The organism is Leisingera daeponensis DSM 23529 (assembly GCF_000473145.1).
Taxonomy (GTDB): Bacteria; Pseudomonadota; Alphaproteobacteria; order Rhodobacterales; family Rhodobacteraceae; genus Leisingera; species Leisingera daeponensis.
In genome coordinates this window covers 1502537-1613169 of the sequence record NZ_KI421500.1, presented here as the reverse complement: position 1 = coordinate 1613169, position 110633 = coordinate 1502537, and the positions used below count along the sequence as shown (strand labels likewise).

115 protein-coding genes, 1 other RNA gene and 1 pseudogene (2 of these 117 running past the window's edge) are annotated in these 110633 nt (G+C 65.0%); 71 read left to right on the top strand and 46 right to left on the bottom strand.

The window, feature by feature from the left end; all coding sequences use genetic code 11:
• Together DAEP_RS0108280 and DAEP_RS0108275 are read left to right on the top strand one after the other, a co-directional pair.
• Window positions 1-114, top strand: the final stretch of a protein-coding gene (locus tag DAEP_RS0108280; protein ID WP_027244335.1) for an acyl-CoA synthetase. Its footprint begins 1782 nt before the window's first position; the window shows 114 of its 1896 coding nt (coding positions 1783-1896); the start codon falls outside the window, past its left edge; it ends in the stop codon at window positions 112-114.
• A 120-nt stretch (window positions 115-234) separates the two neighbouring features.
• Window positions 235-1161 (top strand): alpha/beta hydrolase, encoded by a 927-nt coding sequence (locus tag DAEP_RS0108275; RefSeq protein WP_027244334.1) that lies wholly within the window; start codon window positions 235-237, stop codon window positions 1159-1161.
• Between the two features lie 6 nt (window positions 1162-1167).
• On the opposite strand, the gene DAEP_RS0108270 is transcribed toward DAEP_RS0108275, so the two are convergent.
• The 10 genes from DAEP_RS0108270 to DAEP_RS0108225 all read right to left on the bottom strand — a co-directional run bounded on the left by DAEP_RS0108270 (window position 1168) and on the right by DAEP_RS0108225 (window position 10989).
• Window positions 1168-1725, bottom strand: coding sequence for a DUF4453 domain-containing protein (locus DAEP_RS0108270; protein ID WP_027244333.1), 558 nt, complete (start codon window positions 1723-1725; stop codon window positions 1168-1170).
• A 69-nt stretch (window positions 1726-1794) separates the two neighbouring features.
• Window positions 1795-2631, bottom strand: coding sequence for an alkaline phosphatase family protein (locus DAEP_RS0108265; protein WP_008554287.1), 837 nt, complete (start codon window positions 2629-2631; stop codon window positions 1795-1797).
• 133 nt (window positions 2632-2764) lie between these two features.
• Window positions 2765-3589 carry a DUF2182 domain-containing protein gene (locus DAEP_RS0108260; RefSeq protein WP_027244332.1) on the bottom strand — a complete coding sequence of 275 codons (825 nt, stop codon included), beginning with the start codon at window positions 3587-3589 and terminating at the stop codon, window positions 2765-2767.
• 7 nt (window positions 3590-3596) lie between these two features.
• Entirely contained in the window at window positions 3597-4238 is a 642-nt protein-coding gene (locus DAEP_RS0108255; RefSeq protein WP_027244331.1) for a DUF1326 domain-containing protein, read from the bottom strand.
• 214 nt (window positions 4239-4452) lie between these two features.
• Window positions 4453-6090, bottom strand: coding sequence for an ABC transporter ATP-binding protein (locus DAEP_RS0108250; protein ID WP_027244330.1), 1638 nt, complete (start codon window positions 6088-6090; stop codon window positions 4453-4455).
• Window positions 6087-6902, bottom strand: coding sequence for an ABC transporter permease (locus tag DAEP_RS0108245; RefSeq protein WP_027244329.1), 816 nt, complete (start codon window positions 6900-6902; stop codon window positions 6087-6089). The genes DAEP_RS0108250 and DAEP_RS0108245 overlap by 4 nt, the downstream gene beginning before the upstream one ends.
• The gene (locus tag DAEP_RS0108240) at window positions 6899-7855 is read right to left on the bottom strand and encodes an ABC transporter permease (protein WP_008553582.1); all 957 of its coding nucleotides are present in this window, start codon (window positions 7853-7855) and stop codon (window positions 6899-6901) included. Before DAEP_RS0108240 ends, DAEP_RS0108245 begins: the two co-directional genes overlap by 4 nt.
• Window position 7856: 1 nt before the next feature.
• Window positions 7857-9440, bottom strand: a complete 1584-nt coding sequence (locus tag DAEP_RS0108235; protein ID WP_027244328.1) for an ABC transporter substrate-binding protein — start codon at window positions 9438-9440, stop codon at window positions 7857-7859.
• A gap of 405 nt (window positions 9441-9845) precedes the next feature.
• The gene (gene dtd, locus DAEP_RS0108230) at window positions 9846-10292 is read right to left on the bottom strand and encodes a D-aminoacyl-tRNA deacylase (RefSeq protein WP_027244327.1); all 447 of its coding nucleotides are present in this window, start codon (window positions 10290-10292) and stop codon (window positions 9846-9848) included.
• A gap of 22 nt (window positions 10293-10314) precedes the next feature.
• Complete coding sequence (locus tag DAEP_RS0108225) at window positions 10315-10989, bottom strand: nitroreductase (RefSeq protein ID WP_027244326.1); 675 nt, start codon at window positions 10987-10989, stop codon at window positions 10315-10317.
• Between the two features lie 136 nt (window positions 10990-11125).
• On the opposite strand from DAEP_RS0108225, the gene DAEP_RS0108220 reads away from it, so the two are divergent.
• The gene (locus tag DAEP_RS0108220; RefSeq protein ID WP_027244325.1) at window positions 11126-11545 is read left to right on the top strand and encodes an Hsp20/alpha crystallin family protein; all 420 of its coding nucleotides are present in this window, start codon (window positions 11126-11128) and stop codon (window positions 11543-11545) included.
• Window positions 11546-11649: 104 nt separating this feature from the next.
• Here the strand turns inward: DAEP_RS0108220 and DAEP_RS0108215 are convergent, their stop codons facing one another.
• The 6 genes from DAEP_RS0108215 to DAEP_RS0108190 form a co-directional block, all read right to left on the bottom strand.
• Window positions 11650-12771: a TFIIB-type zinc ribbon-containing protein gene (locus DAEP_RS0108215; protein WP_027244324.1), complete on the bottom strand. Its 1122-nt coding sequence runs from the start codon at window positions 12769-12771 to the stop codon at window positions 11650-11652.
• An 88-nt stretch (window positions 12772-12859) separates the two neighbouring features.
• Window positions 12860-14044, bottom strand: a complete 1185-nt coding sequence (locus DAEP_RS0108210; RefSeq protein WP_008557949.1) for an SPFH domain-containing protein — start codon at window positions 14042-14044, stop codon at window positions 12860-12862.
• A gap of 26 nt (window positions 14045-14070) precedes the next feature.
• Window positions 14071-15012 (bottom strand): DUF2927 domain-containing protein, encoded by a 942-nt coding sequence (locus DAEP_RS0108205; protein ID WP_154665041.1) that lies wholly within the window; start codon window positions 15010-15012, stop codon window positions 14071-14073.
• A 5-nt stretch (window positions 15013-15017) separates the two neighbouring features.
• Entirely contained in the window at window positions 15018-16208 is a 1191-nt protein-coding gene (locus DAEP_RS0108200; protein WP_008557327.1) for a toxic anion resistance protein, read from the bottom strand.
• A gap of 18 nt (window positions 16209-16226) precedes the next feature.
• Complete coding sequence (locus tag DAEP_RS0108195) at window positions 16227-17120, bottom strand: 5-bromo-4-chloroindolyl phosphate hydrolysis family protein (RefSeq protein WP_027244322.1); 894 nt, start codon at window positions 17118-17120, stop codon at window positions 16227-16229.
• Window positions 17121-17294: 174 nt separating this feature from the next.
• Window positions 17295-18350, bottom strand: coding sequence for a pseudouridine synthase (locus tag DAEP_RS0108190; RefSeq protein WP_027244321.1), 1056 nt, complete (start codon window positions 18348-18350; stop codon window positions 17295-17297).
• Between the two features lie 62 nt (window positions 18351-18412).
• Here DAEP_RS0108190 and DAEP_RS0108185 point away from each other — a divergent pair, with 62 nt between their 5' ends.
• The 5 genes from DAEP_RS0108185 to DAEP_RS0108165 all read left to right on the top strand — a co-directional run bounded on the left by DAEP_RS0108185 (window position 18413) and on the right by DAEP_RS0108165 (window position 21285).
• Window positions 18413-18883, top strand: coding sequence for a nucleoside deaminase (locus DAEP_RS0108185; RefSeq protein ID WP_008556714.1), 471 nt, complete (start codon window positions 18413-18415; stop codon window positions 18881-18883).
• Window positions 18867-19691 (top strand): aminoglycoside phosphotransferase family protein, encoded by an 825-nt coding sequence (locus DAEP_RS22520; RefSeq protein ID WP_051337344.1) that lies wholly within the window; start codon window positions 18867-18869, stop codon window positions 19689-19691. The genes DAEP_RS0108185 and DAEP_RS22520 overlap by 17 nt, the downstream gene beginning before the upstream one ends.
• Before the next feature lie 77 nt (window positions 19692-19768).
• Window positions 19769-20350 carry a TetR/AcrR family transcriptional regulator gene (locus DAEP_RS0108175; RefSeq protein ID WP_027244320.1) on the top strand — a complete coding sequence of 194 codons (582 nt, stop codon included), beginning with the start codon at window positions 19769-19771 and terminating at the stop codon, window positions 20348-20350.
• 21 nt (window positions 20351-20371) lie between these two features.
• A complete protein-coding gene (locus tag DAEP_RS0108170; protein ID WP_008557849.1) occupies window positions 20372-20665 on the top strand; it encodes a YciI family protein in 294 nt (97 codons plus the stop codon).
• Entirely contained in the window at window positions 20662-21285 is a 624-nt protein-coding gene (locus DAEP_RS0108165; protein ID WP_027244319.1) for a DNA-3-methyladenine glycosylase I, read from the top strand. Before DAEP_RS0108170 ends, DAEP_RS0108165 begins: the two co-directional genes overlap by 4 nt.
• A gap of 105 nt (window positions 21286-21390) precedes the next feature.
• Here DAEP_RS0108165 and DAEP_RS0108160 read toward each other — a convergent pair whose 3' ends face one another.
• The gene (locus DAEP_RS0108160) at window positions 21391-22083 is read right to left on the bottom strand and encodes a metal-dependent hydrolase (protein WP_027244318.1); all 693 of its coding nucleotides are present in this window, start codon (window positions 22081-22083) and stop codon (window positions 21391-21393) included.
• Between the two features lie 186 nt (window positions 22084-22269).
• Between DAEP_RS0108160 and gatC the strand changes: the two genes are divergently transcribed.
• The 7 genes from gatC (at window position 22270) to DAEP_RS24305 (ending at window position 27047) form a co-directional block, all read left to right on the top strand.
• The gene (gene gatC, locus DAEP_RS0108155; RefSeq protein ID WP_008553297.1) at window positions 22270-22557 is read left to right on the top strand and encodes an Asp-tRNA(Asn)/Glu-tRNA(Gln) amidotransferase subunit GatC; all 288 of its coding nucleotides are present in this window, start codon (window positions 22270-22272) and stop codon (window positions 22555-22557) included.
• 5 nt (window positions 22558-22562) lie between these two features.
• On the top strand, window positions 22563-24050 hold the full coding sequence (gene gatA / locus DAEP_RS0108150) for an Asp-tRNA(Asn)/Glu-tRNA(Gln) amidotransferase subunit GatA (RefSeq protein ID WP_027244317.1): 1488 nt from the start codon (window positions 22563-22565) through the stop codon (window positions 24048-24050).
• A gap of 41 nt (window positions 24051-24091) precedes the next feature.
• Window positions 24092-24859 (top strand): excalibur calcium-binding domain-containing protein, encoded by a 768-nt coding sequence (locus tag DAEP_RS0108145; RefSeq protein WP_027244316.1) that lies wholly within the window; start codon window positions 24092-24094, stop codon window positions 24857-24859.
• Window positions 24859-25554: an N-acetylmuramoyl-L-alanine amidase gene (locus tag DAEP_RS0108140; protein WP_027244315.1), complete on the top strand. Its 696-nt coding sequence runs from the start codon at window positions 24859-24861 to the stop codon at window positions 25552-25554. Before DAEP_RS0108145 ends, DAEP_RS0108140 begins: the two co-directional genes overlap by 1 nt.
• A gap of 132 nt (window positions 25555-25686) precedes the next feature.
• Window positions 25687-26121, top strand: an RNA gene (rnpB, locus tag DAEP_RS23415) — RNase P RNA component class A.
• 119 nt (window positions 26122-26240) lie between these two features.
• Window positions 26241-26408 carry a 50S ribosomal protein L33 gene (gene rpmG, locus DAEP_RS0108135; RefSeq protein ID WP_008554190.1) on the top strand — a complete coding sequence of 56 codons (168 nt, stop codon included), beginning with the start codon at window positions 26241-26243 and terminating at the stop codon, window positions 26406-26408.
• Between the two features lie 378 nt (window positions 26409-26786).
• Window positions 26787-27047: a hypothetical protein gene (locus tag DAEP_RS24305; RefSeq protein WP_154665038.1), complete on the top strand. Its 261-nt coding sequence runs from the start codon at window positions 26787-26789 to the stop codon at window positions 27045-27047.
• A gap of 28 nt (window positions 27048-27075) precedes the next feature.
• Here DAEP_RS24305 and DAEP_RS0108120 read toward each other — a convergent pair whose 3' ends face one another.
• From DAEP_RS0108120 to DAEP_RS0108110, 3 genes are all read right to left on the bottom strand, one after another.
• Window positions 27076-27549 (bottom strand): GNAT family N-acetyltransferase, encoded by a 474-nt coding sequence (locus DAEP_RS0108120; RefSeq protein WP_027244313.1) that lies wholly within the window; start codon window positions 27547-27549, stop codon window positions 27076-27078.
• A gap of 85 nt (window positions 27550-27634) precedes the next feature.
• On the bottom strand, window positions 27635-28411 hold the full coding sequence (locus DAEP_RS0108115; protein WP_008557064.1) for a Bax inhibitor-1/YccA family protein: 777 nt from the start codon (window positions 28409-28411) through the stop codon (window positions 27635-27637).
• Between the two features lie 196 nt (window positions 28412-28607).
• On the bottom strand, window positions 28608-28829 hold the full coding sequence (locus tag DAEP_RS0108110) for a DUF1127 domain-containing protein (RefSeq protein WP_027244312.1): 222 nt from the start codon (window positions 28827-28829) through the stop codon (window positions 28608-28610).
• Window positions 28830-28955: 126 nt separating this feature from the next.
• Here DAEP_RS0108110 and DAEP_RS0108105 point away from each other — a divergent pair, with 126 nt between their 5' ends.
• A complete protein-coding gene (locus DAEP_RS0108105; RefSeq protein WP_008556602.1) occupies window positions 28956-29837 on the top strand; it encodes a LysR family transcriptional regulator in 882 nt (293 codons plus the stop codon).
• Between the two features lie 208 nt (window positions 29838-30045).
• On the opposite strand, the gene DAEP_RS0108100 is transcribed toward DAEP_RS0108105, so the two are convergent.
• Window positions 30046-31014: an NADPH:quinone oxidoreductase family protein gene (locus DAEP_RS0108100; protein ID WP_027244311.1), complete on the bottom strand. Its 969-nt coding sequence runs from the start codon at window positions 31012-31014 to the stop codon at window positions 30046-30048.
• Between the two features lie 352 nt (window positions 31015-31366).
• On the opposite strand from DAEP_RS0108100, the gene DAEP_RS0108095 reads away from it, so the two are divergent.
• The 3 genes from DAEP_RS0108095 to DAEP_RS0108085 all read left to right on the top strand — a co-directional run bounded on the left by DAEP_RS0108095 (window position 31367) and on the right by DAEP_RS0108085 (window position 34095).
• On the top strand, window positions 31367-31738 hold the full coding sequence (locus tag DAEP_RS0108095; protein WP_027244310.1) for a helix-turn-helix domain-containing protein: 372 nt from the start codon (window positions 31367-31369) through the stop codon (window positions 31736-31738).
• 97 nt (window positions 31739-31835) lie between these two features.
• The gene (hisN, locus tag DAEP_RS0108090; RefSeq protein ID WP_027244309.1) at window positions 31836-32627 is read left to right on the top strand and encodes a histidinol-phosphatase; all 792 of its coding nucleotides are present in this window, start codon (window positions 31836-31838) and stop codon (window positions 32625-32627) included.
• Window positions 32628-32760: 133 nt separating this feature from the next.
• Window positions 32761-34095 carry an 8-oxoguanine deaminase gene (locus DAEP_RS0108085; RefSeq protein ID WP_027244308.1) on the top strand — a complete coding sequence of 445 codons (1335 nt, stop codon included), beginning with the start codon at window positions 32761-32763 and terminating at the stop codon, window positions 34093-34095.
• A 63-nt stretch (window positions 34096-34158) separates the two neighbouring features.
• On the opposite strand, the gene guaD is transcribed toward DAEP_RS0108085, so the two are convergent.
• A complete protein-coding gene (gene guaD, locus DAEP_RS0108080) occupies window positions 34159-35445 on the bottom strand; it encodes a guanine deaminase (RefSeq protein ID WP_027244307.1) in 1287 nt (428 codons plus the stop codon).
• Window positions 35446-35591: 146 nt separating this feature from the next.
• Here guaD and mgtE point away from each other — a divergent pair, with 146 nt between their 5' ends.
• From mgtE to DAEP_RS24485, 5 genes are all read left to right on the top strand, one after another.
• Window positions 35592-36980: a magnesium transporter gene (gene mgtE, locus DAEP_RS0108075; protein ID WP_027244306.1), complete on the top strand. Its 1389-nt coding sequence runs from the start codon at window positions 35592-35594 to the stop codon at window positions 36978-36980.
• Between the two features lie 9 nt (window positions 36981-36989).
• Window positions 36990-37553: a 5-formyltetrahydrofolate cyclo-ligase gene (locus tag DAEP_RS0108070; protein WP_027244305.1), complete on the top strand. Its 564-nt coding sequence runs from the start codon at window positions 36990-36992 to the stop codon at window positions 37551-37553.
• A gap of 113 nt (window positions 37554-37666) precedes the next feature.
• Window positions 37667-38479 carry a TIGR00282 family metallophosphoesterase gene (locus tag DAEP_RS0108065; RefSeq protein ID WP_027244304.1) on the top strand — a complete coding sequence of 271 codons (813 nt, stop codon included), beginning with the start codon at window positions 37667-37669 and terminating at the stop codon, window positions 38477-38479.
• Between the two features lie 213 nt (window positions 38480-38692).
• Complete coding sequence (locus tag DAEP_RS0108060; protein WP_008556152.1) at window positions 38693-40471, top strand: SLC13 family permease; 1779 nt, start codon at window positions 38693-38695, stop codon at window positions 40469-40471.
• Window positions 40472-40585: 114 nt separating this feature from the next.
• A complete protein-coding gene (locus tag DAEP_RS24485) occupies window positions 40586-40717 on the top strand; it encodes a hypothetical protein (protein WP_008555071.1) in 132 nt (43 codons plus the stop codon).
• 43 nt (window positions 40718-40760) lie between these two features.
• Here the strand turns inward: DAEP_RS24485 and DAEP_RS0108050 are convergent, their stop codons facing one another.
• Entirely contained in the window at window positions 40761-42536 is a 1776-nt protein-coding gene (locus tag DAEP_RS0108050; RefSeq protein WP_027244303.1) for an SLC13 family permease, read from the bottom strand.
• A 123-nt stretch (window positions 42537-42659) separates the two neighbouring features.
• Between DAEP_RS0108050 and DAEP_RS0108045 the strand changes: the two genes are divergently transcribed.
• Complete coding sequence (locus tag DAEP_RS0108045; RefSeq protein ID WP_027244302.1) at window positions 42660-43400, top strand: YebC/PmpR family DNA-binding transcriptional regulator; 741 nt, start codon at window positions 42660-42662, stop codon at window positions 43398-43400.
• Between the two features lie 125 nt (window positions 43401-43525).
• Here the strand turns inward: DAEP_RS0108045 and DAEP_RS0108040 are convergent, their stop codons facing one another.
• Both DAEP_RS0108040 and DAEP_RS0108030 read right to left on the bottom strand, forming a co-directional pair.
• Complete coding sequence (locus tag DAEP_RS0108040) at window positions 43526-44374, bottom strand: COG3904 family protein (protein ID WP_027244301.1); 849 nt, start codon at window positions 44372-44374, stop codon at window positions 43526-43528.
• Window positions 44375-44475: 101 nt separating this feature from the next.
• Window positions 44476-45360 carry a LysR family transcriptional regulator ArgP gene (locus DAEP_RS0108030; RefSeq protein ID WP_027244300.1) on the bottom strand — a complete coding sequence of 295 codons (885 nt, stop codon included), beginning with the start codon at window positions 45358-45360 and terminating at the stop codon, window positions 44476-44478.
• A gap of 89 nt (window positions 45361-45449) precedes the next feature.
• Between DAEP_RS0108030 and DAEP_RS0108025 the strand changes: the two genes are divergently transcribed.
• The 4 genes from DAEP_RS0108025 to DAEP_RS0108010 all read left to right on the top strand — a co-directional run bounded on the left by DAEP_RS0108025 (window position 45450) and on the right by DAEP_RS0108010 (window position 49154).
• Window positions 45450-46052 (top strand): LysE/ArgO family amino acid transporter, encoded by a 603-nt coding sequence (locus DAEP_RS0108025; protein ID WP_027244299.1) that lies wholly within the window; start codon window positions 45450-45452, stop codon window positions 46050-46052.
• Window positions 46053-46136: 84 nt separating this feature from the next.
• Window positions 46137-47069, top strand: a complete 933-nt coding sequence (locus tag DAEP_RS0108020; RefSeq protein ID WP_027244298.1) for a pirin family protein — start codon at window positions 46137-46139, stop codon at window positions 47067-47069.
• A gap of 93 nt (window positions 47070-47162) precedes the next feature.
• Window positions 47163-48083: a DMT family transporter gene (locus DAEP_RS0108015; protein WP_050761569.1), complete on the top strand. Its 921-nt coding sequence runs from the start codon at window positions 47163-47165 to the stop codon at window positions 48081-48083.
• 66 nt (window positions 48084-48149) lie between these two features.
• Window positions 48150-49154 (top strand): DUF1036 domain-containing protein, encoded by a 1005-nt coding sequence (locus DAEP_RS0108010; protein WP_027244297.1) that lies wholly within the window; start codon window positions 48150-48152, stop codon window positions 49152-49154.
• Window positions 49155-49171: 17 nt separating this feature from the next.
• Here DAEP_RS0108010 and betI read toward each other — a convergent pair whose 3' ends face one another.
• A complete protein-coding gene (gene betI / locus DAEP_RS0108005) occupies window positions 49172-49747 on the bottom strand; it encodes a choline-binding transcriptional repressor BetI (RefSeq protein ID WP_027244296.1) in 576 nt (191 codons plus the stop codon).
• Window positions 49748-49906: 159 nt separating this feature from the next.
• On the opposite strand from betI, the gene DAEP_RS0108000 reads away from it, so the two are divergent.
• The 7 genes from DAEP_RS0108000 (at window position 49907) to DAEP_RS0107970 (ending at window position 57452) form a co-directional block, all read left to right on the top strand.
• Entirely contained in the window at window positions 49907-51115 is a 1209-nt protein-coding gene (locus DAEP_RS0108000) for a choline transporter (protein WP_027244295.1), read from the top strand.
• Between the two features lie 124 nt (window positions 51116-51239).
• Window positions 51240-52748 (top strand): choline-sulfatase, encoded by a 1509-nt coding sequence (gene betC / locus DAEP_RS0107995; protein ID WP_027244294.1) that lies wholly within the window; start codon window positions 51240-51242, stop codon window positions 52746-52748.
• 2 nt (window positions 52749-52750) lie between these two features.
• Complete coding sequence (locus DAEP_RS22515; protein WP_036760527.1) at window positions 52751-53014, top strand: hypothetical protein; 264 nt, start codon at window positions 52751-52753, stop codon at window positions 53012-53014.
• 1 nt (window position 53015) lies between these two features.
• The gene (gene betB, locus DAEP_RS0107990; protein WP_027244293.1) at window positions 53016-54473 is read left to right on the top strand and encodes a betaine-aldehyde dehydrogenase; all 1458 of its coding nucleotides are present in this window, start codon (window positions 53016-53018) and stop codon (window positions 54471-54473) included.
• Window positions 54474-54639: 166 nt separating this feature from the next.
• Window positions 54640-56295, top strand: a complete 1656-nt coding sequence (betA, locus tag DAEP_RS0107985) for a choline dehydrogenase (protein WP_008556961.1) — start codon at window positions 54640-54642, stop codon at window positions 56293-56295.
• Between the two features lie 175 nt (window positions 56296-56470).
• Window positions 56471-56710: an HP1242/YdcH family protein gene (locus DAEP_RS0107980; protein WP_008556628.1), complete on the top strand. Its 240-nt coding sequence runs from the start codon at window positions 56471-56473 to the stop codon at window positions 56708-56710.
• Window positions 56711-56954: 244 nt separating this feature from the next.
• On the top strand, window positions 56955-57452 hold the full coding sequence (locus DAEP_RS0107970; RefSeq protein ID WP_027244292.1) for a P-loop nucleotide/nucleoside kinase family protein: 498 nt from the start codon (window positions 56955-56957) through the stop codon (window positions 57450-57452).
• Window positions 57453-57497: 45 nt separating this feature from the next.
• Here DAEP_RS0107970 and DAEP_RS0107965 read toward each other — a convergent pair whose 3' ends face one another.
• The 3 genes from DAEP_RS0107965 to DAEP_RS0107955 all read right to left on the bottom strand — a co-directional run bounded on the left by DAEP_RS0107965 (window position 57498) and on the right by DAEP_RS0107955 (window position 61046).
• Window positions 57498-58325 carry a patatin-like phospholipase family protein gene (locus DAEP_RS0107965; RefSeq protein ID WP_027244291.1) on the bottom strand — a complete coding sequence of 276 codons (828 nt, stop codon included), beginning with the start codon at window positions 58323-58325 and terminating at the stop codon, window positions 57498-57500.
• A 45-nt stretch (window positions 58326-58370) separates the two neighbouring features.
• The gene (locus tag DAEP_RS0107960; protein ID WP_008555016.1) at window positions 58371-59759 is read right to left on the bottom strand and encodes a helix-turn-helix domain-containing protein; all 1389 of its coding nucleotides are present in this window, start codon (window positions 59757-59759) and stop codon (window positions 58371-58373) included.
• A gap of 75 nt (window positions 59760-59834) precedes the next feature.
• A complete protein-coding gene (locus DAEP_RS0107955) occupies window positions 59835-61046 on the bottom strand; it encodes a multidrug effflux MFS transporter (protein ID WP_008556603.1) in 1212 nt (403 codons plus the stop codon).
• A gap of 181 nt (window positions 61047-61227) precedes the next feature.
• Here DAEP_RS0107955 and DAEP_RS0107950 point away from each other — a divergent pair, with 181 nt between their 5' ends.
• The 12 genes from DAEP_RS0107950 to DAEP_RS0107895 all read left to right on the top strand — a co-directional run bounded on the left by DAEP_RS0107950 (window position 61228) and on the right by DAEP_RS0107895 (window position 73085).
• Window positions 61228-64002, top strand: coding sequence for a hypothetical protein (locus DAEP_RS0107950; RefSeq protein WP_027244290.1), 2775 nt, complete (start codon window positions 61228-61230; stop codon window positions 64000-64002).
• Window positions 63999-64382 carry a hypothetical protein gene (locus DAEP_RS0107945; RefSeq protein ID WP_027244289.1) on the top strand — a complete coding sequence of 128 codons (384 nt, stop codon included), beginning with the start codon at window positions 63999-64001 and terminating at the stop codon, window positions 64380-64382. Before DAEP_RS0107950 ends, DAEP_RS0107945 begins: the two co-directional genes overlap by 4 nt.
• Before the next feature lie 9 nt (window positions 64383-64391).
• Window positions 64392-65600, top strand: coding sequence for a hypothetical protein (locus DAEP_RS0107940; protein WP_027244288.1), 1209 nt, complete (start codon window positions 64392-64394; stop codon window positions 65598-65600).
• Window positions 65601-65767: 167 nt separating this feature from the next.
• Window positions 65768-67300, top strand: coding sequence for an acyl-CoA carboxylase subunit beta (locus DAEP_RS0107935; RefSeq protein ID WP_027244287.1), 1533 nt, complete (start codon window positions 65768-65770; stop codon window positions 67298-67300).
• Between the two features lie 8 nt (window positions 67301-67308).
• Window positions 67309-67689, top strand: coding sequence for a hypothetical protein (locus tag DAEP_RS0107930; RefSeq protein ID WP_027244286.1), 381 nt, complete (start codon window positions 67309-67311; stop codon window positions 67687-67689).
• On the top strand, window positions 67686-68114 hold the full coding sequence (locus DAEP_RS0107925) for a hypothetical protein (RefSeq protein ID WP_027244285.1): 429 nt from the start codon (window positions 67686-67688) through the stop codon (window positions 68112-68114). The genes DAEP_RS0107930 and DAEP_RS0107925 overlap by 4 nt, the downstream gene beginning before the upstream one ends.
• Window positions 68111-68614: a DUF6497 family protein gene (locus DAEP_RS0107920; protein ID WP_027244284.1), complete on the top strand. Its 504-nt coding sequence runs from the start codon at window positions 68111-68113 to the stop codon at window positions 68612-68614. Before DAEP_RS0107925 ends, DAEP_RS0107920 begins: the two co-directional genes overlap by 4 nt.
• A gap of 214 nt (window positions 68615-68828) precedes the next feature.
• A complete protein-coding gene (locus tag DAEP_RS24200; RefSeq protein ID WP_008556504.1) occupies window positions 68829-68969 on the top strand; it encodes a hypothetical protein in 141 nt (46 codons plus the stop codon).
• A gap of 69 nt (window positions 68970-69038) precedes the next feature.
• Complete coding sequence (locus DAEP_RS0107910) at window positions 69039-69383, top strand: hypothetical protein (protein ID WP_008555750.1); 345 nt, start codon at window positions 69039-69041, stop codon at window positions 69381-69383.
• Window positions 69384-70056: 673 nt separating this feature from the next.
• Window positions 70057-70260, top strand: a complete 204-nt coding sequence (locus tag DAEP_RS0107905; RefSeq protein ID WP_008555836.1) for a hypothetical protein — start codon at window positions 70057-70059, stop codon at window positions 70258-70260.
• A 128-nt stretch (window positions 70261-70388) separates the two neighbouring features.
• Complete coding sequence (locus DAEP_RS0107900) at window positions 70389-72434, top strand: acetyl-CoA carboxylase biotin carboxylase subunit (RefSeq protein WP_027244283.1); 2046 nt, start codon at window positions 70389-70391, stop codon at window positions 72432-72434.
• A 147-nt stretch (window positions 72435-72581) separates the two neighbouring features.
• The gene (locus DAEP_RS0107895) at window positions 72582-73085 is read left to right on the top strand and encodes a hypothetical protein (RefSeq protein ID WP_027244282.1); all 504 of its coding nucleotides are present in this window, start codon (window positions 72582-72584) and stop codon (window positions 73083-73085) included.
• Between the two features lie 19 nt (window positions 73086-73104).
• Here DAEP_RS0107895 and DAEP_RS0107890 read toward each other — a convergent pair whose 3' ends face one another.
• Window positions 73105-73539 carry a DUF4174 domain-containing protein gene (locus tag DAEP_RS0107890; RefSeq protein WP_008556592.1) on the bottom strand — a complete coding sequence of 145 codons (435 nt, stop codon included), beginning with the start codon at window positions 73537-73539 and terminating at the stop codon, window positions 73105-73107.
• Window positions 73540-73716: 177 nt separating this feature from the next.
• On the opposite strand from DAEP_RS0107890, the gene DAEP_RS0107885 reads away from it, so the two are divergent.
• From DAEP_RS0107885 to DAEP_RS0107875, 3 genes are all read left to right on the top strand, one after another.
• The gene (locus DAEP_RS0107885; protein WP_027244281.1) at window positions 73717-74649 is read left to right on the top strand and encodes a hypothetical protein; all 933 of its coding nucleotides are present in this window, start codon (window positions 73717-73719) and stop codon (window positions 74647-74649) included.
• Complete coding sequence (scpA, locus tag DAEP_RS0107880) at window positions 74615-76744, top strand: methylmalonyl-CoA mutase (protein WP_027244280.1); 2130 nt, start codon at window positions 74615-74617, stop codon at window positions 76742-76744. Before DAEP_RS0107885 ends, scpA begins: the two co-directional genes overlap by 35 nt.
• Before the next feature lie 299 nt (window positions 76745-77043).
• A complete protein-coding gene (locus DAEP_RS0107875) occupies window positions 77044-77532 on the top strand; it encodes an MAPEG family protein (RefSeq protein WP_027244279.1) in 489 nt (162 codons plus the stop codon).
• Here DAEP_RS0107875 and DAEP_RS0107870 read toward each other — a convergent pair.
• Window positions 77529-78125 (bottom strand): hypothetical protein, encoded by a 597-nt coding sequence (locus tag DAEP_RS0107870; protein WP_027244278.1) that lies wholly within the window; start codon window positions 78123-78125, stop codon window positions 77529-77531. The two genes, DAEP_RS0107875 and DAEP_RS0107870, sit on opposite strands and share 4 nt — an antisense overlap.
• 173 nt (window positions 78126-78298) lie before the next feature.
• Between DAEP_RS0107870 and DAEP_RS0107865 the strand changes: the two genes are divergently transcribed.
• The 7 genes and pseudogenes from DAEP_RS0107865 (at window position 78299) to DAEP_RS22510 (ending at window position 82968) form a co-directional block, all read left to right on the top strand.
• Entirely contained in the window at window positions 78299-78907 is a 609-nt protein-coding gene (locus tag DAEP_RS0107865) for a VOC family protein (protein ID WP_027244277.1), read from the top strand.
• The gene (locus tag DAEP_RS0107860) at window positions 78904-79425 is read left to right on the top strand and encodes a GNAT family N-acetyltransferase (protein WP_027244276.1); all 522 of its coding nucleotides are present in this window, start codon (window positions 78904-78906) and stop codon (window positions 79423-79425) included. Before DAEP_RS0107865 ends, DAEP_RS0107860 begins: the two co-directional genes overlap by 4 nt.
• Before the next feature lie 9 nt (window positions 79426-79434).
• Entirely contained in the window at window positions 79435-80133 is a 699-nt protein-coding gene (locus tag DAEP_RS0107855; protein ID WP_008556201.1) for a molecular chaperone DjiA, read from the top strand.
• Window positions 80114-81109: an endonuclease/exonuclease/phosphatase family protein gene (locus DAEP_RS0107850; protein ID WP_008554736.1), complete on the top strand. Its 996-nt coding sequence runs from the start codon at window positions 80114-80116 to the stop codon at window positions 81107-81109. The genes DAEP_RS0107855 and DAEP_RS0107850 overlap by 20 nt, the downstream gene beginning before the upstream one ends.
• 213 nt (window positions 81110-81322) lie before the next feature.
• A pseudogene (locus tag DAEP_RS24540) lies at window positions 81323-81391 on the top strand (SEC-C metal-binding domain-containing protein); the annotation flags it as partial.
• 96 nt (window positions 81392-81487) lie between these two features.
• Window positions 81488-82432, top strand: coding sequence for a hypothetical protein (locus DAEP_RS0107845; protein WP_245595068.1), 945 nt, complete (start codon window positions 81488-81490; stop codon window positions 82430-82432).
• Window positions 82433-82587: 155 nt separating this feature from the next.
• Entirely contained in the window at window positions 82588-82968 is a 381-nt protein-coding gene (locus DAEP_RS22510) for a hypothetical protein (protein WP_027244274.1), read from the top strand.
• 14 nt (window positions 82969-82982) lie between these two features.
• Here DAEP_RS22510 and DAEP_RS0107835 read toward each other — a convergent pair whose 3' ends face one another.
• From DAEP_RS0107835 to DAEP_RS0107825, 3 genes are read right to left on the bottom strand one after another with little or no spacing between them, the layout of a single operon-like run.
• Window positions 82983-84575, bottom strand: coding sequence for a Ppx/GppA family phosphatase (locus tag DAEP_RS0107835; protein ID WP_027244273.1), 1593 nt, complete (start codon window positions 84573-84575; stop codon window positions 82983-82985).
• A 52-nt stretch (window positions 84576-84627) separates the two neighbouring features.
• Window positions 84628-85335, bottom strand: coding sequence for an HdaA/DnaA family protein (locus DAEP_RS0107830; protein WP_008554377.1), 708 nt, complete (start codon window positions 85333-85335; stop codon window positions 84628-84630).
• Window positions 85336-85340: 5 nt separating this feature from the next.
• Entirely contained in the window at window positions 85341-86414 is a 1074-nt protein-coding gene (locus tag DAEP_RS0107825) for an AI-2E family transporter (RefSeq protein WP_008555502.1), read from the bottom strand.
• A 523-nt stretch (window positions 86415-86937) separates the two neighbouring features.
• On the opposite strand from DAEP_RS0107825, the gene DAEP_RS0107820 reads away from it, so the two are divergent.
• On the top strand, window positions 86938-87708 hold the full coding sequence (locus tag DAEP_RS0107820) for a DUF5020 family protein (RefSeq protein ID WP_008554889.1): 771 nt from the start codon (window positions 86938-86940) through the stop codon (window positions 87706-87708).
• A gap of 183 nt (window positions 87709-87891) precedes the next feature.
• Here the strand turns inward: DAEP_RS0107820 and DAEP_RS0107815 are convergent, their stop codons facing one another.
• Both DAEP_RS0107815 and DAEP_RS0107810 read right to left on the bottom strand, forming a co-directional pair.
• On the bottom strand, window positions 87892-88866 hold the full coding sequence (locus DAEP_RS0107815; protein WP_027244271.1) for an isopenicillin N synthase family dioxygenase: 975 nt from the start codon (window positions 88864-88866) through the stop codon (window positions 87892-87894).
• Complete coding sequence (locus DAEP_RS0107810) at window positions 88866-90230, bottom strand: FAD-dependent oxidoreductase (RefSeq protein ID WP_027244270.1); 1365 nt, start codon at window positions 90228-90230, stop codon at window positions 88866-88868. Before DAEP_RS0107810 ends, DAEP_RS0107815 begins: the two co-directional genes overlap by 1 nt.
• Window positions 90231-90606: 376 nt before the next feature.
• On the opposite strand from DAEP_RS0107810, the gene proS reads away from it, so the two are divergent.
• From proS to DAEP_RS0107775, 6 genes are all read left to right on the top strand, one after another.
• Window positions 90607-91962 carry a proline--tRNA ligase gene (gene proS, locus DAEP_RS0107805; RefSeq protein WP_008557483.1) on the top strand — a complete coding sequence of 452 codons (1356 nt, stop codon included), beginning with the start codon at window positions 90607-90609 and terminating at the stop codon, window positions 91960-91962.
• A 174-nt stretch (window positions 91963-92136) separates the two neighbouring features.
• Window positions 92137-93423 (top strand): lipoprotein-releasing ABC transporter permease subunit, encoded by a 1287-nt coding sequence (locus tag DAEP_RS0107800; protein ID WP_027244269.1) that lies wholly within the window; start codon window positions 92137-92139, stop codon window positions 93421-93423.
• Window positions 93416-94099, top strand: coding sequence for an ABC transporter ATP-binding protein (locus tag DAEP_RS0107795; protein ID WP_027244268.1), 684 nt, complete (start codon window positions 93416-93418; stop codon window positions 94097-94099). Before DAEP_RS0107800 ends, DAEP_RS0107795 begins: the two co-directional genes overlap by 8 nt.
• 30 nt (window positions 94100-94129) lie before the next feature.
• A complete protein-coding gene (locus tag DAEP_RS0107790) occupies window positions 94130-94429 on the top strand; it encodes a hypothetical protein (RefSeq protein ID WP_027244267.1) in 300 nt (99 codons plus the stop codon).
• Window positions 94430-94929: 500 nt separating this feature from the next.
• Window positions 94930-95250 (top strand): bactofilin family protein, encoded by a 321-nt coding sequence (locus DAEP_RS0107780; protein ID WP_008554048.1) that lies wholly within the window; start codon window positions 94930-94932, stop codon window positions 95248-95250.
• A gap of 81 nt (window positions 95251-95331) precedes the next feature.
• Window positions 95332-95673 carry a zinc ribbon domain-containing protein YjdM gene (locus DAEP_RS0107775; protein WP_008557787.1) on the top strand — a complete coding sequence of 114 codons (342 nt, stop codon included), beginning with the start codon at window positions 95332-95334 and terminating at the stop codon, window positions 95671-95673.
• Window positions 95674-95853: 180 nt separating this feature from the next.
• On the opposite strand, the gene DAEP_RS0107770 is transcribed toward DAEP_RS0107775, so the two are convergent.
• The 8 genes from DAEP_RS0107770 to parE all read right to left on the bottom strand — a co-directional run bounded on the left by DAEP_RS0107770 (window position 95854) and on the right by parE (window position 103098).
• Window positions 95854-96255 (bottom strand): hypothetical protein, encoded by a 402-nt coding sequence (locus DAEP_RS0107770; RefSeq protein ID WP_027244266.1) that lies wholly within the window; start codon window positions 96253-96255, stop codon window positions 95854-95856.
• 44 nt (window positions 96256-96299) lie between these two features.
• Window positions 96300-96734, bottom strand: coding sequence for a DMT family transporter (locus DAEP_RS0107765; RefSeq protein ID WP_008556952.1), 435 nt, complete (start codon window positions 96732-96734; stop codon window positions 96300-96302).
• A 154-nt stretch (window positions 96735-96888) separates the two neighbouring features.
• Window positions 96889-97569 carry a hypothetical protein gene (locus DAEP_RS0107760; RefSeq protein ID WP_027244265.1) on the bottom strand — a complete coding sequence of 227 codons (681 nt, stop codon included), beginning with the start codon at window positions 97567-97569 and terminating at the stop codon, window positions 96889-96891.
• Window positions 97570-97584: 15 nt separating this feature from the next.
• Window positions 97585-98241 carry a DNA-3-methyladenine glycosylase I gene (locus DAEP_RS0107755; protein ID WP_027244264.1) on the bottom strand — a complete coding sequence of 219 codons (657 nt, stop codon included), beginning with the start codon at window positions 98239-98241 and terminating at the stop codon, window positions 97585-97587.
• A 29-nt stretch (window positions 98242-98270) separates the two neighbouring features.
• Window positions 98271-99035, bottom strand: a complete 765-nt coding sequence (locus tag DAEP_RS0107750) for a hypothetical protein (protein WP_027244263.1) — start codon at window positions 99033-99035, stop codon at window positions 98271-98273.
• 791 nt (window positions 99036-99826) lie between these two features.
• Complete coding sequence (locus DAEP_RS22505) at window positions 99827-100579, bottom strand: hypothetical protein (RefSeq protein ID WP_051337342.1); 753 nt, start codon at window positions 100577-100579, stop codon at window positions 99827-99829.
• A gap of 2 nt (window positions 100580-100581) precedes the next feature.
• A complete protein-coding gene (locus DAEP_RS23525) occupies window positions 100582-101016 on the bottom strand; it encodes a Panacea domain-containing protein (RefSeq protein WP_161787058.1) in 435 nt (144 codons plus the stop codon).
• A gap of 123 nt (window positions 101017-101139) precedes the next feature.
• Entirely contained in the window at window positions 101140-103098 is a 1959-nt protein-coding gene (gene parE, locus DAEP_RS0107740; protein WP_027244262.1) for a DNA topoisomerase IV subunit B, read from the bottom strand.
• Window positions 103099-103428: 330 nt separating this feature from the next.
• Here parE and DAEP_RS0107735 point away from each other — a divergent pair, with 330 nt between their 5' ends.
• The 5 genes from DAEP_RS0107735 to DAEP_RS0107715 all read left to right on the top strand — a co-directional run bounded on the left by DAEP_RS0107735 (window position 103429) and on the right by DAEP_RS0107715 (window position 108299).
• A complete protein-coding gene (locus DAEP_RS0107735) occupies window positions 103429-104844 on the top strand; it encodes a pyridoxal phosphate-dependent decarboxylase family protein (RefSeq protein ID WP_027244261.1) in 1416 nt (471 codons plus the stop codon).
• Window positions 104845-104951: 107 nt separating this feature from the next.
• Entirely contained in the window at window positions 104952-105560 is a 609-nt protein-coding gene (locus tag DAEP_RS0107730; RefSeq protein ID WP_027244260.1) for a carboxymuconolactone decarboxylase family protein, read from the top strand.
• Between the two features lie 182 nt (window positions 105561-105742).
• Window positions 105743-106684 carry a polyphosphate kinase 2 gene (gene ppk2, locus DAEP_RS0107725; protein ID WP_027244259.1) on the top strand — a complete coding sequence of 314 codons (942 nt, stop codon included), beginning with the start codon at window positions 105743-105745 and terminating at the stop codon, window positions 106682-106684.
• Between the two features lie 63 nt (window positions 106685-106747).
• Window positions 106748-107383: a DUF1007 family protein gene (locus tag DAEP_RS0107720; protein ID WP_027244258.1), complete on the top strand. Its 636-nt coding sequence runs from the start codon at window positions 106748-106750 to the stop codon at window positions 107381-107383.
• A gap of 1 nt (window position 107384) precedes the next feature.
• Entirely contained in the window at window positions 107385-108299 is a 915-nt protein-coding gene (locus DAEP_RS0107715) for a nickel/cobalt transporter (RefSeq protein WP_027244257.1), read from the top strand.
• 3 nt (window positions 108300-108302) lie between these two features.
• On the opposite strand, the gene DAEP_RS0107710 is transcribed toward DAEP_RS0107715, so the two are convergent.
• Window positions 108303-108953 carry a TIGR02453 family protein gene (locus DAEP_RS0107710; RefSeq protein ID WP_027244256.1) on the bottom strand — a complete coding sequence of 217 codons (651 nt, stop codon included), beginning with the start codon at window positions 108951-108953 and terminating at the stop codon, window positions 108303-108305.
• Between the two features lie 118 nt (window positions 108954-109071).
• On the opposite strand from DAEP_RS0107710, the gene DAEP_RS0107705 reads away from it, so the two are divergent.
• Window positions 109072-110454, top strand: a complete 1383-nt coding sequence (locus DAEP_RS0107705; protein WP_051337491.1) for an MATE family efflux transporter — start codon at window positions 109072-109074, stop codon at window positions 110452-110454.
• Window positions 110455-110479: 25 nt separating this feature from the next.
• Here DAEP_RS0107705 and DAEP_RS0107700 read toward each other — a convergent pair whose 3' ends face one another.
• Window positions 110480-110633, bottom strand: the 3' end of a protein-coding gene (locus tag DAEP_RS0107700; RefSeq protein ID WP_008555687.1) for a DUF1428 domain-containing protein. 209 nt of this gene lie beyond the right edge of the window; the window shows 154 of its 363 coding nt (coding positions 210-363); the start codon falls outside the window, past its right edge — the gene reads right to left on this strand; its stop codon occupies window positions 110480-110482.

Here is a 110633-nt window from a genome sequence, read left to right as displayed (position 1 = left end):
GACAAGAAGCGCGGGCTGGTGGCGCAGGTCGCCGCCAACGGCAGCTCGGAGGCGGATATCAACGGTGTTCTGAACAGCTTCACCCGGCCGTGGGAGCCTGCGGCGGCAGCGTGACCGCTGTCATCCGATGCAACATCAAAGGGCGCCCTGCGGGGCGCTTTTTCATTCAGGCATTCCATTTGCGGGAATCTCTGCCTAGGCTCGGGAAAACGCGGCGTGCAGGGAGGCTCGCAGATGGACTACGAACGGCTGATCGACGAGGAGACCTGGGATTTCATCCAGAAGACCGGCGAGCTCTATCCCGATGACGCCACGGACATGTCCATAGAGGAGCAGCGCCGCATTTACGACTGCATGGCCCGGGAGTTCCGGGCGCCGCGCCCGGACTTCGTCACCTTCAAGGACGCCCGGGCCGGCGGCGTGCCCGTGCGGATCTATACCGCGGGCGATCCCACCCGCACGGTGCTGTTCTGCCACGGCGGCGGATTTGTGGTCGGGGGCCTCGACAGCCATGACGATATCTGCGCCGAGATCTGCGCCCAGACCGGTTACAGGGTGGTGGCGGTGGATTACCGGCTGGCGCCGGAGCACAAGCACCCCGCCGCATTCGAAGATGCCTGGACGGTGCTGAACTGGGTAGAAAAGACCTATGGCAAGGGGATTGTGCTCGCGGGCGACAGCGCCGGGGCGAATATCTGCGCTGCGGTGGCGCACCACGCCCGGGGCCGGACCGATGCGCTGCTGGGGCAGGTGCTGATCTACGGCGTCTTCGGCGGTGATACGGAGAAGGGCTCCTACATCGAACACGCCCAGGCGCCGATGCTGACCCGCGAGGAGGTGCTGTATTACATGAACATCCGCACGGACCGCGCAGCGCCCAAGAGCGATCCGCTGTTTGCGCCGCTTCAGGACAGCGATTTTTCCGGCCTGCCGCCGACGGTTCTGGTGACGGCCGATTGCGATCCGGTCCGGGATGACTCGCGCGATTACCGGGACCGCATCCTCGGTGACGGCGGCAAGGCGCATTGGATCAACGAGCCGGGGCTGATCCACGGCTATTTGCGCGCCCGCCACAGCGTCAGCCGCGCCCGTGACAGCTTTGAGCGGATCTCTGTTGCCATCGAAGCGCTGGGGCAGGGCATCTGGGCGTATGACGATTAGAAACGCCTAGCCGGCAAAATCCCGGCACCGCTCCTCGTACTGCGACGTATCCAGCCAGCCGCCGCTGATCACCTGCCAGTCCGGTCCGGAGGTGGTGACATAGGTCCAGCTGCCCACCGGGATATGGGAAAACTTGACGTAGTCGCCGGTATTGATCTGCCCGATCAGCGGCGCATCCGGCCGGTGCCCGGCCCTAAGCCCCATCACGGGACCCAGCCAGCCCAGGCAGGCGCCCTCGAATTCATCATGCACCGGCAGGTCCCGCAGCTGGTGGCGCAGATGGAGGTCTTGCAGGTTCAGGTAGGTCTGTTTGTTGTTCACCCGGCAGCCGATGCGGGCCTCCATCTGCTTGACTTGTGCCACCAGCCGTTCGTCCTGCGGCGGCAGCGAGACGGACTTGCCAAGGCAGCCCCGGTTATCGAAAACGGCCTGGCCGAGAGGCGAGCCGAAGCAGTAGCCGGCCCGGTCAATGATTGCGTTCCGGGTGAACCAGAGGTCGTGGCAGGTATCGCTGGCCAGAACCGGCGCGGCAAACAGGCAGAAGGCGGCAGCAAGGGATTTCATGGCAATCCTTTCCGGCGAATGAAAACGGCGGCTGTGGGCCATCTTAGCACACGGGCCGCCGCAATCACGTTACCTCAGGAACGGCTCTGCCTTCATGGTGCCGGCGATGGGCGCGCCCAGCCGTTTCAGGATCGTGGGGGCCAGCTGGCGCTGGTCGATGACGTCGCTGTGGTCGGGGCCGTCGGCCTCGCCGAAGTAATACAGCGCGGTTTCCTGCTGCAGCGGGCTGCGGCCGCCGTGATGGCCGCGCTCGTCCTGGCCGTGGTCGGCGGTGACGATCACCTCATAGCCCAGATCGCGCCAGCGGGTGATGAAGGGGGCCAGCATCTCATCCATCGCGAAACAGGCGTGGTCCATTTCCTGGCAGTCGTGGAAATAGCGGTGGCCCATGCTGTCCAGCGTGCAGGTGTGCAGCATCCCGTAGTCGAGGCCGAAGCGCAGGCAGAGATTGGTCAGCGTGCCGAACAGGTCAACGTCTGACGGGGTCATCTGATTGTCCTTGCCGTAACCGGTCATGGTGTGGAAGCGGCCGTGGTTGATGGTCTGGCTTTCCGGTTCGTCATATTCGATGTCGCGCACGCAGTCGAAGGGGTGGCGGTTGAAGAAGGACGACCAGAAGCTGTGCGCCACGGCGCCGGTCACGCCGCCGGCTTCGCGCACCTGGCTGAAGATGTCCTTTTCCTTGAGACGGAACACGTTGGCGTTGCCGGTGCAGCCATGAACGGCGGGGGCCACGCCGGTGTGGATCGAGGCATAGCAGCTGGCGGAGATCGACGGCAGCACGCTGCGCAGCTTCCAGACACGGGCGTCGCCGCTGTCGACCCAGCCTTCCAGATTGCCGAACAGGCGGCGGAAGTTGCGCCAGGGCACGCCGTCCAGAATGATGAGCAGAAGTTTGGTGTCCATGGCCCGAATCCCTCATTGCCTTGCAGTGGCTTCGGTGCCCCATTTTGATGTCAGTTTCCTGAAGCGCCATTCAAAAAGCGAAGGGATGGTCTGAAACCGGCACCATGTTGGGGGAGGGCAGGCCTGCCGCAGCTCAGAACGCGGTGGCCATCAGACTGGCGCCCGCAAGCATCAGCAGGAGGCCAGAGGCCGGAACGAACAGCCGGGCGCGGGCCAGGTGCTTTTCCGCAAGCACGTAGAGGGCAATGCCGGCGATCCAGTACAGGTTCATGACCCCGCCCGCGAACAGCAGCAGCATCAGCGCCCAGCAGCAGCCCAGGCAGTGCGTGCCGTGGTGGGCGCCCATCAGTAAAGCACCAGCCATGCCTGTGCGGTGATGCGCGGTCAGAAACTGAACCGGCATCCGGCAGCGGGAGAGGCAGGCGTGCTTCCAGGGGGTGAACTGATAGGCGCCCGCCGCCAGCAGCAGCGCCCCCGCAAGGGCACGGCTGCTGAGCGACATCATAGGCCCGTTTGACAGGCCAGCGGTTTCCAGCCCCCACTGCAACGCGGTGGCGGCGAGTGAAAAGACGGCCCAGGCCAGCAGGTAGCCGCCTAGGAACAAAAGGCTCAGCAGCGGCGCCCGGGCGGGGTGTGACCCGGCTTTCTTGAGCGCGGTGAACAGCAGCAGGACAGGGGCCGCGCCGGGGGTCATCATGGCGATCATCATCAGCCACCACATCAGGAAGATCAAACCGGCATAGGCCGGTGTCCAGCCCGCGCCGGCGCCCATCTGCATCGGGTCGCCGATTGGCCCGGCCATCCGGGTCATTTCGAGTGCTGTCATGTCCATCCCGACGCCAAGCACCGTGTAGGCGGCGCTGAGGGCAACGACGATGGCCGCGGCGCCCAGCACAACGGCTTCGCCGCGGCGCGCGAGCCATTCCGCGGGCCCCGTGCTGTGCCGGGCCCGCGGCATGGCGTTCTCAGGCCGCGCGCTCAACGCCTCTGCCGGTCAGGTGCAGATCGGCGATATGGGCGTGGGTTCCGCTGTTCTTTTCCAGGCTGATGGCGGCATTGCGGGTTCGGGTGGTGCCGCACGCCATGGCGGCCTTGGAAAACTCAAACCCGTTCGGCAGCGAGATGCTGATGAAATGCGGATCACCCGAGACAATGTTCGGGATCGGCTGCACCTTGGTTTCTGCATAGCTGCCCACTGTCGCGGTGCCGGTGCCGCTCTCCGCGTCATAGTCCAGCGAAATCTCCGCGCTCAGCGTCTCGTGCCGGTTCGGGCTCATCAGGCTGAACACCGAGAACATGGTGGCAAACTCGTCCGTGTCTTCGCCCGTCATGATCGCTTCCAGCGCTGCGCGCTGGTCGTCCGTTGCGCGTTCGTCGATAATCATCTGCATCTGGCCGTTGCCTTCATGCACCGGGCCCGGCCATTTATAGAGCACCGCAGCATGGAGGCCGTCCAGTTTGACGCTGCCGTAATGCCCCTTGTCGATGCGGTAAGTCAGCAATGCCTCGCAGGTGCCATCGGTGGGCAGCTGGGAAAACTGGCAGGGGCACCCGGGATTGCAGTTGCAGTTGCCGATTTCCTGTCCGTGAATGGCCCAATCCGTCATGATGTTCCCTCCTGTTCTGCGTGAAAGCAAAACTGCCCGGAGGTTTCGGGTTCGGCCTGCAGGAAATCAGCTGCGCTCGGTCATGATTGTCTTGCTTGCGGCTGATATCGCCGCACTCTCCCAGTGGCGTCAAAGTAGCACAAAACAGAAAGGCCTGAAAAAGGAAAAAGCCCCCGCCCGCGACGGGGCAGGGGCTTTGCGCCTTGTGGTGGTGTCAGTGGCCGGCGCTTTCCATCTTGCGGTGGGCGATCACCTCTTCCAGCCAGCCGAGCTTCATTTCCGGAACGGAACTCAGCAAGAGGTCGGTGTAATCGTCAAACGGCGGGCTCAGCACCTGGGATTTGCCGCCGTAGCGCTGCACCTTGCCCTGATACATCACCGCGATATTGTCGGAGATGGCCCGCACGGTCGCCAGATCGTGGGTGATGAACAGGTAAGCCACATCCTCGATCTTCTGCAGCTCCAGCAGCAGCTTCAGGATGCCGTCCGCCACCAGCGGATCCAGCGCCGAGGTGACCTCGTCGCAGATGATCATCTTGGGCTTGGCCGCCAGCGAGCGGGCGATGCAGACACGCTGCTTCTGGCCGCCGGACAGTTCCGCCGGGTAGCGGTCGATGAACTTCTCGCCCAGCTCGATCTCGTCCAGCAGCTCGATGATCCGCTTGCGCTTCTCCTTGCCCCGCATGCCGAAGTAGAACTCCAGCGGGCGGCCGATGATGGTGCCGACGGTCTGGCGCGGATTCATCGCCACGTCTGCCATCTGGTAGATCATCTGCAATTCGCGCAGATCCTCGCGGCTGCGGCCTTTGAGGTCGGGAGAGAGTTTGCGGCCGGCGAATTCGATCTCGCCCTCGCGCGGCGGCAGCAGGCCGGTGATCACGCGGGCGAGCGTGGACTTGCCGGAGCCGGATTCGCCCACCACGGCCAAGGTCTGGCCGGGGTACAAGTCGACGTTCACATTGTGCAGCACGTCGAATTGGGTGCCCTTGTAGCGCGCGGTGATGTTGCGCACGCTCAGCACCGGCTCCGCGGTGGGGGCCTTCTCCTCATGCTCGATGGAGCGCACCGAGACCAGCGCCTGGGTGTATTCCTCCTGCGGGTTGTTGATGATCTGGTCAACAGGACCGTATTCGACCGTGTTGCCCATCTTCAGCACCATGATGTCGTCGCTCACCTGTGCCACAACTGCCAGGTCGTGGGTGATGTAGAGCGCGGCGACGCCGGTGTCGCGGATCGCTTCCTTGATCGCCATCAGCACGTCGATCTGGGTGGTCACGTCGAGCGCGGTGGTCGGCTCGTCGAACACCACCAGATCCGGCTCCGGGCACAGCGCCAGCGCGGTCATGCAGCGCTGCAGCTGGCCGCCCGACACCTGGTGCGGGTAGCGCTCGCCGATATTATCGGGATCCGGCAGGCCCAGCTTGGCAAACAGCACCCGCGCGCGGGCCTCGGCGTCCTTGCGGGAGAACTTCTTTTGCTCCACCGCGGCCTCGACCACCTGATCCATGATCTTCTTGGCCGGGTTGAAGGAGGCCGCCGCCGACTGCGAGACATAGGTGACTTCGCCGCCGCGGAGCTTGCGGATGTCCTTGTGGCTGCCCTTGAGGACATCGCGGCCGTTGACCCATACCTCGCCGCCGGTGATCTTCACGCCGCCGCGGCCATAGGCCATGGAGGCCAGGCCGATGGTGGATTTTCCGGCACCGGATTCCCCGATCAGGCCCAGCACCTTGCCGGGCGCGAGGTCAAAGCTGACCCCGTGCACGATCTCGATATCACGGGGTTTTTCGCCCGGCGGATAGACGGTCGCGCCGATTTTCAGGTCGCGGACTTTCAACAGGGTATCGCTCATCCGCGGCCTCCTTTCAGCGATGTGGTCCGGTTCAGCACCCAGTCAGCCACCAGGTTGACCGAGATCGCCAGGGTGGCGATGGCAAAGGCCGGGATCAGGGCCGCCGGAATGCCGTAGACGATGCCTTCCTTGTTCTCCTTCACGATGCCGCCCCAGTCAGCCTCAGGCGGCTGCACGCCCAGGCCCAGGAAGGACAGGGTGGAAACGAACAGAACCGCAAAGATGAAGCGCAGGCCCATCTCCGCGATCAGCGGCGACAGCGCGTTGGGCAGGATCTCGCGGAAGATGATCCAGGCGGTCCTTTCGCCGCGCAGGCGGGCCGCCTCGACAAAATCCATCACTTCGATATCGACCGCAACGGCGCGGGCCAGGCGGTAGACGCGGGTGGCGTCCAGAAGGCCCATCACGATGATCAGCATCGGGATTGTGACCGGCGCAACCGACAGCACCACCAGCGCGAAGATCAGGGTCGGGATCGACATCACCAGGTCGACAAAGCGCGACAGCGCCTGGTCGATCCAGCCGCCCATCACCGCGGCAAAGAAGCCGAGGACGGAGCCGAGGGTGAAGGACAGGACGGTGGCAGCCGTTGCAATGAAGATGGTGGTGCGGCCGCCGTAGATCATCCGGCTGAGCAGGTCGCGGCCGATGTTGTCGGTGCCCAGCAGATAGTCTGCGCTGGAGGGCTCCCACACATCGCCGACCACCTCGCCGACGCCATAGGGGGCCAGCAGCGGCGCAAAGATGGCGCCGAGGAAATAGAGGGCCGTGAAGAACAGCCCGATGAGTGCGGAAATGGGGATATTCTTCATTTCGGGTGCCTCAGGCGCGGGTTGCTCAGGATGGCGACGATATCGGCGACCATGTTGAGGCCGATATAGACGGCGGCAAAGATCAGGCCGCAGGCCTGCACCACAGGCACGTCACGCTTGGACACATGGTCCACCAGATACTGGCCCATGCCGGGATAGACAAAGACCACCTCGATCACCACGACGCCGACCACCAGGTAGGCGAGGTTCAGCATCACCACGTTGACGATCGGCGCAATAGCGTTGGGGAACGCATGGCGGTAGATCACCTGAAAGGCGTTGAGCCCCTTCAGCTCGGCCGTTTCGATATAGGCCGACTGCATCACGTTGAGGATCGCGGCGCGGGTCATGCGCATCATGTGCGCCAGCACCACCAGGGTCAGCACCGCGACCGGCAGGGCGATGGCGTTCAGCTTTTCGAACAGGTTCATGCTGTCGTTGATCATTGCCACCGACGGGGCCCATCGCAGCTGCACGGCGATGAAGTACATCAGCACATAGCCGATCAGGAATTCCGGGATCGAGATCGAGGCCAGGGTAACGGCAGAGATCAGCTTGTCGGGCCAGCGGTCCTTGAAGCGGACGGCAAGAAGGCCCAGAAAAATCGCCAGCGGAACCGCAACCACGGCGGCCCAGAAGGCGAGGAACAGGGTATTCCAGAACCGGCTGCTTAGCGCCTCGGCGATATCCTGGCCGCTGGTCAGCGCGGTGCCCAGATCGCCCTGCATGGCCCCGAAAAGCCAGGCAAAATAGCGCTCGACAGGCGGGTCGTTGACGCCAAGCTCCTCCCGCAGGTTGGCGAGCGCCTCAGGGGTTGCGGACTGGCCAAGGATGGACTGGGCAACATCGCCCGGCAGCACGATGGTGCCGGCAAAGATCACCACAGAGATGAGCAGCAAAAGAAGCAGGCTCAGCGCAACGCGCTGAGCCAGGAGTTTCACGATCGGGGACATACTAGGCTTTGACCCACAGCTTGCTGGCCGCATAGCCGTTCATCAGAACCTGGCCCGGGATGCCCTCGACAAAGCCGTCGACCTTGTCGGTGGTTGCTTCGACGAAGTCGTTGAACATCGGGCAGATCAGGCCGCCTTCGTCGCGCAGGATGGTCGACATGTCGGCATACATCTGCGTCCGCTTGGCGACGTCCAGCTCGCCGCGGGCGGCCACCAGCATCTGGTCGAACTGCTCGTTGTTGAAGCGGGTGTCGTTCCAGTCCGCGGTGGACAGGTAGGCCGTGGTGAACATCTGGTCCTGGGTCGGACGCCCGCCCCAGTAGCTGGTGCAGAACGGCTTGGCGTTCCAGACTTCCGACCAGTAGCCGTCGTTCGGCTCGCGCTTGACGTCCAGCTTGATGCCGGCGCCCGCCAGCGACTGCTGGAACAGGGCAGAAGCATCCGGCGCGCCCGGGAAGGAGTTGTCCGAGGTGCGCAGCAGGATGGCCCCGTCATGGCCGGACTTCTTCAGGTGGTGCATCGCCTTGTCCGGGTCGAACTGGCGCTGTTCCAGCTCGGTGTACATCGGATATGAGGCGTTGATCGGAGTATCGTTGCCGACGGTGCCGTAGCCGTTCAGGATCTTGTCGACCATTTCCTGGCGGTTGATGCCGTATTTCAGCGCCAGGCGCACGTCGTTGTTGTCGAACGGTGCGGTGTTGCAATGCATGATGAACACGTAATGGCCGGCCGCGGAGGTCGAATGCACGGTGATGTTCGGCGCACGTTCCACCAGTTTCGCGGTGCGCGGCGGCACCCGGTCGATCACATCCACCTGGCCGGACTGCAGCGCCGCGACGCGGGCGGTGTCGTCGTTGATGACGATGATTTCCACGGTGTCCGCGTTGCCCAGATCGCCCCAGTAGTTCGGGTTCTTCTCGGCCACGAAGCGCACGCCCATGTCGGAGGACTTCATGATGTAGGGGCCGGTGCCGATGGCGGCTGCCGGATCGTCCATGCCGCCGCCCGGCTGGATGATCAGGTGATAGTCGGCCAGCAGATACGGCAGGTCGGCGTTCGGGCTGTCCAGTTCGAAGACCACGCTGTCGCCGTCCGCGCGCACGTCCTTGATGCCGCGCATGATGCCCAGGGCGCCCGACTTGGTGTCCTCGCCGCTGTGACGCTCCATCGTCTTGACCACATCTTCGGCGGTCACGTTCTGGCCGTTCGAGTAGGTCACGCCGGAGCGCAGCTTGAAGGTCCAGGTCTTGGCGTCGTCCGAGGCTTCATAGCTTTCGGCCAGCTTGCCTTCGATGCCGCCGTCTTCTGCCAGCTCGACCAGCGTTTCCCCCCACAGGCGGGTAACCATCAGGCCGACGGTGTTGGTGACCAGCGCCGGATCCAGGCTGTCGGTGGTGGACCCGCCCTGCAGGCCGAGACGGATGGTGCCGCCTTTCTGCGGGCCGGCCGCCTTGGCGGTGCTGGACAGCAGCAGGTTGGCGGATACAGCGGTAAAGCCCAGTGCGGCGGCTTTGCCCAGGAAGTCGCGGCGCGACAGTTTGCCCGCCACAGCCTGACTGGCCAGATACTGCATGTGTCTGTTCATTGAGGTCTCCCGATTGGTTGCGGTGCTCTAGGCACCTGTTTTTTGATTGATGGTTCAAGATTTGCGCATTTGCCGCAACCTAGCAAGCGTTATTCGCGGAGCGCTTGGCGAGGCGGCAGGCACGCGGGCGGGGCCTGTAGAAGGCAGGTCGCCTTTCTCAAGCAAGGTGCCGTTTTTGGCTGCCATGCCGGGTGTAAATCAAAAAAACATCTGGAATGCGACAAGAAATTTTTGTGCGCAAGAATGACGGATTTTTTATGAATTGGCCGGGACGGTACCCGTTGTTGGCGGTAACTGGGAAAGAATCGATGCTTTCTCGCCTGAAAACGTCCCTCCGGCGCAGGCAGCAGGCAGCCGCCGGTGCGCGGTTGCGGCGGGCCGGGCGGGCAGGGCCGAGCGTGCCGGTCAGAGCTGCTCCGTGTCCATCCAGATGGTCACCGGGCCGTCGTTCAGCAGCCGCACTTTCATGTCGGCGCCGAACCGTCCCTTGGCTGTTTCCAAGCCAAGCTGTGCCAGCCGGGCGGCGAAGTATTCATACAGCCGTTCGCCCTCAGCCGGGGCGGCGGCTGCCGAAAATCCGGGCCGGTTGCCGCGCCGGGTGTCTGCGGCCAGAGTGAACTGGCTGACCACCAGGGCGCTGCCGCCGGTGTCCAGCACCGAGCGGTTCATCTTGCCGTCCTCATCCTTGAAGATCCTGAGCTTGGAGATCTTCGCCGCCAGCTGATGGGCCTGCACCTCGCTGTCGCCCTGCATGGCGCAGACCAGGATCAGCAGGCCAGGCCCGATCCCGCCCAGGGTCTCGCCGTCGACCGTGACCGAAGCCTCGCTGACCCGCTGTATCAATGCCCGCATGTGTGCCCGTCCTTGTCCTGCCTCAGCCGCGCCAGTCCGCAAATTCCTCCAGCGCCGCCCGGCTGGTGCGGAAGCTGTTGGCCGGGTGGTCCTCGTCGCCATAGCCAAAGGAAATGGCGCAGAGGATGATCCGGTCGTCCGGTATCTCCAGCAGTTCATGCAGCAGCGGCGCAAAGGAGGCAACCGCCGCCTGCGGGATGCTGGCAACCCCAGCCGCCCGGGCGGCCAGGGTGAAGGCGGCAACAAAGCCGCCGCAATCCATCGCGCCATAGGACCCCAGCTCAGCCGGGGAGGACAGGATTGCGCAATGCGGAGCGCCGAACAGCCGGTAATTCTCCATCATCTGCCGCGCCGACCCGGCCCGGTCGCCTTTCTGCACGCCGACTGCCTCATAGAGCGCCCAGCCGCAGTCGCGGCGGCGCTGCTGGTAATCCCCCGAGTAGCCATCGGGAAAGGGCAGGTCCGGAGTGTGGCCGCCGCCCTCCGCCGCCTTCAGAAGGGCGGCCCGCACGCGTTCCGTCTCGGCGCCGCTGCAGACCGTCACCTTCCAGGGTTGTGCATTGCACCAGGAGGGCACCTTTTGCGCGGTCCGCAGGATGTCCTCGATCACGGCGCGCGGCACCGGATCCGGGCGGAACGCGCGGCAGCTGTGGCGGGCGTCAAACAGGGTGTTCAGGCTTTGCAAATCCGGTGTCATGTCCAGTCCCTTCAGGCGGCTGACGGCCAGACTGGCGGCAGAATTTCTTTTGCGCAAGCGCCCCGCTTGCGCCGGATCAAAGCCGTGCCGCAGCGTCAGAGCTACAATAAGCCGTAACTGGAAAGGAGGCTGTACTATGGTGGAAAAAACCGAACATGGCGGTTTCTGGCCGTCGCTTTATGATCCGTTCCGCAGCTTCGGGACCCGTCTTGCCGATTGGCTCAATCCCGCGACAGAGGCCTCTTCGGGCAAGGAAGCCTACGACATTGCGATGGAGCTTCCGGGCGTTGCCTTGGGCGATGTCGAGCTGACCGTCGATAGCGGCGTGCTGACGATCCGCGGAGAGAAGAAGACGCAGTCCGAGAAGACAGGCGACACCTGGTATTTCAGCGAACGGCAGTATGGCGCCTTCCGCCGCTCCTTCCGACTGCCGGAAGATGCCGACGGTCAGGCGGCTTCAGCCAGGATGGAGGACGGTGTGCTGCACATTTCGGTGCCGAAAAAGGCGCTGGCTCAGCCAGAGACCGCCCGCAGGATCGAGATCAGCAAAGGCTGACAGAAGGCCGACAGGGAGCGGTCTTGGTTCCCGCCGGCAGCCGGGAACACGCATTGGCCGGGTCAGGAAGGGGGAGGCAGCTCCCCCTTCCGCATGTTCAGGGGTTATTGCTGGCTGGCCAGCAGGGCGATGCCCGAAGCAATGGCGAGCGCCAGAATGACCGCAATGGCGATCTTCCACGCGGAATAGGGCCGCTCGCCCTGCACCCGGCCTGATTGCCCGTTGACCACAAAACGGTAGGTCTTGCCGCGGTATTTATAGGCCGCCAGCCAGACCGGCAGCAGAATATGCTTGAAGGTCACACCGGACATCTGCGTGTCGATGCTGCTGATGCGCTGCCGGTCGCCGCCGATGTCAAACCGCACGTCGCGCTCGATGACGCGCTCCATTTTCTGTCCTGCCTCCGTAAAACCTGCCTCCAAATCCACCGAGTAGGCTTCGGCCCGGAACCCGGCCAGATACTGCGGCTGATAGGGTTCGAGCTGCGACAGGTCCCAGGGTTCCAGCGCCTCGGTATAGCGCTTCGGCAGGCTCTTGGAGGCCAGCACCAGCACATCGTCAAAGAACCGCTGCACCCGGCCGGAGGCGGGCCGCCAGCGCACCTTGGCCACCTGCCGCGACTGCATCTTACCGTCCCGCCGGAAGGTTTCGGTGACATAGTACACGGTGCCGCGCTGGCCGGTATAGGAACTGCGGGTCTGGGCGTCATAGGTCCAGTAGGGCACATAGACCCCCTGCATCCGCCGCCCCTTGCGGGCATAGTCCTTGAGCCCGTTTGGCGCGAACCACAGCTGCCCCAGCCAATCGGTCATCGCCTTGTGCGCGGCGCGTTCCTCCACCGCAAAGGGCAGGACGCCCTTCGGCTTGATGTGGCGGTTTTCGCCGGTGCCGGTGACCACCGGGGTGGCGCAGAACGGGCATTCCTTGGCGTGGATGTCCGGGTCGAACTCGACCTGGGCTGCGCAGTTCGGGCAGACGGAGACGCGGGTGACCTCGATTTCTGCCTCCGGCAGCTGCTCGGCCACGGCAGTGCGGAAGTCCAGCTCCCGCAGGGCAGAGCCCTTCCACGGCCCGCTGCGCACCTCTTCGCGGTGGCCGCAGTGATCGCAGATCAGCGCGCCTGCGTTCGGGTCGAAACGGTAATCGGCACCGCAGTTGGGGCAGGGGAAGCGGTGGCTGTCCTCCTGGGCAGAGGGCGCACTGGCGGCGGGCGGCGGCGGGGGCATCGTCACGGGGCGGGAAACCTGCAGTGAAAATTCAACAGAAGGAATGAGCGCGGCGGCATCGCGGTCCGGACGCCGCCGCAGCCAAGGCTCAGCCGGCCGGCGGGGCCGGGGGGGGCGGCGGAGGCGGCGGCAGGATGGTGAACAGCTGCGCCAGTTCCATCACATCGCCCGCCCGTTTCCAGCCGTCCTGGCCCGGCGTCCAGACATGGGTGTCCCGCGTCAGGCTGCCGTCCTGCGCCATCCGCCCCATCCGTGCCTTGGAAAACGGCCCGGAGGTCTGACCGTCCGCCGCGATGTGCCAGACATGCTCGACCGGCGGCGGGGGCGGTGCCGCGGGCGCAGCCGCTTGCGGCGCAGCGGGGGCGGGCCGTGCGCCCCATGGCCCGGCCGGCTGACCCGCTGCCTGAGAGGCTGCGCCTCCCTGCAGGGCCTGGCCCATCTGCTGCGCCATCGCCATTCCCATGCCCATCCCCATGCCTGCGCCCATGCCGCTGTTCGGGGTCCTGGCCGCGGCGGTCATCGCCTCGGCGGCAGAAAACTGCGTGTAGCGGCCAAGGTCGCCCAGCACGCCCATCTGGGTGCGCTTGTCCAGCGCCTCCTCCACCGCGGGCGGCAGCGAGATGTTCTCGATGTAGAGCTCCGGCATCATCAGGCCGTACTCCGCCAGGGTGCCGGAGATCTCTGCCGCCACCAGCTTGCCCAGATCAGCGGTGTTGGCCGCCATGTCCAGCACCGGAATGCCGGAGGCTGCAATGACGCGGGAGAACTCCTGCACGATGATGTTGCGGATCTGATAGGAGATCTCGTCCATGGTGAACTCGCCATCGGTGCCGACGATCTCCGACAGGAACCGGGCCGGGTCGGCCACCTTGATCGCATAGGTGCCATAGGCGCGCAGCCGGACCGGGCCGAACTCCGGGTCGCGGCAGATGATCGGGTTCTTGGTGCCCCACTTCAGGTCGCTGAACCGGGTGGTGTCGACAAAGTAGATTTCCGATTTGAACGGCGACTGGAAGCCATGGTCCCAGTGCTGCAGCGTGGTCATCACGGGCATGTTGTTGGTCTCCAGCAGGTAGAGACCGGGGGTGAATACATCTGCCAGCTGGCCCTCATGCACGAACACCGCCGCCTGGCCCTCGCGCACCGTCAGCTTGGCGCCGTATTTGATCGCATGGCCTTCGCGCTCGAACCGCCAGACCATGGTGTCATGGGTGTCATCCACCCAGTGAATGACATCGATGAATTCGCCTTTGAGAAAATCGAAAATACCCATGTTTCAGGTCCTCTTCCTTTGGCGGCCTACAGTTCCTGGCCCATCGCCTCGCGGGCGAGAATGCGGATGATGGGGCGGGCTTCCTCGGCGCTCATCCCCGTTTTCAGTCTTGGATCATACAGCATCTGCAGCAGTTTTTCGTCAAAGCTGGTGAGCAGCGCAAATTCGTCATCATCGTTGAAGATCGAGGGCCGCGCCCGCGGGCTGTCGTTCCTGAGCCCCAGGCCCTGCGCCACTTCCTCATGCACGCAGCTTCTGCGCACCAGATCGGGGTGCTCGGCCCGGATCAGCGCCACGCCGCGGGTGTAGGACAGCGGATCGCTCTGCGGCCCGCCCGCCACCACCAGGCAGTAAAAGCTGCGCGGCGGCGCCGCCAGCAGCGACAGGTCCCTGGCGCTGATCGAGGGCAGCAGCTCGCGCACCCGCTCAGCGACAAAGGCGCTGTCGTCGAGGCTGGCAAAGATCACATGGAAGTTGCCCCGCGCGGCCCCGGTGGCGACCGGATGGCCGGTGATCCGGGCCAGCCGGGCGGCATAGGCGCTGAGGGTCTCGCGGTCCTCTGCGCGCCGGGCGGCCGGCACCGAGGGGCCGAACTCCGCCGCGATCCGCACCGGGCCTGCCCAGCGGCCCAATCCGCCGGAAATGCCGGAGCCGCCGTATTCGTCGTAAAACGCCAGCGCCTCGAAGCTCTCGGCCAGATCCTCGGCGTCATAGGGCGTGTCCGGGCCGCCGCCGTCGGTGCGCAGCAGCCCGCGGGTCAGCAGGTCGCGCTGCAGGGCGTTGTAGTAATAGGCCAGCTCCGCGCTGTCGGCGGAGGGTTTGTAAACCGCAGGCTGCGGCACCGCCGGGCGGGGCTGCGGCACCAGCGATTCCGGCTGGGAAAACGGCAGGCAGGCCGTCAGGGCCGCCAGACCGGCCAGCGCCGCCCCGCCTTTGCAAAATGCCTTATATACCTGCAGGCCTGCCACCGCCGTCAGTTCGGCACCGCGGTGCCGGATGTGTCGCCAACGCCGTCGCGGCGGGCCTTCGCTGCGGCCAGCGTGTCGCGCAGCTCTGCCTCCATCTTCACCAGCTCGGCCTCGGCGGCAGCACGCTTGGCCTTGCCCTCATCGGCAATCCGCAGGCTGTCCTGAATGGTGCCGATCAGATCCGCGTTAGCCTGTTTCACCGCTTCGATGTCAAAGACGCCGCGCTCCATCTCCTGGCGGATCATCTCGTTGGACTGGCGCAGGTTGGCCGCGTTGGAGGTCAGCAGCTCATTGGTCAGGTCATTGGCATCGCGCACTGCGGCGGCCGCCTGGGCCGAGCGCTGGATGGTCAGCGCTTGCGCCAGCTGGGTCTCCCACAGCGGTACGGTGTTGACCAGGGTAGAGTTTATCTTGGTCACCAGCGACTTGTCGTTCTCCTGCACCAGCCGGATCGACGGCAGCGACTGCATGGTGACCTGCCGGGTCAGCTTGAGGTCATGCACCCGGCGCTCCAGATCATCGCGGGCCGCGCGCAGGTCGCGCAGCTCCTGGGCCTTCATGACCTTGTCGCCTTCTGCGGCGGCCTGCACCTCGGCCTCCTTGGCCGGGATATCCTCGCCGTCCAGCTGCGCCAGCTTGGCCTCGCCCGCGGCGATGTAAAGCGCCAGCTCGTCATAGAAGCCGAGCGTCTTTTCATACAGCAGGTCGAGCGATTTGATGTCCTTCAGCAGCCGGTGCTCGTGGCCGAGGAGATCATCCGTGATCCTGTCGATCTGCTCCTGCACGGTTTCATAGCGCGCGGTGAACTTGGCAAAGGGCGCGGCCCTGCCCAATAGCCGCTCCCAGAAGGTCGGCTTGCGGCGGATGTCCAGCTCGGAGACGGAGAAGCCGCGGATGGTGGTCACGATATTGCGCAGGCTGTCGCCCGCAGGCCCCACATCCTTGTTGCGCACATCCGAGAGCATCGCCTGGCTGATCGTCTGCAGCTCCGCCTGCGCGGCAGAGCCGAAATGGATGATCGAATTGGTATCGGCTATGTCGATCTGGTCCATCCGCACCCGGATGGCTTCGCTGGTGGGCGCGTCGGCCTGTTCCAGCGGCTGCACCTCCGCCACGGGTTCCGGCAGTTCTATGGCGGTGACCTCTTGAACCAGGGCCTGGGCCTGGGCGGCCTTCTGTTGCACAGCTTCAGACATGAACGGCTTCCTCGCTAATCAGTTCCGGTCCAGATGGACCCCCTCGCGCTGCAAACGGTCGCGCAGCACATCAATCTCAATCGTCAGGTCCGTGCGGTCCTCCACCAGCATTTTGCGGGTGCGCGCGGCAAAGTTCTGTTCCAGATCATCCAGCAGCGTCAGATAGCTGTCGCGGGCCTCGGTGTCCCGGCTGCGGGCATAGATATCCGCAAATTTCACCGTCGCGTCACGGGCGCCCTGCAGATAGACGGTCAGGTACTTCCGCGCCGCTGTCAGGTCACGGGGGTCTTCCTCAACCGTGCGGAACAGCTCGCGCGCAACTGACTGGAATTGCTCCACCCGTGCCTCCACCGTGCGGTCGCGGGCGCGCAGGGCAGCGTCCTTCATGGCGGCAAGGCTTTGTTCGGCCTCATCCACCGCGCGCGCCACCCGGGACCGCTGGAAGGTGTCGGTGCCCTCCGCGCCCTTGTCCTGAAGCGGGTCGATGCCAAAGGCCGCAAGATGCAGGCCGGCCGCCGCCGTGCCATAGATGATGGCGCTCAGCAGGCCGGGTTCCCCTTTCCACGCCGCCAGCGCAGCGCCGGCGCCTGCCAGCAGTGCCGCCAGGATCTTGCGGGGCAGGGCGGGCCTGCGGGCCACCTTGCGGGCAGCATAGGCGGCTTCGGCCTTGAGCCCTTCGCGCAGCAGGAAGGCGCCGCCGGTCCACAGGCCTGCGCCAAGCAGCCCCAGCGCCAGCCCGGCCGCGCCGTCATTCAGCGACAGCAGGGCCAGGAGGGCAGGCGGCACAAACAGCACGTTGGCGCGCATCCCGACCGGGTCCACCTGCGCGTTGCGGTAAGTCTGCTGCGGAGCGGAGCCTTGCGGCCCGGTTTTCTTGCCGGGGCTGTGTTTGCCGCCGTAACGCTGTGCCATCCGCTCAGCCCCCCACGATCCAGCCAGTGCTGAGCCCGAACATCAGGATCAAAAGGGCGACATAAGCAATTTTTTGCACGCAAGCTCCCCCAGGAACGGCCAGCGAAGATTAACTGATTGGAAATCTAGGGGATAGCTGGCGCTGTTGCTAGGGGGAAGTCCGCGGGAAATGGCTCAGCGGCGGGGATTCTTGCCGGCGGGCCGTTTGCCGCCGCCGCGCTGATCCGGCCGGGTGCCGCGTGCGGGCGGAGCTTTGCCTGCGGTTCTGCCCGGGTTGCCCTGCTTGCCCGAAGGCTGCGCGGCCTGTTTCCCGGCCGGTTTGCCTGCAGGCTTGCCCATCGGTTTGCCTGCGGGCTTGCCCATCGGTTTGCCTGCGGGCTTGCCGCCGCGCGCGCGGGTCGGGCGGGCCGCCGGTATTTCCTCTTCCTCCGCCAGCCCCAGCTGGTCGCGCACCACGCGGGGGCGCAGTTCCTCGACCTCGCCCGGTTTCAGGTTGCCCAGCTGGAACGGCCCGTAAGACACCCGCAGCAGCCGGTTCACGCTGAAGCCGATATCCTCCATCGCGCGGCGGATCTCTCGGTTCTTGCCTTCGCGCAGGCCGACGGTCAGCCAGGCGTTGGCGCCCTGCTGGCGGTCCAGCGACACCGTCATCGGCTGGAACCTTTCGCCCTCGATCACCAGGCCCTTGCGCAAGGGGGCGAAATCCTCGTCCTTCGGGCGGCCGTTGATCCGCACCCGGTAGCGGCGCAGCCAGCCGGTGGCAGGCAGCTCCAGCTTGCGCTTGATGCCGCCGTCGTTGGTCAGCAGCAAAAGCCCCTCGGAGTTGAGGTCGAGACGGCCTACCGTCATCACCCGCGGCATGTCTTCCGGCAGCTCGTCAAAGATGGTCTTGCGGCCCTTTTCGTCGCTGTTCGATGTGACCAGCCCGATGGGCTTGTAATACAGCCACATCCGCGGCCCCTCCGCCTCTGGCAGGGGCTGGCCGTCAATGCTGATCCGGTCCCGCGCGGTCACGTTCAGCGCCGGGCTGTCGATCTTCTTGCCGTTCACCGACACGCGGCCCTCGGCGATCATGCGCTCTGCCTCGCGGCGCGAGGCGACGCCTGCGCGCGACAGGACCTTGGCGATGCGGTCGCCCTCGGGCGCGGCGCCCTCCGGTTTTGCGGGGGCTTTGCGGGGCTGGGATTTTGGGGCCGGTTTGCCCTTGGGGGATGCGGGTGTTTTGCTCATGCCCCGTGCCATAGAGCATTCCGCTGTCTTGCGAAAGCGGGCAATCGCGGGCAGGAAGGGGCATGGCATTCAAATCGCACATGGACAAGGCGCTGGAGCAGGCGCGGGCGGCGGCAGCGCGCGGCGAGGTGCCCGTGGGTGCTGCGCTGATTGCGCCGGACGGGCAGGTGGCGGCGCTGGCAGGCAACCGCACCCGCGAGCTGAACGACCCGACCGCGCATGCCGAGATCCTGACCATCCGCGAAGCCTGCGCGCGCTTAGGCAGCGAGCGGCTGACCGGCTACGACCTCTATGTCACGCTGGAGCCTTGCGCCATGTGCGCCGCCGCCATCGCCGCCGCCCGCATCCGCCGGGTCTACTACGGCGCTGCTGATCCCAAGTCTGGCGGCGTGGCGCATGGCGCCTGCGTGTTTTCCCACCCGCAGGCGCATCACGTGCCGGAAGTCTATGACGGGATCGCGGAAGGCGAGGCCAGCGCGCTGCTTAAGGAATTTTTTGCTGGCAAAAGGCTGCCGAATGATCCCAGCGCCTAAAATTCTAGCTGAATTTGGCGTTTCCGCACCTGAACTGGTGGAGGAAACAGGGCTTGCGGTTCTTTGGAAGGTGTGCCGCGCAGATGGCAGCCCTGCGGTGCTCAAGATCTACGGTTCCAAGGGGATGCGGAACGAGTCCGAGGGGTTCCGATTTCTCGCTGCTGCGGGCGGTCCGGCTGCCAGGGTCTACAAAGTCACGGCGTCGGCTGCGTTGATAGAGTGGCTCAGCGGGCCGCCGCTTGGGGATCTCAGCCGCGCCGGCAGGGATGCCGAAGCCGCGGCGGAGCTGGTGCAGGTCGCCAAGGGGCTGCATGCGAGTGCTATCCCCGAAGCGGGCTATCCGCGGCTCGAAGACTGGTTTAGGGCTCTGTTTTCTTTGACGGTTTCAGCCGGGGCTTCCGAGGCCGCACGCAGAAACATCTTTCGCAGCCAGGCGCTCGCGCGGCGGCTTCTGGCTGATCCGCAGGATGTGCGCCCACTGCATGGCGATCTGCATCACAGCAATATCCGTCTAGGCGATCGTGGCTATTGCGCCTTTGATGCCAAGGGAGTGCTGGGAGAGCGTGCTTACGAACTTGCCAATGCTTTTCGCCACCCGCGTGGGGCGCCGGATCTGGTGCGTGAGCCAGAGCGCATCAGGTTTCTGGCAACACTTTGGTCGCAGGAGTTCCAAGTGGGGCAAAGGCGGCTATTGCAATGGGCGGCTGCGAAATGCGCGCTGTCGATTGCCTGGCGAAACGGCGGCCGGCTCGGGAAGGATCCGGAACTTGACCTGCTCGGGGCTCTTCTTAACGCCGCTGAAGGCTAGATTGCATTCGCGCTTGAAGAGTTAGGTTGATCGTCCTAATCTGCGATTTATAGGTCAATTGTCCTAGGGGGGCTGGCGTGGTGCAGGAAACAACCAGGGACCGGATTGCGGAGGCTGCGGATCAGCTGTTCTATGAACGCGGTTTCGAGGCGGCGTCCTTTGCGGATATTGCCGCGGCGGTGGGTATCTCGCGCGGCAATTTCTATTACCATTTCAAGACCAAGGACGAGATCCTTGAAGCCGTGATCGCGCGCCGCATGGCCGCCACCCGCGCCATGCTGAACGATTGGCAGGCGGAGAGCGCAAGTCCCGCGCAGCGGATCACCTGCTTCATCCGCATCCTGATCGCCAACCAGGCCAAGATCACCCTCTATGGCTGCCCGGTCGGGTCCTTGGTCACCGAGCTGGGCAAGCTGAATCACGCCGCGCAGGCGCAGGCTGCGGCACTGTTCACGCTGTTTCAGGACTGGCTTAGCCAGCAATTCCAGGCGCTGGGGTGCGGTGCGCGGTCCGGCGGGCTGGCGATGCATCTGCTGGCCCGCAGCCAGGGCGTGGCGACGCTGGCGCAGGCGTTTGGCGACACGGATTTCATCAGCCGCGAGGTGGCGCTGATGCAGGACTGGCTCAGGGATCAGCTGCCGCCGGAGCATCCCCTTTAGGATATATCACAGGAGACGATCATGTATTTCATATTGCTGACATTTGCGGCGCAGACAGACCGGCTGGCCGAATTTCTGGAGGGACACAAGGCCTGGCTCCAGCAGGGGTTTGAGGACGGGGTGTTTCTCGCTGCCGGGTCAATGACCGACGGCGAGGGCGGCGCGATCCTTGCTGTCGGGGAAAGCGAAGAGGACCTGACCGCTCGCGTCGCGCAGGATCCCTTTGTGACCGGCGGGATCGTCGAGCCGGAAATTATCGGCGTGGCGCCCACCATGATGGATCCCCGGCTTGATTTCCTGCGGGGCGGGGAATGAGCCGCACCTTCACTGCCGCCGACGGCCAGGCTCGCTGCGCCTGGGCCGCCTCGGCCCCGGATTTCCTGCGCTACCACGATGAGGAATGGGGCTACCCGGTGGGCGACGACATCCGGCTGTTCGAGAAGGTTTGCCTGGAGAGCTTCCAGTCCGGCCTTAGCTGGCGCACCATTCTGGACAAGCGCGAGAACTTCCGCGCCGCGTTCGCAGGGTTCGACTTCAATGAAATGGCCGAATTCGGCGCGGCGGATGTGGAGCGGCTGGTGCAGGACAAGGGCATCATTCGCCACCGCGGCAAGATCGAGGCGGTGATCAACAATGCCGCCCGGGCGCAGGAGCTGGCGGCAGAGGCGGGCTCGCTGGCGGCGTTCTTCTGGAGCTTTGAGCCAAAGCCGGACAACCTGCCGGAGCCGCAGACCGCCTCGACCAGCCCGGAATCGGTGGCGCTGTCGAAAGCGCTCAAGAAACGCGGCTGGAAGTTTGTCGGCCCGACCACGGTTTTTGCCTTCATGCAGGCGATGGGGCTGATCAATGACCACGCCCGCGGCTGTAGCTGCCGCGAGAAGGCCGCCGCGGCGCGCGCGGCGTTCACCGTGCCGCAGATGCAACCGGCGGCCTGAGGGCCGCCCGCGCCGGGCCGACTGGCCCGGCGCCGCGCCCGGCGGGAGCGGATCTGTCCGGCAGATCCGGCGGCGGGCGGGAGACGCCGCGCCAGCCTGCGCGGCTCAGACCTCGATTGCCGTCATCACTTCCGGCTCGATCACCTCCACCCCCGGCAGCCCCTCGATCAGGTCGTTGGCGTCCTGCTCCAGGATCGGGAAGCTCTTGTAGTGGCAGGGAATCACCGTTTTGAAGTTGAAGTAGCGCTTGGCCGCATAGGCTGCCTGTTTCATGTCCATGGTGAAATGGCCGCCCGCCGACAGGATGCCCACGTCCGGCTTGTAGTAATCCCCCATCCACTCCATGTCCGCCATGATCGCGGTGTCGCCGGACAGATAGACGGTTTTGCCCTCCGCCATCAGCATATAGCCCACTTCAGAGCCGCCGGTGCGCAGACCGTCCTCGGTGCTGAAGGTGGAACTGTGCGAGGCCGGCACCATCGCCACCTTCACCCCGCTCAGATCCACCGTTCCGCCCTTGTTGAAGCCCGTGGTCTCAACCCCTTCGGTCTCGCCCCACAGCCCCATCAGATCGTATTGCCCGATCACCGGCACCTTCAGCCGTTTGGCCAGTGGCAGCACGTCCACCACATGGTCGAAATGCACATGGGTCAGCAGGATATGGGTGGCGCCTGATACGGCCGCGTCGTGCTGGTCCTCGGGCAGCACCGGATTGCCGGTCAGCCAGGGGTCCACCAGCAGCACCAGGCCGCCGGTTTCGATGCGGAATGAGCCATGGCCCAGCCAAATGATCTTCATCGGTTTTCTCCTCGCGTTGTCTTTGGCAAGAGCCTAACAGGCCTGATGCGAAATGGAATTGAAGCCTTCGGAAATTCAGCCGCGCCTGCCTCGGCAGGCCCGCGCAACGCAGTGAACGCCCCATGCCGGCTTGCAGCGCAGGCGGCGCGGCGGTAAATGCCTACCCAACACCAGATGAGGGTTTCCATGTCGATTGACCAAAGCACTGCCGCCAAGGTGGCCAAACTGGCCCGGATCAAGGTTGAGGACGCAGCACTTCCGGCGCTGGCAGACGAGTTCAACAATATCCTGGGCTTCATCGAGCAGCTGAACGAGGTGGATGTCGAGGGCGTCGAGCCGATGACCTCCGTCACCCCGCAGCGCCTCAAGCGCCGCAAGGACGAAGTCACCGACGGCAACCAGCAGGACAAGATCCTGGCCAATGCGCCGGACGCCCGCGAAGGCTTTTTCGCAGTGCCCAAAGTCGTGGAGTGAGAGACATGAGCGATCTGAACAAACTGGGCCTGGCAGAGGCCCGCGACGCGCTGCGCAAGGGCGACACCACTTCCGTTGAGCTGACCGAGGCCTGCCTCAAGGCAATCGACGCGGCGGACGCGCTCAATGCGTTCGTGCACAAGACCCCCGAGATTGCGATGGAACGCGCCAAGGCGGCAGATGAGCGCATCAAGGCGGGCGAGGCGCCCTCCATGTGCGGCCTGCCGATCGGCATCAAGGATCTGTTCTGCACCAAGGGCGTGCCCTCGCAGGCCGCGTCCAAAATCCTCGAAGGCTTCAAGCCGGAGTATGAATCCACCGTCAGCCAGAAGCTGGCAGACGCCGGCTCCGTCATGCTGGGCAAGCTGAACATGGACGAGTTCGCCATGGGCTCCTCCAACGAAACTTCCGTCTACGGCAATGCCGTCAGCCCCTGGCGCCGCGGCAATGACGACGCCCAGCTCACCCCGGGCGGCTCCTCCGGCGGTTCGGCCTCTGCCGTGGCAGCAGACCTCTGCCTCGCGGCCACCGGCACCGATACCGGCGGCTCGATCCGCCAGCCCGCCGCCTTCACCGGCACCGTCGGCATCAAGCCGACCTACGGCCGCTGCTCGCGCTGGGGCATCGTCGCCTTTGCCTCCTCGCTGGATCAGGCCGGCCCGATGACAAAATCGGTGCGCGATGCAGCCATCATGCTGGAAGCGATGTGCGGCCACGACCCGAAGGATTCGACCTCTGCTGAGCTGGCGGTGCCGGATTTCGAGGCGATGCTGACCGGCGACATCCGCGGCAAGAAGATCGGTATCCCCAAGGAATACCGCATGGACGGCATGCCGGGCGAGATCGAGAAGCTGTGGTCTGATGGCGCCGAAATGCTGAAAGCGGCAGGGGCGGAGATCGTCGACATCTCGCTGCCCCATACCAAATACGCGCTGCCTGCCTACTATGTGATCGCGCCGGCTGAGGCTTCCTCGAATCTCGCCCGTTATGATGGCGTCCGCTATGGCCGCCGCGCCAAGCTGGAGGCCGGCGACGGCATCACCGAGATGTACGAGAAGACCCGCGCCGAAGGTTTCGGCCATGAGGTGCAGCGCCGGGTGATGGTCGGCACTTATGTGCTGTCGGCAGGCTTCTACGACGCTTACTACAACCGCGCCCGCAAGGTCCGCACCCTGATCAAGAAGGACTTCGAGGACGTCTTTGCCGCCGGTGTCGACGCCATCCTGACCCCGGCCACCCCGTCGGCGGCCTTTGGCCTGGGCGAGATGACCGAGACGGATCCGGTGCAGATGTACCTGAACGACGTCTTTACCGTCACCGTGAACCTGGCGGGCCTGCCGGGCGTTGCGGTGCCGGCAGGGCTCGATAAGCAGGGCCTGCCGCTGGGTCTGCAGCTGATTGGCAAGCCCTGGGAAGAGGGCGATCTGCTGAACACTGCCTATGCGCTGGAGAATGCGGCCGGCTTTGTAGCCAAGCCGCAGCAATGGTGGTAAACCTCCGCCTCAGCACTTGAGCAGAGCAGACAGGTAACCCCATGCGCGCATTCGCATCTTACGCCGCCGTAGGCAGCCTTCTGGTGATGGCTGCCTGTTCGCCCCAGGTCCCCGACAGTGCCGCTGGCATTGACGGCGATCCCTTCGCGCCGCCGCCCGCAGCGGGCACCACCATCATCGGCGAACCGCTGGTGCCGCCGGCGCGGGTATCGTCGGAACCGGTCCAGCCCGCGGCAGCCCCGCGCAGCCCCGGCTCGGCGGCTGCGGCGGGCACGTTCAGCACCGCCAGCACCGCCGCCAGCGGCGCGGACATCGCCCGCGAGACCGCTGCAGCGCTGGCCGCCTCCAGCACAGCCTCCGGCGTTGAGCCGCTGCAGGCAAGCCCGTTGAACCCGGCACCGGAGATCGCAGGCAGCGGCGGGATTTCGGATGAGAACGACTTTGAGGCGGTCGCTGCCCGCCAGTCGATCGAAAGCGACGCGGCCCGGCTGGAGCGTCAGCGGGCGCAGTACCAGCAAGTGCAGCCGGTTGCGGTGCCCGAGCGCACAGAGGACACCGGCCCCAACATCGTGCGGTATGCCCTCGGCACCAGCAATCCCAAGGGCGTGCGCGTCTACAGCCGCACCGGCATCAACCTGCAGGCCCGCAACCAGCGCAACTGCGCTGAGTTTGCCTCTCCCGACGAGGCTCAGGTCGCCTTTCTCGCCACCGGCGGGCCGGAGCGCGACCGCAAGGCGCTGGACCCGGATGGCGACGGCTATGCCTGCGGCTGGGACCCGGCCCCTTACCGGCTGGCTGTCCAGAACTGATGACGGCGGACCTGCGCGGGGCTGATCAGCCGGGCGCCCTCTGGCATCCCAGCCCGAACTTCGGGCCGCGCAGGGACGGACTGAAGCCGTCCCTGATCGTTCTGCACTACACCGCCATGCAGGGCGCGCAGGCCGCGCTTGAGCGGCTCTGCGATCCGGCGGCGGAGGTTTCCGCCCATTATCTGATCGGCGCAGACGGCACCCTGTGGCAGATGGTGGCGGAAGAGCACCGCGCCTGGCACGCCGGCACCGGCGCGTGGCACGGGCAGGCGGATATCAACTCCCGCTCCATCGGCATAGAGCTCGACAACCTCGGCACGCACCCGTTCAGCGCGCCGCAGATGGCCGCGCTGGAGGAGCTGATGCGCGGCGTGATGCAGCGCTGGGACATCCCGGCGCCGGGGGTGATCGGGCATTCCTGCATGGCGCCGGGGCGCAAGTTCGACCCGGGCCCGCGGTTTGACTGGAACCGCCTGGCGCGGCAGGGGCTGGCAGCGGGGCCCGGCCGGGGCCAGGTTCCGCGCGACCCGTCCTTTGAGCAGTTCCGCAGCGCTGCCGCGGCAGCCGGATTCACAGCGGAAGCGGAGGACGAAGCGCTTCTGGCCGCCGTCCGCCTGCGGTTCCGGCCCGGGGCGCATGGCCCCTTGTCGCCCGCCGATTTCGCCGCTCTCGGCGCGGACGCGTTAAACGCCTGATGATTTGCGAGGCTTTGCCTCGCGCTCCGGGATATTTGCCCCGGCCCGGAGGCGGGGTTAAGAGGGGCAGCGCCCCTCAATCCGCACTATCCGCTTGACGCCGCGCACCGATCTTTCTACGCCTCCAGTCGCGCAGAAGGCTGGACGGCCGCGCGGGGGGCGCAAGCCTCCCTCGAGGAAAGTCCGGACTCCATGAAGCAACGGTGCCGGGTAACGCCCGGGCGGGGAAACCCGACGGAAAGCGCCACAGAAAACAAACCGCCCGCCGGACCGGAGGTCCGCCAAAGGAGCATCCGCGCGGGTAAGGGTGAAACGGTGGGGTAAGAGCCCACCGCGCTGCTGGCAACAGCAGCGGCACGGCAAGCCCCACCGGGAGCAATGCCAAATAGGGCCCCCGCGCGGGCAGGTCCCGGGAAACCGGGAAACCGCCGCTAGGTTCGCTTCAGCCGAGAGGGGCCGGGTTGGCAGCTTGAGCGGCGCAGCAATGCGCCGCCTAGATGAATGGCCGTCGAGCCCGGGGTTACGGTCCCGGGGGGACAGGATCCGGCTTACAGGCCTTCTGCGCATAAATCCCTTGGGGAATGGGGGAGAATCCTATTGACTTGGGGGCTGAGGCGGGTAAAAGCCGGGCTTCAGATAGGAATTTACCGAGAGGCCCCTGCCTTTTCGGACGCAGGAGAAGCACCATGGCGAAGCCGACCACCATCAAGATCCGCCTGAACTCGAGCGCGGGCACCGGCCACTTCTATGTCACCAAGAAGAACGCACGCACCATGACCGAAAAAATGGTTGTGCGGAAGTACGACCCGGTTGTGCGCAAGCACGTCGAGTACAAGGAAGGCAAAATCAAGTAAGCCTTTCCTTCGGGATGATTTCCGGAAACGGGTCGCGCCAGGCGCGGCCCGTTTTCTTTTGCAGCGGCCCCTTTGGCGCCGGTTGGATTGCCTTCAATTACCGGTAAATGCGGTTTTGATTGTCTGCATCTGCCGGACGCTGCGGCATGTTTCCGCCGCAATTCCGCTCTAGCCTGGACCTTGTGGGTTAATGAGCAAAGGGGTGGATGAGCTGTGAAAACAATTGCGATTGCCGCGGCGCTGACAGCGGCCGCAGCGCCGGTTTCAAGTTCCTTTGATGCAGGGGCGGCAGTGCCGCCGCCGCCAGCGGTCACGGCGATTCACCTGCATGCCGCGCCAGCAGCCCCGGTTCCGGCAGCGGAGCCAGCAGGCAGGGCTGTGGTGGACAAGATCGTGCAGATCCAGGGGCGGGAGCTCTCCTTGTGCCTGGTCCGGTCCGGCAGCGCGGGAATGGCCGTGCTGAGCGTGCCTGAGCACAGTGCGGTGCACCGCCTGCCGGATATCGCCGAGGCGGAGTTCCGCGGCCTGGTGGCCAGAGCGTCGGGCTGCCGGCTGGAGGGTGATATCCGCGAAGTGGCGAGCAGCCGCGGCACCATTGCCATCTCCACGGGGCTGGATTGCTCGGGCGCGGGGTCCTGAACCCAGGGCGCTGAGCCATTGACGCGCCTCAGGCGCGCCATTCCGCCATGGTCAGCACCGGCTCCATTCCCATTCCCTTCATCAGCGCGGCTGAGCCCGTGTTGAAGGGCGCATAGGTGGCCGCGATCACCGTGGCCCCGGCGTCCAGCGCGCGGACCTTCATCGCTTCCACCAGCGCCTTGCCGACACCCATCCGCCGCCAGGCGCCGGTGACCGAGATATGATGCAGCATGGCGCGTGTCTCGGCCGGACGAAGCGGCAGGGCAGGGCGTTCCTGCAGCTCATAGATCAGATACCCCAGCAGGGTGCCCTGCGGGCTTTCCGCCGCCAAGGCAAAGACGGTCTCTTCCCTCAGCCAGTCCTGCAGCCATCCGGCCAGGCCGTCACTGCCGGGCGCCGGAATGTGGCGCTCCGGCTGATAGGCCACGTGCAGCGCGTGCAGATCCTGCAGCAGCGGCACCAGGCGCTCTGCGTCTGCGGCGGGAACCTCAATGATTTTCATGGGATAAACATTCTTATTGCCGTTAAAAAAAGAAGGGGCGGATCAATCCGATCCGCCCCTTGCCGTGCCTGAAATTGAGGTGCGCTTATTCGCGGTTGCCAAGCAGGTTGAGCAGCATCATGAACATGTTGATGAAGTCCAGATACAGGCTCAGCGCGCCCATGATCGCGGACTTCGCCAGCCACTCCTGGTCGCCCGCATGGGCCATCTGCAGGTAGTCGTTCTTGATCCGCTGGGTGTCATAGGCGGTCAGGCCTGCAAAGATCAGCACGCCGATCACCGAGATTGCGAACGCCATTGCCGAGGATGCCAGGAAGATGTTGACGATCGATGCCACGATCAAGCCGATCAGGCCCATGATCAGGAAGGCACCCATGCCGCTGAGGTCCTTCTTGGTGGTGTAGCCCACCAGCGACAGGCCCGCAAAGGCGATGGAGGTGATCAGGAACACCTGCACGATGCTTTCACCGGTGAAGACCAGGAAGATCGAGCTGATCGACAGGCCCATTACGGTGGCGAAGACGTAGAACAGCAGCTGCACGCCCGCTGCGGACATGCGGTTCGCGGCGGCGCCGATGCCGAACACGAAGGCCAGCGGCGCGAACATGATCACCCACTTCAGCGGCGACGCGTAAAGCGCATAGCCGATGTTGGTCAGATACTTGTCAGCGCTCAGCTGCGCCACGCCGTTCGCCGGATCGGTGGTCACAGCCAACCCGGCAACTGCCCAGGCGGCCAGAAAAGTGATGAACGTGCCTGCTGCCATGGTGGCGTAGACTTTGTTCATATGGGCGCGAAGGCCCTCATCAATCTGCGCGGCGCGGGCGCCGGCGGCAGACCGGATGGTGTCAAACTGTGCCATTCTCAATGGTCTCCGTAATCTACTCCCTTGCTGCCCGCGCGCGAACTGCGCCGCGGCCGGCAGCTTTCCCGCTAAATATCGGGCGAAGCAGCTTGCGGTTCAAGTATTGCGGACCAAGAAATGCTTGAAAAAAGCAAGTAAACGGGCCGATTTTCAGCGGCCCGCCGGAAAAGCCGGGTGAGAGCGGGTTCCCGGCTCAGCGCAGCCAATGCGAGGGCGCGCTCCAGAACCCGCGGCGGGCCTCGGCATCCGCCTCTTCCCGGGTCAGCCCGATGTCCCTGAGCGCCCGCTCGTCCAGCGCGGCAAGGTGGTTCCGCTGGCGCCGGACAGTCCACAGCAGGCGCAGGCGGCTGAGCAGGGAGCGGTGCGGATTTTGGGGGCTGCAGTTGGCGGGGCAGGAGGCGGTTGCATGGGTCATATCGGCAGGTCCTTCAGTTGCGTTTGTGATGCTTCCCTTGTGGGTGATCAATTGTGTTGATGAATATGGCGGCCTGTGCCATATTTTGAAAACGAATGTTTTTGATGAAATGCATCAGGTGTTGTGATGGTAAGGAATCTCGATATCACTACGCTCCGCTCATTTGCGGCGGTGGCGGACCATGGCGGCGTGACCCGGGCGGCGGGGTTTCTCCATCTCACCCAGTCGGCCGTCTCCATGCAGCTGAAGCGTCTGGAGGAGCTGTTGGGGGTGGATCTGCTGGATCGCTCCGGCCGCACCATCGCGCTCACGGCGGAGGGCGAGCAACTGCTGGGATATGCCCGCAGGATGGTCGCGCTGAATGACGAGGTGATCGGAAGGCTGACGGATCAGGCCTATGAGGGGGAGGTGCTGCTTGGGGTGCCGCATGACGTGGTGCACCCGGTGATCCCGACCGTTCTGAAGCAGTTCAGCCTCAGCTATCCGCGGGTGAATGTGAACCTCTGCACCTCCAACACCCGCGATCTCAAGACGGAGTTCGGGCGCGGCGCGTTTGACCTGATCCTGACCACCGAGACCGGAGCGGGCGAAGGCGGCGAAACGATCCACAGCATGCCGCTGCGCTGGGTCGGCGCGCCGGACGGCTCGGTCTGGCGGCAGCGCCCGCTGCGGCTCGGCTTCTGCCGGAACTGCAGTTTCCGCCCGGTGGCCACGGCGGCGCTGGATAAGGCGGGCATCGAATGGGAGATGGCGCTGGACAGCGATTCCGACCGCACGGTCGAGGCAACAGTCAGCGCCGATCTTGCCGTGGGCGTGCTGCTGGAGGGCACCCAGCCGGGCTTTCAGGAGCTGATCGGCAAGGGGTGCGGCCTGCCGGATCTGCCGATGCAGCACATCAACCTCTACGGGGCAGAGCGGGTGCGCGCGCCCTATGTCGCAGAGCTGGCCGAGTTCATCCGGCAGGGGTTTCAGGGGCTGTGGTCGGCACCGCTGCGGGCCGCGAGTTAAGTCACAGCAGTACAGGCCGGGCCGTCGGCCCGGTTGGCAGGACAAGGACAGGCTGGGCTGACCGGCAGGGGCGCCCGCGGACTGCCCTGGCTGCGCCAGCGCGCCCCTGGCGGCATTGGGCCCGCAGGAGCGGTGCAGTCCCAGATGCGCCGGCAACGGGCGGGAGCAGCCCCGGCGCCGGATGGTCTGCTGTCAGCGGGCCGTGCCGTCAGCCGCTGGCGCCCGTGGTGATCACGACCTTGCCGGTGGACTTGCGGCTGCGCAGCAGTTCCAGCCCGTCGCCGGCCCGCTCCAGCGGCAGCACGTGGCTGATGTGCGGTTTGATCCGGCCCTCGCCGTGCCAGGCAAACAGCGTCTCAAAAGAGCGCCGCACCGCCTCGGGGCGGAACTTCATGTAGCCGCCCAGGTAAAAGCCGATCACTGTCAGGTTCTTCACCAGCAGGTGATTGGCCGGGATCTGCGGCACCTCGCCGCCGGCAAAGCCCACCGGCAGCAGCCGCGCGCCGGGATTGGCGGACCGGAATGCGGCCTTCCACACGTCGCCGCCGATTGCATCGTAAACAACATCCGCGCCGCCAAGCGCCTTGACCGCGCTGCGCAGGTCTTCTCCGGCGTCGATCAGATGATCCGCTCCGGCGGCAGCCGCCACGTCGAGTTTCTCTTGGCCGCGGGCCTGGGCGATCACCGTTGCGCCCATCAGCTTGCCGATCTCCACCGCGGTCAGTCCGACACCGCCCGCAGCGCCTGTCACCAGCAAGGTCTCGCCGGGCTGCAGCCGGGCGCAATGGTCCAGCGCCATGTGGCTGGTGCCATAGGCGATCTGTATCGCCGCGGCCTGCTCAAAACTCATCGCATCGGGGATCCGGATCAGCCGCGCGGCGTCAAACACGCCCGCCTCGGCCAGCCCCCCGCAGCCGCCGAACACCGCCACCCGGTCGCCGGCGGCAAATCCTTCGGTGCCTTCCCCAAGCGCCGTCACCACGCCGGCCGCCTCCAGCCCCAGGGTGAAGGGCGGTTCAGGCGTGTCCTGATAGCTGCCCTTCATCATCAGCAGGTCGGCAAAATTCAGGCCGCAGGCCCGCAGCGCAACAGCCGCTTGTCCGGACGCCGGAGACGGGCATCCGGTTTCCGTCAGGGCCGCCGGTCTGTCAAAGGCGGAAACTTGATAAGCCAGCATAATTTCTCCTCACCTTCTGCGGGAATCGGCGTGATTCGAAGCAGCACACTGCCGGGCCTCCGCACCCGGGTGCACCTCGCTATTTTTGGGGAGGTAAGCGATCGGCAGCCGCTTGGCAATAAAACGTTTAGAAAAATGATACATGAAATCATGCGGTTGAGCTTGCGGACCCCGCCGGGGGCGACGGCAGTCTTGCAATCAAACGCAAGGGTTGTACACTTTTGCGGAGAGGTTGATCTCAGGCCGCTCTGATGGGGAACCGGTTTCCGGCACAGATTTGAAGGTGCCAGAGCAGGTTATAGGAATGAAGCGGTCCGGGGTGCAGCCGGATTTTGAGACTTAGGAGAAACGCATGGCTCATCCCGTTGACGTGCATGTGGGAAAGCGCATCCGCCACCGCCGGTGGCTGATCGGCATGACGCAGCAGCAGCTAGCCGAACAAGTCGGCATCAAATTTCAGCAGATTCAGAAGTATGAAACCGGTGCCAACCGGGTCAGCGCATCGCGGCTGTGGGATATTTCCGACGCCCTCGAAGTTCCGGTGAGCTTTTTCTTCGAAGGCTTGCAGGAAGAGGGCAAGGCCCCGGCCGACAAATCCGCTGTGCCGGAGGATCTGATGGGCGACAAGGAAGCGCTCGATCTGGTGCGGTCCTACTACGCGATTCCGGAAAACCAGCGCCGCCGCCTGTTCGAACTGGCGCGGGTGCTGAGCGACGCCGCCTGAAAGCTGGACGGGTCCTGACGGCCATTGCGGCGCAAAACCGGCCTTGCGGCGGGATTTGCGCTTGCAATGAGACCGGCCGGGTGGCACCCGTTCAAGCATGACACAAGCCGCATTTTCCGATCTCGATGTTGCGCACAGGATGGCAGACGCGGCCCGCGCTGCCATCCTGCCGCATTTCCGCACCACCTCTCTCAGCACCGAAAACAAGCTGGCTGGCGGGTTTGATCCCGTCACCGTGGCCGACCGCGCCGCGGAGCAGGCGATGCGCGCCGTGCTGGCAGAGCTGCGCCCCGCGGACGGCATCCTGGGCGAGGAGTTCGGCGCTGAGCCCGGCACCTCCGGCCGCACTTGGGTGCTGGACCCGATCGACGGCACCCGCGGCTTCATCAGCGGCACGCCGACCTGGGGCGTTCTGATTGCGCTTGCGGATGAAAACGGCCCGTTCCTGGGCGTGATCGACCAGCCCTACACCGGTGAGCGCTTCTGCGGCGGGCCCGAGATCGCCATGATGACCGGCCCGCTGGGCGAGCGGCCGCTGGAAACCCGCGCCACCGCCGCGCTGGAGGACGCCATCCTGTTCACCACATTTCCGGAAGTCGGCACCGCCGAGGAGCGTGCCGGGTTCGAGCGGGTCTCTGCCCGCGCCAAGCTGACCCGCTACGGCACCGATTGCTATGCCTATGCGCTGGTGGCCGCGGGGCAGGTGGACCTGGTGATCGAAGCCGGCCTCAACGCCTATGACATCCAGGCGCCGATTGCGCTGATCCAGGCGGCGGGCGGCATCGTCACCGACTGGCAGGGCAACCCGGCCCATCAGGGCGGGCGGGCGCTGGCGGCGGCCAATTCCCGGATCCACGCCGCCGCGCTGGAGCTGCTGCGCCAGGGCTGACCGGCTTGAAGCCGGCGGTCTTGAAACCGGCGGCGCCCGCCTGTAATCTGCGCGGCAGGCCGGTTCTTCGCCCGTTTTCCATCGGCCAATCACACATTCCACTGAAGCGGGCTGCCAAAAGGAGTGTGTGAAGATGGCAGAAATCCTGATTCAAAATGCCGATACTGTCCTGACGATGGACGATGCGCGGCGCGTTTTGCACAGTGCAGATGTGCTGATCCGCGGCGGCGAGATCATCGCGGTGGGGCAGGGGCTTCAGACCAGCGGCGAGACTGTCTCCGGCCGCGGCTGCGTGGTGACGCCCGGTCTGGTCAACACCCACCACCATCTCTACCAGAACCTCACCCGCGCCGTGCCCGGTGCGCAGGACGCGCTCCTGTTCGGCTGGCTGCAGCGGCTTTATCCGCTCTGGGCGCGCTTCACCCCGGACGAGATGTTTGTGTCCGCCCAGCTGGGCCTGGCCGAACTGGCGCTGTCGGGCTGCACGCTGAGCGCAGACCACCTGTACCTCTATCCCAACGGCTCCCGGCTGGAGGACACCATCCACGCCGCCGGCAGTATCGGCCTGCGGTTCCACCCGACCCGCGGCGCCATGAGCATCGGCGAAAGCAGCGGCGGACTGCCGCCGGACAGCCTGGTCGAGGACGAGCGCGCCATCCTGGACGACATGATCCGGGTGGTGGATGCCTTCCACGACCCGGCTGAAGGCTCCATGTGCCGGGTTGGCCTGGCGCCTTGCTCGCCGTTTTCGGTCAGCCGCGACCTGATGCGCGACACCGCGCTGCTGGCCCGCGACAAGGGGGTGATGCTGCACACCCACTTGGCGGAGAACGACGAGGACATCGCCTATTCCCAGGCGCAATTCGGCTGCCGTCCCGGCCAATACGCCGAAGAACTGGGCTGGACCGGCGATGACGTCTGGCACGCGCACTGCGTCAAGCTTGACGTGCAAGAGATTGATCTCTTTGCCAGAACCCGAACCGGCGTTGCCCATTGCCCCTGTTCCAACTGCCGCCTCGGCAGCGGCATCGCGCCCGTGCGCGCGATGCGCGACGCCGGGGTGCCGGTGGGGCTGGGGGTCGACGGCTCCGCCAGCAACGACATGGCCAGTCTCAGCGCCGAGGCGCGGCAGGCCATGCTGCTGCAAAGGGTCGCCAATGGCGCGGACGCGATGAGCGCCTATGAAGCGCTGGAGATCGCTACCCGCGGCGGCGCCGATGTTCTGGGCCGCCCGGACTGCGGCCGGCTGGAACCGGGCAAACGCGCCGATATCGCTATCTGGGACACCACCGGCGTTGCCTCCAGCGGCAGCTGGGACGCCGCCGCCCTGCTGCTGGCCGGCCCAACCCGGGTCAAGCACCTGTTTGTCGAGGGCAGGCAGATCATCCGCGGCGGCGAGCTGACAACTATCGATTTGCCCCGGCTGCTGGAGCGTCATCACGGGCTGGCGCAGAAGCTGATGAATTGAACGCCCGTCTTTCAGCTTTCAGGAAATACTCCCGCCGGAGGCAGAGGCGCGCCAGCGCCTTTCCTAAACCCGCCTGCCGCCGATCCAGACTTCTGCAATGGCCCGGTCGTCGCCCATCATGATGGTCGGGAACACCGCTTCCCAGATATCTTCGGCCCGCGCGGCCCGCTGGGAGATGGCCGGGGTGGAGGCAAGGTCCAGCACCACCAGATCGGCCTCCATGCCCTTGGCGATGTTGCCGATCTTGCCGTCCATCCGTAGCGCCGCGGCCGACCCCTGGGTCGCCAGCCACAACAGCTGCGCCGCGTGCAGCGGCGTGCCGCGCAATTGGCCGATCTCATAGGCCGCGGCCATCGTGCGCAGCATTGAAAAGCTCGATCCGCCGCCGGTGTCGGTGGCAAGACCGATCCGCTGGCCTTCCGCCATCAGCCCGGCCATGTCGAACAACCCGGACCCGATGAAGGTGTTCGAGGTCGGGCAATGGATCAGCGCCGCGCCGTACTCGCGCAAGCGGTGCCGCTCGCGCTCCTCCAGGTGGATGGCATGGCCGTACAATCCCTTGGCGCCCAGCAGGCCGAATTCCTCATAGGTGTCCAGGTAGTCCCGGGCCTGCGGGAACAGCTCCCGGACCCAGGCGATCTCATCGGTCTGCTCGCTCAGATGCGTCTGCATCAGGCATTCCGGATGCTTGGCCCACAGCGACCCCATCGCCTCCAGCTGCTCCGGCGTCGAGGTGGGTGAGAACCGCGGGGTGATGGCGTACTCCAGCCGGTCCACCCCGTGCCAGCGGCGGATCAGGGCCTCGCTGTCGTCATAGGCCGACTGCGCCGTGTCCCGCAGCCCCTCCGGCGCGTTGCGGTCCATGCAGGTCTTGCCCCCGGCCACCCGCTGCCCGCGCGCCTGCGCCGCGGCAAAGAACGCATCCGCGCTTTCGGGATGTATGGTGCAGTAGCTGCAGACGGTGGTGGTGCCATGCGCCGTGGTCAAATCCAGGTAGCGCCCCGCGATTTCATCGGCATAGCCGCGGTCCGCGAACCGCATTTCTTCCGGAAAAGTATAGCTGTTCAGCCAGTCGATCAGCCGCTTGCCCCAGCTGGCGATAATCGCGGTCTGCGGGTAGTGCACATGGGCATCGACAAAGCCGGCCAGGATCAGGTTCTGCCCGTGATCGCGGACCTCAGCCTCCGGCAGCAGCGCCTGCATCCCGGCCAGCGTGCCGGCACCCGCGATCAGCCCGTCCTGCACCGCCACTGCCTCCTGCAGACGCGCCGCGTCTTCCGGCTGCCCGCCGCCAAAGGGGGAGCCGGAGAAGGACAGAACCTGCCCCTTCAGGATGAAACCGGTGGCCATTTCTCCAACCCTTTCCTTGCAAAACCGCCCCATGCAGGATACCCGCCGCATCAGCTTCGGACAGATTATGCCAATGTCATTGTTTTCCGGTAGCGGCTTCTTTTATTTTGCAGGCAAATACTCACAAAATAACCCGGGGGCATCACATGAGCAGCGGCGACAACATCAGCGGCGACGTGTCTCAGGACGACGCCTACCACCTCGACCGCAAGCTGGTGGCACAGGTTCTGGAGGCGGTGGAGCAGGGGGACCAGCAGACCCTGACCAGCTTGCTGGAAGACCTGCACGCGGCGGACATCGCCGACCTTCTGGAGCAGATTGACTCTGCTGAGCGCACCCGGCTGATCCATCTTTATGACCGCGAGTTCGACGGCGAAATCCTCTCGGAACTGCACGAAAGCATCCGCGAGGAAGTGATCTCGATCCTCAACCCCGCGGTTCTGGCCGAGGCTGTGCGGGAGCTGGAAAGCGACGACGTGGTCGACCTCCTGGAAGACCTGGGAGAGCCGCAGCAGGAAGCGATTCTGGAAGTTCTGGAGGATGCCGACCGGGTCGCGGTCGAGCAATCGCTGAGCTATCCGGAAAGTTCCGCCGGGCGCTTGATGCAGCGCGAGGTCGTGATGGCGCCGGAACATTGGAACGTCGGCCAGGCCATTGATTACATGCGCTCATCCGACGATCTGCCGGAACAGTTCTACCACGTGGTGGTGGTCGATCCGCGCGCCCATCCGGTCGGCAATGTCACCCTCGGGCGGATCATGGCCTCCAAGCGCGAGGTGCCGCTGACCGATCTGATGGAGGACACCTTTCAGGTCATTCCGGCGGATCAGGACGAGGAAGACGTGGCCTATGCCTTCAACCAGTACCACCTGATTTCCGCGCCGGTGGTCGATGACGAGGGCCGCCTGGTCGGGGTCATCACCATCGACGACGCGATGATCGTGCTGGACGAGGAGCACGAGGAAGACATCCTGCGCCTGGCCGGCGTTGGCGAGGAGAGCTCGCTGGCGGACCGGGTGATCGAGACCACCAAGCGCCGTTTCCCCTGGCTGGCGGTCAACCTGGTGACGGCGGTGCTGGCCTCGCTGGTCATCGCCCAGTTCGAGGCCGCGATTGCCCAGATCGTGGCATTGGCCGTGCTGATGCCGATCGTCGCCTCGATGGGCGGCAACGCAGGCACCCAGTCGCTGACCGTCGCGGTGCGCGCCATTGCCACCCGCGACCTGACCGGCTCCAACGTTTGGCGGGTGATCCGGCGGGAGGTGCTGGTGGGGCTGGTCAACGGGGTGATCTTTGCCATCGTCATGGGGCTGGTGGGGCTGGCCTGGTTCGGCTCGCCGATGCTGGGCGTGGTGATTGCCGTCGCTATGGTGGTCAATCTGGTCGTGGCGGGACTGGCGGGAACGGTGATCCCGGTTCTATTGGAGAAAGCCGGAGTTGACCCCGCGCTTGCCTCCGGCGCCTTTGTGACCACGGTGACCGATGTGGTTGGCTTCTTTGCCTTCCTCGGTCTGGCCGCCGCCGTATTGCTGTAGGAGACCGCCATGACCGATCTGACCGAAATCAAGGCCGCCGCCCGCAAAGCTGCCTTTGCCCGCCGCAAGGGGGCGTTCGACCGCAACATCCCGGGCGCCGCAGGCCGCCTGTCAGAGGTGCTGGCCGGCTACCGCGGCGTGCCGCTGTCGGGCTACATGCCGATCCGCACAGAGATTGATCCCGTGCCTGCGATGGCCGAGGCGGCGGCGCACGGCCCCGTCGGCGTGCCGGTGATCCTGGGGGCGGGGCAGCCGCTGAAGTTCAGCCGCTGGCAGCCCGATGGCCCGCTGCGCGAAGGCCCCTTTGGCGCCATGGTGCCGGAGGATGATGACTTCTTCGAGCCGGAAATCCTGGTGGTGCCGCTGGTTGCCTTTGATGCGAACGGCGGGCGGCTTGGCTATGGCGGCGGCTTTTACGACCGCACGCTGGAACTGCTGCGCGGCAAGCGCGCCACGCTGGCGATCGGGTTCGCCTTTGACGCGCAAGAGGCCGAAGACCTGCCGCTGGAACCCACCGACCAGCCGCTCGATATGGTCGTCACGGAAAGCCGCATCCTGCAGTTTTCACGCTGACGCCGCCCCGGGCAGCCAGGATATGTTAAAATTCTGGGCAAAACTTTTCAGAAAAGTTTCGCGCGCTTGCGGCGGGACTTGTCCTGCCGGGCGCATCCGCGTACCACGCCGCAATGCGAATTCTGTTTCTAGGCGATGTGATGGGCCGCGCCGGGCGCCGTGCCATCACCGAAAATCTGCCGCGGCTGCGTGACGAGTGGCGGCTCGATTTTGTTGTGGTCAACGGCGAAAACGCCTCCAACGGCATGGGGCTGAGCGGTGAGCACGCCAAGCTGCTGCTGGACGCAGGCGTCGACTGCCTGACGCTGGGCGATCATGCCTTCGACCAGAAGGACATGCTGCAGTACATCGAGAAAGAGCCGCGCATCATCCGCCCCTTGAACTTTGCCAAGGGCGCCCCCGGCCGCGGCTACCGCCTGTTCAACGCGCCGGGCGGACGCAAGGTGCTGGTGGCGCAGGTGCTGGGCCAGGTGTTCATGAAACGCGCCTTTGACGACCCCTTCGGCGCGGTGGAGGCGGTTCTGAAAGCGCATCCGCGCGGCGGGCTGGCGCAGGCGGTGATCGTCGACATGCATTGCGAGGCCACCTCGGAGAAGATGGCAATGGGCCATTTCTGCAACGGCCGCGCGTCGCTGGTTGCAGGCACCCACACCCATGTGCCGACCGCGGACGCGCAGATCCTGTCCGAAGGCACAGGCTATCTGACCGATGCGGGCATGTGCGGCGACTACAATTCGGTCATCGGCATGGACAAGGCCGAACCGATGCGCCGCTTCCTGACCGGTATGCCCAAAACCCGCTTTACCCCCGCAGACGGCGAAGCCACCCTGTCCGGCGTCTTTGTCGAGACCGACGACCGCACCGGCGCTGCAAAGCAGATTCGCATGGTGCGCAACGGCGGGCTCCTGCAGGAATCGGCTCTCTGAACGGCGGCCTCTGGCCGCCGCCGGCAGGCTGGGGCGGCAGGATCGGCCTGAACTGCCGGGAATTTCTGCGGATTCTCCTGAATGGCACCGGGCGCGCCTGTGCAGGTGCGGAATTTCTTGCTCCGCCAAAGGGTTTCAGGGAAACTGCGCGATGGCAGAGCGCTGTCCCGCGCGCTAAACCCGCCTTAAACAATATGGGCATAGTCACGGCACATGCAGTTTTTCCAATTTGGTGACACCGGCAGCCCCATCGTGGCGCTTGCGATTGTCCTGGCCATGTTTGTGGCGTTCCTGCGGGAGACTTACCCGACCGAGGTGGTGGCGCTGACCGGCGTGGCGGCCATGCTGGCCACGGGCGTCCTGCCGTACAGCGAGGCGCTGCCGGTGCTGGCCAACCCGGCGCCCTGGACCATCGCCGCGATGTTCATCATCATGGGCGCACTGGTGCGCACTGGCGCGCTGGATGCCTTCACCCAGATCGCCAAGAAGCAGGCAGAGGTCAACCCAAGGCTCGCTGTTGCCCTGCTGATGGCGTTTGTTGTGTCCGCCTCGGCTGTGGTCTCCAATACGCCGGTCGTGGTGGTGATGATCCCGGTGTTCATCCAGATCTCCCGGATCTTGAACGTTTCGGCCTCCAAGATGCTGATCCCGCTCAGCTATGCTGCAATCCTGGGCGGCACGCTGACGCTGATCGGCACCTCGACCAACCTCTTGGTGGATGGTGTCGCGCGGGCGCAGGGGCTGGAGCCCTTCACCATTTTCGAAGTCACCCCGCTGGGCCTGATCCTGATCGCCTACGGCATGGTGTACCTGCGCTTCATCGCGCCGCGGCTGCTGCCGGAACGCGACAGCATGGCGGCCATGCTGAGCGACAAGTCGAAGATGAAGTTCTTCACCGAGGCGGTGATCCCGCCGGAAAGCAACCTGATCGGCCGCGAAGTCTCCGGCGTGCAGCTGTTCAAGCGCCCGGGCGTGCGGCTGATCGACGTGATCCGCGGCGACGAGTCCCTGCGCCGCAATCTCGAAGGCGTTAAGCTGCAGGTCGGAGACCGGGTGGTCTTGCGCACGCGGATGACAGAGCTTCTGAGCCTGCAAAGCAACAAGGAGCTGAAGCGGGTCGACCAGGTTTCCGCGGTGGAAACCCAGACCGTCGAAGTGCTGATCACCCCGGGCTGCCGCATGGTGGGCCGCTCGCTCGGTGCCCTGCGCCTGCGCCGCCGCTACGGCGTCTACACGCTGGCGGTGCACCGGCGGAATCAGAATATCGGCGTGCAGCTCGACGATCTGGTGGTGCGGATCGGCGACACCCTGCTGCTGGAGGGCGCGCCCGCGGACATCCAGCGTCTGGCCGCCGACATGGACCTGGCGGATGTCTCGCAGCCGACCCAGCGCGCCTACCGCCGCAGCCACGCGCCCATTGCAGTTGCCGCGCTTTTGGGCATCGTGGTGCTGGCCGCCTTTGGGGTGGCGCCGATCCTGATGCTGTCGGTGCTGATGGTGTCGCTGGTCTTTATCACCCGCTGCATCGACGCGGATGAGGCGTTTTCCTTTGTCGACGGGCAGCTGTTGGCGCTGATCTTTTCGATGCTGGCGATTGGCGCGGCTCTGGAAAGCTCCGGTGCGGTTGCCCTGATCGTCAGCGGCATCGCGCCGGCCCTGTCGATGCTGCCGCCGTTCCTTCTGGTCTGGGCGGTCTACCTGCTGACGTCGGTCCTGACTGAGCTGGTGTCCAACAATGCGGTGGCGGTGGTGGTGACCCCGATTGCCATCGGCCTCGCCGAGGCCATGGGGGTCGACCCGCGCCCGCTGGTGGTGGCGGTGATGGTGGCGGCTTCGGCCTCCTTTGCCACCCCGATCGGCTATCAGACCAATACACTGGTTTACGGCCCGGGCGGCTATAAGTTCACCGATTTCCTGCGTGTCGGCATCCCGCTGAACCTGACCGTCGGTATGCTGGCCTCGCTGATCATTCCGTTCATCTGGCCGCTCTGATCCGCGGGGATGAGACCGGCTGCGGCAGACAACCGCCGGGCAGGCAAGTCTTTACGGGAAATTAGCAGTGCAAGCCCCATATTGAACCGGGTGAGTGTTCAATTGGGGGGTATCATGGAGACGCGGAGAATTTTCCTGTTTATTGTGCTGGCTGGTTCGACGGCCATCGCGCTGGTGTCGCAGGCTTGGGCGGCCGATGCGGGGCAGGCTGTGGCGGCTGCGGTGCAGGCGGCAAAATCCTTTTAGGGATTACGGCAAAACGTTTGAGTAGAAGTATTGCGCTGTCCCGTCACAGCGGCCAGAACACCAGAATGGCCGGGATCGACACGGCGATGACCAATATTTCCAGCGGCAGGCCCATGCGCCAGTAATCGCCAAAGCGGTAGCCGCCGGGTCCCAGCACCAGCGTGTTGTTCTTGTGCCCGATCGGCGTCAGGAAGGCCGCGGAGGCCGCCACCGCAACTGCCATCAGGAACGGATCGGGCGACACCCCCAGGGTGTTCGCCATCTGGATGCCTACAGGGGCCGCGACGATTGCCGTGGCCGTGTTGTTCAGCACATCCGACAGGGTCATCGTGACCACCATCAGCACGGTCAGCACCACCCAGGCCGGCAGGCCGTCTGTCAGCGTGATCAGCGCTCCTGCAATCAGCGCGGTGCCGCCAGAGGTATCCAGCGCCGCCCCCAGCGGGATCATCGAGCCGAGCAGCACCACCACCGGCCATTCCACATGATCATAGATCTCCGCCACCGGCAGGATCTTCAGCAGCACGTAACCCACCGCAACCAGACCCAGTGCGACCGGCAGATAGAGCAGCCCAACCGAGGCCGCGACCACTGCCGCGGCAAACAGCCCGATCGCGGCCCAGGTCTTGTCATTGGCCGTCACCGACAGGCCGCGGGCGGCCAGCGGCAGGCAGCCCAGCCAGTCGGCGACGTCGGCGCTGCGTCCGCGCGGGCACAGCAGCAGCAGGATATCCCCCGCCTCGATCCCGGTCTGACGGATGTGGTGGGTGATCCGGCGGCCTTGCCGGGAAATTCCCAGCAGCACCGCGTTTTGCCGCCAGGACAGGCCGATGGCCTGGGCGCTGCGGCCGCGGATGCGTGCGGTCTCGGGCACCACCAGCTCCAGCAGCTCCAGTCCTTCGCCCGCCGCGGTCAGCTTTTCCTGCCGGGCGGCATCGGCAAAATCCAGCTTCAGCGCGCTGCGGAATTCATCCAGCGCTTCCGGCTCGGCCTCGATCACCAGCGCGTCGCCCTCCCGCAGAATGGCCGCGACAGAGCGCCCGTAGCGCCGCTTGCCATCCCGGATCAGCCCGAGAATGGCGACATCCGCCTTCTCGGCCTCTTCATCCAGCTCCCCAAGGCGCTTGCCGATAAGGCTGGACTCCTCGCCCACCGTCAGCTCCGCGATATAGGGCGCCAGCTGCGCCTCCGAGGCGCCGGCCGCATTCTCCCGCGCCGGGATCAGCCGCCAGCCGATCAGCGCCACGAACGCCAGCCCGGCCAGCGCCGCCGCGCCGCCCACGGGGGCAAAATCGAACATCCGGAACGGCTCGCCCAGCGTTTCCTCGCGGATCGCCGAAATGATGATGTTGGGCGGCGTGCCGATCAGCGTGACCATGCCGCCCAGGATGGTGGCAAAGGACAGGGGCATCAGGCTCAGCCCCGGCGCGCGGCCCGCCTTGCGGGCGGTCTGGATGTCCACAGGCATCAGGAGCGCCAGCGCCGCCACATTGTTCATGAAGGCCGACAGCACCGCGCCGACGCCGCCCATCAGCGCGATATGGGCGCCCAGTCCGCGGGCGCTGTCCACCAGCGTCCGGGTGATCAGGAACACCGCGCCCGAGCGCACCAGCCCGGCCGAGACGATCAGCACCAGCGCCACCACCAGCGTTGCGGCATGGCCGAAGCCGGCAAACGCCTCGCTTGCGGGCACCACCCCCAGCACCACGCCCGCCATCAGCGCGGCAAAGGCCACCAGGTCGTAACGCCAGCGCCCCCACAGAAGCAGGCCGAAAACGGCGGCAAAAAGGGCAAATAAAACGGCTTGATCGAATGTCATACCGCCACCTTAGCCATCCAAAACAAGGGAACAAGAGCGAAGCCGGGGCAGGGGCGCTTGAAAGCAGGCGGCGGCACGGGCTATATGAGCGCCAATTCGGATATTCAGCAGCAAGGATGCACCATGGCAGGCCATTCAAAATGGGCTAACATTCAGCACCGCAAGGGCCGTCAGGACGCGGCGCGGTCAAAACTGTTTTCCAAGCTGGCCAAGGAGATCACCGTGGCCGCCAAGATGGGCGACCCCGATCCCGACAAGAACCCGCGCCTGCGCCTGGCCGTGAAGGAAGCCAAGTCGCAGTCCGTCCCCAAGGACGTGATCGAACGCGCCATCAAGAAGGCCATTGGCGGAGACGCCGAGAACTATGATGAAATCCGCTACGAGGGTTACGGCCCGGCCGGCGTTGCGGTGATCGTCGAGGCGATGACCGACAACAAGAACCGCACCGCCTCCAACGTGCGCTCGATCTTCGGCAAGAACGGCGGCAACCTGGGCGAAACCGGCTCGGTCGGCTTCATGTTCGACCGCAAGGGCGAGGTGACCTACCCGGCCTCCGTCGGGGACGCCGACACCGTGATGATGGCGGCGATCGAAGCCGGCGCCGAGGATGTCGAAAGCTCCGAGGACGGCCACATCATCTATTGCGCCGACACCGACCTGAATGACGTGTCCAACGCTCTGGAAGCGGAGCTGGGCGAATCCGAGTCGACCAAGCTGGTGTGGAAACCGACCACGACCACCGAGCTGGACCTGGACGGCATGCAGAAGCTGATGAAGCTGGTCGATGCGCTGGAAGACGATGACGACGTGCAGCGCGTGACCACCAACTTCGAGGCCTCCGACGAGGTCATGGCTCAGCTTTAAGCCGCCGCCCTGCGCGATCCATCAAGGCCCGCCATCCCGGCGGGCCTTTTTCGTAGCTTTGACCCGCAAGACCGTTTCTTCCGGCCGTAAATTTCCCGGGGGAGGGGCCGAGGGGGCGCGCCCCCTCAGAACGCATCGCCAGTGAGCACCCCGGCCGCCCGCAGCTCCGGGCGTGACGGGATCCACAGCGCCCCGTTGCCAACGGCAAAGATCTCGCGTGCAAATGCCGCGCGGATGCCCTGCTGCCGGAAAAAGGCCAGGTCCTTCCGTTGTTCCTTCAGCAGATCCACCTGCGGCAGCCCGCCTTCGAACATCAGTGCATAGCTATGAAACCCCAGTTGCCCGCCGGCGGCCAGGCGGCGCGTGCGCCCGGCGGCAAACATCAGCGTGCAGGCAGAGGCGCACAGCGCCGCGGCCTCGGTATCCAGCTGATGCCGGCGGATCAGCTTTGCCGCGCCGCGGGCCTCGTAGATCAGCCCGCCAGGCCCCGCCAGCCGCACCCGGCGCACCTCCGGCGCGGCGGCCAGCAGCGCCTCCATCCGCCGGGTCAGCCCATGGGTGATTTCGCCGTCAAACACCAGCACCAGCCCGTCTTCGGATACGCTCAGGCTGTACTGGGCCTCGCGCTCCAGCCGCCGCTGCTCGGCATAGGCGGGCGCCTCCACTGCCCGGGCAATCAGCAGCGCGTCCCACCACAGGATCACCGCCGCAAACCCTGCAAACAGCAGCACCAGATAACCGCCCCAGACCGGCATCATCGCCCCGGTGCTGCGCACATGCGCATCGGCGCTCAGCTGAAACGCCCGGGCCTGCCACAGCAGAAAAAGCCCGTCCGCCGCCATCAGCACGAAGGCCAGCGGCACCGGCAGCCGCACCCATTGGTTCAGCGCCAGCCATCCCAGCACCAGACAGCCCCGCGGCAGCACCACCTGCAGCGCCAGGCTGCGCGGCAGAGACGGGGGCAGGGCGCTCATCCGTTCAGCCCTGCCGCCGCCTTGGCCGGGGCAGGCGCCAGCTGCAGGACGGGCAGTGGTTTGCCTTCAGAAAACATCGCGGCCCTTTCCGGCGCGGCAGGCTAGTTTTGCGTCAGATACTGTCTTGCCGATTTCTGCACGGCGCGGGTGACTTCGGCAAGGGCGGGCGCCATTACCCGCGCCACCTGCCAGGTCAGCGGCACCGGCAGCGTGCTGCCCGCAATCAGCGGCACCAGCCGGCCGCTGCGGATGTCCTCCGCCACCATCGGCAGCGGGTTCATGCCCCATCCCAGGCCCGCCGCGGCCGCGTCGATGAACGCTTGGGTCGACGGCAGGAAATGGGCGGGCGGCGACAGGCCGGGCGCCACATTGCGCTCCAGCCACAGCCGCTGAAGATTGTCTTTTGCGTTGAAGATCATACAGGGCGCTTTTGCAGCAGCCTCGGGCGTTACCCCCTGCGCAAACCAGCGCGCCATGAACTCCGGGCTGGCAGTCGCGGCGTAATCCAGCGTGCCCAGCGGATAGGCTTCGAACCCGGTCACCGGCTTGGAACTGGCAGTCACCGCGGCAGAGACCTCGCCCCGTTTCAGCCACTCCGCGCTGTGGTCCTGATCATCCACCAGCAGGTCGAACAGCACCCCGTCCACCGCCGCCATCGCCCCGATGAACCAGCTCGCCAGGCTGTCGGCATTGACCGCAATCCGCAGCCGCACCGGGCCGTGGTCCGCCTCCAGCGAAAGCTCGCGCGCCAGCTGCGCCTCCAAGAGGCCGATATCTTCGGCATGTTTGGCGATCCGCAGCCCCGCCGCGGTGCCGGTGCAGGGCGATCCCCGCAGCACCAGCGCGGTGCCGGTGCGGTCCTCCAGCGCCTTGATCCGCTGGGATATGGCCGAAGGCGTCACCGACAGCGCATGCGCCGCCGCCTCAAACGCGCCGAGGCGCAAGACCGCGCTCAGCGCTGCCAGCTGGCTGGGATCCATCTGCATTAGCAACTCTAATCTGACTTAAATCTCTTTAACTGGATTAATCCCGTGCGAGGTTTTAGTCAAACACCAGCACATGAATGGAGACACCGATGCCCCCCAGCCTGCTTGCCGGATTTGCCCTTGGCCTCAGCCTGATCATGGCGATCGGCGCCCAGAATGCCTTTGTCCTGCGGCAGGGGCTGCGGCGCCAGCATGTGTTCTGGATCTGCCTCACCTGCGCGGGCTCCGACGCGGTGCTGATCACCGCGGGCGTCTTCGGGTTCGGCTCCCTGGCGCTGGCGGTACCGTGGTTCGAGCAGGCGATGCGCTTGGGCGGTGCGGCCTTCCTGATCTGGTACGGCGCCCGCGCCCTGCGGGCCGCCTGGCAAGGCGGGGAGAAGCTGGAAGCAGCGCAGGAGGGCGCAGGCGCCGCGCTGCTGCCGGTGCTGGCCACCGTGCTGGCGCTCACCTGGCTGAACCCGCATGTCTATCTCGACACGGTGGTGCTCCTCGGCTCGATCTCCGCCCAGTATCCGCAGCCGCTGGTCTTTGCCGCCGGCGCCACCATCGCCAGCTTCACCTTCTTCTTCACGCTGGGCTACGGCGCCAGCCTGCTGGCCCCGGTCTTTGCCCGCCCGCGCGCCTGGCAGGTGCTGGACGCCATCGTCGGCCTCACCATGTGGGCGATTGCGGTGAAGCTGCTCTTGATGTGACGAACAGCGCCTGTGCGCGCACAGGTCTAACGCCTGCGGTGAAACGCCCTACCTTGTCCCTGTAGCCACCGACAGGAGGGAAGGATGAGCTGGAACCCGGCACTGGAACCGCAATGCCCCGACGCGGGCGATCTCGACGCGATTGAAACGGTGATCATCCCGCGCGCCCGCGACATCGGCGGCTTCGAGGTCCGCCGCGCGCTGCCTGCGCCGCGCCGCCAGATGGTCGGGCCCTTCATCTTCTTCGACCAGGCCGGACCGGCGGAGTTTTTGACCGGCCAGGGCATCGACGTGCGCCCGCACCCGCATATCGGCCTCGGCACAGTTACCTACCTCTACGAGGGCGAGTTCGAGCACCGCGATTCCCTGGGCACCCACCAGATGATCTATCCCGGCGAGGTGAACTGGATGGTGGCGGGCGAGGGCGTCACCCATTCCGAGCGCACCTCCGCCGCGACCCGAAAAGGGGCCAGCAGCCTGTTTGGCATCCAGACCTGGATCGCGCTGCCCGAAAGCCACGAGGATGCGCCCGCAAGCTTTGAACACCACGGCAAGGAGGCACTGCCGCTGCTGGAGGGCGAGGGCAAGGCCGCCCGTCTGATCCTCGGCACCGCCTGGGGGGAGAAAGCGCCGGCAACGCTTTATTCCGACACCTTCTATGCCGATGTGGTGCTGCAGGCCGGGTCCAAGCTGCCCCTGCCCACGGATCATGAGGACCGGGGCATCTATGTGACCCAAGGAGCGGTGGAAATTGCCGGCGAAACCTTCGAGGCCGGCCGCATGATGGTGTTCCGTCCGGGCGACGAAATCACCGTGACCGCAGGCCCCCAGGGCGCCCGGCTGATGGCGCTGGGCGGCGAGACGCTGAACGGGCCGCGCTATATCTGGTGGAACTTCGTCGCCTCCTCCCGCGACCGGATCGAGGCGGCCAAGGAATCCTGGGCTGCCGGTGACTGGCAGCACGGGCGCTTTCAGCTGCCGCCGGGCGATGATCAGGAGTTCATCCCGCTGCCCTGACGCCGCAGGGTTCCGGCGCGCAAAGCGGACCGCCCGGAACTATTTCACATGTGAAGCCTTGTGCCGCCGCCCGAACGGGTGTTCTGTCACCTCATGAGCCAGACCGCAGACACCGCCCCAGCCCTCCAAAACCCGCTCAGAGGCGTGTTCTGGATGGTGGTGACCGGTCTGTGCTTTGTCGCGGTGACAGCGCTGGTCAAATACCTGGGCAGCCGCATCCCGCCGGCCGAAAGCGCGTTTCTGCGCTATCTGCTGGGTCTGGTGTTTCTGATCCCGATGGCCGGATCCCTGCGCAGGGCGCGGCTGACCCCGCGTCTGTGGGGGCTCTATGCGGGCCGCGGCGCGGTGCATACGGCGGGCGTGATCCTGTGGTTCTACGCCATGACCCAGATCCCGCTGGCTGAGGTCACCGCGATGAACTACCTCTCGCCGGTCTATGTGACATTGGGCGCGGCGCTGTTTCTGGGCGAAAAGCTGGCCTTCCGCCGCATCTCCGCCATTGCGGTTGCCCTGATCGGCGCACTGATCATCCTGCGCCCGGGCTTCCGCGAAGTCTCGCCCGGCCACATCGCCATGCTGTTCACCGCGGTGTCCTTCGGCGCTTCGTACCTGATCGCCAAGTTCACCGTCGGCAGCAACAGCCCGGCGGTGGTGGTGGCAATGCTCTCGGTCTTCGTCACCCTGGGGCTTGCCCCCTTTGCCCTGGCCGTCTGGGTGACGCCCACCCTGACCGAGCTTGCGATCCTGTTCGGCGTCGCCTGTTTTGCCACCGCGGGCCATTACGCCATGACCCTGGCCTTTGCCGCCGCACCCGTGACAGTGACCCAGCCGGTCACCTTCCTGCAGCTCGTCTGGGCGACCCTGCTGGGCGCCCTGGTGTTTGCAGAGCCGGTAGATATCTGGGTGGTTTCCGGCGGCGGGCTGATCCTGGCTGCCGTCAGTTTCATCTCCTGGCGTGAAGCCAGGATCAAAAAGAAGGCAGCTACACCTTCCGGTAACCCCGCCGGGCTTTGATCGTCTTAATGATGTTACATGTCCGGGGTAATCTCCCGCCCTTACAGGTGTCAGCGGGGGCTGTGAATGGCGTTTTTCCTTTGGCTGCCAGCGCTGCTGCTGGCTGCCCTCTCAGATCCGTCGGCCGCCAGTGCCGGGACCAGTATCTGCAATGATACCGGCGCCCTGCACCAGCTGGCCGTAACGGCGCGCACCGATGGCAGCTGGATCACTCAGGGCTGGCAGGCGCTGGCGCCGGGCGACTGCGTCGATCCGCTGCCGGAGGGGTATGAGGGACGGTTTTTCTACTTCCGCGCCGAAAGCCCGGGACACCAGTTCCGCGACGACAGCATCCGCTTCTGCACCAAAGCAGGGCCGTTCCGCGCCGGGGGCAGCGGCGATTGCAACGCCCGCGGCTACCGCGAACAGGCCTTCGCCAGGGCCCGCATCAGCACGGACAGCCAGACGATTGCGCTCAGTTCCCGTTCCCAGGCCTCGGTCGCCGCGCCGGATACAGACGCCGCCGGCAGCACACCCTACGCGGCAGAGGTCGTCCTGCAGGGCTGCAGCCCGGAGCAGGACGGCTCCCCTGCGGCCTGCCGCTTTGTCGGCGGCGGCATGGAGGTCCGGGCCACCGCCGGCAAACCGGCCGCCGCGCCGGTATTTGCGTTTCTCCTGACTTTGCAGCAGGGCGCGCCGCTCGCGGTCGAGGGGGAACTGATCAGTTCCTTCGGCTCTCACGGTGATCTGGACCTGCACAGCGCCGCCTTGCGCCAGCCGAACCATCATGACCGGCTGCTGCAGCGGATGCAGGGACGCTGGGTGTCCGCCGCGGATCCCGGCGACAGTTTCACCCTGTCCGGCGCGGTCCGGCAGGTCAGCTACAGGGGCAGCGCGATGGCGCCGGAATTCGTCTCGGTGCAGGGCGGCTGCCGCGGCACCAGCACGGCGGGGGATTTTCTGCTGGCCCGCGACAGCGAACGCGGCACCAGCCTGTGCTACCGGATCCAGTCTCTTAGCAGCGATGAGCTCAGCCTGATCTACTTGCCGCGCGGCACCCGGCTGGTCTACCGGCGCCTGCCGGAAGGCTAGGGCGACCCCTCAGGCGTTCAGGGGATCACCAGATCCACCACCCGGTGCGCCGCCGCGCGGGCGTCCTGCGGGTTCAGCGCCTCCTCGGATTGCGCCGCCTGCAGCCAGACACCGTCCATGTAGCACTGCAGCGCCTGGCGCGCGGTTTCCAGCTGTTCCGCCGGCAGCAGCGCCCGCAGCTCGGCCAGGAAATGGCTGCGCACCCGGGCGCGGTTGATTCGGTGCAAGCGGCTGAGTCGCGGCGAATAGGGGGCGTTTGCCCAGAACTGCATCCAGATGCTGCACTGCGGAACGGTGAACAGATCGTCGGCAAAGTTCGCATCCATCACCGCATAAAGCCGCTCGCGCGGGCTGCGGGCGGTGGCGTAGCCGTCGCTCATCGCGCGGCGCAGCTTGCCCAGAAGATGCAGCATCGTGGCTTCCATCAGCCCTTCCTTGGAGCCGAAATAATAGTTGATCGAGGCCGCCGACGCCCCGGCTTCCCTGGCGATTTCCGCCATCGTTACAACCCCATAGCCCCGCTTGTGCACGGCGACGATGGTGGCTTCGATCAGCTCTTCGTTGCGGATGTCCCGGATGCGTTTCCTGCTCATGACAAAGTTGTGCGGCAATTGGGGCGCCGTTTCAACTGTTGTTAGAAGGAAATGAAATCTTGAATGGCCATTCAAAAAACCGTTTGGCCGGTCAGCCGGCTGTGGTATGTACCCATTCCATGTCTAAGGGCGGAAACCGCCCGGAAATGGGAGGGACATATGACTTCAATCATCTCGTTCGGGATTCTGCTGGCCTTTGCGCTGGTGGCGTTCTGCGTGATCAAATGGTGGAACGTCCGCAACGTCGGCGTGACCCCGGTTCACCTTTTCACCTTCATCGCCATCCTGTTCACCTCCGGTCTGGACGTGGGCCTGATCATGTTCCCGCTGGCCTGGGACTTCCCGCTCTATGCGGACACCGCCGCGGAGCCGGCCTATGGCTTCACCAACCCGCTGGCGCTGGAATTCGGCTTCTGGGGGTTCCTGATCTGGGGCTTCTACTTCCTGACGACCTTCTATTTCTGCGTGATCGAGCCGCGGGTGAAGTTCTTTGAGATCCCGCTGGTAAAATGGATCAACAACATCGTGATCATCGGCACCTGCGCCTTCACCGGCGCGCTGTTCCTGATCTACCTGCCGTATTACGCGACCTTCATGGGTGACGGCGAAACCGTGATCCCGGCCTTCTATGTCATCACCTTCCTGGTGATCATGTTTGCCGCCTTCTCCTCCACCGACATCAAATACGTGCGCATCCTGTCAGTTGGCTCCACCGTGCTGTTCCTGGCGCTGATCCTGGGCATGTGGGCCTATGCGGGCATGGGCCTGGGTGCCTTTGCCGAGACCGCCGGCAACATCGGCGGCTATTTCTCCAACATCCACAAGTTCATCCTGCCGCTGACCGACTATCATGAGTTCTACCTGTTCTGGTGGTTCGCTTGGTCGATCATGATCGGCCAGTTCACCTCCCGCTTTGTCGGCGGCCTCAAGACATGGCAGGTGCTCGCAGCGCTGCTGGTGTTCCCGTCGATCCCGCTGGGTGTGTGGTTCTCGGTGCTGTATTACTACCACCTGAACAGCATCGAAACGACGCTGCTGATCAACGTCTCCATGGTGGCGGTGGGCATCATCTTCGTGGTCAACTCCTTTGACTCGCTGATCCGCCTCTACACCGACAACCTGAACCTGACGGCCAAGCGGTTCGGCACCATTCCCTATGTGCTCGGCAACTCGGCTGTGCTCTTCGGCCTGACCCTGGCCTTCCAGAGCCAGTGGCTGCAGATCCAGTGGATCGGCACCATCGTGATCGGCATCTACGTGGCGTGCCTCGCCTACATCGTGGCCTTCAAGCGCAGCGACGTGATGAGCATCGACGCCTCGCCCGAGGAAAACACCCTCGATTTCGAAAAGATCAAGACGGCCCACTAGGGGCGGTCTCCCGGCTGGCCCCCAAGTTTCCCCGAATGACGGGACCAGCCACCAACTGCCTGGCAGCGCTTTCGGGCCTGCCAGGCGCCTTTGCAAAGCATCGCCAATTCTTGGGAGGTCCGCGATGAGTGCCCCGAACATTCTGATCCTGATGGTCGACCAGTTGAATGGGACGCTTTTCCCGGACGGCCCCGCCGAATGGCTGCATGCTCCGAACCTGAAGAAGCTGGCGGAACGCTCCACCCGCTTCAAGAACGCCTATACGGCGTCGCCCTTGTGTGCGCCGGGCCGCGCGTCCTTCATGTCCGGCCAATTGCCCTCGCGCACCGGCGTCTATGACAACGCGGCTGAGTTCCGCAGCGACATCCCGACCTACGCGCACCATCTGCGCCGCGCGGGCTATTACACCTGCCTCAGCGGAAAGATGCACTTTGTCGGCCCCGACCAGCTGCACGGGTTCGAGGACCGGCTGACCACCGACATCTACCCGGCCGATTTCGGCTGGACGCCTGATTACCGCAAGCCGGGCGAGCGGATCGACTGGTGGTATCACAACATGGGGAGTGTCACCGGGGCAGGGGTGGCCGAGACCTCCAACCAGATGGAATACGACGACGAGGTTGCCTACAACGCCACCGCCAAGCTCTATGAGCTGTCGCGCGGGCTGGACGGCCGCCCTTGGTGCGTGACTGTCTCCTTCACCCACCCGCACGACCCCTATGTGGCGCGCCGCAAGTACTGGGATCTGTATGAGGACTGCGAGCATCTGCTGCCCGAAGTCCCGGCGATGGACTATGAGGACCACGACCCCCACGCGCAGCGGATCTTTGACGCCAACGACTGGCGCAACTTCGACATCTCGCAAGAGAACATCAAACGCTCCCGCCGCGCCTATTTCGCCAATATCTCCTATCTGGACGACAAGATCGGCGAGATCCTGAACGTGCTGGAGACCACAAGGCAGGAGGCGATCATCCTGTTTGTGTCCGACCACGGCGACATGCTGGGCGAGCGCGGCCTGTGGTTCAAGATGAACTTCTACGAAGGCTCCGCCCGGGTGCCTTTGATGATCTTCGCCCCGGACCTGCCTGCGGGCCTTATCGAAACCCCGGTTTCCACCATCGACGTGACGCCCACGCTGGGCGCGCTGGCCGGTGTCGATATGGCAGAGATCGCACCCTGGACCGACGGCCAGAACCTGGTGCCGCTGGCCACCGGCGCTGAGCGGACTGAGCCGGTGCTGATGGAATACGCGGCAGAGGCCTCTTATGCGCCGCTGGTCTCCATGCGCTACGGCAAGTGGAAGTACAACCGCTGCGCCCTGGACCCCGACCAGCTGTTCGATCTGGAGGCCGATCCGCACGAGCTGACCAACCTTGCGGACGATCCGGCCCATGCCGGCACGCTGCAAACCCTGCGCGCCAAGTCAGAGGCCCGCTGGAACCTGGAGACCTTCGACGCAGAGGTGCGCGCCAGCCAGGCCCGTCGCTGGGTCGTCTACGAGGCGCTGCGCCAAGGCGGCTATTACCCCTGGGATTACCAGCCGCTGCAAAAGGCCTCCGAGCGCTACATGCGCAACCACATGAATCTCGACACCCTCGAGGAAAGCAAACGCTTTCCCCGCGGAGAATAGCGATGACCCCATCCGAGTTGAAAACCGCACACGGGCATAGTTCCCGCCACCGCTCCGAAATCGAACGCAGCCAAAAATGCGGCTGCTTTCACTGCACAGCGGAGTTTTCGCCCACGCAGATTTCCGACTGGTGCGATGACGAAAACCCGCAACAGCAGTGGACGGCGATCTGTCCGAAGTGCGGCATTGACTCTGTCATTGGAGACGCATCCGGCATCGATGTTTCTCCTGAATTTCTTACCGCAATGAACAAGCACTGGTTCTGACATGACTCATCCCGCACAGCCCAAAGCCAGCCATTTCATCAACGGCGCATACGTCGAAGACACCGCCGGCACCCCGATTCCGGTGATCTACGCCGCGACCGGTGAGCAGATCGCCACCGTCTACGCAGCGACCCCGGCCATTGTCGAAAAGGCGCTGTCCACTGCCAAGGAAGCGCAAAAGGCATGGGGCAAGATGACCGGCACCGAACGCGGCCGCATCCTGCGCCGCGCCGCCGACATCATGCGCGAGCGCAACCACGAACTGTCGGTTCTGGAAACCTACGACACCGGCAAGCCGTTGCAGGAAACCCTGGTGGCCGACGCCACCTCCGGCGCCGATGCGCTGGAATACTTCGGCGGCCTCGCAGGCTCACTGACCGGCGAGCACATCCCGATGGGCCGCGACTGGGTCTATACCGTGCGCGAGGCGCTGGGCCTCTGCGTCGGCATTGGCGCTTGGAACTACCCGACCCAGATCGCCTGCTGGAAAGGCGCGCCTGCGCTGGCCTGCGGCAACTCGATGGTGTTCAAACCCTCCGAGACCACGCCGCTCTGCGCCCTCAAAGTGGCCGAGATCCTGCATGAGGCGGGCCTGCCTGCCGGCCTCTACAACGTCATTCAGGGCATGGGCGATGTCGGGGCCGCGCTGGTCACCGACCCGCGCGTCGACAAGGTCTCGCTCACCGGCTCTGTACCGACCGGCAAGAAGGTCTATGCCGCCGCTGCCGCAGGCATGAAGCACGTCACCATGGAACTGGGCGGCAAGTCCCCGCTGATCATCTTTGACGACGCCGATGTGGAAAACGCCGTCGGCGGCGCCATCAACGGCAACTTCTATTCCTCCGGCCAGGTCTGCTCCAACGGCACCCGCGTGTTCGTGCAGAAGGGCATCAAGGAGAAATTCCTGGCCCGTCTGGCGGAACGCACCGGTGCCGCCGTTCTGGGCGATCCGCAGGACGAGGCGACCAACTTCGGCCCGATGGTCACCGAAAACCAGATGAACATCGTGCTGGGCTACATCGAGAAGGGCAAAGAGGAAGGCGCCCGCCTGATCTGCGGCGGCAAGCGCGCAGACATGGACGGCTTCTTTGTCGAACCCACTGTCTTCGCCGATGTGACCGACGACATGACCATCGCCCGCGAGGAAATCTTCGGCCCCGTCATGTCCGTCCTCGACTTCGACACTGAGGAAGAGGTGATCGCGCGCGCCAACGACACCGAGTTCGGCCTGTCCGCCGGCGTCTTCACCAACGACTTCAGCCGCGCCCACCGGGTGATCGCCCAGCTGGAGGCCGGCAGCTGCTTCATCAACTCCTACAACGACGCGCCGGTCGAGGCGCCGTTCGGCGGCGTGAAAGCCTCCGGCGTGGGCCGCGAGAACTCGAAAGAGGCGATCAAGCACTTCAGCCAGGTGAAGTCGGTCTACGTCCGCATGGGCGACGTCGAGGCGGCGTTCTGATTGCCCTATTGGGCAACGCCCACCCGCCCGCCCGTTGCCCAATAGGGCAATCAGGGCAGGGCGCAAGACAACCGGAGCTGCCTGCCCAGGCGGGCGGCCCCGGCAGGAAATGCAAGGCAGAGCCGGGCAGGCGGGCAGCCCCCGGTCTCAGCGACGGAGAGAAGAAATGAACGCGGATTATGTGATTGTCGGCGCCGGCTCTGCGGGCTGTGCCATGGCCTACCGGCTCAGCGAGGCCGGCAAGAAGGTCTTGGTGATCGAACACGGCGGCACCGATGCCGGGCCGTTTATCCAGATGCCGGGCGCGCTCAGCTACCCGATGAACATGCCGCTGTATGACTGGGGCTACAAATCCCAGCCCGAACCGCATCTGGGCGGGCGTGAACTGGTCTGCCCGCGCGGCAAGGTGATCGGCGGCTCCTCCTCGATCAACGGCATGGTCTACGTGCGCGGCCATGCGGGCGACTACAACCACTGGGCCGAGTCCGGCGCTGCCGGCTGGTCCTATGCCGACGTGCTGCCCTACTTCAAGCGCATGGAAACCTGGAACGACCGCGGCCACGGCGGCGACCCGGACTGGCGCGGCAAGGACGGCCCGCTGCATGTGACCCGCGGCCCCCGCGACAACCCGCTGCATGACGCCTTCGTCAAGGCGGGCGAACAGGCCGGCTACCCGGTCACCTCCGACTACAACGGCGCGCAGCAGGAAGGCTTCGGCCCGATGGAGATGACGGTCTACAAGGGCCGCCGCTGGTCCGCCGCCAACGCCTATCTGAAGCCCGCGCTGAAGCGTGAAAACTGCGGCCTGATCCGCGCCTTCGCCCGCAAGGTGGTGATCGAGGACGGCCGCGCCGTGGGTGTCGAGATCGAACGCGGCGGCAAGGTCGAGGTGATCCGCGCCAATGCCGAGGTGATCCTGGCGGCCTCCTCGCTGAACTCCCCCAAGATGCTGATGCTCTCCGGCATCGGCCCGGCCAAGCATCTGGCCGAACACGGCATCGGCGTGGTCGCCGACCGCCCCGGCGTCGGCCAGAACCTGCAGGACCACCTGGAATTCTACTTCCAGTTCGCCTGCAAGCAGCCGATCACCCTGTTCAAATACTGGAACCTTCTGGGCAAGGGCCTGGTCGGGGCCCAGTGGATGTTCACCAAAACCGGCCTGGGCGCCTCCAACCAGTTCGAAAGCGCCGCTTTCATCCGCTCCGACAAGGGCGTCGACTACCCGGACATCCAGTACCACTTCCTGCCGATCGCAGTCCGCTACGACGGCCAGGCGGCGGCAGAGGGGCATGGCTTCCAGGCCCACGTCGGCCCGATGCGTTCGCCCTCGCGCGGCGAGGTCACGCTGGCCTCCGCCGATCCCAAGGACGCGCCGAACATCCTGTTCAACTACATGTCGACCGAGCAGGACTGGATCGACTTCCGCAAATGCGTGCGCCTGACGCGCGAGATCTTTGCTCAGGACGCGATGAAGCCCTTCCTCAAGCACGAGATCCAGCCCGGCGAGCACCTGCAGACCGACGACGAGATCGACGGCTTCCTGCGCGAGCATGTGGAAAGCGCCTATCACCCCTGCGGCACCTGCAAGATGGGCAGCGTTGATGATCCGATGGCTGTCGTGGACCCGGAATGCCGCGTGATCGGCGTCGACGGCTTGCGCGTCGCCGACAGCTCGATCTTCCCGCGCATCACCAATGGCAACCTCAACGGCCCCTCGATCATGACGGGCGAGAAGGCCTCCGACCACATCCTGGGCCGCCGCCTGCCGTCCTCCAACGCAGAGCCGTGGTTCAACCCGAACTGGCGCGAAGCGCAGCGCTGATCCTGCTGCCAAGCCAGCAAGCCGCCCGCCACCTCCCCTTTGTGCGGGCGGCTTATTTGCTGCAAAAATTCTTTCCGAAAATCAGCGCGCCGCGCACATCTTTTGATCCGCGTCAAAGTGGCGGGGCAGGGCACCGCATAATCTGCAACCGACCCTAGGAAAAAGGAGCGAGCAGGTGTCCAATACTCCCCATGAACTGGCCGAGGAATTCCCGGAAAAAGCAGCTGTGATGAGCCAGCTGAAACAGTCCGACGCGCATTTCGCCAAGCTGGCGGATGAATACCACGAGGTGAACCGCGCCGTGCACCGCGCGGAAACCAACGTGGAGCCGGTCAGCGCTCAAGCCGAGACCGACCTGCGCAAACAGCGCGCCGCGCTGAAGGATGAGATCTGGGGGATCCTGTCCAAAGCGTAAGGCCTTTAGGGAACACCTTGGGATAGGGGCGTCAGCGGCGCCCCTTTTTCCTGCCGTATCGGCACAATCGCTGGTTCCCATGGACAGACAGGCAGGAATGCGGCATCTCTTCCGCATGAATACCGTGGTTCAGACAGCCGCGCTGTGCAGCCTCAACCGGATTGCGATCCAGGTTTGACACGCCGGGCCGGGTGGAGAACCGCTGCGAACGCTTTGTGCGTTTGCGTCTGACGAGGCTGATACAATGTCTGGAAGATCCCCCGTACTGCATCTGTTTTGCGGCATGATGGCGTCCGGAAAGTCGACGCTGGCCGCCAGCCTAGCCCGCGCGGACGGCACCGTTCTGATTGCCGAGGATCAGTGGCTCAGCACCCTTTTCGGCCCGGAAATGTCCACGGCGCAGGATTATCTGCGATTTGCGTCCCGGCTGCGCAGCAGGATGGCGCCGCACGTTGTGTCACTGCTGGACGCGGGCGTCTCGGTAGTCCTGGACTTTCCCGCAAACACGGCGGAAACGCGTGCCTGGATGCGTGGTATCCTGGATCAAACCAGCGCCGCGCATCAGCTGCATCTGCTGGCAGTGCCCGATGACCTCTGCCTGGCCAGGCTGCGGCAGCGCAATGCGGACGGCAGCCATCCCTTTGCTCCGACAGAGGCGCAGTTCCGCCGTTTCTCCGCGCACTACAGCGAACCAACGGCAGAGGAAGGCTTCGACATCCTGCGGCACGTTCCGGAGGGATGACACGCCCCCGGCCTTTAGAAAGGTTCAGGGCGGCTGCCGCGGCGGTCACGTCTTTGACAGCTCCCGCAGGAACGCTTCGCCCGCCGCCAGCCCGGCATCCCAGGTCGCCTGGATCTTCGCCGGATCGGTAAAGTCGATCTTGTCCGCGGGCACTTCTTCTTCAGGCGCAACATACAGCCGTCCCGCCACCTCCGGCAGGCGCTTGTACTTGCGGGTCAGCAGCACCAGCGTGCGCCCCTCGTCCGGCTCCGGCATCGGCGCCTGATCGGCCATGCCGCCGTCGATCACCGCCCGCCCGTTCCAGCGCGGCGGCGCGAACACCGGCGGGATGGTGGCGGCAAACCGCACCAGATCGGCCAGCCTGCCGTCGCGCGCCGCGGCATTTGCGTCCACCAGGCTGGAGGTGACGCCAATCCGCTCCGCCCAGTTGAAATGCGGCGAGCCGACCAGATGCAGCTCCGCCTCATAGGCCAGCGTGGCCAGGCTGCCGGTCAGCCGCGCCCAGCGGTGCGACGGCGGATGCCCCAGCAGGATCTGCGCCTGCGGCCCGGCGGCCACCCGCGCCATCGCATCGCCGTCCAGCGCCCGGGTAACCACCTCCCCATAGACCCGCTGGTGCGGGGTCAGCCCGCCCTCGCCGGGCTGGTGCCAGCTGATGTTGCTGCTTGTCTTGCGGAAAGCGTCCTTCATCTCTGCCAGCACCCGCTCGCCGCGGCCGGCCAGAAACCCGGCGAGCGTCAGCGCGCCGCCGGACACTCCGGTCACCCGGACAGGTCTCAGCGGCAGCGCATCCTGCACCACGTGCAGGAAGCCGCCCTGCCAGAAACAGCGGCATCCGCCGCCGGACAGGACCAGTTGTTCAAATGCTGCCATGATCCCTAACCTAGGGCGCGCGGCAGCCGCGGGCCAGCCGCGGCGTCAGCTGACTTCATAGGGCAGCACGCCGCGCTGATCGGTGTTGATGGTCAGCCGCCGCTCCAGCGGCGGAACCGAACGCTGGTGGCAGTCCTTCCTCTCGCAGATGCGGCAGGAGATGCCGATCGGCTCATAGGCGCTGTCGTTGCTCACATCCAGATTGTCCGCATAGACCAGCGCATCCGCATGGCGCACCTCGCACCCCAGCGCAATCGCATAGCGCCTGACCGGCGCGCCGAAGGAGCCGCCGGGCTTGGACACATCCCGCGCCAGCGAGATATAACGCACCCCGTCCGGCGTCTCCGCCAGCTGGCGCAGGAACCGGCCCGGCGTTTCAAATGCCCTATGCACGTTCCACAAAGGGCAGGCGCCGCCGAACCGGGCAAACTGCAGCCGCGTGGCCGAATGCCGCTTGGTGATCGTGCCCGCCTGATCGACCCGCACGAAGAAGAACGGCACCCCCTTGGCGCCGGGCCGCTGCATCGTCGACAGCCGGTGCGCGATCTGTTCGATCGAGGCGCCGAAGCGGATCGCCAGCAGCTCCAGGTCATGGCGGCAGGCCTGCGCTGCCTCCAGGAACCGCCTGTAAGGCATCAGCGCGGCCCCGGCGAAGTAGTTGGCAAGGCCTATTTTGGCGATGGCGCGGGCCTCCTCGCTCTGGAACTTTGCAAAGTCGAGGGTGGCCTCCAGCAGCTGGTTCTGCCGCAGCAGCGCCACTTGCAGCAGCATCTGGAACAGCTGCGTCTGCGGGGCGGAGCGGTTGGACAAATGCAGCACGCCGGTATCCGCATCGAAGTGGCGCAGCCCCTCCATCTCGGTCTGCTTCACGGCAACGCCGCCGCGCTCCAGCTCCGCCACCGCCGCGGCGCGGATATCGCTGGTGGCGGCAAACCGTTCTGCCGCGTGATCCACCGCGTCGATGTAGTTATCGCAGTAATGGAAGAAATCGCGCACTTCTTCCCAAGGGGAGGCCTGAATGCGGGCATCCTCCCGTCCCAGCGCCTCGTCCAGGGAGGCCAGGCGCTCATGCGTCTGACGGTAGGCCCGGTGCAGCGCCAGAAAGGCCCGCGCCAGCGCCGGCGCGTTTGAGGCCGTCAGCCGCAGATCCGCCAGCGGCGGCGCGTCATCGGCAAACACCGGATCCGCCATCGCCTCGCGCATATCGCTGACCAGCCGCTCGCTGTCGCCCGCGCTCAGCTCGGTCACATCCATGCCGAACTCTTGCGCCAGCGCCAGCACCACCGTGGTCGACACCGGGCGGTTGTTGTTCTCCATCTGGTTCAGATAGGGCAGGGAGACGCCCAGCTTGGCGGCGAAATCCTTCTGCGTCAGCTCCAGCCGCTGCCGCATCTCGCGCAGCTTGGCGCCGGCATAAAGTTTCTGGGTGGCCATGGGGCGCGCCTTTGCAAATCCAACTCCTGCGAACAGTATAATTGCAAAGGGGCGCCTGCAAGGCCGCGGCGGCGTTTAAGCGCGGATCTGCCGCTCCCGCCAGACCACCAGCAGGATCGCAATCAGCCCGCTGGCGGCCGTGGCAAACATGACCACCAGCAGCGGCACCGCGGTCGAACCGGGCACCAGCAGCATCCCCGCAAAGGCGCTGAGCGCCGCGCCCGCACCGATCATGATCGCGCCGCTGAGGCCCGAGGCCGTGCCCGCCAGATGCGGCCGCACCGAAATCGCGCCTGCTGTGGCATTGGGGATCGCCATGCCATTTCCCAGCCCGACAAAGCACATGAGACCGAAGAAGGTCATCACACTGTCCGCGCCTGCCATCGCAATCAGCAGAGACAGCAGCACCCCGCCGCCGTTGATCACGCAGCCCCACAGCACCATGCGGTTGACCCCCAGCCGCATGGAGTAGCGGCCGGAGATGAAGTTGCCGGCGAAATACCCCACCGCAGGCGCTGAGAAGTAAACGCCCAGTTCCGCCGTGCTCAGCCCGTAAATCTCGGTGCCGACAAACGGCGCTCCGCCCAGGTAGGCAAAGAACGCCCCCGAGGCGAGACCCGAGGACAGCGAATAGCCCCAGAACCGCGGCGAGCGCAGCAGCTCGGGATATTCGAGGAACTGCGCCACCAGCGTCTTGCCGCTCTTGTGCGCGGTTTCGCCGAAATCGGTGAAGGTGATCATCAGCGTCGCCGCGCCGACCAGGAACAGCATCCAGAAATTGGCCTTCCAGCCCATCCACTGATCCAGAAAACCGCCGATCGCCGGGCCGATCATCGGCACGATTGCCATGCCCATGGTGACATAGCCGATCATGCTGGCCGCTTCGTTGGTGTCATAAAGATCGCGCACCGCGGCGCGGCTCAGCACCATGGTGGCCGCCACCGCCGTCTGCGCCACCCGGAACATCAGGAATACCTCCGCCGTCGGCGCATAGATGCAGCCCAGCGTCGCCAGAAGGAACAGCGCGATGCTGGTCAGGATCACCGGCCGCCGTCCCATCTGGTCAGAGATCGGCCCGACAAAGATCTGCACCACCGCGTTGCCCGCCAGATACAGTGCCACCGACAGCTGCATCACCCGGTAGTCGACCGCATAATACTCCGACATGCCTGCCAGCGACGGCAGATGCAGGTTCATGCCAAGCGCCGAGAGGCCTGCCAGCAGGATCAGGGTAAAGATGCGCGGAGGCGTCCGCTGGCCGGCGGCCCGGGTATCATATGTGGACATACAATCCGGTTAGAGCAGTCGGCGGGTGTTGTCCATCTGTGCCATGTGCAGCGGCGCACAGGGGTTACGCCGCGTCAAAAGATCCTTGCAAGAAATTCGCGGCCTCACCTATGGTTGCTCAGGCAGCGCATATTTCCGCGCATTCCCCCAGGGCCGCCATTTTGTTGTGTTGAGGTGATACATGGCCAATACCCCGGATCCGCTCGCCAACAACCCGGCCATCCGCCAGTGGGCCGAACGGTTTTATGCCATCAAGGCCTGGACCATGCCGGATATGCCGGAGCCCGGGGACGAGGATCTGGACTTGCGGCGCAAGGCGGCGCTGGCGGAACTGGCCAAGATCACCATTCCTGCCGCGCTCAGCTCCGGCGCCCGGCGCAGCCTGGCGGGCGGGCGCAAGGCGCTGAAAAAGGAGATCCTCAGCGCCGGCGGCGCGGATGCCTTCGATCAGATCGGCAGCGATATCCAGGAACTGTCGGCTCAGGTCACCGCCCAGACCGCCATCGCGGCGGCCCGGGACAAGGCGCAGGCCGCCCTGGCGGCGGCTGAGGCGAAATTCGCCGCCGTGCGCGACAGCCTGGATCAGGGCGCCTTCACCTATCTCGAAACGCGGATCAATGCCGCGCACAAATCCATGGCCGCCGCGGTCACGGTTTCCGATTTCGAGGCGGTGGAGGCCTCGGCCAAGGATATCACCGCCCGGGCGGAGGCCGCCAATACCTACGGCCTGTTCTTCGACACCTGGACCCGCGGCACGCTCTCGCTGATTGCCGCGCTCAGCGGCGGCGCCAAGGACACTGCGGAGGCCGACCGCAGCGCCCGGATGAAAACCGCCGCAGGCCATTCCAAGACCGGCGATTTCGGCGCTGCAAAAACGGCGCTGGAGGGCTGGAAGGCCAACCTCGGCGACGAGGGTGATTTGGCCAAGGCGCTCAGCTTTGACGCGCTGCTGGCGGACTACATGGCAAACACCCACGGCCGCTGCGACTTTATCCTGTCCAGCATGGTGCCCGACGCCAAGGACTACCGCAACCACCTGAAAAACGCCAAGAAAAAGGCCTATAAGGAACAGAAGTTCGCCGATGGCGAGGCGCTGCTGCAGGAGTTGATCGGCTACAGCTCCCCGGACCGCAGCGCGCTGGCCCGCTACATGCGCACCTTTGATGCGTCGCTGAGGGCCGACAAGGGGTTCCGCGATGCCTTGGCCGCGGCCGATGCCAAGCAGAAGTTCAAGGGCACCAATGACCCTGCCGGGGCGATGGCGGATTTGAAGGTCTGGGAAAATGCGAACCGCGTGCTGATGCGCCAGAGCCGCTCCAAGCAGATCGTCAAGGCGCTGGAGAAGAAATACGAGGCACTCAAGAAGGTTCTGGCGGAGCCTGAACTGTCCGACCTCACCGCCACCTGGGACGCGCACAAGGCGCTGGCGGATGCCGGGAACTTCGACAAGGACGCTGGCGCGCCTCAGTACCACGTCAAGCTCAACGCGCTGTTTCAGCTCATGAAGGTCGTGGATGAGCGGCGCGAGATGGCGCAGATCCTGCAGCGCTATCCGGCGGCTGCCGGGTATGATTTCCAACAGCCGGTAAACACGGCCCTTGGCGCGCAGAAATACCCCGAGGCCGTGGCCGCGGTGCCCGGCGCGCTGGCGCTGCTGCGCGCCATGCCGGCGTATCTGGAGGCCAGGCAGGCTGCCGAAGATCTGCTGGCGATGCTGCCGGGCGACGCGGATGAGCTGACCGGCCCGCTGGATGCGGCGCTCAAGGCGGCAGAGGTAACCGCCCGCGGCGGCGATCCGGCCAAGGCCGCCGGCGATTTGCAGGCGGTGCTGGACGGCACCGACTACATGGATCTTGCGCTGGCGATGGCGGACTACCGCGCCAAGCTGGCCAGGGTCGAAAAAGAGCACAGCCGGACCAGGAAATACCTCAACCTGAAACCGGCTGAAGACGCGCTTGACGAGTCACTGAAAACCGCCACGGACCGGGCGGACAAGGACAAGGAATACGGCGACGCCTTCCTGATGCTGGACGCGCATCAGAAGCTGCTGCAACTGGCAAAACCGATGGCCACCGCCCGCTTCCAGGTGCAGGGCATCCTCAAGGCGCTGGAGCGGGCCGGCACGGAGGCCGGTAAGCTCACCCCCTTCAAGGAGCGGGCCGCGGCGGCTGAGGAGGAGGCGAAGAAACCCGACTTTCCCAAGGCCAAGACCGCCTTTGACGGCATCCGCACCGATCTGCAGGCGCTCTGCAAGGAAGCTGCCGGGGACTGCGAGGCGAAGGACGGCGTGGACAGCAACGCGGGCCACTCGCTGGACCGCCACGGCCCGGACGTCAGCGACGAGGACCTGATCCAGCGCCTCAAGACCGGCAAGCCGCCGAACGCAAAAACGGATGACGAGCGCTCCTACACCGGCGCCTCCTCCAAGTTCCACAGCCCGCAGGACTGGCTGGCAGGCCGCGAACTGGCGGCCCAGGCGGCCAAGGGCAAGGGAGTCGAAATCGACGACACGGAAATGACGGTCTCCGGCAATCCGCTGGACTGGCCCGAGGAAAACTTCGACTGCACCGTCGAGCACGGCCGCCCGATCGACAAGGCCTATGTCGGCCGCAAGAAGCATGTGCGCCTGGACGACAACGGCGAGCCGGTCCCCGACAAGACCTATGAGACCTTCGAGGAAATCGAGGGCCTGACCCGCGCCTATGTGAACTTCATCTGGGAGCCGGAGAAGCTGCCCGCCGAAACCACGGACCATCCCGCCCCCGGCACGGCCCATCCGGAAGTGAAGCCGCAGGACAACGCCGATTACGCCGGGAAATACCAGGAACGGCACGGCACCGCCCCGGCCAAGATCCCGGGCCGCTGGGTGATGATGCAGCAGTACCCGGTCGCCGACGGCTGGGACAATGAGACCAAGACCTACACCAACGCCAATCCGGGGAACATGATCCCATGAAAATCCGCAAGGAACTGATCGCAGGCTACACGCGGCTGCTGACCATGGGCCGGGCCGTCAACGCGCCCGATCCGATGGCCGACCTCTCCCAGTTCGACGCCGATATCCGCGCCATGCACAGGCGCGCCCACAAAGAAGGCAACCTGGACTGGCTGCGGCTGGCGCTGGACTCGCTGATCGCCAATCCGCGCGGCCGCATCGGCGAGTTTGCAGGCCAGCAGTACCCGTTCAGCGACGCGGAGCTGCAGGCGCTGTTCCGCCGCGCCTATGAAACGATCTGGCCCGGTCAGCCGCTGTCGGACCCCGGCGATGAGGCGGATCTGGAGTTTGTTGATATGAGCGCCGAAGACTGGGCCGCCGCCGCCGGCAGCGCCAGCTAGGAGGATACCATGCCAGACCAGGCTTTTGATTCCGATGCCGTCCTGAAACTCCTGAAGAAGTCCAAGGCCAGCGGCAATGAGCTGCCCTTTGCCTTCGGGCTGGCGGGCAAGCCGGAAAACTGCGGGCTGATGATCGACCTGCGCAAGCCCGGCAAGGTGCTGCGCGGCGACATGAAGAAGATGCCGGGCATCAAGAAGACCTGTTTCGGCACCCTTCGGGTGGAGGAGAACGACGTCTTCCTGATGCCGGAAAAACCGCTGAAGGGCATCGTCAAACAGCTGAAGAAGCGGTTCAAGGCCGAAGGCATGGTCAAGTTCAAGCCGGTGCTGGTTGGCCCCGACGGCAGTATCATCGACGAGGACAGCCTGCCGGACGACGAAAGCGAGGCACAGGAAGCCAGCGCCCCGGAACAGGCGGATGATGGCGCAGCGGCTGCCCTGAAACAGCGCATCGCCGCCTTCGCTGAAACGGTCAAGGCGCTGGGCAATCCAGAGCTGGCGGGCAAGCTCGCGCCGCAGATCAAGGCCAGCGCCAAACTGCTGGGGCAGGGCGATCACGGCGGCTGCGCCGCCCGGCTCGACCAGCTGGAGGCGGTGCTGGCCAAGCTGCAGGCGCAGCCCGAACCGGCCCCGGCGCAGTCCGGGCAAGCGGCCAAGCTCGGCAAACTGCTGGCGGCGCAGGCGGCCCGGATCAAGACCCTGCCGCCGGAGCAGGCCGCACCGCTGGCGGAGCAGGCCCGCGCCATTGCCGCCAGTCTCAAATCCGGCGCCCTGCCGGACGCCGCAGCGGGCCTCAAGGCGCTGATCAAGGCGCTGGACGCCCCGGCAGAGGCTGAGGCGCCGCAGGCAGACGTGATGGCGATCTGGCAGGCCGCCAAGGAAGACGTCGACCGCGGCATCTCCGGACTGCAGGCGGCACTGCGCTCCCAGAACCACCCGGTGCTGGCGCAGATTGCCGATGCCGGGCTGGCCGGGGTCACCGACGGCAACCAGACCGCCCTGATGAAGGCGCTGTTCGAGATGAAATCCGCCACCGGCGAAGCCCGCAAGGCTGCTGCGCAGGCGCTGCTGGCCCAGATCGCGGCCTATCTCAAGTTCCTCAGGGACGATCCGGTGATCACAATGGTCGAAGACAACCCCTTTGGCGTCTCCGTCCCGGTCAAGGCGCCGCTGACCAGCGCCCTGCGGCAGATGGCGGACATCGCCAAGGCGGCTTGAGGCGGCCCGCCGGCTCGCTGTGCGGAGCGGAATGGCGCGGGCGGAATTTGCTGATTTTCAAATTTGCTAACCGCGTATGCAAACGGTTTGCAAATTTGCGATAATATCCTTTGGCTTGGCGCCTGCGCAATATATGGTCCCGGTGACATCTACAGGGGACATGTGCCATGAAAGACATCCTTTCCGAGCTGGAAGACCGCCGCGAGGACGCGCGGCTGGGCGGCGGCCAGCGCCGCATCGACGCACAGCATGGGCGCGGCAAGCTGACAGCCCGCGAACGGATCGAGCTGTTGCTGGACGAGGGCAGCTTCGAAGAATTCGACATGTTCGTCAGCCACCGCTGCACCGATTTCGGCATGGAAGACAACAAGCCCGCGGGTGACGGCGTGGTCACCGGCTGGGGCACCATCAACGGCCGCCAGGTCTATGTCTTCTCCCAGGATTTCACCGTTCTGGGCGGCTCGGTCTCCGCGACCCACGCCCAGAAGATCTGCAAGATCATGGATATGGCAGTGCAGAATGGCGCGCCGGTGATCGGCATCAACGATTCCGGCGGCGCCCGCATCCAGGAAGGCGTCGATGCGCTCGCAGGCTACGCCGAGATCTTCCAGCGCAACATCATGGCCTCCGGCGTGATCCCGCAGATCTCCGTCATCATGGGGCCTTGCGCGGGCGGCGCGGTCTATTCGCCCGCGATGACCGACTTCATCTTCATGGTCAAGGACACCTCCTACATGTTCGTGACCGGCCCGGACGTGGTGAAAACCGTGACCAACGAGGTGGTGACCGCTGAGGAACTGGGCGGCGCCTCCACGCACACCAAGAAGTCCTCCGTCGCCGACGGCGCCTTCGAAAACGATGTCGAGGCGCTGGCCGAGGTCCGTCGCCTGGTCGACTTCCTGCCGCTCAACAACCGCGAAAAACCGCCGGTGCGCCCGTTCTTCGACGAGCCGGGCCGCCTGGAGAGCAGCCTGGATACCCTGATCCCGGAAAACCCCAACAGCCCCTACGACATGAAGGAGCTGATCACCAAGGTGGCGGACGAGGGCGATTTCTACGAGATCCAGGAGGATTTCGCCAAGAACATCATCACCGGCTTCATCCGCCTCGAAGGCCAGACCGTCGGCGTCGTCGCCAACCAGCCGATGGTGCTGGCCGGCTGCCTCGACATCGACTCCTCCCGCAAGGCTGCCCGTTTCGTGCGCTTCTGCGACTGTTTCGAAATCCCGATCCTGACCTTCGTCGACGTGCCGGGCTTCCTGCCGGGCACCTCCCAGGAATACGGCGGCGTCATCAAGCACGGTGCGAAACTGCTGTTTGCCTATGGCGAAGCCACCGTGCCGAAGGTCACCGTGATCACCCGCAAGGCCTATGGCGGCGCCTATGACGTGATGGCCTCCAAGCACCTGCGCGGCGATTTCAACTACGCCTGGCCGACCGCAGAGATCGCTGTGATGGGTGCCAAGGGCGCGACCGAGATCATCCACCGCGCCGATCTGAACGATCCCGAGAAGATCGCCCAGAAAACCGCGGAGTATGAAGACCGTTTCGCCAACCCCTTCGTGGCGGCCGAGCGCGGCTTCATCGACGAGGTGATCATGCCCCAGTCCACCCGCCGCCGGGTCAGCCGCGCCTTTGCCTCCCTGCGGGGCAAGCAGCTGAAGAACCCGTGGAAGAAGCACGACAACATTCCGCTGTGAGTGGGTAAATGACGGATCAGAGCGAAATCGAGGCTGTGACTTTCGGTGCAGATCGTGTGCCGCTGGAACATCTTGATTTCTTTGAGATTTCCAACGGGTCCGATGTGCGCGAAGTTATGCTTGCCGTGTTCCGCTCTGATCTCGGCAGCATGCTGAATGCTCGAGAGCCATCTCCACAGGAAGCGGCGTCGATACGCCAAACCGTCTCTCTCATGGTGCAGCTTGCCGCTACGACTGACGCAGGCCTTCCTGACGACTACTTCGTGGAGCTGGCAGACGGACCTGAGGCAGACTACCGGACCATTCCGCCAACGCGGCGGGTGGTCTTTGGCCTCGAAAACGAAAGCTGGCAAACCGCCGATCTGAACCGGATTGAAGTGTCTGAATGACCCGCACACCCTGGCATATCACCCGCACGGACGGCGCCCTGACGCTGTCGCGCCGCCTGCCTGCGCGGTTCGACGTGGCGGCGGTGACGGTGCTGCCCGCGGGCGACCCGCTGCGGCTGGCGCATCAGATCCGTCAGGACATGTGGCGTAAGCTGCAGTCCCTGCGCGGCTTCTCCCCGGTGGTGGAAATCACCGCCGAGGGGCAGGGGGTCAGGGTGCGGGCAGGCGGCCAGGTGATGGGCCGGGTGCCGTCCAATGCCGCGGGGCTTATCGCTGAGATTCTCGAAAATGCGTCCAGCCGGTCCCGCTGGGTCCGCCATGCCCGCCGGAAGACGGCGGCCGCGCTGCGTGATTCCCGGGCAGATGCGAAGGATTCGCACAGATTCGCGGCAAAAATTGACATGAAGAGCGAATCAGCGTCATGATCCGCTCCAGCCGATATCAGACAGCGCGCGCCACTTGCGCAGCGCCTGCAGCTCCGGCCGGAGGAGCCCGGGTGACCGGGGGCCGGGGCTGCGGATATCTGGCGGCCATTCCCTTTGCGCTCTTTGCCCAGGCTGCGCTGGCCGCAGATGCCATTGCCGTGCCTTCGGGCCAGCTCGTGACCCTGGCCGAAGTGCTGCTGGACGACGCGCCCGGCCAGCCGGGCCAGCCGCCGCAACTCTGGGCCCGGTTCCGCTTCCTGGCGCCGCAGATCGCCCGCGGCACCGGCACCGTCAGCTATGAAACCGCCGCCCCCGACATGGACCACCTGTGCGGCACCCTGGCGCTGCCCTATCTGGCCGAACACGGGATGACCGCCGCGCGGGTGGTGATATCGCTGTCCGACCGGGAGCTGCCCTTTGGCGCGCAGGACCCGGAGGCGACCCAGTTCTTCGAGGCCTACCGCCCCGACGGCGCGGCCTGCATGTGGGAGGCTTTCTGATGCATCCACAACATCTTGCGGGGCAACACTTGGATCGGCAAAAACTTGCGGCATTGCAGCCACAGCGCTGCCATTTGCCGCGATTTGCGTGTGACTCGGATGGAAACCCGGCTATCCTCAGCACGGGCAGTTGTTTGACTGCCTTCGTATTGAGGTTGAGGCATGCGGCGGGCGCAGCCCCCGCAGGTTTCACGAAATTTATCAGGAGACAGAAATGTCCAAGAGCATCAAGCTTATCGCCCTGGCCGGCCTGCTGGCCGCTGTTACCGCCTGCGCCCAGCAGGAAGAAGAGTTCGTCGTGGTTGAGCCGCAGCCCGTCTCGCAAGAGCCGGAATTCACCGGCAAGTACAACTAATCCCTACAGGGGTCCGGCCCTGCGGCCGGCCCCCGCCGCCCCGTGGGGTGCCGGACCGGAGGCACCCAAATGCTGAAACACCGCGGGTTCCCGGGCCGTATGCCCGGCACTGATTTCCAATTCACCATCCGCCGTTCCAACCCCAAGGGGGTGACGCCGCTGGTCCGGCGCGAGCGCTTCCGCGACCGCAAGCACGTCGACCGGCGCGTCGACCAGATGTTCATGCAGGCGCTGTGGGAGCATTTCGGCGACCAGCCGTTCGAGCGCGGCAACCTCGATGCGGGCCGCCTTAGCTGGCTGTTCGGCCGCGAGGTGATTCCCGCCGAAGAACCCTTTGATCCCGAAAGCTATGAAGCGCTGCTGGTCATCGACGAAGCAGTTGCGCGCGCCTCGTTCCCGGAGGCCTTCAGCTGATGCAGGCGCCCCGCACGCATACCGTCCCCGCGCCCCCGCAAGGCTGCTTGCGGGGCAGGGGTTTGCGCTGCGGGGCGGCCCGCCGGTCAGACGTCCAGCTGCACCGCCAGCTGGATCCGGTCGCCGTCGTAACGGCTGACGGCCAGCCGGTTCTCCGGTTCCAGCGCTCCGGCACGGGTCCGCAGGTTCGGCCGTCCGGGCGGCCTGTCCGGCTGCGCGGCTGCCCTGGCTCACGCCAGCATCACCCGCGTTACGGATATGTGACGGCGCTGATGCGCACCCGCGGCAGCTGTCCGGCAACCGCCCGTAACGTCGGCGTGAACTTGCACACGGGTCCCGCGAAACAGCGGGAACTTGCCCAAATCCGCGGCGCCGGATTTCGGGGGCTTACAGCAGCCGTCGCGGCGTGCATCGTGAACCTGGCAGCGCAGCCACGCTGCCGTGCCGAGCATCTGTTCCGGCCCCTTCGCCTGAACGGGCAGGTACGCGACCCCATCCGCGGCCTGCCCGTCTTTTATCCCCTTCAGGCAGCGGCGGAAGCTTGCCGTTCTACCCCCCCGATGCGGCAAGCCTCCGCCCAACTGGAGGGCGGCGCATTTGCGCCGTTGCGCAACGCCCTGTTGCCTGCAAATTCCGGCGGGACAATCACGTCCCCGGAAGAAGGAACATGGACATGCGGGCAAAATCTCTTATCGCAGCGCTCTCGCTGTGCGGCCTGGCGGCGGCCTGTGGCGACACCACCGGCGAGCGCGTCGTCTACGGCGCCGGCGCGGGCGCAGCGGGCGCTGCGCTGCTCGACGCCAACCTGGTCACCGGCGCCGCTGTCGGCGTTGCCGCAAACCTCGTTTACTGCGAACAGAACCCCCGCAAATGCTGAGGCTGCTGCCGCAGCTCTGAACAGCCGCCCCTCCGGGGCCGGCCATCCTGTCGCGCTGACGCCGTGCCTGGGCTTGCCCCGGGCGCGGCGTTTTGCATTCCGGAATACCAAGAAACAAGGGACTGCCTATGTTTGATAAGATCCTGATCGCCAACCGGGGCGAGATCGCCTGCCGCGTGATCAAAACCGCGCGGAAAATGGGCATCAAGACCGTTGCCATCTACTCCGACGCCGACAAACAGGCCCTGCATGTGCAGATGGCCGACGAGGCAGTCCACATCGGCCCGCCGCCGGCCAACCAGTCCTATATCGTCATCGACAAGGTGATGGAGGCGATCCGCAAGACCGGCGCCCAGGCGGTGCATCCGGGCTACGGCTTCCTGTCCGAGAACTCCAAATTCGCCGAGGCGCTTGAGGCCGAAGGCGTTGCCTTTGTCGGCCCCCCGAAACGCGCGATCGAGGCGATGGGGGACAAGATCACCTCCAAGAAGATCGCCCAGGAGGCTGGCGTCTCCACCGTGCCCGGCTACATGGGCCTGATTGCCGATGCCGACGAGGCGGTGAAGATCTCCAACGAGATCGGCTACCCGGTGATGATCAAGGCCTCCGCCGGCGGCGGCGGCAAGGGGATGCGGATCGCCTGGAACGACGAAGAGGCCCGCGAAGGCTTCCAGTCCTCCAAGAACGAGGCTGCGAACTCCTTTGGCGATGACCGGATCTTCATCGAGAAGTTCGTCACCCAGCCGCGCCACATCGAAATCCAGGTGCTCTGCGACACCCACGGCAATGGCATCTACCTGGGCGAGCGCGAATGCTCGATCCAGCGCCGTAACCAGAAAGTCGTCGAAGAAGCGCCGTCGCCGTTCCTGGATGAGGAAACCCGCAAGGCGATGGGCGAACAGGCCGTCGCGCTGGCCAAGGCGGTGGGCTATGCCTCCGCCGGCACCGTGGAATTCATCGTCGATGGCGACAAGAACTTCTACTTTCTGGAAATGAACACCCGCCTGCAGGTGGAACACCCGGTCACGGAGCTGATCACCGGCGTCGACCTGGTGGAGCAGATGATCCGCGTCGCCGGCGGCGCGGAACTGCCGCTGCGCCAGGAAGACGTGAAGCTCACCGGCTGGGCGATTGAAAACCGCCTTTATGCCGAAGATCCCTACCGCGGCTTCCTGCCCTCCATCGGCCGTCTGACCCGCTACCGCCCGCCGCAGGAAACCGCTGCCGGCCCGCTGCTGGAAAACGGCAAGTGGCAAGGCGATGCGCCTGCCGGCGCCACCGCGGTGCGCAACGACACCGGCGTCTATGAGGGCGGCGAGATCTCGATGTACTATGACCCGATGATCGCCAAGCTCTGCACCTGGGCGCCGACCCGCGAAGAGGCGATCGACGCGATGCGGATCGCGCTGGACAGCTTCGAGGTGGAGGGCATCGGCCACAACCTGCCGTTCCTGTCGGCGGTGATGGATCACCCGAAATTCATCTCCGGCGACATGACCACCGCCTTCATCGCCGAGGAATATCCGGAGGGCTTCGAGGGCGTGGAGCTGCACAGCGACGACCTGCGCAAGATCGCTGCCGCCTGCGCCGCGATGCACCGGGTTGCCGAAATCCGCCGCACCCGCGTTTCCGGCCGGATGGACAACCACGAGCGCAAGGTCGGCACCGACTGGGTGGTCAGCCTGCAGGGCCAGTCCTTCGAAGTGATGATCGACGCCGACCGCGAGGGCGCAACGGTGAACTTCCAGGGCGGCGGCAGCTACCGTGTCACCTCCGACTGGACCCCGGGCGACCAGCTCGCCACCGTGAAAGTCAACGGCGAGACCCTGGTGCTCAAGACCGGCAAGGTGACCCAGGGCTTCCGCATCCGCTCCCGCGGCGCTGACCTGGCCGTGAAGGTGCGCACCCCGCGCCAGGCGGAGCTGGCCGCGCTGATGCCGGAAAAGGTCGCGCCCGACACCTCCAAACTGCTGCTTTGCCCGATGCCCGGCCTCATTGTGAAGGTCGATGTCGAAGTGGGGCAGGAGGTCCAGGAGGGCCAGAACTTGTGCACCATCGAAGCCATGAAGATGGAAAACATCCTGCGCGCCGAGCGCAAGGGCGTGGTGACCAAGATCAACGCCGCCGCGGGCGACAGCCTGGCGGTCGACGAAGTGATCATGGAATTCGAATAATGCGCTGCGGGGCAGGCACATATGCGCGCGGGCAGGCGGGTTTTCCCGCCCCCGCTGCCGTGCCTGCCCCGGCAAACGGTGCGCCATGCACCGAATCTTCAGGAAATTCTGCGACGCTGAGGCGGTTTGAAGACCTCAAGGTGCCGCATGACCCGTCTCCTGACCTGCCTGTTGACCGCTCTGGCGCTTCTGCCGGGCTGTGCCCTCGACAAGGAGGAGGCCCTGCGCGCCCGGCTGTCGGCCTGGGTGGAATTGGGGGAGACGTTTTTCTTTCAAAGCTCGATGAGCTGCACCGCAGCGGTGTTCCACACCGCGGAGAACCCGCGCATCACCTCGATGGTGGGGCGCGCCCGCTCGCTCAACACCGGCATGACGATGCTGGAGGAGGGCCAGCCGGTGCTGTTCGCCGTGGCCGGCAAATCCCCCAACGCCCTGACGGAGGACATCATGTCCCGCGACCTGCCGCAGGGGCTGGGGGTGCTGAACTCCGGTCTGGCGGGGCTCAGCTGCATGACCGATCTGGTCAAATCGGTGTATTATCAGGCGATCCGCAATCCGGCCTCCAGCTTGGTCTTCGTGCCGGAAACCGGCGCGATGGTGATCCTGGACAAACAGGCAATGGCGCTGATCTACGTCCGCGGCAACGGCTGAGCGGAGCTGCCCGGCAGGCTCAGCCGCCGCGCCGCTCTTCCACTTCGCGCAGCCGCTCCGGGAACTTGTCGATACTGCGGGACAGCTCGCGCACCGTCCAGGGGTGCGGCTTCCTCAGCTTGACGCCGCCGTCCTTGCCCACCAGCACCAGCATGAAACCGCGCGGCCGCAGCTTCTTGCGCAGCGCGGACTTGGCCGCAGGATCGGTATCGGTCAGCACCACCACATCGCGCTCGCGCAGCGCTTCGGCGCCCTGCATCAGCCGCTCGATCTGCTCATGGTACCGCGGGTCCTCGGGGCTGTCGGCGAACACCACCACCGGGCGGCGCGTCCACAGGAATTCCTCCAGCTCCACGTCATACCCGGGCTGGATCAAATCGGATGTGCTGCCATCGGCAGCCACCGACGCCAGCGGAAGAAAACCTGCCAAAACAACGGTTAGGATTGCTCTCATGATCTCTCCTGTCCCGTTGAATATATGCACCGCTCCGGCAAATGCGACCGCGAAGTCAGCGGCCTGGCCAAAAAATATCATCGTTAACGGGATAATGAGGGGTTGCCGGCCATGATTGTGCAATTCCCGACGACCGGGCTGCGGCCTGCGGCCCTCCAGCAGAGGTCCCGTACAACGATGAAAGTCATCCTTCACACCGGCGCGCACCGTTGCGCAACGACATCGTTCCAGGAATACATGCGCCAGAACGCACAGCCGCTGGCCCTCCAGGGCATTGGCTTCTGGGGGCCGTACCGCACCCGCGGCGGGCTGTTCCACGGCATCCAGCCCGGCCCGGCGCCTGTCACCGGCCGCGATCTGGTGCAGCGGGCACGGGGACGGCTGCAGATCCAGATGGCGGCCAGCCGCGACGCAGGCGTGCAGCAGCTGCTGGTCAGCGAGGAAAACATGCTCGGCGCGGTCCGCGCCAACCTGCGCATCGGCGATCTCTACAGCGGCGCGGGGGAGCGTATGGCGCGCTTTGCCGCGGCCTTCGGCGGCGCCGTGACCGATGTCGCGCTCAGCATCCGCAGCCTTGATGCTTACTGGACCTCTGCACTGGCCTATGCGGTGGCGCGCGGCCACAAGATGCCGACGGAGGCCAGCCTGGACCGGCTGGCGCACGCGCCGCGCAGCTGGCGCGACGTGATCACCGACATTGCCTGCGCCATGCCCGGCGTGCGCCTGCACGTGCTGCCGTTCGAAACCTTCGGCGCCCGGCCCGAGGCCGCGCTGGAGGCGCTCACCGGCCTCAAGGCACCGCGCACCCATGCGCGGGTGCGCCTGAACGCGTCGCTCTGCCTGCAGGACCTGCGCGCCAGCCTTCCGTCCTTCGCGGCGGCTCAGCTGCCGGAGGGGACAGGCCGCTGGCGCCCCTTCACAGACGCGCAGACCGCATATCTGCGCGAGGCTTACGCCGACGACTTGATGTGGCTTGCGGGCGGGGCTGACGGCCTCGCAGCGCTGGCGCACGACCCGGATAAACAGGCGGCGGGCACGAACCCGCCCCGTATCGCACTGACAAGAGGAAGACCTGATGACAAACAAAGACGAATGGCGGGCTCTGGCTGAGAAAGAGCTGCGCGGACGGGCTGTTGACGACCTCAACTGGCAGACGCTGGAAGGCATCGAGGTCAAGCCGCTCTATACCGAAGACGACACCAGGGATCTGCCCCACATGGGCACGCTCCCCGGGTTCGGCCCCTTCACCCGCGGGGTGAAGGCCACCATGTACGCAGGCCGCCCCTGGACCATCCGCCAGTACGCGGGCTTCTCCACGGCGGAGGAATCCAACGCGTTTTACCGCCGCAACCTGGCCGCGGGCCAGCAGGGGGTCTCGGTCGCCTTCGACCTCGCCACCCACCGCGGCTATGACAGCGACCACCCGCGCGTGGTCGGCGATGTCGGCAAGGCCGGCGTTGCGATTGACAGCGTCGAGGACATGAAGATCCTGTTCGACGGCATCCCGCTCGACAAGGTCTCCGTCTCGATGACCATGAACGGCGCGGTGATCCCGGTGCTGGCGTCCTTCATCGTCGCCGGTGAGGAGCAGGGCCACGACAAATCCCTGCTGGCGGGCACCATCCAGAACGACATCCTGAAGGAGTTCATGGTCCGCAACACCTACATCTATCCGCCCAAGCCCTCGATGCGGATCATCTCGGACATCATCGAATACACCTCGAACGAGATGCCCAAGTTCAACTCCATCTCGATCTCCGGCTACCACATGCAGGAGGCCGGCGCGAACCTGGTGCAGGAACTGGCCTATACCATCGCGGACGGGCGTGAATACGTGCGCGCGGCGCTGGACGCGGGCATGGACGTGGACAAATTCGCAGGGCGGCTCTCGTTCTTCTTTGCGATCGGCATGAACTTCTTCATGGAAATCGCCAAGCTGCGCGCGGCCCGCACCCTGTGGCACCGGGTGATGACCGAGTTCGGCGCCAAGTCCGAACGCTCCAAGATGCTGCGCACCCACTGCCAGACCTCGGGCGTCTCCTTGCAGGAGCAGGACCCCTACAACAACGTGATCCGCACCGCCTATGAGGCGATGTCGGCGGTTCTCGGCGGCACCCAGTCGCTGCACACCAACGCGCTGGATGAGGCCATCGCGCTGCCCACCGATTTCTCCGCCCGCATCGCCCGCAACACCCAGCTGGTGCTGCAGGAGGAAACCGGCGTCACCAACGTGGTCGACCCGCTGGCCGGCTCCTACTACGTCGAAAGCCTGACGGCTGAGCTGGTGGAGAAGGCCTGGGCGCTGATGGAAGAGGTCGAGGAGATGGGCGGCATGACCAAGGCCGTCGAGAGCGGCATGCCCAAGCTGCGCATCGAGGAATCGGCCGCCCGCCGCCAGGCGATGATCGACCGCGGCGAAGAGGTTGTCGTCGGCGTCAACAAGTACCGCAAGGACAAGGAAGACCCGATCGACATTCTCGACGTCGACAACGTCAAGGTCCGCGAGTCGCAGATTGCCCGCCTTGAGGCCATGCGCAAGACCCGCGACGAGGCCGCCTGCCAGGCTGCTTTGGACGAACTCACCCGCCGCGCCAGGGAAGGCAGCGGCAACCTCCTGGAAGCCGCAGTCGAAGCCGCCCGCGCGCGGGCCTCAGTCGGAGAGATCTCCATGGCAATGGAAAAGGAATTCGGCCGCCACCGCGCCGAAGTGAAGACCCTGGCCGGCGTCTATGGCGCGGCCTATGAGGGCGACGAAGGCTTTGCCGCGATCCAGAAATCGATCGAGGACTTCGCCGAGGAAGAAGGCCGCCGCCCGCGCCTCTTGGTGGTCAAGATGGGCCAGGACGGCCACGACCGCGGCGCCAAGGTGATCGCCACCGCCTTCGCCGACATCGGTTTTGACGTCGATGTGGGCCCGCTGTTCCAGACCCCAGAGGAAGCCGCCCAGGACGCCATCGACAATGACGTGCATGTGGTTGGCATCTCCTCCCAGGCCGCGGGCCACAAGACGCTGGCACCCCAGCTGGTCGAGGCGCTGAAGGCTGAAGGCGCAGGCGACATCATCGTGATCTGCGGCGGCGTGATCCCGCAGCAGGATTACGAGTTCCTGTATTCCAAGGGCGTCAAGGCGATCTTCGGCCCCGGCACCAACATCCCGGAAGCCGCCCAGGACATCCTGCGACTGATCCGCGAAGCGCGCCCTTAAGCAAACGAGGGCCTTGCGGGGAAGGGAGGCTCTCCCGCTCCCGCAGGGACCCGCCCTTCGGGCCGCCCCCCTTGGCGGCTTTGGGTCCGGCAGCCCGCCCCGATGGGGCGGGCTGCCTGCATCGCACGCCGGATGGCGTGCGATGCCGCGCCCAACGGGCGCGGATGTGCCAAAGGCACAAGCCGCCGCCGGGCGGGAGATCCTGTTTTTCAGAGGCTTGATGCTGCCAGCCGCAGCTTTTCGCCGGGGCGGCGGCGCCATGGCTTGGCAAATCTGTGCGGCGGTGGTTGAGTGGCGCCATGCTGCGCTCCAAACGCCCTCAGATCCTCACCGGCATGGCCCTCGGCGCCCTCTGGGGCGTGCTGGTCACCGGCCTGCCGCAATGGCTGGGCCTGCCCTATATCCCGGCCCCCATCGCCTTGCCCGGCGCCTTCCTTGCACCCGGTCTGGTGCTGGCGCTGCTCATCGGCCGACTGGCGCAGCGGCGGTTCTTCGACGATGCCATTATCGACGGCGATCCCTTCACCCCCGGCTCCGCAGCGGAAATCGACGAGCGGGTGCTGGCCAACACCGTCGAGCAGCTGGTGCTGGCGCTGGTCCTCTGGCCCTTTGCCGCCGTCACCCTGGGCGGCGCGGTTGCCATCGCCCTTGGCCTGTCCTTTGCGCTGATGCGGGTTCTGTTCTGGGCGGGCTACCACCTGTCGCCGCCGCTGCGGGGGCTGGGCTTTGCCGGGACGTTTTACCCGACGGTGATTGCCGGGATCTGGGCGCTGGCGGTCTGGGTTTAGAACGGATCTTTTTTTAAGAGACCAAATAGGCTGGCAACTATTGACCGCTGAACAAATTCACCTGCAGCCAGGCGCGCCTTCAGCTTGTGGTCAAAACCAACAACCCTTTTGTTGATCTTCTTCCACGTTGAGCCGGCATTGCGAGGGAAACCGCCTCTATACATCGGGTATGGCCCCCAATTTCCCCAGGCCATGAGCTCGCAAAACAGCCGTGTCATTTCTTCCTGTTCCTGCCAGCTCCTGAATTTACGCGCAGACGGAATGGTGTGAATACGTTCATCCCTTTCACCGGTGTGCTCAATCCATTTTGCATCTCTGCCTATCCACTTGATAGCATAATCAACATCCGGGTTTTCTTCCCGCAGTCTATCATGAACATCGCAATGCCTGCGGAGTGAAGGAGCGGGATTGGAAAAGACCATTGACGTTCCATAGTAATGCATCAAATAGGCGTCATCGTGGTCGGCGGTCACCGGAACAAAAATGATGCAGATTTCCGGGTTGCTGGTACGGATTGTCGGAGCCACCGGCGGCGAACCAGATTTCTCGTAATCCATCCAGAACTCCAGCCCATCGCTGGTTTTGTAGATCATTGCGTCCTGGGGCGGTCTCGGCCTGTTCACTTAATATGTCCCAACAAAGTTTGGCTACACTTAATCCGTCTCTTCGGCCGATTGGAAGCCTTAGCCATCCCGGTAAGCCGCAAGTCCCGCCTTGCACCCCGCCGCAGCGCCGCTAGTCTCACGCGCAAAAGGGGAGGGCGCATATGATACTCGATCACCTGGCCGTGGCCGGCGCAACGCTGGAAGAGGCCGTTGCCCATACCGAAGAAGCCCTCGGCATTCCCCTCGGCCCCGGCGGCTCCCACGCCCGTTATGGCACCCATAACCGCCTGACCGGGCTGGAGGATGGCCTCTATCTGGAGGCCATCGCCATCGACCCGGACGCCCGGCCGCAGGAGCAGCCGCGCTGGTTCAACCTCGACCGCTTCACCGGCCCGGCGCGGCTCAGCAACTGGATCCTGCGCAGCGAGGACCTGGAAGCGGAAAAACCCCTGCTGCCGCCCCATGCGCAGCGGCACGTGGCGATGCAGCGCGGGGACCTCAGCTGGCTGATGACGGTGCCTGCGGACGGCCTCTTGCCCTTTGACAACCTCTTCCCCGCGGTCCTTGAATGGCAGGCAGAGCCGCCCGCCGCCAGGCTGCCGCAATCCCGCTGCCGCCTGCGCCGCCTGATTCTCAGCCACCCGGAGGCCGCAGCGCTACAGGCGGCGCTGGACCGCATCCTCAGCGACCCGCGCGTCAAGGTGGAGCCGGGCGCGCCGGCGATGATGGCGGAGTTTGATACGCCGCACGGGCCAAGGCAGCTCAGATGATCATCCGCCCCGCTACAGCAGCAGACGCCGACGCGGTCTGTGCCATCGCCAACTGGGTGATCCGCGACACGCTGGCGACCTTCAACACAGTTGAGAAGACCCCGGAGCAGGTGCGCGGCCAGATCGCCGCCAGCAACGGCGCCTATCTGGTGGCGGAGCAGGACGGCAGCATCCTCGGACACGCGCATTATTTCCCGTTCCGCTCCGGCCCCGGCTACCGCTTCACGGCTGAGCACACCATCCACCTGCTGCCCGCAGCACAGGGGCAGGGGGCAGGGCGGGCGCTGATGCAGGCGCTTGAAGCCAGGGCAAGGGAAGCGGGCCTGCACGTTCTGATCGCCAGCGTCAGCAGCGCCAACCCCGGCGCCATCGCCTTTCACGCCGCCCTGGGATACGTTGAAACCGCCCGGATGCCGGAGCTCGGCTGCAAGAACGGCCTCTGGCTCGACACTGTTTTCATGCAGAAAATCCTGACGCCGGGCATTCCCGCCCCTGACAGTGCCGTCAATCCCGGATAGGCTCGACCCATGTCACTTTGGACCCGCATATCCGACGCGCTCTCCGCGCTTGCCGCAGGCGAAGGCCTCAGCGAAGTCTTCGACCGCCTGCGCGCCCCGCCCGAGCGCACCGTCGCCTTTGCCATTGCCGTCATTGCGCTTGGCGCCAAGATGGCCAAGGCCGACGGCCAGGTCACGCGGGATGAGGTCACCGCCTTCCGCGAGGTGTTCCAGATCGCCCAGGACGACGAAACCGGCGCGGCGCGGGTGTTCAACATGGCGCGCACCGATGTGGCCGGCTACCAGGAATACGCCCGCCGCATCCAGAAGATGTTTGCCGACGACCCGACCACGCTCAGCGATCTGATGGAGGGGCTGTTTCACATCGCCATGGCCGACGGCTTCTACCACCCCGGCGAGAATGAGTTCCTGGAGGAGGTGAGCCGCATCTTCGGCCAGTCCCCGCAGCAGTTCCAGGCGCTGCGGGCCCGGTTCGTGCCGGATGCGCCCAAGGATCCCTACACGGTGCTGGGCGTCAGCCCGGAGATGAGCAAGGAAGACATCCGCAAGCATTGGCGCCAGCTGGTGCGCGACACCCACCCGGATGCGATGATCGCCCGCGGCGTGCCGGAAGAAGCGGTGCGGCTGGCGGAAAAGCGGATGAGCGACATCAACCGCGCCTGGGATGAAATCAGCGGGTGCGGCGGCAATGCGGCTGGCCACGTATAATATCGAATGGTTCGCCTATCTGTTCGACAAGAACGACCGGCTGGTGCTGGATGGAAAGCCGTCGGGCGTTTACGGCGTGGACCGCTATACCCAGGGGCGCGCGATTGCCCATGTGCTGCGCCGCCTGGACGCCGATGCCGTCATGGTGATCGAGGCCCCCAACACTGGCCGCACCCAGCGCACCACCCGCGCGCTGGAGGCCTTTGCGGCGGAGGCGGGCCTGCGCGCCTGCGAGGCGGTCAGCGGCTTTCCCAATGACACCCACCAGGAGATCGCGCTGCTCTATGATCCCGAAGTGCTGGCGGCAGAGCATGACGCCCGCGCCAGCGCCGCCGCGCCGCAGTTCGACGGCCTGTTCGAGATCGACCTCGACGTGGACGACCATCTGGACACGGTCGCGTTCTCCAAACCGCCGCTGGAGCTGGCCGTCACCACCCGCGGCGGCACCCGGCTGCGGATGATCGGCGCGCATCTGAAGTCCAAGGCGCCGCACGGGGCCAGCGCGCCGGAGGAGATCACCGCGCTGACCATCGCCAACCAGCGCAAGCAGCTGGCGCAGGCCAGATGGCTGCACCTGCGGGTGGCGGACCATGTGGCGGCGGGCGAGCATGTGATCGTGCTGGGCGATCTGAACGACGGCCCCGGCGCCGACGGCTATGAGAAGGATTTCGGCCAGTCCTCGATCGAGATCGTGCTGGGCGATCTGCTGAACGACCCCCACGCGCAATCCCTGCTGCAGCCGCGCGCCACCTCGCTGCCCAGCACCTCGCGGTTCTACAACCCTGACACCAAACGCTATTTCCCGGCGCTGCTGGACTATGTGATGATCTCGCACAGCCTGATGCGCTTTGACCCGCAGTGGCGGATCTGGCACCCGTTCGAGGACGCCGAATGCTACGCCGACGAGGAACTGCGCGAGGCGCTGCTCAACGCCTCCGACCACTTCCCGGTAACGCTGGATATCGCGCTGGAGTGAGGGCGGGGGGCTGCGGGCCGGTTGGCGGGGAGGGGCGGTGAGTTTGGGAAGCCTGGTGCAGTGAAAGGGGGCTTTGAGCCCAGAGTCACCGATGCTGTGCGTTGCATGAGCGACTACAATCTGACCAAATGGGTTATTGGCTAGAAAGAATACAACTCTCAAAGTGCGCATCATGAAACAATTCGAACCCATAATTCACCTGAAACACACGCGATGAAGGGCAGAGAGCTAAACGCCCCCTGCTGGTGCGGCTCAGGCAAGAAATTTAAGAAGTGCCACCTCGGCCGAGACATTCAACTCAAGGGGAACCCTTGGGATGCTGTAAACACGAATCGAAAAGCCTTTTCCCAAAAGAAATGCTGTGCGCGCGATGTGGGTATGGGTGACTGTGACGGTGGCATAATCAAAGCTCATACCGTCTCGCGCGGCCCTAACCTGACCAAGATCGCGAAAGATGGCCACGTGCTGCAATATGTTGCGAGCATTTCGGACATGAACAAGAACGGCGGAAAGCTATCTGTGAAGAAGATCGGCGTCAAAGATGCGTCGGTGTTCCACGGTTTTTGCGGCAAACATGATCGAGAGCTTTTCTCCTGTATCGAGAACGAAGCATTTACGGGACGACCAGATCAGTGCCTTGCGGTGGCCTATCGCACGATGAGCCGAGAACTCTATGGGAAGGATGCTGGAGCGCATTTGCGAGAAACGTTGCGGGATGCCGACAAGGGCTTGAAACCTTTCGAGCAAATCATGCTACAGCAAATGCTGGACGAGATAGACAAAGGGAATGAAGCTGCGCGACGCGAACTAAAGGCTACACATGATGCCTTGACCACTGCACTGGTGGATGCCCGCCCCAATATACTTAGTTCGCTTGTCTTTAAATTTGCGGCACCTTTGCCGTTCATGTTTGCAGGCGCTTGGTCGCCCTTTACCGACTTGAACGGCGGAGAGCTTCAGAAAGGGTATGTGGACGAACTTCTTGAACAGATTATCGTTTCTTCGTTTGCAGGTGTCTCCAGCGCAATGATTTGTGTTTCTTGGCGAAACATCACTGATGCGCCGGGGTATGTCATCGCCGAGCAGCTTTTGGCACTGCCGGATGATCAACGAGCTTCAGCGTGTCTTCAGTTTGTGATGAAGCATGTGGAGAACGTATTTTTCGATCCCGATTGGTTCCAAGGTTTGGATGGCAAACAGAAAGAGCGGCTCAACCAACTTGCATCCGACGGTCTCGACGTGATGGGCAGTGTCCCATCAATGCCTGTTCACTTCGATGTAGATTTTCCACTGCCTGCGTCAGCAGGATCGTTTCAAGTCTGACCACGACCTAGCGTTTCGCCTTAGCGATTTTGCGGTTTGCGGCCATTGGCGCAGCCGCGGCGAAAGTCCGCTCTGTCCCGCACCTCCCCCGCCAAACCCGCCCCTTGTTCCGCACCCCTCTGTTCGCGCGGAGCAGGCGGCCCTATATTAGCCCCATGAAACAGATCCTTCTGCCCGCCGCCCTCATTGCCCTCCTCTCCAGCCCGCTTGCCGCCCAGGACGCGGAAGGGGAGGACAGCGGACCCTCGCTGATGGAGCGCGGCGCGGAGCTGTTCTGGGAGGGGTTGCGCCAGGAGATGGCGCCGGCGCTGGAGGACCTGCAGGGCATGATGGCGGAGTTCGGCCCCTCGATGGCTGAATTCCTGGCGCAGATGGGCCCCGCGCTGGCCGGTATCGCCAAGGAGGTGGAGGACTGGAGCGTCTATGAGATGCCCGAAATCCTGCCCAACGGCGATATCATCATCCGCAAGAAACCCAAGGACAACGCCCCCGCCGCCAAGGACAGTGAGGATGAGAAAGGCGTCACCGAGATCTGACGCCTCCGGCCGGATTATTCCGCCTCTGCCTCTGCCTCTGCCTCCGGGGGCGGCGCGGGCTTGCTGAACTTCAGCTCCACCTCCGCCTCCAGCGCCTTGCCCAGCGATTGCAGCCGGGCCTCGGCAACCTCGCCGTAAAGCGGCCGCGCCGCGTCCGGCAGCTCCACATGCAGCACCCGCTTGCGCGGCTGCCAGCGCAGCGTGCCGATGTGGCCGTTGCCGGTGACCATCAGCATGGCGCCGAAGCGCATCGCCTTGCCCAGCACCTCGGCCTCGTGCTGGCCCTTTTCGTCCAGCAGGCTATAGAGGTTTTCAAAGGTGCTGCCGCGCCGCTTGTTGCTGTAGCGGTGCAAGAGCGCCAGCCCCAGGAACACCCGCTCCGAATGCTTCAGCCCGCCCAGGTTGGCGCGGGTGGCGTTGTCGAAACAGACCTCGGCGCGGTAGTCGGGATGCGCCCGCCAGCTGACGTCGTGCAACAGGCAGGCGGCCTTCACTAGCCGCCGCTTGCTGTGGCGGGCGCCGCTGAACAGGGGGCTCACGAAATCATAGAGCGTCTTGCCGAAGCCGGGGACGCGGGCGTCCTTCATCTCGGCAAAGCGGGAGGCTTCGATCAGCGGATCGCGGGCGCGCAGCCGCTGCGGCATCTGCTCGTACAACAGCCCCTCGCGGATGCCATAGCTGGACACCGCGATGTCCTTGGGCTTGAAGGTCTTGATCAGCCGGGTCAGCACGTCAATGGCATAAGGCACCAGCGACATCCGGCTGGCGGAAACGCCGCAGGCCTCGCGCAGCTTGTCGAGGCTGCGGGTCTCGATATAGCGCGCGGTCTCGCGCACGTCCCTGGCCGACATCCGGTATTCATGCAGCACCTTCAGCGGATAGCCGCGCCGGTGCATGTCGATGCGGGCAATCGCGCGCCAGCTGCCGCCGACCAGGAACAGCCGGTCGCGCTGGGTGCCCATCTCTTCCTTAAGCTGCTCGATGACGTCGCGGATGTATTCCTTGCGGCCCCTGCGCCCGCCCTTGACGTCGCACAGCTTCAAGGGCCCCAGCGGCGAGGTCACCCGGCGGCCCACGGTGTTTTCGTGGATCTCCGCCAGCTCCATCGAGGAGCCGCCGATATCGCAGACCAGGCCATAGGCGCCGGGCCAGCCCAAGAGCACGCCCTGGGCCGACAGCCGCGCCTCCTCGCGCCCGTCGATCACGTGGATCTTGAGGCCGGTCTGGCGCAGCACTTCCGCGCAGAATTCCGGCCCGTCCTCGGCGTCGCGCACGGCGGCGGTGGCCACGGCGGACAAGGGCGGCAGCCCCATGCCCTTGGCCAGATACTGGAACCGGTGCAGCGCCGACAGGGCGCGGGCGCGGCCCTCTGGGTTGAGGCGGCCTGAATCCGACAGCCCCGCGCCAAGCGCGCACATGATCTTTTCGTTATAGAAATAGGCCGGGCTGCGGGCGGCACCGTCGAAGACCACCAGGCGGACCGAGTTGGAGCCGACATCGACCACCCCGACGCGGGACAGTGCCCGGGCGCTGGGGTCATGAAAGATCGGACGCCCGAAGGGGCCCCAATCGGTGCTGGCGGCGGCGGGGTCCTGGGTGACGTTCATGAGGGCTCCGTCTTGCAATCCGGGGTCAGGATGGTCGAAGGGCGGGCAGGGGTCAACCGCTTGCGGCTGCGTCATTTTCCGTTTCCTTGACACGGCTTTCCGACAGCACCCGCACCGCCAGGGGCCGGGTCAGGCTGCGTTTTTCGGCCAGCGACAGGTGGTCCAGCCGCCGCACCATCTGCGCGGCGGCGGCAAAAGAGCGGTCCATATGCGCCACCAGATAGGGAATCACATCCGGCTTGGGGGTGATCTGGCGGTCGTTGAACAGCTTGGCCAGCACCACCGCCAAAAGCTGGTCGTCCGGCGGCTGCAGCTCGGCATGGGTGGCGGCCTGCACCCGGCTTTGCAGGTCGGGCAGGCTGAGGCCCCAGAGATTGGGCGCGGGCTGGCCGGTCATCACCAGCGCATGGCCCTGCGCCAGCACCAGGTTGTGCAGATGGAACAGGGCGTTCTGCCGCTCGGGGTCGGCAGCGATCTGCGGCACGTCCTCCACCGCGATCGGGCCGTGCGCCAGCTCCGGCACCGCCCCGGCTGTCAGCTTTGCGGCGGGAACGATGCGGGCGCCGGTCTGGCTGGCCCAGACATGCGCCAGATGCGACTTGCCGGCGCCCTTGGGGCCGGTCAGCACCAGCTTGCCGCTGGGCCAGGCAAACTGCGGGTCCAGAAGCGCCACCGCCATCGCATTGGAGGGCGCGACAAAGAAATCCTCCCGCCCCAGCGCTGGTTTCGCCGGGAGATCAAAGCTCAGCTGCTGTGCCATCTGGTTTATTCCGTTTCCGCGTCCCGGTGGCCCTGGCCCTGGTACAGGCGGCTGTCCAGGTACTGCTCGGTCACAAAGCGGGCAATCACCCCCAGCGCCGCCGCCACCGGCACCGCGATCAGCATCCCGACAAAGCCGAACAGGGCACCGAACACCGACAGCGCCAGCAAGAGCCAGACCGGGTGCAGCCCGACCGAGTCACCCACCAGCTTGGGCGTCAGGAAGTTGCCCTCGACCACCTGGCCGACGACAAAGATAAGCGCCACCAGCCCGATCGAGACCCAGTCGCCCCAGAACTGGAACAGCGCCAGCCCGATCGCCAGCGCGCCGCCGATCAGCGCGCCGAGATAGGGAATGAAGGTGACCAGCCCGGCAATGAACCCGACGGCGAGGCCAAAGTTCAGCCCGACCAGCATCAGCGCCACGGCATAATAGGTGCCAAGGATCAGGCAGACCGTGCCCATGCCGCGGATGAAGGAGGCCAGCGCCGCGTCGATGTCACCGGCCAGGCGGCGGATCACCGGCTGGTGGTCGCGCGGCAGCAGCTCGTCGATGCGGGCGATCATCCGGTCCCAGTCCAGCAGCATGTAGACCGCCACCACCGGCACGATCACCAGAAGCACCACCACATTCAGCAGCGACACCGCAGAGCCTGCCACCGATTGCAGCACCTGCACTGCGCGCGACTGCAGGGTCTCGGCCAGGGCGGTGATCGCCTGGTGGATGCGGCTGTCCTGTTCAAAGACCGCCGGGAAGCGCTCATTGACGAAGTTGCGCGCATCGCCGATCAGCTTGGGCAGCACATTGGCAAGGTCGATCATCTGGTAGATCAGCGTCGGCACCACCACCAGAAGCAGCAGCACGAACACCACCAGCGTGCCCACCGTGATGGTGGCGGTGGCGCCCGCGCGGCTCATCCCCCAGGCCTCCAGCCGGTCGGCAATCGGGTCGATCATATAGGCAATCGCCGCGCCCAGGATGAAGGGCAGCAGCACATGGCCAAGCGACCACATCACCACGGCAAAGGCCAGGGCGGCAACGCCCCAGTATTTAAACTGTTTCTTTGCTGGTAGCGCCATGATCAGACAGCCCGCCCTTGGCCCGTTTTGGTTCAGGATCCTTGGCGGTAGTCTTCCCCGATGGGGCAGGCGCTTGCAAGGGCCGCGGGCAAATCGCCTGTGGGCAAGACGGGGATAAGGCGCAAAAGGCCGGGGGCAAGTGGGGGACATCTCCGGACTGGCGGAGCAGGCGGTGTCAGGCGCCGGGCGATCAGCCGGCACTGCAAACGGTGCTCAGGCGGTCTGATCGCCGCTCAACAGTCTTGCCGATCCCCTTGGTTTTTTTGAGAGACCTTCGGTTTGTTTCTGAAGATGCGGAATTTCTCAATTGAAAACGAAAAATATTCAGTGCGAAAACAGTTTGTTGCGCCAAGATGCCTGGATTCTTTAAGGGGCGATTCGGTTCGGGTGCCGCAAGCGTCTCGGCTTCGATTTTATTTGAGAAAGCTCCGCAGTTTGTATTTTTAGGTACACCGTTTTGGAAAGTAATTGACCGGAGGAGTTTGGCTTCTTTTCGGGCGGTGAAGATTTTTGGGAGGGACTAATGAGAAAATACGTTAAAAGCCTGCTCGCCGCAGGCGCATTAGCTGTGGTTACAGCCTTGCCCCAAACCGCCGGGGCCCAGGGCTTTTCGGCGACCGAGGTGCAGCTGCATCAGGGTGACGGCTACTTGTTCGGCCGGAATGGCATTAATGAAACCAGCCGGACAACTGTCACGCTGGATCACATCACGGTCCGGGATTGGGGGGATCTGTACTTCTTTGTCGACTTCTTCTCGGATGGGGACGGCACCGGCCGCAAGAGCGATCAATATGGGGAAATCTACATGCATTTTTCCGGCCGGAACGCAGGACTCTCCTTCGGTGATGGCTTGATCAAGGATGTCGCGCTTGGCGCTTCGATCAACCAGGGAACTGATTTTACAGCAGCTTTGATCGGTCCGCGGGTATCGTTCAACGTGCCAGGCTTCCGGGTGCTCAGCCTGGGGCTCTATGCCTATGACACGGTGACAGATCCGTTTGGCAGGGACTTGGATACAACCTATCAGGCAACGCTGGTGTGGGACCGGCCGTTTGACATCGGCAGCCAGAAGTTTCTATTCAAGGGATTTGCGGACTTCATCGGAGAACGGGGACAGGGAGTCGACAACCAGATCCTGTTCTCGCCGCAGCTGCGCTGGGATGCGGGCCATGCGATGGGTAACAAGCCCGGGGTGTTCCAGATCGGTCTGGAATACAATTATTTCGAAAACAAATTCGGTGTGGCCTCTGCGGACGAGGATTCACTCTCGGTATTTGCAGCCTTTAAGTTCTGAGGAAGGAATAAATGCGCAGGCCTGATTAGGCCTGCGCATTTCAAAAACCAAGTTAAAAGATGTGCCATCCGGATTCTTCCGGAGGGGTCTTTGCCTTTGGTTTTTCTGTGGATCGATTTTCCCCGAACGGCAAAGCTGAATTGAGAATGCTGGCCCGCCTGACTGGTGCGGCGGGGCGTTTCTTCAGCTATGGATGGTGCCCAGCTCCGGCGTGTCTTCGCCGGCATCCTCATCCGGCCAGTTGGTGCGCCAAATCTCCGCCGACCAGTGGCCGCAATGCACCGCCGGGCGGTTGAAGCCTTCGACCGGCGGCAGCAGCGGCTGCACAACCACGTCATGGCGCGGCACCGCGAAATAGGGGAAGGAGTAGCGCTCCCGCCCGGATCTGTTCACCACCCGGTGCGGGGTGGAGACCAGCCGCCCGCCGGACCACAGCTCCAGCATGTCGCCGATATTCACCACAAAGCCGCCGGGCGGGCAGTCGGGCGTGATCCAGCCGCCGTCACGCGTCTGCACCTCCAAGCCCCCCACCGGGTCCGGCGCGATGATGGTCAGCGCGTCGGTGTCCTTGTGCGGGTGGATGCCAAAGCCTTCCTCTTCCGGCGCTTGCGGCGGGTAGTGCAGCAGGGACATATTGGTGAGCGGCGCCGCAAACGGTTCCCGGAACGCCGCCGGGTCCAGCCCCAGCCCCTCGGCCAGCGCGCCCAAAAGCAGGTGGAACACGCCGTCGAGCTGCGCCCAGTAGCCCAGGATCACTTCGCGCGCTTCCGGCACCTCGGCGGGCCAGCGGTTGGGGCCGTAAAGCGGGCAGGCGTCGCAGATGGGATCACCTGCCGCCACCTCATGATGCAGCTTGTAGCCCTCGTATTTGTCAGGCGGTCCGCTGCCATCGTTTGGCGTGAAAAAACCCATCGGGATATAGCCGCGGTAATTTTCCCGCGTAATCGCCTGTTCCCACTTGGAGTTCTCCGGCACATCAAAGATCGCGCGGACAGTATTCCGCACCGCCTCCACGGTCTCCGGCGCAACGCCGGTGCCGGTGATCGACAGAAAGCCGATGTCCTGAGCCGCCGCCAGAATGGCGGCAACGGTCTGCTGCCGCTGCGGATGGTCCCCCTCGCGCAGCGGTGTGATGTCGATGGTGGGGATCATCTGCATTAATGGATCCTCACGCCCTGGCGCTTCAGCTCTCCTTGCACCCCCGCGATGTCCACCGCGTCCAGCGCGCAGTCAGCCTTCACCGACAGCGCCGCTGCAATGCCCGCACCCTGACCGGCCACTGCGCAGCAGGCCATGTTGCGCGTCGCTGCGTGGGCGATCCGGTCGCCGCCGATGGCGCGGCCAGTGACCAGCAGGCCCTCCACCCCCTTGGGCAGCATCGACCGGTAGGGGATCTGCATGTAGCGCCCGGTGGTGGGCAGGATCAGTACCCCGTAGCCGTCGATGAACTCGGGGTAAATCCCGATGGTGTCCTCGAACCGGCCCTGGTTGCGGGTCTCGTCCTCGGTGATGTTATGCACCGCGTCGATCTTGCGGGTGTCGCGGATGCCGATGGTCATGCCGAAGTTCCTCAAGCGCGCGCCCGCGCAGCCCGGTGTATAGGCGCGCAAGGCATCAATCGCGTGCATCGCCTGGCGGCGCCCCTCGATCTCGCCCTTGGTCATGCTGTCGGGGTCGGTGCCGTCGATGCCCGCCAGATGCACCAGATTCATATAGGTCATCTCGCCGCTGTCATGCACCGCGCCCCAGGTGCCGCCGATGGTGTTCAGATGCGCCGGGATCACCCCGTCGCGGATTGCCTGGGCAAAGGGCTTGGCCAGGAAAGGAGAGAACATATCGTCCTCCTTGCCCGAGGTCTCCACCTGCCATTCTCCGGTCGACCAGTTTGCATAGGTCTGCGGATCGGCCTTCACGCCCTCCATGAAGGCCTGCTTGTCGACGCCCGCGATGTGGAACATCACGCTGGCCGCCTGCATCCGCTCCACCGGGGTTTTCACGCAAGGCGCACCCATCATATGCGCGATGTCGGCGTCGCCGGTGGCGTCGATCACCCGCTGCGCCAGAATGGCCTCGCGGCCCGCCTTGCTCTCGACGATGACGCCGGTGATCCTGTTGCCCTCGCGGACCGGCGCCACGAACACCCGGTGCAGCATCGGGTGGATGCCTGCTTCCTCGACCAGCTTGTCCGCCACCAGCTTGAAGCCTTCGCTGTCCAGTTCATAGGACAGCGACTGGCTCTCCGGCACTGCCGCGCCCATGGCCCTGGCGCGTTCCTCGAACTCCCAGCCGATGCCGCCGGCCTCCACCGTTTCCTCGTGCCGGTACCACGCAAAGCCCTCGACGCCCACGGTGGTGATATTGCCGCCAAAGCAGCCGAAGCGGTCCAGCAGCGTGACCTCCACGCCTGCGCGCGCGGCGGCCAAGGCCGCCGCCAGCCCGCCGGGACCGGAGCCCACCACCAGCACTTCGGTTTCATGAATGACCGGGATCTCCCGTGCCGGCTCCAGAATGGTCTTGGCCACGTCTCTCTCTCCCTTGTCCCTGAGAGCGGTGTTTCCGGTAACAGTTTCGAATCTTGAACAACGGTTCAAGTTCTTTTGCGGCAGGAAGGGCGGAAAGCGGCATGGGAGAGGGCAGGCCAAGGCACGCTTTGCGTCCGGCGTCACGCGACACAAGGCCCGGGCCTGACCTTGGGGAGGCGTGAAGCGCCTTCCCGCGGGGAAGGTCAGGCGCGGGCCGTGCGGCTGGCGCCCCACGTCCCAAGAGGGCAAGCAGCCACCGTTACGGCAGAAGCCGGTACGGGCCGCATACCGCCGCAACGGATCATCCCCTTGCCCGCACCCCCATCACCCACTAAACCGGGCGGGAACGAGAACCCACATCACCGATGGAGCCAAGATGCGCCTGTCCCGCTATTTTCTGCCGGTTCTGAAAGAGAACCCCTCGGAAGCCCAGATCGTCAGCCACCGGCTGATGCTGCGCGCCGGGATGATCAAGCAATCCTCCGCCGGGATCTATTCCTGGCTGCCGCTGGGCTTCAAGGTGCTGAAGAAGATCGAAAGCATCGTCCATGACGAGCAGATCCGCGCGGGCCATATCCCGATGCTGATGGCGACAATGCAGCCCGCCGACCTGTGGCGCGAGTCGGGCCGCTATGACGATTACGGCCAGGAAATGCTGCGCATCAAGGACCGCCACGACCGCGACATGCTGTTCGGCCCCACCAACGAGGAGATGATCACCGACATCTTCCGGGCGCATGTGTCCTCCTACAAGGATCTGCCGCTGACCATGTATCAGGTGCAGTGGAAGTTCCGCGACGAGATCCGCCCGCGCTTCGGCGTGATGCGGGGCCGCGAGTTCTACATGAAGGACGGCTACAACTTCGACCTCAGCAAGGAAGACGCGCTGCACGCCTACAACCGCCACCTGGTCAGCTACCTGCGCACCTATGAACGCATGGGGCTTCAGGCGATCCCGATGCGCGCCGACGGCGGCCCGATCGGCGGCGACTATACCCATGAATTCCTGGTGCTCGCGGAAACCGGCGAGTCCGAGGTGTTCTATGACAGCGCCGTGACCGACCTGACCTTCGGCGACCGCGACATCGACTATGACAGCGTCGAACAGTGCCAGGCGGTGCTGGAGGAATTCACCTCCCGCTATGCCCGCACCGACGAGACCCATGACGAGGCCCTGTTCAACCAGATTCCGGAAGAGCGCCGCCGGGTGGCGCGCGGCATCGAAGTGGGGCAGATCTTCTACTTCGGCACCAAGTATTCCGAGTCGATGGGCGCCACCGTGCAGGGCCCCGACGGCAAGCCGGTGCCGGTCCACATGGGCAGCCACGGCATTGGCGTGTCGCGCCTGCTGGGCGCCATCATCGAGGCCAGCCACGACGACAACGGCATCATCTGGCCCGAGGGCGTGACCCCGTTCCATTGCGGCATCGTGAACCTCAAGCAGGGCGATGACGAGGCGGACGCGGCCTGCAACCAGCTCTATGCGGCGCTGAGCGCGGCCGGTCTGGATCCGCTCTATGACGACCGCAACGAGCGTGCGGGCGGCAAGTTTGCCACCATGGACCTGATTGGTCTGCCCTGGCGCATCACCGTCGGCCCGCGCGGCCTGAAGAACGGCGTGGTGGAGCTGACCTCGCGCCGCACCGGCGAGAGCGAGGAGCTGAGCCCGGAAGAAGCGGTGAAGAAGGTGGTTTCCATCTACGAAAAGCACCGCACCGGCCGCGGGTTCTGAGCAGCACGGGGAACCGGCTGACAAATTTTGCAAGGGGGAGCGGCAACGCTCCCTTTTTTTGCCGCACGGCGCGGCTGGCTCGCCGGCGGATTACCGGCGGATACGCAACCGCACCTTGACCCCGCGCGTTAGGCAGCACAGGTTGCAGGCAAATTTCCCGGGCAGGACCCCTACATGGCCACGACACCACCGCCGTTTTCCCGTTTCGAATGGATCATCGCCTGGCGCTATCTGCGCGCCCGCAAGGCCGAGGGCGGGGTCAGCGTGATGACCTGGATCAGCCTGATCGGCATCACCCTTGCGGTCTTTGCGCTGATTGCCACGCTGGCGGTGCGCTCCGGCTTCCGGTCGGAGTTCGTCGGCACCATCCTGGGCGCCAATGCCCATGTCACCGTCTATTCCTACGGCGAGGTGAATGAGGCCGGGGTGCTGGACCGCTCGCTGAAAGACTACGAGGCGCTGGCAGAGACCGTCGCCGCGGTGCCCGGCGTCACCCGTGCCGCACCGCTGGTCAAGGGGCAGGTGATGGCCAACCTGCGCCAGCGCAACGCAGGCGTCGAGGTGTTCGGCATCTCCGCCAAGGATATCCAGGGCATCCCGGGCGTGGCGCAAAGCGAGGAGTCCGTGGGCGACCTGGCGCGGTTCGAGGACGGCATCGCCATCGGCTCCGGCGTGGCGCGGGAGCTGGGGGTGAGCGTGGGCGACAAGATCAAGCTGATCTCGCCCAACGGCGTCAAGACCGCCTTTGGCACCAGCCCGCGGGTCAATGCCTATGAGGTGGTCTATGTCTTCACCGCCGGGCGCTGGGACATCGACCGCACCCGCGTCTATCTGCCCTTTGCCGAGGCGCAGGCCTTCTTCAACCGCGAGGGCGTGGCGGATGAGATCGAGGTGATGGTCGACAACCCCGAAAACGCCGATGCGCTGGCGCTGGATATCCAGCAGGCGGCGGGCGGCACCGCCGGGGTGTGGACCTGGCGCGATGCCTCCGGCGGCTTCCTGCGCGCCTTGGAGGTCGAGGACAACGTGATGTTCATCATCCTGTCGATCCTTGTGCTGATCGCGGCGATGAACATCGTCTCGGGCCTGATCATGCTGGTCAAGAACAAGGGCCGCGACATCGGCATCCTGCGCACCATCGGCCTCAGCGAAGGGTCCATCATGCGGGTGTTCTTCATCTGCGGCGCCTTCACCGGCGTCATCGGCACTATTTGCGGCGTGGTGCTGGGGTGCCTGTTTGCGCTGTATATCGACCCGATCTTTTCCTTCGTGAACTACGTCATGGGCGGCGGCGTCTGGGACCCGTCGATCCGCGGCATCTATGCGCTGCCCGCGGAGCTGCGGCTGGCCGATGTGCTCTCCGCCACGGCGCTGTCGCTGGGGCTGTCGTTCTTCGTGACCATTTTCCCGGCCCGCCGCGCGGCGCGCCTGAACCCGGTGGAGGCGCTGCGCTATGAGTGAGATCACGCTGGAGCTGAAGGGGATCACCAAATCCTACCTGACTGGCACGCCGGGGCAGGTCGATGTGCTGCGCGGCGCCGACCTGAGCCTGCGGGCAGGCGAAGTGGTGGCGCTGGTGGCGCCGTCGGGCGCGGGCAAGTCGACGCTGTTGCATATTGCCGGCCTTCTGGACACGCCGGACGCGGGAGAGGTGCGCGTTGCGGGTGAGGACGTGACCCGCAAGGGCGACCGCCGCCGCACCCGCGTGCGCCGTCAGGAGGTGGGGTTTGTCTACCAGTTCCACCACCTGCTGCCGGAGTTTTCGGCGCTGGAAAACATCGTGCTGCCGCAACTGGCCAATGGGGCCACGCAAAAGGCCGCGGTGGCGCGGGCGGCGCAGCTGTTGGGCACCGTGGGGCTGGCGGCACGCGCCGACCACCGCCCGGCGGCGCTGTCGGGCGGCGAGCAGCAGCGGGTCGCCTTTTGCCGGGCGCTGGCCAATGCCCCGCGGGTGCTGCTGGCGGATGAGCCGACAGGGAACCTGGACCCCGGTACCTCCGATCAGGTGTTTGCGGCGCTGATGGAGCTGGTGCGCGGCACCGGCCTGTCGGCGCTGATTGCCACCCACAACCTGGATCTGGCGGCGCGGATGGATCGGCAGGTGAAGCTGGAGAACGGGCTGCTGGTGCCGGTTTAGGCGGGGCAGTTGCCGTGAAAGGAGAGTGTTTTGGCCCGGATAGAAATTGAGGTGGAGCAGGCAGCCCTAGATTTTCTAAATGGTTTGCCCGCGGACCGTTTCTCAAAAGGCGGGTATACGAAGCCTGGCCTACTTGGGAAATTTCATGCCAAACTCTCCAAGGGCCGCGCCAAAGCAAAGGGTGAGTTCAGCCCTGAGGAGCTGGATTTCCTACTGGATGCACTCAGCGATGAGCTCGTTGCGGAGGGCATTGGCAGCGATGGCGAACTCAATGGGTTAGGGTACGTTATCGAAGGGATCATCGACCAATTATTGCACTGCAAGAATTGAACCAAGATATCTGATTTACTTCAGCCCGGAACAAGGCGCGCAGCGCCGCCGGGCGAGCGCCTGCCCGCCCCACCGGGCTGGCGCTTTTGCTGGTGCAGTGGACCTAAGATAGCTTGTACGGACGTTGCTGGGATAAACTGCCCCTCACAAGCGTTGCAGCGCCACCCCGCAGGCAGGCGCTCGCCTGCCATTTGACCTGTGCGAACCTCCCGGTCCACTCAGTCCTGGTATGGTTCCAGTGACGGCGGGTTCAGATGCAGAAGACGGTCTCACTCCTGAAAGACCTCGTGGTGCTGTTGCGCGATGCTTCGGCGGTTGCGCTGTTTGCGGCGTTCCTTCTGTTTCCGCAGGTGGAATAGGCGGCTGCCAGCGGACAAGGCGGCGGAACCTTGCCGCCCGGACAGCTGCGGCTTTGGCCCCGGCGCGGCTGTTTGCTAACAACTGTTCAAAATACCCTGGGCGGGGTAGGCTGTCCGGGGATGCGCAGAAAGGGCTGAGACGTGGTGAATTCGGTAATCGAGAAAGATGTGACGATCGAAGGCAATATCACCTCCAGCAAGGGCAGCGTCGAAGTGCGCGGCCGGGTGGTCGGCGATGTGTCGGCGCAGGCGGTGACGGTGCTGGAAGGCGGCACCGTGGACGGCGCGCTGAGCGCGAAATCGGTCACCGTCGAAGGCGTCTACAGCGGCAGGATCCAGTGCGAGGACCTGCGGCTCGCCGCTGGTTCGAAGGTGCAGGCGGATGTCTCCGCCCAGAGCATGTCGACCGAAAGCGGCGCCCAGCTGCAAGGCAACATCAAGGTCAGCGGCAAGACCGGCTGAGGCCGGGATACGGGGGCGGTTCCAGCGCGGACCGGAAATTTCGGTCTGGCTCTGAGACGCCGTGCCGGCTAACTGCGGGGGATGACTGATACCTTGCCGCCGTGCCCCGAATGTTCCTCTGCCTATACGTATCAGGTGGATGCCCTGCTGATCTGCCCCGAATGCGCCCATGAGTGGGCGGCGGGGGAGGCCGCGGGCGGCACCAAAGAGGTGCGCGACAGCGTCGGCAATCTGCTGGCGGACGGCGACACCGTGACGGTGATCAAGGATTTGAAACTGAAGGGGACGTCCTCGGTCATCAAGGTCGGCACCAAGGTGCGCGGCATCCGGCTGGTGGACGGCGATCACGACATTGACTGCAAGGTGCCGGGTGTGGGGCCGATCGGGCTGAAGTCGCAGTTTGTGAAGAAGGTCTCAGGGTAAGACCATATTGCGCCGCGCCGGAAGCCGCAGGTCTGGCATTGCGGGAGGTCACGGCTGCGGCGTGCTGGCTCCAATGCTCCCGCCAGTTGGAATAGTGGTCAGTTCTGACCACTGGTAACGAACGGTGCCGCGCGCCAGGCTGAGGGCGGCAGCAGGCGTTGTGCCATGCCGGCCGGAGAGTTACTTCGGCGAGCCGGTCCCTGACGAGCGATCAACCAAACGAAAATAGAGGATAGCTCCGCCTGCAAAGGTTCCGGAAAGCCCGATCCAGAAAACGGCCGGCAAGGAAATGCCTGCGCCGGCTAGAACCACCATGCAAAAAGACCAAAAGAGGAAGGTGGCATAAAGGGCCAGAGCGCCTCGGACACTGGCTCTCCTCTTTGTCAGGATATAGGCGGTCAGGAAGGCCACGAGGAAAGGAAACCAGGTTTCCGCCGCATGATTGAGATAATGCAGGCCGGGTGGCGCGCCGCCCGGAAAGGACATGCCGGTAAACAGAGCCAGAACCGGATACTGCCAAGGAAGAAACGGGTTGATAACCTCAACAGCTGTGAATCCCAGCCATGTCAGGAAGCCCGCCAAGAATGCTGCGATTTACGTAAGGAGGCGTTTTATCACGTTTTCCCTCACGCCATCTGGGTGATCCAGACCCCCAGCGCCATCACCGAAATGCCTGCGGCGCGGGTGAGCGTGAGCGGGCTGACCTGGGCGCCGAACCAGCCGAAATGGTCGATGGCGGCGGCGGAGATCAGCTGGCCGATCAGCACGAAGAACACAGCGTTGCCGACGCCGAAATGCGGCGCGACATGGGTGATCGACAAGACGTAGAAGGCCACCAGCACACCCGCCAGCAGCAGGTGCTTGGGCGCGGCGGGGATCTTGGCCAGCGCCTGCGGGCCGGCGATCAGCGCATAAAGGATGGTGGCCGCCAGCGCGATCAGGAACAGCACCACCGCGGCGGAGGCCGGGGAGCCGATCAGCTTGCCGAGCGCGGCGTTCAGCGCTGCCAGCACCGGGATGCCGAGGCCTGCGGCCAGCATGATGAGGGCGTAGTGAGTCATGGCGCGGCTCCTGCAGGGGTGTCAGCAAAGTTGTGGCCGCAACCCCGGTGGCAAGACAAGAGCAACGTTGCGGCGCGGCGCCGGAAGCTGGCGCGGATTCCGGCGATGAAAAATCTTTCTTTTATGGCCGTTTTCCGGGGCGGAAAACGGCGGGTCAATTGCAGATTCCGTTCAGCTCTGCCCCTTTCCACGGCAGGTAGACATCGCTTTCGCGGCTTTGCGGCAGCGGGCTGACCGGCATCGCGGCGGCCAGCATCCTGTGCAGCCGCTTGGTGCGCTCCGCTTGCGGGGCCAGGGAGCGGCAGCAGACGTATTCCTCCATGATGGCGCCCTGCTGCTCAAACCCGTAGGCGAGGAAATCGGCGCTGCCTTCCAGATCGAACAGGTAGGGGTCGCGGTCCGGGCCGTGCTCTGCCGCCGCCCGCAGCGGGGAATAGCCGGTGCGGCTGCGGTTCTGCCATTGCCAGACATGGGTGGCCTCATGCGCCAGCAGCATCGCCTCCACCAGGTGCAGCCGCTGCGGGTAGTCCGGCAGGTAGTTCTCCACGTACCAGTCGCGGGTGAAGAAGATCCGGTTGAACAGGGCGACGGCGGCGGGTTTGGTGGTGATGATCTCCTCCCGGACCGGCGGCAGGATGCGCTCGCGGCAGGTGACGCGGGGGCGCGGGGTGCGGTGCAGGGTGATAGGCCCCAAGGGGGCGCCATCCACGATGCGGACCCTGTCCGGGTTGAGGCTGGTGCCGTGCAGGGTGCCCAGATAGGCGCGCTCCGTTTCTGTCAGCGGGCGGCCGCAGGCGGCGAGGAGCAGGAGGGCGAGGAGCAGGCAGCGGATCATGCGGTTCGCCTCAGCTCAGCAGCTCATCGCCAGCACGCGGCTGATTTCGGTGAGGGAGCGGCCGGATTGGTCCATCCATGTGTTGAAGGCTTTCTGCACCGCCTTCAGCGCGGTTTTGGACGTGGCGGGTTTGTCGATGACGCCTTCGGCGATGAGGCGCGCGGTGACGTCCTGGCTGAGGATGAAACTGTCGCGGCCGGCAAAGCGCATGGCGTATTGGCCGGTATTGCCGCCCAGCCGGGCGCCGCGTGTCTTGAGCATCTCCAACAGCCCGATGTAATCGGCGGAGGGCCAGCCGCCCAGCACCTTGCCCGCGCCGCCCTGGCCGCGCAGGTCCATCAGGAAGGCGGCGTTTTGGCGGACCGTGGCCAGCTTGGCGCCATTGCGGACCACGCGGGGGTCGCTCAGGATCCGGTCGAACTCGTCCTCGCTCATGAAGGCGCAGGCGCCCGGATCAAAGCGGTGGAAGACCTCCTCGAACCCGTCCCATTTCGCCTCGATCACTTTCCAGTTGAAGCCTGCCTGGAAGATGCATTTGGTCATCACGGACAGCCAGCGGTCCTCGGGCAGCGCGGTCACTTCGGGGTCGGGTTTGGCGAGCTTTGTCTCCAGCCCCTGCGGCCCGCCGTGGCGGTCTGCGGAAATGGCGTAGATCTCGTCGAAGCTGCGCATGGGCGGGGTCCTGTTGGGGTCTGGTCAGGTTAGCGGCGCGCGCGCAGCTCGACAATGGATTTGCCGAGGCGGAAGGGGGCGGCGAAGCTGACGAGGCAGAGGGCGATGATCTGCAGGACCAGGATATGGGCGTTGTCCTGCAGATATTCCCATTCGTCCTTGAGCTTGGACACATGGGCGATCAGGTCGTCATAGGCGCGCGCGATGATCAGAAAGTCGCCGGCAATGGCGGGCACCTTGCGGCGCATGTTGGCGACGGCTGCCTGCGCGGGGGCGTCGAGGGCGGTGAAGACCAGGAACGCCTCCGGGTCGAAGGCGCTGGCCTGGGCCTCCATCTCCTTCATGCCGTCCATCTCTGAACGGGAAGTGCCGAACAGGAAGCTGAGGCCCTGCAATGGCGCGACCTCATCCGTCACCGCGATGAACAGGGGCAGTTCGGCGTTGCCCGCGGTGGAGGCGGAGAGGAATTCCACCTTTTCGCACAGAACCGCGATGTCGGTGTCATAGGCGGGGTCGCAGAAGCGCAGGCGGAAACGGGCGGCGTCGCGGTCGAAGGCTGCGGTGGCGGCATAGGCGATGTCGATCTGGCGTTCCAGCCGGGAGCTGTCGGCGGCGTAGATGCCGGAGATCACCGCCGCGAGCGCGCCGAATCCGCCCAGCATGACCCAGACCAGATCCGCCAGTTTCCAGGCCCGGTGGCCCGGCGGCTTGCGGAACAGGAAGGCGGTGGCGATGAGGCCCGCGAGGAAGAACAGGATCAGGAGGGGCAGCTGGTTGTCCGCGATGAAGGCCATGGCTGTGTCCCTGCTGTGATCGGCTGGCCTGACCATAGGAAGGGAAAGCGGTTTCAGGCAACAGCCCTCACGAAGCTGTCACCGGATGCGCGGGTTTGGCCGGGCGGGAGTGTGTCCCTGTCCGGTGTCTGTCTGCCCGTCTGTCTGTCAGGGGCCGGGGGGCCGTTTTACTGTCTGGCCGTGATGTGCTGGCCGGTTAAGAGGTGGCGGCGCCGCCAGATGGCGGAGGGCCGGCGGGGGTCGCAAGCCCCCATGTCCGCTCGAAAGCTCTCGTGTAGCGGAAAAACCCCTGCACCCGATGAAGAGGTGGTCTTGGGGGCTCCCGTATCTCCTGTGGTGCGGGGTGTCAGTCCGCACCGGTGTGTCGCGACGGATTGGAGTATGGCAGAGCGGGGTTAAGGGCGCGCAAGCGGGGCGTGCGGTTGATTGGGGTTTGGCGCAACACCCTTGGTGGATGGTGCGGCGCGGCCTAGGGATGAATAGCAGGCGTGACACGGTGATATTCTCCCGGCCGTAGCACGGCCCGTTCGGGCCGGAGCGCTGTGCGGGGTTTCCGGCTTTGCCGGGTGCGAGGCCCCGCCGCCTGCACCCGTCGAAATTGGATGGTGGTGGTTGCGGCTTGTTCCCCTGACCGGGTCGCTTGCGGCCCGGTCTGCGCCTGCCTGCCCCCCGGCAGGCGCAGACCTAGCGTTGGAATGCTTCCGGCGGGAGTGTTTTCACACAGGTGAATGTTATGTGGCGCCCTAACAGAGAGGATCTGTTTGAGTGTTTTGGGGACGCTAAGATAGAAACTAGAAGAAACTTTGTTGGCGTGGGTCGTGTTCCTCACGCCTTTCTTGTTCGCGTTTGGCGCGTTCTTTCTTCTCTTGACGCTCGGCAATGCGCTCCTGCGCCAAAAAGAAACCTTGCGAAAATTGTTCAAGCATCTCGTTCCTGCGAGATACTGAAATTTCCGGAACGTCATTTGCGTTAATGCTTCTTAGAATTCGCGGCTGATCGGGTTTGACCGAGCTGAAATCCAAGATTTGAAACTCTGCGTCTTCAAGGTCAGGGTCTTGCGCCAGAATTTCTTTGACCACACTCACGAAGAGCGAGAATTTCTCTCCTTTGAGAGGGTTTTTGCGCCAGAAAATAAACCAAGGAAAAACAAGCTTGCCGCCAACGCCGTATACCATAGGCGGTTTGAACGGAATGCTCAGTGTCTTGCCGTCCGCACCACGAGCAAGTGGGTAGAAACGTGGGCTAACTGCATTCACAAAATCCGGTTTTTCATTTTCAAAGTGGCGTCTAAGCAGAGGCAGAATCTCGAGGAAATTTTTTCGCACGGTTTCCCGTTTCACTTTCTCCCTGATACCTCTCTCAACGTCATCAAACGGAACCCCAAAGACTAGGTAGTCCCTGACCGCGTGCACAAGTGCGTTGTAGTTAAACATTGGCGTGTTATCGAACAGCCTAACCAGCTCATTCGCAATCATCTCAGGTCGTTCGCGCCAGTTCCGCGCCAAGTGCTGTGCCGACGGAACGTTGAGAACTTTCTGAGCCATGTTTATTGAACCTTTGCAGCGCGGGGGAGAGTAGAATAGTAAGAACGGATATCCGCGTTTTCAATCCTCATCCCTGGATTTATTTTTCCATCGTGATTCCATACTTTGTCCCATGGGCCACCTTCAGCATGGCTGATGTCTACAAGCTGTGACGCCGTTAATTTCCCATAAAATCCTATTACTTTTCTTAGAAATTCTATTTTATCCTTTGGGGCTTCAAAGAGCGCGATCTCCTGCTTGCCTGAGAACCTATTAAGCTTCTTGCTCCTGGCTCTGATTGCTGAGCGACCGCAGTGCTTGAACTCTCGGTAAAGATACTGAAGCACGGGACCGTAATCCCAGGCTTCAAAGTTTTGTTTGATAAGTGGTTCATCAAATTCAACGAGGTGCCAAGCATGACAGAAGTAAACTAACTTCTGCAGTGCAAGGTTCGTCACCAAAATTCCTTCTTCGTCACAAACGTCAAGAACGAAATTCGCGACGGCTCGACCATCTTGTCCCATAGCGACTCCGTGTTCTCATTATGTTCTATTTGGCATGAGTGGCGATGTCAACGCCCCTCAAACATCCAGCTCTTCCACGAACTTCGCGTTCTCCTGAATATACTGAAAGCGGAGCTCGGGTTTCTTGCCCATCAGGCGCTCGACCAGGTCGCCGGTCTCGCCGGGCTCGTCCTCGTCGATGGTGACGCGGATCAGCTTGCGGGTGGCCGGGTCCATCGTGGTCTCCTTCAGGTCCTTGGCGTCCATTTCGCCAAGACCCTTGAAGCGGGAGACGTCGATCTTGCCCTTGCCGCCCAGGCCCTTTCCCAGCCATTTGTCGCGCTCGGCCTCATCGAGGCAGTAGACGCGTTTCGCGCCTTGGGTCAGGCGGAACAGCGGCGGGCAGGCGAGGTAGAGGTGGCCGCCGTCGATCAGCGGGCGCATCTGGGTGAAGAAGAAGGTCATCAGCAGCGAGGCGATATGGGCGCCGTCGACGTCCGCGTCGGTCATGATGATGATCTTGTCATAGCGCAGATCGTCGAGGTTGAACTTGCTGCCAAGGCCGACGCCAAGCGCCTCGCACAGGTCGTTGATCTCGGCGTTGGAGCCGAGCTTGTTGGAGGCGGCGCCAAGGACGTTCAGGATCTTGCCCTTGAGCGGCAGCAGCGCCTGGTTCACGCGGTTGCGCGCGCCCTTGCCGGAGCCGCCCGCCGAGTCGCCCTCGACGATGAACAGCTCGGTGCCGGCGCGGTCCTTGGAGGTGCAGTCGGTCAGCTTGCCCGGCAGGCGCAGCTTCTTGGTGGCGGACTTGCGCTGGGTTTCCTTCTCCTGCTTGCGGCGCAGGCGTTCCTCGGCGCGCAGGACCAGGAAGTCGAGGATGGCGCCCGCGGATTTGGTGTCGGCGGCCAGCCAGTTGTCGAAATGGTCGCGGACCGAGTTTTCCACCATCTTGGCGGCGGATTCGGTCGACAGGCGGTCCTTGGTCTGGCCGACGAAGGCGGGGTCGGCGATGAAGCAGGAGACCAGCGCGCAGCCGCCCGCCATCAGGTCGTCGCGGGTGATGTTGCCGGCTTTCTTGTTGTTGACCAGCTCGCCATAGGCCTTGATGCCCTTTAGGATCGCGGCCCAGAAGCCCGCAACATGGGTGCCGCCCTCGGGCGTGGGGACGGTGTTACAGTAGGACTGGGTGAAACCGTCGCGCGACGGGGTCCAGTTGATCGCCCATTCGACATAGCCCGGCGCGTTGAATTTCTCGCGGAACTCGACCTTGCCCGCGAAGGGCTGGTCTGCGTAGACGGAGGATTTGCCGAGAACTTCGGTCAGATAGTCCTTGAGGCCGCCGGGGAAGTGGAAGGTGGCCTCGGTCGGGGTCTCGCCATCGTCGATTTCGGATTTCCAGCGGATTTCAACGCCGGAGAACAGGTAGGCCTTGGAGCGCACCAGCGTGAACAGGCGCTTGGGCTTGAAGCGGTGGGAGCCGAAGATCTGCTCGTCGGCGTGGAAGGTCACGAAGGTGCCGCGCTTGTTGGGGGCGGCGCCGATCTTCTCAACCGGGCCGAGGGGCAGGCCGCGGGAGAAGCGCTGTTCGAACAGCTCCTTGTTCTTGGCCACTTGCACGACCATGGAATCCGACAGCGCGTTCACCACGGAGGAGCCGACGCCGTGCAGGCCGCCGGAGGTCTGGTAGGCCTTGCCGGAGAATTTGCCGCCCGCGTGCAGGGTGCAGAGGATCACCTCCAGCGCGGATTTGTCCGGGAACTTGGGGTGCGGGTCGATCGGGATGCCGCGGCCGTTGTCGGAGATGGTGACGGAATAGTCCGCGTGCAGCGTCACCTCGATCCGGTTGGCGTGGCCCGCGACGGCCTCGTCCATCGAGTTGTCGAGGATCTCCGCCACCATATGGTGCAGCGCGCGCTCATCGGTGCCGCCGATATACATGCCGGGGCGCTGGCGGACCGGTTCGAGGCCTTCCAGAACTTCGATCGAGGAGGCGTCATAGGTATCGGCTGCAGGCGTGCTGAGGAGATCGTCGGCCATGTGCTGGAACTGCTCTTCCTTGGTTTTGATTGGCGGCCATTATGGCAGGTGTCGCAGCCGGGTGGAAGAGGGGTGCAGGGGGCTGTGGATAAGGCCGGGCGGGGCTTTCTAGTGCCTTGAAACTTATACGGTGCGGGCAGCGCCCGGCGTGCTGCCGGGCCGAACATGCCGCAAGGTGTCAACGTTCGTCTGGATCAGTTGCGGCCGTGAGCGAGTTTTCAAACCTTCCAAGGTAAGTTCCGTTTATCCGGGTGCGTCGATATTTTCCGTGCGGCGCGGGGGGGTGCGGTCTACACATCGGCCAGCGAAGGGCAGGAGGAGGGCCGCCGGGTGGCTGAGAAGGGAATCAAGACGCAGGACTGGGCGGCATTCCGGGCTGAGGCGCAGAGAATGCTGGAGGCGGCGCTGGACCAGATGCAGCAGGCGGCGGAGCGTCCCTGGCAGCCGGTGCCGGAGGATATCGGCGCCCGCTATGCGGTGACCGCGGAAGCGCGCGGCCCGCGGGAGACCGTGGATAGGATTATGAGCGACGTGCTGCCCTATCATGGCGGCAACACCCATCCGCGGTTCTGGGGCTGGGTGCAGGGATCGGGGCTGGCCTCGGACCTGATCAGCAGCCTGGCGGCGGCGGCGGTCAATGCCAATATGGGCGGGCGCGATCATGGCGCGAACTACATGGAGCGCGCGGTGGTCGACTGGACGCGGGCCAGGATGGGACTGCCCGAGAGCGCCAGCGGCATTCTGGTGACCGGCACCTCGCAGGCGACGGTGATTGCCTTTCAGGCGGCGCGGCTCAGGGTGCTGAAGGATCTGCGCAAGCAGGGGCAGGGCGCGGTGCGGCTGACCGCCTATGCGGGCGCGGGCGTGCATAATGCGACGCTGAAGGCGGTGGAACTGCTGGGCATCGGCTCGGACAGCTTGCGCATGGTGCCGCTGGCGGACGGCAAGCTGGACTGCGCGGCTTTGGCGGAGATGGTTGCAAGCGACAAGGCTGCGGGCGCGGTGCCCTTTCTGGTGGTGGGCAATGCGGGCACCGTGGACCTGGGGCTGTTCGATGATCTGAACGCGCTGGCCGATGCTGCGGCGGCGCTGGGGCTGTGGCTGCATGTGGACGGGGCCTTTGGCGCCTGGACCCGGATCGCGGCGGAGCCGTGGCGGTCGCTGTCGGACGGGATCGGGCGGGCCGACAGCATTGCGCTGGATTTCCACAAGTGGATGTATGTGGGCTATGACTGCGGCATGGCGCTGCTGCGCAACGAGGATGAGCACCGGGCGGCCTTTGCGGCGCGGCCCGCCTATCTGGAAGGCGCCGAGCGCGGGCTGGCGGGCGGCGAGCCTTGGTTTTGCGATTACGGGATTGATTTGTCCCGCGGCAACCGGGCGCTGAAGGTCTGGACGGCGCTGGAAACCTACGGCGAGGCGGCGTTTTCCGAGGCGATCACCGGCAATTGCGAGCTGGCGGCACTGATGGCCGCAGAGGTGGAGGCGCAGCCCCTGATGGAACTCGGGGCGCCGGTGGTGTCGAACGTCTGCGTCTTCACCGCGCGCCGCGATCTGGCGCCGGAGGCGCAGTCGCAGGTGAATGCGCGCATTGCCCAGACCCTGCAGGAAAGCGGCGAGGCGGTGTTCTCGACCACCCGCGCAGGCGGCCGCGTGCTGCTGCGCGCCGCGATCACCAACCACCGCAGCCGCGAGGCGGATGTGCGGGCGGCCATTGCTGCGGTGGCACGGGAAGCGGCGGAGTGAGGCCCGCGCCTCACGTCCCGGGGCCGGGCGGGATCTGACGCTCCGTTTTGCCTTCCATTGCTGTTGGCAGCCGCTACTCTCCCGGCCAAACAGTCAGGGAGAGAGACATGGCCTGGATCAGGACCGTTCCGTTTGAAGAGGCAACCGGCAAGCTGAAGAAGCTCTATGAGCGGGTGACCGGGCCGGGCAACAATGTCGACAACATCATGATGGTGCATTCCCTGCGGCCGCATTCGATGGAAGGCCATATGGCGGTGTACAAGAATGTGCTGCACCACACCGGCAACAAGGTGCCGAAGTGGTTTCTGGAGGTGCTGGGGGTGTGGGTGTCGTCGCTGAACGATTGCGCCTATTGCGTCGAGCATCACTTCGCGGGGTTGCAGCGGCTCTTGGGGGATGAGGCGCGCGGGCGGGCGATCCGGGCTGCGATCGAAGCGCGCGAGCTGGAGGCGGCGCCGCTGGAGGCGGCGCAGGTGCTGGCGATGGGATATGCGCGGAGGCTGACGGAGGAAGCCGCCAGCGTGACAGAGGCGGATATCGCGGCGCTGCGGGAGGCAGGCTTTGACGACGGGGAGATCCTGGAGATCAACCAGGTGACCGCCTATTTCGCCTATGCCAACCGGACGGTGCTGGGGCTGGGGTGCTCCACCAGGGGGGATGTGCTGGGGCTGAGCCCGAACAATTCGGAAAACCCGGACGACTGGGGCCACACCTGAGGGGCGCTGCCCCTCGGCCCCTGCGGGCCTCACCCCGGGATATTTACAGCCAGATGAAACGGATCAAGCGGCCCCAGGGGGCCGCTTTTGGTGTGCAAACCGCACATCTTTTGATGCAGGTCAGGGCGGGCCGGCGGCAGCGGCGCTATGGTTGCGGCGCAGATTGAAAGAGGGAGCTTTTTATGGACGCCGCAGCAGAGACAATTGTGAACAGCGCCGCAGGGACAGCGTCAGGGACAGTGCAGAAGCCGGTGCGGGCCGCGCCGCGGCCGCCAAGCGCGGAGGATATCCGCCGGGCCTTTGAGAGCGGCGAGTATCCTTACCCGCGAAAGATGGCGCGCCGGGCCTATGAAACGGAGAAGGCGCGGCTTCAGGCGGAGCTGCTGAAGGTGCAGCTGTGGGCGCAGGAGAGCGGCGAAAAGTTCGTGATGCTGTTCGAGGGCCGCGATGCGGCAGGCAAGGGCGGCACCATCAAGCGGTTCACCGAGCACCTGAACCCGCGCTCAGCCCGGGTGGTGGCGCTGAACAAACCCTCGGACGAGGAGCGCGGGCAGTGGTATTTCCAGCGCTATGTGCAGCATCTGCCGACGGCTGGCGAGATCGTGTTCTATGACCGCTCCTGGTACAACCGCGCAGGCGTCGAGCGGGTGATGAGCTTTTGCGAGCCAAACGAGTACCTGGAATTCATGCGCCAGGCGCCGGAGTTCGAGCGGATGCTGGTGCGCTCAGGTGTCCGGCTGTACAAATACTGGTTCTCGGTCACCCAGGAAGAGCAGAAACGGCGGTTTGGCGCGCGCGAGACAGATCCGCTGAAGCAGTGGAAGCTGTCGCCGATCGACAAGGCATCCTTGGGCAAATGGGATGACTACACCGAGGCCAAGGAGGCGATGTTCTTTTACACCGATACCGCCGATGCGCCCTGGACGGTGATCAAGTCCAACTGCAAGAAGCGGGCGCGGATCAACTGTATGCGGCATTTCCTGGCGTCGCTCGACTATCCGGGCAAGGACGCTGCGATCGTGCAGGATCCGGATCCGCTGATCGTCGGGCAGGCGCATCACGTGATCCATCAGTCCGACCACATCCTGGGCAAGGCGCTGCATCCCGGCACACGGGCGCGCTGATCCTCGCCTGCGGCGCGGTCCCGCAGTTGCGGGGCTGCCGCCGGAGGCGTAAAGCTTTGACCCATGAAGCGTATTATTCCCTTGCTGGCCGCTGCAGTGCTGGCCCCACAGGATGCCGGGTCGCATCCGCATATCTTTGTCGATACTGCCCTGAAGCTGATTGTCTCGGACTCCGGGCAGCTGGAGGCGGTCGAGATCACCTGGGCCTATGACGAGTTCTATTCGCTGCTGATCTTCGAGGACCGGGGGCTGGATGGCGATTACGACGGCGCGCTGACGGCGCAGGAGCTGGCGAAGCTGCGGGGGTTCGACATGGCCTGGGTCGAGGGGTTTCAGGGCGACACCTATCTGACCCGGGCGGGCGAAGCGCTGGAACTGGGCGCGCCGGAGCATCTGGCCACCGAAGTGGCGGACGGGCGCATCACCACCCGGCACCGCCGCGTGCTGGCAGAGCCGCAGGCCGCCGATGGCGTGGTGATCAAGGCCTATGATCCGGGCTATTACACCGCTTACACGATGACCGGCGGGCTGGAGGTTTCGGGCGGCTGCCAGGCCAGCGTCACGCCGCCGGATCTGGATGCGGCCTATACCAAGGTGGAGGAGCTGCTCTATGCGATGCCTGCGGACCAGGCAGAGGACGCCTATCCGGAGGTGGGAGAGGCCTTTGCCGATACCGTGCGGTTGAGCTGCGGGGCGTAAGGTGCGGATTTTCCTGGCCATAGCTGCGCTGGGCGTGGCGGGTCTGGCGGTCTGGCTCTGGGGGTTTGGCGGCGCCGGGCTGGTGTCGGCCTGGGCGGCGGAAGGCCAGCGGGAGGCGCAGAACGCGATGGCGCGGGGGCTGCGGGCCTTGCGCGCGGGTGAGCCGGGGGCGCTGACGGCGCTGTTGTCCTTGTGCTTTGCCTACGGGTTTTTCCACGCCGCCGGGCCGGGCCATGGCAAGCTGGTGATCGGCGGCTACGGCATGGGCAAGCCGGTGCCGCTGGCGCGGCTGGCCGGGCTGGCGCTGGCGTCCTCGCTGGCGCAGGCGGCCACGGCGGTCTTGCTGGTGGCGGGCGGGCTGATGCTGCTGGACTGGGGCCGCGAGCAGCTGACCAGCGCGGCAGAGGATGTGCTGGCGCCGCTGTCCTATGGGCTGATTGCGCTGGTGGGCCTGTGGCTGCTGGCGCGGGGCCTGCGGCGGCTGCTGGGCAGCCGGGCTGGCGGACACGGTGCACACGGCCATCACCACCATGGTCATCAGGCTGGGGAGGTGTGTTCCTCCTGCGGGCACCGGCACGGGCCAACGGCGGAGGAGGCGGCCAATGTCCACTCGCTGCGCGATGCGCTGGCGATTGTGGGCGCGGTGGCGCTGCGGCCCTGCACCGGGGCGGTGTTCCTGCTGCTGCTGACCTGGCGGATGGGCGTTCTGTGGTCCGGCATCGCCGGTGCCTTTGCCATGGGGCTGGGCACGGCCACGGTCACGGTCGCCGTGGCGGCCGCTGCCGTCACCATGCGCAAGGGAACGCTGGCGCAGATGCAAGGGACGGGTGCCTTGCGGGCAGCCGCGGTGCTGGAGATCCTGGCGGGCGGTGTGGTGGCCGTGCTGGCCTTTCAGATCATGCTGCGGGCGCTGTGAGGCTCAGGATTCCAGTGCGTCTTCCAGAAGTTTGAACATCGGCTCCAGCGTCAGGTAGGCGGACATCAGCGCCGCCATCGGGGCGGCCTGTTCGCGCGGGCTCATCTCGTGCCAGAAGGTCAGCGACTTGCGCTGCAGCAGGTGGCCGTGGGGATGGGCCTTGCCATAGGGGGCGGGGACGCGTTTCAGCTCGGGCTCATTAGAGGCAAAGCCCTTGAGCGCGAGGATGTCCACCAGGGCTGCGGCCTCATCCCCGGTTTCGCCGTCGGCCGCGGTGCGCCAGACAGGCAGTTGCGCCTTGGTGAAGTTCATGATGCCGCCGCCGGTGGTGCAGGACTTGGGGTCGATGCCGAAGAACAGCGCGCAGCCTGCGCTGTTCACCGTCCACATCATGTGCAGGTGGGTCTTGTAGGGCGTCTTGTCCTTGGAGAACCGGATGTCGCGCTGGGGGCGGAACAATCTGGGCACCGCCTGCCTGCCGGTCCGCTTGGTGATCGCCTGCGCGACCTCGTCCAGCAGCAGCAGGGCGGGGGATTTCAGCTGCGCTTCATACCGGTCCTTATGCGCGGTGAACCAGTCGCGGCTGTTGTCCTGCGACAGCTCCGTCAGGAAGGCGCGGGCATCGGGGATCAGCTGCGCAAAGGGGTCGGTCATTTGAAAAGGCTCCTGCAAACGGTGGGGCGGTCTGTGCAGAATACCACCATGGGCCTGTGCGGGGGGCAAGGAGACTCTGCTCTTGCCGGAACTGTTCGGCGGGCCTAAGGCTGGCTTCATGAGCAAGTTAACGGTCGCACACTCCGAAATGTCCCCCGGCGGCCACGCCCGGGCAATCGCCGTTCTTGGCCTGCCGCTGATCGGCGGCCATGTGGCGCAGTTTGCCATCGGCCTCACCGATACGGTGATGCTGGGCTGGTACGGGGTGGAGGAGCTGGCGGCGGTGACGCTCGGCTCGACCTATTTCTTTTCGATTTTCCTCCTCGGCTCCGGCTTTGCCTTTGCGGTGATGCCGATGGTGGCGGCTGCGGCCGGCGCGGGCGAGGAGCGGCAGATCCGCCGCTCCACCCGGATGGGGCTGTGGCTGTCGCTGGCCTATGGCGCGCTGGCGATGCCGTTGCTGTGGTGGTCGGAGCCGATCCTGCTCTTGCTGGGGCAGGAGCCGGAGGTGGCGTATGCGGCGGCGGCGTATCTGCGGATCGCCGGCTGGTCGGTCTTTCCGGCGCTGTTGTACATGGTCGCCAAATCCTATCTGGCGGCGCTGGAGCGGACCCAGATCGTGCTGTGGCTGTCGGTGATCGGGGCGGTGCTGAATGCGCTGGTGAACTATGCGCTGATTTTCGGCAACTGGGGCGCGCCGGAGCTGGGGATCACCGGGGCGGCGATTGCCTCCCTCGTGACCAACGGGGTGTCCTTTGCGCTGGTGCTGGCCTATGCGCTGAAAGCGCTGCCGGAGCATGAGCTGCTGAAGAACTTCCAGCGGCCCGACTGGGAGATGCTGGCCCGGGTGTTCCGGATGGGAGCGCCGATCGGCCTCACGACGCTGAGCGAGAGCAGCCTGTTTGCGGCCTCGGCGATGATGATGGGCTGGCTGGGCACGGTGCCGCTGGCGGCGCATGGGATCGCGATCTCGCTGGCGGGGCTGACGTTCATGGTGCATCTGGGGCTGTCCAATGCCGCCACCATCCGCGCGGGCAATGCCTTTGGCCGCGGCGACCGGGCGCATATGGCGCGCGGCGGCAAGGTGGTGACGGCGATGTCGCTGGCGGTCTCAGTGGTGGGGATCACCCTGTTCCTGGCCATCCCCGGCCCGCTGATGTCGCTGTTTCTGGACCCGGCCGACCCGCAGAAGGATCAGATCCTGCTGATCGGCGGCGGCCTGCTGGCGGCGGCGGCGCTGTTTCAGATGATGGACGGGATGCAGGCGGTTGCGCTGGGCCTGCTGCGCGGGGTGCAGGACACCGGGGTTCCGATGGTGATTGCGGTGCTCAGCTATTGGGCAGTGGGTATCCCGGCCTCTTATGTCATGGGGTTCGTGCTCGGCTGGGGCGGCGCCGGCGTCTGGATGGGGCTGGTTGCGGGGCTTACCGCAGCGGGGCTGTTCCTTATGAAGCGGTTCTGGGGCAAGTCGATCAAACGGGTGGGGGCAAAGCCCGCGTAAACCGGGCAGGGCCGCATGGCGCTTTTCAGTCCTCCCTGCGGCCCATGATGTGGATGGGGGAGAACGCGCCCAGGATCAGGCGGCGGTGGTCAAAGGGGATTTCGACCGGGATGTCGAAACGGGTGTCCTTGGCGATCCGCGCCTCGGCGTCCTCCATTTCCTCGCGGCTGGGCCAGACC

Bases quoted from the DNA above. Each gene is read 5' to 3' on its own strand.
- DAEP_RS0108020 (WP_027244298.1), top strand. From the start codon at position 46,137: ATGAGCTGGAACCCGGCACTGGAACCGCAATGCCCCGACGCGGGCGAT.
- ppk2 (WP_027244259.1), top strand. From the start codon at position 105,743: ATGGACGCCGCAGCAGAGACAATTGTGAACAGCGCCGCAGGGACAGCG.
- DAEP_RS0107895 (WP_027244282.1), top strand. From the start codon at position 72,582: ATGACCCGTCTCCTGACCTGCCTGTTGACCGCTCTGGCGCTTCTGCCG.
- DAEP_RS0107930 (WP_027244286.1), top strand. From the start codon at position 67,309: ATGACGGATCAGAGCGAAATCGAGGCTGTGACTTTCGGTGCAGATCGT.
- DAEP_RS0107845 (WP_245595068.1), top strand. From the start codon at position 81,488: ATGGGTGACTGTGACGGTGGCATAATCAAAGCTCATACCGTCTCGCGC.
- DAEP_RS0107935 (WP_027244287.1), top strand. From the start codon at position 65,768: ATGAAAGACATCCTTTCCGAGCTGGAAGACCGCCGCGAGGACGCGCGG.
- DAEP_RS0108100 (WP_027244311.1), bottom strand. From the start codon at position 31,014: ATGCTGGCTTATCAAGTTTCCGCCTTTGACAGACCGGCGGCCCTGACG.
- gatA (WP_027244317.1), top strand. From the start codon at position 22,563: ATGAGCGATCTGAACAAACTGGGCCTGGCAGAGGCCCGCGACGCGCTG.
- betI (WP_027244296.1), bottom strand. From the start codon at position 49,747: ATGAGCAGGAAACGCATCCGGGACATCCGCAACGAAGAGCTGATCGAA.
- DAEP_RS0108170 (WP_008557849.1), top strand. From the start codon at position 20,372: ATGTATTTCATATTGCTGACATTTGCGGCGCAGACAGACCGGCTGGCC.
- DAEP_RS0107875 (WP_027244279.1), top strand. From the start codon at position 77,044: ATGCTGCGCTCCAAACGCCCTCAGATCCTCACCGGCATGGCCCTCGGC.
- betA (WP_008556961.1), top strand. From the start codon at position 54,640: ATGAACGCGGATTATGTGATTGTCGGCGCCGGCTCTGCGGGCTGTGCC.
- DAEP_RS0108200 (WP_008557327.1), bottom strand. From the start codon at position 16,208: ATGTCTGAAGCTGTGCAACAGAAGGCCGCCCAGGCCCAGGCCCTGGTT.
- DAEP_RS0108265 (WP_008554287.1), bottom strand. From the start codon at position 2,631: ATGGACACCAAACTTCTGCTCATCATTCTGGACGGCGTGCCCTGGCGC.
- DAEP_RS0107775 (WP_008557787.1), top strand. From the start codon at position 95,332: ATGACTGATACCTTGCCGCCGTGCCCCGAATGTTCCTCTGCCTATACG.
- dtd (WP_027244327.1), bottom strand. From the start codon at position 10,292: ATGCGGGCATTGATACAGCGGGTCAGCGAGGCTTCGGTCACGGTCGAC.
- DAEP_RS0108245 (WP_027244329.1), bottom strand. From the start codon at position 6,902: ATGAAGAATATCCCCATTTCCGCACTCATCGGGCTGTTCTTCACGGCC.
- DAEP_RS0108195 (WP_027244322.1), bottom strand. From the start codon at position 17,120: ATGGCACAGCGTTACGGCGGCAAACACAGCCCCGGCAAGAAAACCGGG.
- DAEP_RS0107830 (WP_008554377.1), bottom strand. From the start codon at position 85,335: ATGGCACAGCAGCTGAGCTTTGATCTCCCGGCGAAACCAGCGCTGGGG.
- DAEP_RS0107815 (WP_027244271.1), bottom strand. From the start codon at position 88,866: ATGCAGATGATCCCCACCATCGACATCACACCGCTGCGCGAGGGGGAC.
- DAEP_RS0108215 (WP_027244324.1), bottom strand. From the start codon at position 12,771: ATGCCCCCGCCGCCGCCCGCCGCCAGTGCGCCCTCTGCCCAGGAGGAC.
- proS (WP_008557483.1), top strand. From the start codon at position 90,607: ATGCGCCTGTCCCGCTATTTTCTGCCGGTTCTGAAAGAGAACCCCTCG.
- DAEP_RS0107730 (WP_027244260.1), top strand. From the start codon at position 104,952: ATGGCCTGGATCAGGACCGTTCCGTTTGAAGAGGCAACCGGCAAGCTG.
- DAEP_RS0108110 (WP_027244312.1), bottom strand. From the start codon at position 28,829: ATGACCCATGCAACCGCCTCCTGCCCCGCCAACTGCAGCCCCCAAAAT.
- DAEP_RS0108185 (WP_008556714.1), top strand. From the start codon at position 18,413: ATGGCATTCAAATCGCACATGGACAAGGCGCTGGAGCAGGCGCGGGCG.
- DAEP_RS0107825 (WP_008555502.1), bottom strand. From the start codon at position 86,414: ATGGCGCTACCAGCAAAGAAACAGTTTAAATACTGGGGCGTTGCCGCC.
- DAEP_RS24200 (WP_008556504.1), top strand. From the start codon at position 68,829: ATGTCCAAGAGCATCAAGCTTATCGCCCTGGCCGGCCTGCTGGCCGCT.
- DAEP_RS0108105 (WP_008556602.1), top strand. From the start codon at position 28,956: ATGGTAAGGAATCTCGATATCACTACGCTCCGCTCATTTGCGGCGGTG.
- DAEP_RS0108060 (WP_008556152.1), top strand. From the start codon at position 38,693: ATGCAGTTTTTCCAATTTGGTGACACCGGCAGCCCCATCGTGGCGCTT.
- DAEP_RS0107865 (WP_027244277.1), top strand. From the start codon at position 78,299: ATGATACTCGATCACCTGGCCGTGGCCGGCGCAACGCTGGAAGAGGCC.
- mgtE (WP_027244306.1), top strand. From the start codon at position 35,592: ATGAGCAGCGGCGACAACATCAGCGGCGACGTGTCTCAGGACGACGCC.
- DAEP_RS0107890 (WP_008556592.1), bottom strand. From the start codon at position 73,539: ATGAGAGCAATCCTAACCGTTGTTTTGGCAGGTTTTCTTCCGCTGGCG.
- scpA (WP_027244280.1), top strand. From the start codon at position 74,615: ATGACAAACAAAGACGAATGGCGGGCTCTGGCTGAGAAAGAGCTGCGC.
- DAEP_RS0108040 (WP_027244301.1), bottom strand. From the start codon at position 44,374: ATGAGCGCCCTGCCCCCGTCTCTGCCGCGCAGCCTGGCGCTGCAGGTG.
- DAEP_RS0108030 (WP_027244300.1), bottom strand. From the start codon at position 45,360: ATGCAGATGGATCCCAGCCAGCTGGCAGCGCTGAGCGCGGTCTTGCGC.
- DAEP_RS22505 (WP_051337342.1), bottom strand. From the start codon at position 100,579: ATGGCTCAGAAAGTTCTCAACGTTCCGTCGGCACAGCACTTGGCGCGG.
- DAEP_RS0108145 (WP_027244316.1), top strand. From the start codon at position 24,092: ATGCGCGCATTCGCATCTTACGCCGCCGTAGGCAGCCTTCTGGTGATG.
- DAEP_RS0107955 (WP_008556603.1), bottom strand. From the start codon at position 61,046: ATGTCCACATATGATACCCGGGCCGCCGGCCAGCGGACGCCTCCGCGC.
- DAEP_RS0107860 (WP_027244276.1), top strand. From the start codon at position 78,904: ATGATCATCCGCCCCGCTACAGCAGCAGACGCCGACGCGGTCTGTGCC.
- DAEP_RS0108240 (WP_008553582.1), bottom strand. From the start codon at position 7,855: ATGTCCCCGATCGTGAAACTCCTGGCTCAGCGCGTTGCGCTGAGCCTG.
- DAEP_RS0108255 (WP_027244331.1), bottom strand. From the start codon at position 4,238: ATGACGGATTGGGCCATTCACGGACAGGAAATCGGCAACTGCAACTGC.
- DAEP_RS0107945 (WP_027244289.1), top strand. From the start codon at position 63,999: ATGAAAATCCGCAAGGAACTGATCGCAGGCTACACGCGGCTGCTGACC.
- DAEP_RS0107720 (WP_027244258.1), top strand. From the start codon at position 106,748: ATGAAGCGTATTATTCCCTTGCTGGCCGCTGCAGTGCTGGCCCCACAG.
- DAEP_RS22510 (WP_027244274.1), top strand. From the start codon at position 82,588: ATGAAACAGATCCTTCTGCCCGCCGCCCTCATTGCCCTCCTCTCCAGC.
- DAEP_RS0108165 (WP_027244319.1), top strand. From the start codon at position 20,662: ATGAGCCGCACCTTCACTGCCGCCGACGGCCAGGCTCGCTGCGCCTGG.
- DAEP_RS0107820 (WP_008554889.1), top strand. From the start codon at position 86,938: ATGAGAAAATACGTTAAAAGCCTGCTCGCCGCAGGCGCATTAGCTGTG.
- DAEP_RS0107965 (WP_027244291.1), bottom strand. From the start codon at position 58,325: ATGGCAGCATTTGAACAACTGGTCCTGTCCGGCGGCGGATGCCGCTGT.
- DAEP_RS0107950 (WP_027244290.1), top strand. From the start codon at position 61,228: ATGGCCAATACCCCGGATCCGCTCGCCAACAACCCGGCCATCCGCCAG.
- betC (WP_027244294.1), top strand. From the start codon at position 51,240: ATGAGTGCCCCGAACATTCTGATCCTGATGGTCGACCAGTTGAATGGG.
- gatC (WP_008553297.1), top strand. From the start codon at position 22,270: ATGTCGATTGACCAAAGCACTGCCGCCAAGGTGGCCAAACTGGCCCGG.
- DAEP_RS0107750 (WP_027244263.1), bottom strand. From the start codon at position 99,035: ATGGCCTTCATCGCGGACAACCAGCTGCCCCTCCTGATCCTGTTCTTC.
- DAEP_RS0107910 (WP_008555750.1), top strand. From the start codon at position 69,039: ATGCTGAAACACCGCGGGTTCCCGGGCCGTATGCCCGGCACTGATTTC.
- DAEP_RS0108120 (WP_027244313.1), bottom strand. From the start codon at position 27,549: ATGAAAATCATTGAGGTTCCCGCCGCAGACGCAGAGCGCCTGGTGCCG.
- DAEP_RS0108190 (WP_027244321.1), bottom strand. From the start codon at position 18,350: ATGAGCAAAACACCCGCATCCCCCAAGGGCAAACCGGCCCCAAAATCC.
- DAEP_RS0107960 (WP_008555016.1), bottom strand. From the start codon at position 59,759: ATGGCCACCCAGAAACTTTATGCCGGCGCCAAGCTGCGCGAGATGCGG.
- DAEP_RS0107710 (WP_027244256.1), bottom strand. From the start codon at position 108,953: ATGACCGACCCCTTTGCGCAGCTGATCCCCGATGCCCGCGCCTTCCTG.
- DAEP_RS0107920 (WP_027244284.1), top strand. From the start codon at position 68,111: ATGATCCGCTCCAGCCGATATCAGACAGCGCGCGCCACTTGCGCAGCG.
- DAEP_RS0107765 (WP_008556952.1), bottom strand. From the start codon at position 96,734: ATGACTCACTACGCCCTCATCATGCTGGCCGCAGGCCTCGGCATCCCG.
- DAEP_RS0108260 (WP_027244332.1), bottom strand. From the start codon at position 3,589: ATGCCGCGGGCCCGGCACAGCACGGGGCCCGCGGAATGGCTCGCGCGC.
- DAEP_RS0107755 (WP_027244264.1), bottom strand. From the start codon at position 98,241: ATGCGCAGCTTCGACGAGATCTACGCCATTTCCGCAGACCGCCACGGC.
- DAEP_RS0107800 (WP_027244269.1), top strand. From the start codon at position 92,137: ATGGCCACGACACCACCGCCGTTTTCCCGTTTCGAATGGATCATCGCC.
- parE (WP_027244262.1), bottom strand. From the start codon at position 103,098: ATGGCCGACGATCTCCTCAGCACGCCTGCAGCCGATACCTATGACGCC.
- DAEP_RS0107900 (WP_027244283.1), top strand. From the start codon at position 70,389: ATGTTTGATAAGATCCTGATCGCCAACCGGGGCGAGATCGCCTGCCGC.
- DAEP_RS0108045 (WP_027244302.1), top strand. From the start codon at position 42,660: ATGGCAGGCCATTCAAAATGGGCTAACATTCAGCACCGCAAGGGCCGT.
- DAEP_RS0108010 (WP_027244297.1), top strand. From the start codon at position 48,150: ATGGCGTTTTTCCTTTGGCTGCCAGCGCTGCTGCTGGCTGCCCTCTCA.
- DAEP_RS0107705 (WP_051337491.1), top strand. From the start codon at position 109,072: ATGAGCAAGTTAACGGTCGCACACTCCGAAATGTCCCCCGGCGGCCAC.
- DAEP_RS22515 (WP_036760527.1), top strand. From the start codon at position 52,751: ATGACCCCATCCGAGTTGAAAACCGCACACGGGCATAGTTCCCGCCAC.
- DAEP_RS0108210 (WP_008557949.1), bottom strand. From the start codon at position 14,044: ATGGGTATTTTCGATTTTCTCAAAGGCGAATTCATCGATGTCATTCAC.
- DAEP_RS0107835 (WP_027244273.1), bottom strand. From the start codon at position 84,575: ATGAACGTCACCCAGGACCCCGCCGCCGCCAGCACCGATTGGGGCCCC.
- DAEP_RS0108070 (WP_027244305.1), top strand. From the start codon at position 36,990: ATGACCGATCTGACCGAAATCAAGGCCGCCGCCCGCAAAGCTGCCTTT.
- DAEP_RS0107870 (WP_027244278.1), bottom strand. From the start codon at position 78,125: ATGATCTACAAAACCAGCGATGGGCTGGAGTTCTGGATGGATTACGAG.
- DAEP_RS22520 (WP_051337344.1), top strand. From the start codon at position 18,867: ATGATCCCAGCGCCTAAAATTCTAGCTGAATTTGGCGTTTCCGCACCT.
- DAEP_RS0108220 (WP_027244325.1), top strand. From the start codon at position 11,126: ATGGTGGAAAAAACCGAACATGGCGGTTTCTGGCCGTCGCTTTATGAT.
- DAEP_RS0108015 (WP_050761569.1), top strand. From the start codon at position 47,163: ATGAGCCAGACCGCAGACACCGCCCCAGCCCTCCAAAACCCGCTCAGA.
- rpmG (WP_008554190.1), top strand. From the start codon at position 26,241: ATGGCGAAGCCGACCACCATCAAGATCCGCCTGAACTCGAGCGCGGGC.
- DAEP_RS24485 (WP_008555071.1), top strand. From the start codon at position 40,586: ATGGAGACGCGGAGAATTTTCCTGTTTATTGTGCTGGCTGGTTCGACG.
- DAEP_RS0107970 (WP_027244292.1), top strand. From the start codon at position 56,955: ATGTCTGGAAGATCCCCCGTACTGCATCTGTTTTGCGGCATGATGGCG.
- betB (WP_027244293.1), top strand. From the start codon at position 53,016: ATGACTCATCCCGCACAGCCCAAAGCCAGCCATTTCATCAACGGCGCA.
- DAEP_RS0108275 (WP_027244334.1), top strand. From the start codon at position 235: ATGGACTACGAACGGCTGATCGACGAGGAGACCTGGGATTTCATCCAG.
- DAEP_RS0108225 (WP_027244326.1), bottom strand. From the start codon at position 10,989: ATGACACCGGATTTGCAAAGCCTGAACACCCTGTTTGACGCCCGCCAC.
- DAEP_RS0107850 (WP_008554736.1), top strand. From the start codon at position 80,114: ATGCGGCTGGCCACGTATAATATCGAATGGTTCGCCTATCTGTTCGAC.
- DAEP_RS0108250 (WP_027244330.1), bottom strand. From the start codon at position 6,090: ATGAGCGATACCCTGTTGAAAGTCCGCGACCTGAAAATCGGCGCGACC.
- DAEP_RS0107795 (WP_027244268.1), top strand. From the start codon at position 93,416: ATGAGTGAGATCACGCTGGAGCTGAAGGGGATCACCAAATCCTACCTG.
- DAEP_RS0108270 (WP_027244333.1), bottom strand. From the start codon at position 1,725: ATGAAATCCCTTGCTGCCGCCTTCTGCCTGTTTGCCGCGCCGGTTCTG.
- DAEP_RS0107925 (WP_027244285.1), top strand. From the start codon at position 67,686: ATGACCCGCACACCCTGGCATATCACCCGCACGGACGGCGCCCTGACG.
- DAEP_RS0108140 (WP_027244315.1), top strand. From the start codon at position 24,859: ATGACGGCGGACCTGCGCGGGGCTGATCAGCCGGGCGCCCTCTGGCAT.
- DAEP_RS0108025 (WP_027244299.1), top strand. From the start codon at position 45,450: ATGCCCCCCAGCCTGCTTGCCGGATTTGCCCTTGGCCTCAGCCTGATC.
- DAEP_RS0107905 (WP_008555836.1), top strand. From the start codon at position 70,057: ATGCGGGCAAAATCTCTTATCGCAGCGCTCTCGCTGTGCGGCCTGGCG.
- DAEP_RS0108160 (WP_027244318.1), bottom strand. From the start codon at position 22,083: ATGAAGATCATTTGGCTGGGCCATGGCTCATTCCGCATCGAAACCGGC.
- hisN (WP_027244309.1), top strand. From the start codon at position 31,836: ATGACACAAGCCGCATTTTCCGATCTCGATGTTGCGCACAGGATGGCA.
- DAEP_RS0108115 (WP_008557064.1), bottom strand. From the start codon at position 28,411: ATGGCACAGTTTGACACCATCCGGTCTGCCGCCGGCGCCCGCGCCGCG.
- DAEP_RS0107855 (WP_008556201.1), top strand. From the start codon at position 79,435: ATGTCACTTTGGACCCGCATATCCGACGCGCTCTCCGCGCTTGCCGCA.
- DAEP_RS0108235 (WP_027244328.1), bottom strand. From the start codon at position 9,440: ATGAACAGACACATGCAGTATCTGGCCAGTCAGGCTGTGGCGGGCAAA.
- guaD (WP_027244307.1), bottom strand. From the start codon at position 35,445: ATGGCCACCGGTTTCATCCTGAAGGGGCAGGTTCTGTCCTTCTCCGGC.
- DAEP_RS0107940 (WP_027244288.1), top strand. From the start codon at position 64,392: ATGCCAGACCAGGCTTTTGATTCCGATGCCGTCCTGAAACTCCTGAAG.
- DAEP_RS0108000 (WP_027244295.1), top strand. From the start codon at position 49,907: ATGACTTCAATCATCTCGTTCGGGATTCTGCTGGCCTTTGCGCTGGTG.
- DAEP_RS0108095 (WP_027244310.1), top strand. From the start codon at position 31,367: ATGGCTCATCCCGTTGACGTGCATGTGGGAAAGCGCATCCGCCACCGC.
- DAEP_RS0107760 (WP_027244265.1), bottom strand. From the start codon at position 97,569: ATGATCCGCTGCCTGCTCCTCGCCCTCCTGCTCCTCGCCGCCTGCGGC.
- DAEP_RS0108050 (WP_027244303.1), bottom strand. From the start codon at position 42,536: ATGACATTCGATCAAGCCGTTTTATTTGCCCTTTTTGCCGCCGTTTTC.
- DAEP_RS0108085 (WP_027244308.1), top strand. From the start codon at position 32,761: ATGGCAGAAATCCTGATTCAAAATGCCGATACTGTCCTGACGATGGAC.
- DAEP_RS0107885 (WP_027244281.1), top strand. From the start codon at position 73,717: ATGAAAGTCATCCTTCACACCGGCGCGCACCGTTGCGCAACGACATCG.
- DAEP_RS0108065 (WP_027244304.1), top strand. From the start codon at position 37,667: ATGCGAATTCTGTTTCTAGGCGATGTGATGGGCCGCGCCGGGCGCCGT.